Source organism: Pseudoalteromonas sp. SWYJZ19 (assembly GCF_015864375.1).
GTDB lineage: Bacteria > Pseudomonadota > Gammaproteobacteria > Enterobacterales > Alteromonadaceae > Pseudoalteromonas > Pseudoalteromonas arctica.
This window is the reverse complement of record NZ_JADYXI010000003.1, coordinates 1-115,343: the sequence shown is the minus strand read 5'-3', so window position 1 is coordinate 115,343 and position 115,343 is coordinate 1. Positions and strand designations below refer to the sequence as shown.

The 115,343-nt window shown below is 39.6% G+C and carries 94 protein-coding genes and 2 pseudogenes (1 of these 96 running past the window's edge); 61 read left to right on the top strand and 35 right to left on the bottom strand.

Annotated elements, in window-relative coordinates; translation table 11 throughout:
* Both lptF and lptG read left to right on the top strand, forming a co-directional pair.
* Positions 1–753 carry the 3' portion of an LPS export ABC transporter permease LptF gene (gene lptF, locus I6F45_RS04220; RefSeq protein WP_002962016.1) on the top strand. 360 nt of this gene lie to the left of the window's left edge, so only the last 753 of its 1,113 coding nucleotides appear in the window; its start codon lies off the left edge, out of view; its stop codon occupies positions 751–753.
* Positions 750–1,817, top strand: a complete 1,068-nt coding sequence (gene lptG / locus I6F45_RS04215; RefSeq protein ID WP_007587278.1) for an LPS export ABC transporter permease LptG — start codon at positions 750–752, stop codon at positions 1,815–1,817. Before lptF ends, lptG begins: the two co-directional genes overlap by 4 nt.
* Positions 1,818–1,918: 101 nt before the next feature.
* Here lptG and I6F45_RS04210 read toward each other — a convergent pair whose 3' ends face one another.
* From I6F45_RS04210 to I6F45_RS04195, 4 genes are all read right to left on the bottom strand, one after another.
* Positions 1,919–2,419, bottom strand: coding sequence for an RDD family protein (locus I6F45_RS04210; protein WP_007587274.1), 501 nt, complete (start codon positions 2,417–2,419; stop codon positions 1,919–1,921).
* 171 nt (positions 2,420–2,590) lie between these two features.
* Positions 2,591–3,355, bottom strand: a complete 765-nt coding sequence (locus I6F45_RS04205) for a DUF6515 family protein (RefSeq protein WP_197159754.1) — start codon at positions 3,353–3,355, stop codon at positions 2,591–2,593.
* A gap of 379 nt (positions 3,356–3,734) precedes the next feature.
* Positions 3,735–3,992 (bottom strand): hypothetical protein, encoded by a 258-nt coding sequence (locus I6F45_RS04200; RefSeq protein WP_010554878.1) that lies wholly within the window; start codon positions 3,990–3,992, stop codon positions 3,735–3,737.
* A 379-nt stretch (positions 3,993–4,371) separates the two neighbouring features.
* Positions 4,372–5,511 (bottom strand): alkene reductase, encoded by a 1,140-nt coding sequence (locus I6F45_RS04195; RefSeq protein ID WP_197159753.1) that lies wholly within the window; start codon positions 5,509–5,511, stop codon positions 4,372–4,374.
* A gap of 80 nt (positions 5,512–5,591) precedes the next feature.
* Here I6F45_RS04195 and I6F45_RS04190 point away from each other — a divergent pair, with 80 nt between their 5' ends.
* The 4 genes and pseudogenes from I6F45_RS04190 to I6F45_RS21600 all read left to right on the top strand — a co-directional run.
* On the top strand, positions 5,592–6,509 hold the full coding sequence (locus I6F45_RS04190; RefSeq protein ID WP_197159751.1) for a LysR family transcriptional regulator: 918 nt from the start codon (positions 5,592–5,594) through the stop codon (positions 6,507–6,509).
* A gap of 144 nt (positions 6,510–6,653) precedes the next feature.
* Complete coding sequence (locus I6F45_RS04185) at positions 6,654–8,096, top strand: tetratricopeptide repeat protein (RefSeq protein ID WP_197159749.1); 1,443 nt, start codon at positions 6,654–6,656, stop codon at positions 8,094–8,096.
* A gap of 14 nt (positions 8,097–8,110) precedes the next feature.
* Positions 8,111–8,485, top strand: a pseudogene (locus I6F45_RS21605) (GGDEF domain-containing protein); the annotation flags it as partial.
* 123 nt (positions 8,486–8,608) lie between these two features.
* Positions 8,609–8,709: pseudogene (locus I6F45_RS21600) on the top strand (LysR family transcriptional regulator); the annotation flags it as partial.
* Here I6F45_RS21600 and I6F45_RS04175 read toward each other — a convergent pair.
* The 3 genes from I6F45_RS04175 to I6F45_RS04165 are packed head-to-tail and all read right to left on the bottom strand — an operon-like array spanning position 8,704 to position 15,203.
* A complete protein-coding gene (locus I6F45_RS04175) occupies positions 8,704–9,774 on the bottom strand; it encodes a cytochrome-c peroxidase (protein ID WP_165739953.1) in 1,071 nt (356 codons plus the stop codon). The pseudogene I6F45_RS21600 and the gene I6F45_RS04175 sit on opposite strands and share 6 nt — an antisense overlap.
* Positions 9,767–12,445 carry a TonB-dependent receptor plug domain-containing protein gene (locus tag I6F45_RS04170; RefSeq protein ID WP_197159748.1) on the bottom strand — a complete coding sequence of 893 codons (2,679 nt, stop codon included), beginning with the start codon at positions 12,443–12,445 and terminating at the stop codon, positions 9,767–9,769. The genes I6F45_RS04175 and I6F45_RS04170 overlap by 8 nt, the downstream gene beginning before the upstream one ends.
* 13 nt (positions 12,446–12,458) lie before the next feature.
* A complete protein-coding gene (locus tag I6F45_RS04165; RefSeq protein WP_165739956.1) occupies positions 12,459–15,203 on the bottom strand; it encodes an Ig-like domain-containing protein in 2,745 nt (914 codons plus the stop codon).
* A 406-nt stretch (positions 15,204–15,609) separates the two neighbouring features.
* Here I6F45_RS04165 and I6F45_RS04160 point away from each other — a divergent pair, with 406 nt between their 5' ends.
* From I6F45_RS04160 to I6F45_RS04140, 5 genes are read left to right on the top strand one after another with little or no spacing between them, the layout of a single operon-like run.
* Positions 15,610–16,971 (top strand): TolC family protein, encoded by a 1,362-nt coding sequence (locus I6F45_RS04160; RefSeq protein ID WP_197159740.1) that lies wholly within the window; start codon positions 15,610–15,612, stop codon positions 16,969–16,971.
* The gene (locus I6F45_RS04155) at positions 16,968–18,113 is read left to right on the top strand and encodes an efflux RND transporter periplasmic adaptor subunit (protein WP_197159738.1); all 1,146 of its coding nucleotides are present in this window, start codon (positions 16,968–16,970) and stop codon (positions 18,111–18,113) included. The genes I6F45_RS04160 and I6F45_RS04155 overlap by 4 nt, the downstream gene beginning before the upstream one ends.
* Positions 18,113–21,301 (top strand): efflux RND transporter permease subunit, encoded by a 3,189-nt coding sequence (locus I6F45_RS04150; RefSeq protein ID WP_197159736.1) that lies wholly within the window; start codon positions 18,113–18,115, stop codon positions 21,299–21,301. The genes I6F45_RS04155 and I6F45_RS04150 overlap by 1 nt, the downstream gene beginning before the upstream one ends.
* On the top strand, positions 21,301–21,984 hold the full coding sequence (locus tag I6F45_RS04145) for a response regulator transcription factor (RefSeq protein WP_197159734.1): 684 nt from the start codon (positions 21,301–21,303) through the stop codon (positions 21,982–21,984). The genes I6F45_RS04150 and I6F45_RS04145 overlap by 1 nt, the downstream gene beginning before the upstream one ends.
* A complete protein-coding gene (locus tag I6F45_RS04140; RefSeq protein WP_165741071.1) occupies positions 21,981–23,273 on the top strand; it encodes a sensor histidine kinase in 1,293 nt (430 codons plus the stop codon). Before I6F45_RS04145 ends, I6F45_RS04140 begins: the two co-directional genes overlap by 4 nt.
* 184 nt (positions 23,274–23,457) lie before the next feature.
* Here the strand turns inward: I6F45_RS04140 and I6F45_RS04135 are convergent, their stop codons facing one another.
* Positions 23,458–24,315 (bottom strand): MBL fold metallo-hydrolase, encoded by an 858-nt coding sequence (locus tag I6F45_RS04135; RefSeq protein WP_165741072.1) that lies wholly within the window; start codon positions 24,313–24,315, stop codon positions 23,458–23,460.
* Between the two features lie 168 nt (positions 24,316–24,483).
* Positions 24,484–26,367 (bottom strand): propionyl-CoA synthetase, encoded by a 1,884-nt coding sequence (locus I6F45_RS04130; RefSeq protein ID WP_197159732.1) that lies wholly within the window; start codon positions 26,365–26,367, stop codon positions 24,484–24,486.
* A 186-nt stretch (positions 26,368–26,553) separates the two neighbouring features.
* Between I6F45_RS04130 and I6F45_RS04125 the strand changes: the two genes are divergently transcribed.
* Positions 26,554–26,955: a nucleotide triphosphate diphosphatase NUDT15 gene (locus tag I6F45_RS04125; protein ID WP_165727319.1), complete on the top strand. Its 402-nt coding sequence runs from the start codon at positions 26,554–26,556 to the stop codon at positions 26,953–26,955.
* Here the strand turns inward: I6F45_RS04125 and I6F45_RS04120 are convergent, their stop codons facing one another.
* The 3 genes from I6F45_RS04120 to I6F45_RS04110 form a co-directional block, all read right to left on the bottom strand.
* Entirely contained in the window at positions 26,956–28,053 is a 1,098-nt protein-coding gene (locus I6F45_RS04120) for a polysaccharide lyase family 7 protein (protein ID WP_165742133.1), read from the bottom strand.
* 360 nt (positions 28,054–28,413) lie between these two features.
* Entirely contained in the window at positions 28,414–29,187 is a 774-nt protein-coding gene (locus I6F45_RS04115) for a substrate-binding periplasmic protein (RefSeq protein ID WP_165741394.1), read from the bottom strand.
* A 92-nt stretch (positions 29,188–29,279) separates the two neighbouring features.
* A complete protein-coding gene (locus I6F45_RS04110; RefSeq protein WP_165741395.1) occupies positions 29,280–30,293 on the bottom strand; it encodes an AraC family transcriptional regulator in 1,014 nt (337 codons plus the stop codon).
* A 97-nt stretch (positions 30,294–30,390) separates the two neighbouring features.
* On the opposite strand from I6F45_RS04110, the gene I6F45_RS04105 reads away from it, so the two are divergent.
* Both I6F45_RS04105 and I6F45_RS04100 read left to right on the top strand, forming a co-directional pair.
* The gene (locus I6F45_RS04105; protein WP_165741396.1) at positions 30,391–30,837 is read left to right on the top strand and encodes an SRPBCC family protein; all 447 of its coding nucleotides are present in this window, start codon (positions 30,391–30,393) and stop codon (positions 30,835–30,837) included.
* A complete protein-coding gene (locus I6F45_RS04100; RefSeq protein ID WP_165727284.1) occupies positions 30,834–31,655 on the top strand; it encodes a sterol desaturase family protein in 822 nt (273 codons plus the stop codon). Before I6F45_RS04105 ends, I6F45_RS04100 begins: the two co-directional genes overlap by 4 nt.
* 18 nt (positions 31,656–31,673) lie before the next feature.
* Here I6F45_RS04100 and I6F45_RS04095 read toward each other — a convergent pair whose 3' ends face one another.
* From I6F45_RS04095 to I6F45_RS04080, 4 genes are all read right to left on the bottom strand, one after another.
* A complete protein-coding gene (locus tag I6F45_RS04095; RefSeq protein ID WP_165741397.1) occupies positions 31,674–33,512 on the bottom strand; it encodes an Lnb N-terminal periplasmic domain-containing protein in 1,839 nt (612 codons plus the stop codon).
* A 79-nt stretch (positions 33,513–33,591) separates the two neighbouring features.
* A complete protein-coding gene (locus I6F45_RS04090) occupies positions 33,592–34,074 on the bottom strand; it encodes a DUF3015 domain-containing protein (protein WP_024589733.1) in 483 nt (160 codons plus the stop codon).
* Positions 34,075–34,243: 169 nt separating this feature from the next.
* Positions 34,244–34,633, bottom strand: coding sequence for a hypothetical protein (locus I6F45_RS04085; RefSeq protein ID WP_007587227.1), 390 nt, complete (start codon positions 34,631–34,633; stop codon positions 34,244–34,246).
* Positions 34,630–34,935 (bottom strand): hypothetical protein, encoded by a 306-nt coding sequence (locus I6F45_RS04080; RefSeq protein ID WP_024594103.1) that lies wholly within the window; start codon positions 34,933–34,935, stop codon positions 34,630–34,632. The genes I6F45_RS04085 and I6F45_RS04080 overlap by 4 nt, the downstream gene beginning before the upstream one ends.
* Positions 34,936–35,208: 273 nt before the next feature.
* On the opposite strand from I6F45_RS04080, the gene I6F45_RS04075 reads away from it, so the two are divergent.
* Complete coding sequence (locus I6F45_RS04075; RefSeq protein WP_007587216.1) at positions 35,209–35,628, top strand: VOC family protein; 420 nt, start codon at positions 35,209–35,211, stop codon at positions 35,626–35,628.
* A gap of 193 nt (positions 35,629–35,821) precedes the next feature.
* Positions 35,822–36,622 carry a hypothetical protein gene (locus tag I6F45_RS04070; RefSeq protein ID WP_231609608.1) on the top strand — a complete coding sequence of 267 codons (801 nt, stop codon included), beginning with the start codon at positions 35,822–35,824 and terminating at the stop codon, positions 36,620–36,622.
* Positions 36,623–36,663: 41 nt separating this feature from the next.
* Here the strand turns inward: I6F45_RS04070 and I6F45_RS04065 are convergent, their stop codons facing one another.
* Positions 36,664–37,548: an AraC family transcriptional regulator gene (locus tag I6F45_RS04065; RefSeq protein ID WP_024589735.1), complete on the bottom strand. Its 885-nt coding sequence runs from the start codon at positions 37,546–37,548 to the stop codon at positions 36,664–36,666.
* Between the two features lie 184 nt (positions 37,549–37,732).
* On the opposite strand from I6F45_RS04065, the gene I6F45_RS04060 reads away from it, so the two are divergent.
* Positions 37,733–38,878: an iron-containing alcohol dehydrogenase gene (locus I6F45_RS04060; RefSeq protein WP_165741855.1), complete on the top strand. Its 1,146-nt coding sequence runs from the start codon at positions 37,733–37,735 to the stop codon at positions 38,876–38,878.
* Between the two features lie 216 nt (positions 38,879–39,094).
* The gene (locus I6F45_RS04055) at positions 39,095–39,541 is read left to right on the top strand and encodes a DoxX family protein (protein ID WP_165742341.1); all 447 of its coding nucleotides are present in this window, start codon (positions 39,095–39,097) and stop codon (positions 39,539–39,541) included.
* A gap of 61 nt (positions 39,542–39,602) precedes the next feature.
* Here I6F45_RS04055 and I6F45_RS04050 read toward each other — a convergent pair whose 3' ends face one another.
* Complete coding sequence (locus tag I6F45_RS04050; RefSeq protein WP_197159730.1) at positions 39,603–42,689, bottom strand: beta-galactosidase; 3,087 nt, start codon at positions 42,687–42,689, stop codon at positions 39,603–39,605.
* Between the two features lie 112 nt (positions 42,690–42,801).
* Here I6F45_RS04050 and I6F45_RS04045 point away from each other — a divergent pair, with 112 nt between their 5' ends.
* The 5 genes from I6F45_RS04045 to I6F45_RS04025 all read left to right on the top strand — a co-directional run bounded on the left by I6F45_RS04045 (position 42,802) and on the right by I6F45_RS04025 (position 49,823).
* A complete protein-coding gene (locus I6F45_RS04045; RefSeq protein ID WP_165740917.1) occupies positions 42,802–43,620 on the top strand; it encodes an AraC family transcriptional regulator in 819 nt (272 codons plus the stop codon).
* An 80-nt stretch (positions 43,621–43,700) separates the two neighbouring features.
* On the top strand, positions 43,701–44,021 hold the full coding sequence (locus I6F45_RS04040; RefSeq protein WP_008135125.1) for a hypothetical protein: 321 nt from the start codon (positions 43,701–43,703) through the stop codon (positions 44,019–44,021).
* Positions 44,022–44,170: 149 nt separating this feature from the next.
* Positions 44,171–45,424, top strand: a complete 1,254-nt coding sequence (locus tag I6F45_RS04035) for a TolC family protein (RefSeq protein ID WP_165740916.1) — start codon at positions 44,171–44,173, stop codon at positions 45,422–45,424.
* On the top strand, positions 45,421–46,668 hold the full coding sequence (locus tag I6F45_RS04030; RefSeq protein WP_197119218.1) for an efflux RND transporter periplasmic adaptor subunit: 1,248 nt from the start codon (positions 45,421–45,423) through the stop codon (positions 46,666–46,668). Before I6F45_RS04035 ends, I6F45_RS04030 begins: the two co-directional genes overlap by 4 nt.
* An 8-nt stretch (positions 46,669–46,676) precedes the next feature.
* Positions 46,677–49,823, top strand: a complete 3,147-nt coding sequence (locus tag I6F45_RS04025; protein WP_197119217.1) for an efflux RND transporter permease subunit — start codon at positions 46,677–46,679, stop codon at positions 49,821–49,823.
* 86 nt (positions 49,824–49,909) lie between these two features.
* Here I6F45_RS04025 and I6F45_RS04020 read toward each other — a convergent pair whose 3' ends face one another.
* On the bottom strand, positions 49,910–51,145 hold the full coding sequence (locus I6F45_RS04020) for a TMEM143 family protein (protein WP_010554605.1): 1,236 nt from the start codon (positions 51,143–51,145) through the stop codon (positions 49,910–49,912).
* A gap of 195 nt (positions 51,146–51,340) precedes the next feature.
* Between I6F45_RS04020 and I6F45_RS04015 the strand changes: the two genes are divergently transcribed.
* From I6F45_RS04015 to I6F45_RS04000, 4 genes are all read left to right on the top strand, one after another.
* A complete protein-coding gene (locus I6F45_RS04015; protein ID WP_010554604.1) occupies positions 51,341–51,925 on the top strand; it encodes a YqaA family protein in 585 nt (194 codons plus the stop codon).
* Positions 51,926–52,022: 97 nt separating this feature from the next.
* Positions 52,023–52,928, top strand: a complete 906-nt coding sequence (locus I6F45_RS04010) for a GGDEF domain-containing protein (protein WP_197142074.1) — start codon at positions 52,023–52,025, stop codon at positions 52,926–52,928.
* 164 nt (positions 52,929–53,092) lie between these two features.
* Positions 53,093–54,454, top strand: coding sequence for a hypothetical protein (locus tag I6F45_RS04005; RefSeq protein ID WP_165727296.1), 1,362 nt, complete (start codon positions 53,093–53,095; stop codon positions 54,452–54,454).
* A 126-nt stretch (positions 54,455–54,580) separates the two neighbouring features.
* The gene (locus I6F45_RS04000; RefSeq protein WP_197159728.1) at positions 54,581–57,226 is read left to right on the top strand and encodes a DUF2339 domain-containing protein; all 2,646 of its coding nucleotides are present in this window, start codon (positions 54,581–54,583) and stop codon (positions 57,224–57,226) included.
* A 117-nt stretch (positions 57,227–57,343) separates the two neighbouring features.
* On the opposite strand, the gene I6F45_RS03995 is transcribed toward I6F45_RS04000, so the two are convergent.
* Complete coding sequence (locus I6F45_RS03995; RefSeq protein WP_197119214.1) at positions 57,344–60,784, bottom strand: PAS domain-containing hybrid sensor histidine kinase/response regulator; 3,441 nt, start codon at positions 60,782–60,784, stop codon at positions 57,344–57,346.
* A 414-nt stretch (positions 60,785–61,198) separates the two neighbouring features.
* On the opposite strand from I6F45_RS03995, the gene I6F45_RS03990 reads away from it, so the two are divergent.
* The 12 genes from I6F45_RS03990 to I6F45_RS03935 all read left to right on the top strand — a co-directional run bounded on the left by I6F45_RS03990 (position 61,199) and on the right by I6F45_RS03935 (position 75,002).
* On the top strand, positions 61,199–61,462 hold the full coding sequence (locus I6F45_RS03990; RefSeq protein WP_007377498.1) for a DUF4212 domain-containing protein: 264 nt from the start codon (positions 61,199–61,201) through the stop codon (positions 61,460–61,462).
* Between the two features lie 10 nt (positions 61,463–61,472).
* Positions 61,473–63,197, top strand: coding sequence for a sodium:solute symporter family protein (locus I6F45_RS03985; RefSeq protein WP_197159726.1), 1,725 nt, complete (start codon positions 61,473–61,475; stop codon positions 63,195–63,197).
* Between the two features lie 125 nt (positions 63,198–63,322).
* Positions 63,323–65,161 (top strand): DUF294 nucleotidyltransferase-like domain-containing protein, encoded by a 1,839-nt coding sequence (locus I6F45_RS03980; protein WP_165727299.1) that lies wholly within the window; start codon positions 63,323–63,325, stop codon positions 65,159–65,161.
* Positions 65,162–65,176: 15 nt separating this feature from the next.
* Positions 65,177–65,800 (top strand): 3'-5' exonuclease, encoded by a 624-nt coding sequence (locus I6F45_RS03975; RefSeq protein WP_165741136.1) that lies wholly within the window; start codon positions 65,177–65,179, stop codon positions 65,798–65,800.
* 139 nt (positions 65,801–65,939) lie between these two features.
* Positions 65,940–66,674, top strand: coding sequence for an SIMPL domain-containing protein (locus tag I6F45_RS03970; RefSeq protein WP_165741135.1), 735 nt, complete (start codon positions 65,940–65,942; stop codon positions 66,672–66,674).
* 79 nt (positions 66,675–66,753) lie between these two features.
* Positions 66,754–67,416 carry a peroxiredoxin-like family protein gene (locus tag I6F45_RS03965; RefSeq protein ID WP_197159724.1) on the top strand — a complete coding sequence of 221 codons (663 nt, stop codon included), beginning with the start codon at positions 66,754–66,756 and terminating at the stop codon, positions 67,414–67,416.
* 192 nt (positions 67,417–67,608) lie between these two features.
* Entirely contained in the window at positions 67,609–68,625 is a 1,017-nt protein-coding gene (gene epd / locus I6F45_RS03960) for an erythrose-4-phosphate dehydrogenase (RefSeq protein ID WP_007587176.1), read from the top strand.
* Positions 68,626–68,689: 64 nt separating this feature from the next.
* Positions 68,690–69,865: a phosphoglycerate kinase gene (locus I6F45_RS03955; RefSeq protein ID WP_165727303.1), complete on the top strand. Its 1,176-nt coding sequence runs from the start codon at positions 68,690–68,692 to the stop codon at positions 69,863–69,865.
* A 201-nt stretch (positions 69,866–70,066) separates the two neighbouring features.
* Complete coding sequence (gene fba, locus I6F45_RS03950; protein WP_007377491.1) at positions 70,067–71,131, top strand: class II fructose-bisphosphate aldolase; 1,065 nt, start codon at positions 70,067–70,069, stop codon at positions 71,129–71,131.
* 724 nt (positions 71,132–71,855) lie between these two features.
* Positions 71,856–72,545 carry a phosphate regulon transcriptional regulator PhoB gene (gene phoB, locus I6F45_RS03945; RefSeq protein ID WP_006791869.1) on the top strand — a complete coding sequence of 230 codons (690 nt, stop codon included), beginning with the start codon at positions 71,856–71,858 and terminating at the stop codon, positions 72,543–72,545.
* 65 nt (positions 72,546–72,610) lie between these two features.
* The gene (gene phoR, locus I6F45_RS03940; protein ID WP_024608321.1) at positions 72,611–73,918 is read left to right on the top strand and encodes a phosphate regulon sensor histidine kinase PhoR; all 1,308 of its coding nucleotides are present in this window, start codon (positions 72,611–72,613) and stop codon (positions 73,916–73,918) included.
* A 115-nt stretch (positions 73,919–74,033) separates the two neighbouring features.
* Positions 74,034–75,002: a PstS family phosphate ABC transporter substrate-binding protein gene (locus I6F45_RS03935; RefSeq protein WP_010554592.1), complete on the top strand. Its 969-nt coding sequence runs from the start codon at positions 74,034–74,036 to the stop codon at positions 75,000–75,002.
* 233 nt (positions 75,003–75,235) lie between these two features.
* On the opposite strand, the gene I6F45_RS03930 is transcribed toward I6F45_RS03935, so the two are convergent.
* From I6F45_RS03930 to sfsA, 8 genes are all read right to left on the bottom strand, one after another.
* A complete protein-coding gene (locus tag I6F45_RS03930; protein WP_007587168.1) occupies positions 75,236–75,472 on the bottom strand; it encodes a hypothetical protein in 237 nt (78 codons plus the stop codon).
* A gap of 33 nt (positions 75,473–75,505) precedes the next feature.
* Positions 75,506–76,354 carry a pantoate--beta-alanine ligase gene (gene panC, locus I6F45_RS03925; protein ID WP_007587167.1) on the bottom strand — a complete coding sequence of 283 codons (849 nt, stop codon included), beginning with the start codon at positions 76,352–76,354 and terminating at the stop codon, positions 75,506–75,508.
* Positions 76,354–77,148, bottom strand: coding sequence for a 3-methyl-2-oxobutanoate hydroxymethyltransferase (panB, locus tag I6F45_RS03920; protein WP_007587166.1), 795 nt, complete (start codon positions 77,146–77,148; stop codon positions 76,354–76,356). Before panB ends, panC begins: the two co-directional genes overlap by 1 nt.
* Positions 77,149–77,178: 30 nt before the next feature.
* Positions 77,179–77,664 (bottom strand): 2-amino-4-hydroxy-6-hydroxymethyldihydropteridine diphosphokinase, encoded by a 486-nt coding sequence (folK, locus tag I6F45_RS03915; protein WP_007587165.1) that lies wholly within the window; start codon positions 77,662–77,664, stop codon positions 77,179–77,181.
* A gap of 4 nt (positions 77,665–77,668) precedes the next feature.
* Positions 77,669–79,150 carry a polynucleotide adenylyltransferase PcnB gene (gene pcnB, locus I6F45_RS03910; RefSeq protein WP_231609607.1) on the bottom strand — a complete coding sequence of 494 codons (1,482 nt, stop codon included), beginning with the start codon at positions 79,148–79,150 and terminating at the stop codon, positions 77,669–77,671.
* 78 nt (positions 79,151–79,228) lie between these two features.
* Positions 79,229–80,173 (bottom strand): tRNA glutamyl-Q(34) synthetase GluQRS, encoded by a 945-nt coding sequence (gene gluQRS / locus I6F45_RS03905; protein ID WP_197159722.1) that lies wholly within the window; start codon positions 80,171–80,173, stop codon positions 79,229–79,231.
* Between the two features lie 20 nt (positions 80,174–80,193).
* Positions 80,194–80,637: an RNA polymerase-binding protein DksA gene (dksA, locus tag I6F45_RS03900; RefSeq protein ID WP_002962671.1), complete on the bottom strand. Its 444-nt coding sequence runs from the start codon at positions 80,635–80,637 to the stop codon at positions 80,194–80,196.
* A 316-nt stretch (positions 80,638–80,953) separates the two neighbouring features.
* The gene (gene sfsA, locus I6F45_RS03895; protein WP_007587160.1) at positions 80,954–81,673 is read right to left on the bottom strand and encodes a DNA/RNA nuclease SfsA; all 720 of its coding nucleotides are present in this window, start codon (positions 81,671–81,673) and stop codon (positions 80,954–80,956) included.
* Between the two features lie 123 nt (positions 81,674–81,796).
* On the opposite strand from sfsA, the gene pepB reads away from it, so the two are divergent.
* Both pepB and I6F45_RS03885 read left to right on the top strand, forming a co-directional pair.
* A complete protein-coding gene (gene pepB, locus I6F45_RS03890; RefSeq protein WP_007587159.1) occupies positions 81,797–83,092 on the top strand; it encodes an aminopeptidase PepB in 1,296 nt (431 codons plus the stop codon).
* A gap of 183 nt (positions 83,093–83,275) precedes the next feature.
* On the top strand, positions 83,276–83,842 hold the full coding sequence (locus tag I6F45_RS03885; protein ID WP_007377478.1) for a phosphoribosyltransferase: 567 nt from the start codon (positions 83,276–83,278) through the stop codon (positions 83,840–83,842).
* Between the two features lie 48 nt (positions 83,843–83,890).
* Here the strand turns inward: I6F45_RS03885 and I6F45_RS03880 are convergent, their stop codons facing one another.
* Positions 83,891–84,547 carry a Crp/Fnr family transcriptional regulator gene (locus I6F45_RS03880; RefSeq protein WP_002962665.1) on the bottom strand — a complete coding sequence of 219 codons (657 nt, stop codon included), beginning with the start codon at positions 84,545–84,547 and terminating at the stop codon, positions 83,891–83,893.
* Positions 84,548–84,835: 288 nt separating this feature from the next.
* Here I6F45_RS03880 and I6F45_RS03875 point away from each other — a divergent pair, with 288 nt between their 5' ends.
* Entirely contained in the window at positions 84,836–85,072 is a 237-nt protein-coding gene (locus tag I6F45_RS03875) for a YgjV family protein (protein ID WP_002962663.1), read from the top strand.
* Between the two features lie 363 nt (positions 85,073–85,435).
* On the opposite strand, the gene rdgC is transcribed toward I6F45_RS03875, so the two are convergent.
* Both rdgC and I6F45_RS03865 read right to left on the bottom strand, forming a co-directional pair.
* A complete protein-coding gene (rdgC, locus tag I6F45_RS03870) occupies positions 85,436–86,353 on the bottom strand; it encodes a recombination-associated protein RdgC (RefSeq protein ID WP_024589755.1) in 918 nt (305 codons plus the stop codon).
* Positions 86,354–86,466: 113 nt separating this feature from the next.
* Entirely contained in the window at positions 86,467–88,236 is a 1,770-nt protein-coding gene (locus I6F45_RS03865) for a sensor histidine kinase (protein WP_024593692.1), read from the bottom strand.
* A 366-nt stretch (positions 88,237–88,602) separates the two neighbouring features.
* Between I6F45_RS03865 and I6F45_RS03860 the strand changes: the two genes are divergently transcribed.
* From I6F45_RS03860 to I6F45_RS03795, 14 genes are all read left to right on the top strand, one after another.
* Complete coding sequence (locus tag I6F45_RS03860; protein WP_024589756.1) at positions 88,603–88,971, top strand: response regulator; 369 nt, start codon at positions 88,603–88,605, stop codon at positions 88,969–88,971.
* Between the two features lie 228 nt (positions 88,972–89,199).
* Positions 89,200–91,617 carry a bifunctional aspartate kinase/homoserine dehydrogenase I gene (gene thrA, locus I6F45_RS03855; protein ID WP_165722047.1) on the top strand — a complete coding sequence of 806 codons (2,418 nt, stop codon included), beginning with the start codon at positions 89,200–89,202 and terminating at the stop codon, positions 91,615–91,617.
* A gap of 9 nt (positions 91,618–91,626) precedes the next feature.
* Entirely contained in the window at positions 91,627–92,562 is a 936-nt protein-coding gene (gene thrB, locus I6F45_RS03850) for a homoserine kinase (RefSeq protein ID WP_165741379.1), read from the top strand.
* An 11-nt stretch (positions 92,563–92,573) separates the two neighbouring features.
* Positions 92,574–93,857 carry a threonine synthase gene (gene thrC / locus I6F45_RS03845; RefSeq protein ID WP_165741378.1) on the top strand — a complete coding sequence of 428 codons (1,284 nt, stop codon included), beginning with the start codon at positions 92,574–92,576 and terminating at the stop codon, positions 93,855–93,857.
* Positions 93,858–94,126: 269 nt separating this feature from the next.
* Entirely contained in the window at positions 94,127–95,383 is a 1,257-nt protein-coding gene (glyA, locus tag I6F45_RS03840; RefSeq protein ID WP_165727306.1) for a serine hydroxymethyltransferase, read from the top strand.
* 104 nt (positions 95,384–95,487) lie between these two features.
* Complete coding sequence (nrdR, locus tag I6F45_RS03835; protein ID WP_006794272.1) at positions 95,488–95,937, top strand: transcriptional regulator NrdR; 450 nt, start codon at positions 95,488–95,490, stop codon at positions 95,935–95,937.
* A 2-nt stretch (positions 95,938–95,939) separates the two neighbouring features.
* Entirely contained in the window at positions 95,940–97,064 is a 1,125-nt protein-coding gene (gene ribD / locus I6F45_RS03830; protein ID WP_165727307.1) for a bifunctional diaminohydroxyphosphoribosylaminopyrimidine deaminase/5-amino-6-(5-phosphoribosylamino)uracil reductase RibD, read from the top strand.
* Between the two features lie 27 nt (positions 97,065–97,091).
* Complete coding sequence (locus I6F45_RS03825; RefSeq protein WP_165739806.1) at positions 97,092–97,745, top strand: riboflavin synthase; 654 nt, start codon at positions 97,092–97,094, stop codon at positions 97,743–97,745.
* A 29-nt stretch (positions 97,746–97,774) separates the two neighbouring features.
* On the top strand, positions 97,775–98,887 hold the full coding sequence (gene ribBA / locus I6F45_RS03820; protein ID WP_165739809.1) for a bifunctional 3,4-dihydroxy-2-butanone-4-phosphate synthase/GTP cyclohydrolase II: 1,113 nt from the start codon (positions 97,775–97,777) through the stop codon (positions 98,885–98,887).
* Between the two features lie 100 nt (positions 98,888–98,987).
* Positions 98,988–99,452 (top strand): 6,7-dimethyl-8-ribityllumazine synthase, encoded by a 465-nt coding sequence (gene ribH, locus I6F45_RS03815; RefSeq protein WP_007587130.1) that lies wholly within the window; start codon positions 98,988–98,990, stop codon positions 99,450–99,452.
* A 15-nt stretch (positions 99,453–99,467) separates the two neighbouring features.
* Positions 99,468–99,878 carry a transcription antitermination factor NusB gene (gene nusB, locus I6F45_RS03810; RefSeq protein ID WP_024599862.1) on the top strand — a complete coding sequence of 137 codons (411 nt, stop codon included), beginning with the start codon at positions 99,468–99,470 and terminating at the stop codon, positions 99,876–99,878.
* 45 nt (positions 99,879–99,923) lie between these two features.
* Positions 99,924–100,898, top strand: a complete 975-nt coding sequence (thiL, locus tag I6F45_RS03805) for a thiamine-phosphate kinase (protein WP_165739811.1) — start codon at positions 99,924–99,926, stop codon at positions 100,896–100,898.
* Positions 100,895–101,380 (top strand): phosphatidylglycerophosphatase A family protein, encoded by a 486-nt coding sequence (locus I6F45_RS03800; RefSeq protein WP_007587120.1) that lies wholly within the window; start codon positions 100,895–100,897, stop codon positions 101,378–101,380. The genes thiL and I6F45_RS03800 overlap by 4 nt, the downstream gene beginning before the upstream one ends.
* A 38-nt stretch (positions 101,381–101,418) precedes the next feature.
* Positions 101,419–104,505, top strand: coding sequence for a ligand-binding sensor domain-containing diguanylate cyclase (locus I6F45_RS03795; protein WP_024589765.1), 3,087 nt, complete (start codon positions 101,419–101,421; stop codon positions 104,503–104,505).
* Between the two features lie 73 nt (positions 104,506–104,578).
* On the opposite strand, the gene dxs is transcribed toward I6F45_RS03795, so the two are convergent.
* The 3 genes from dxs to I6F45_RS03780 form a co-directional block, all read right to left on the bottom strand.
* On the bottom strand, positions 104,579–106,441 hold the full coding sequence (gene dxs / locus I6F45_RS03790; protein ID WP_197159715.1) for a 1-deoxy-D-xylulose-5-phosphate synthase: 1,863 nt from the start codon (positions 106,439–106,441) through the stop codon (positions 104,579–104,581).
* A gap of 105 nt (positions 106,442–106,546) precedes the next feature.
* Positions 106,547–107,434 carry a (2E,6E)-farnesyl diphosphate synthase gene (ispA, locus tag I6F45_RS03785; RefSeq protein ID WP_007587115.1) on the bottom strand — a complete coding sequence of 296 codons (888 nt, stop codon included), beginning with the start codon at positions 107,432–107,434 and terminating at the stop codon, positions 106,547–106,549.
* A gap of 2 nt (positions 107,435–107,436) precedes the next feature.
* Complete coding sequence (locus I6F45_RS03780) at positions 107,437–107,679, bottom strand: exodeoxyribonuclease VII small subunit (protein WP_165727311.1); 243 nt, start codon at positions 107,677–107,679, stop codon at positions 107,437–107,439.
* A 320-nt stretch (positions 107,680–107,999) separates the two neighbouring features.
* Here I6F45_RS03780 and pomA point away from each other — a divergent pair, with 320 nt between their 5' ends.
* The 4 genes from pomA (at position 108,000) to I6F45_RS03760 (ending at position 112,341) form a co-directional block, all read left to right on the top strand.
* Entirely contained in the window at positions 108,000–108,767 is a 768-nt protein-coding gene (gene pomA, locus I6F45_RS03775) for a flagellar motor protein PomA (RefSeq protein WP_007587114.1), read from the top strand.
* Positions 108,768–108,769: 2 nt separating this feature from the next.
* Positions 108,770–109,690, top strand: a complete 921-nt coding sequence (locus I6F45_RS03770) for a flagellar motor protein MotB (RefSeq protein ID WP_007587113.1) — start codon at positions 108,770–108,772, stop codon at positions 109,688–109,690.
* Positions 109,691–109,841: 151 nt separating this feature from the next.
* Positions 109,842–110,330: a hypothetical protein gene (locus tag I6F45_RS03765; RefSeq protein WP_197159707.1), complete on the top strand. Its 489-nt coding sequence runs from the start codon at positions 109,842–109,844 to the stop codon at positions 110,328–110,330.
* Between the two features lie 70 nt (positions 110,331–110,400).
* Positions 110,401–112,341 (top strand): DNA topoisomerase III, encoded by a 1,941-nt coding sequence (locus tag I6F45_RS03760; protein ID WP_197159705.1) that lies wholly within the window; start codon positions 110,401–110,403, stop codon positions 112,339–112,341.
* 76 nt (positions 112,342–112,417) lie between these two features.
* On the opposite strand, the gene I6F45_RS03755 is transcribed toward I6F45_RS03760, so the two are convergent.
* Positions 112,418–113,728, bottom strand: a complete 1,311-nt coding sequence (locus I6F45_RS03755; protein ID WP_197159704.1) for a M20 metallopeptidase family protein — start codon at positions 113,726–113,728, stop codon at positions 112,418–112,420.
* Positions 113,729–113,839: 111 nt separating this feature from the next.
* On the opposite strand from I6F45_RS03755, the gene I6F45_RS03750 reads away from it, so the two are divergent.
* A complete protein-coding gene (locus I6F45_RS03750) occupies positions 113,840–114,697 on the top strand; it encodes a tetratricopeptide repeat protein (RefSeq protein ID WP_101162966.1) in 858 nt (285 codons plus the stop codon).
* The last annotated feature ends 646 nt before the right edge of the window (positions 114,698–115,343 follow it).

Below are 115,343 nucleotides of genomic sequence, written 5' to 3'. Positions count from 1 at the left end.
GCGCCGTGGGCAAGCGAGCAAGAGTATCAATTAAAAGAGCAAGCCAAAGCCGATGCGGGGTTATCTGCACTCAGAGCTGGGCGGTTCCAAGAAACCGGTAACGAAAAAGCAGTGGTGTTTATTCATAATATTGAAAAGGGTGGCAAAGAGCTCAATAAGGTATTTGTTGCACAGTTACCCGATAGCGAAAAAGGCAACCTAGCGCGCTTAGTATATGCAGAGCAAGGTGTTGTGGTTGAAGCCGTAAATGGTGAGCAACAGCTCGTGCTAACAGACGGTAAACGCTATGAAACAGATGGCACAACGCCTGCACTTAACTTAACAGAATTTGATGGTTACAGCGTACAAATACGAGAACAAGAAATAGAGCATCAACGCCGTAAGTTAGAGGCTGTGCCTACTAATCAATTACTCGCCATTAATACTCCTGAATCTATTGCTCAATGGCAATGGCGACTCGCTATTCCGTTATCAATCCCGCTACTTACCTTACTGGCAGTACCACTAAGTGTGGTTAATCCTCGCCAAGGTAAATTTGCAAAACTAGTGCCTGCTATTAGCTTGTACTTAGGCTACTTTATTTTACTAAATGCCGCTAAATTTGCAGTTGAAGATGGCAAAATCCCGCCTTCAATCGGCTTGTGGTGGATTCATCTAAGTGCCCTGTTTATAGGTGGGTTATTAATTATAAAAGGGCGACCACTGGGCGCTTGGCTTAAAGCCGTTGTAACTAAGCGGGAGTTAGGCTCATGATGAAAACGCTTGATTGGTATTTAGGCCGCAGTATTTTACAAACTACTGGCTTTGCATTGTTGGTACTTGTTGGTATTAGCACCTTAATTAAGTTTATCGACCAGTTAAAGTCGGTAGGGCGCGGCAGTTACGATTTAATGACTGCAATGCTTTATACGCTTTATACAATTCCTGGCGATTTAGTAGTGTTTTTCCCGATGGCTGCGCTAATTGGTGGCTTAACGGGTTTGGGGGCACTTGCCTCAAACAGTGAGCTGGTAGTAATGCAAGCCGCTGGTATGTCGCGCTTACAAATAATTGGCTCTGTGATGAAAACAGCCATATTTATGGCTGTATGCATGATGGCACTTGGCGAATGGGGTGCACCTGAAGCGCAATTACACGCTAAAGAAATGCGTAACCAAGCAATACATGGCGGCGATGTGTTTAATACACAAAAAGGTGTATGGGCTAAAGACGGCAATAATTTTATTAATATTGAAGATGTTGATGAAAACGGCAGGCTCAACGGGGTACACATGTACCACTTTGATAAATCGCTAGAGCTTACCCAAATTACTAAAGCAAGAGATGCACTGAGCCGAAAAGAAGGCTGGCTACTTCGTGACGTAAATAAGGTTATTATTACTAGCGAAAAAACCACAACAGAGCAATTACCAGAAGAGTTTTACCCTTCGCAACTCACAGCTGAAAAGTTAGGGGTTGTTTCGGTAAAACCGGAGTCACTTTCATTTACTGGGCTTTGGTCGTATTTAAGTTACTTAGAGCAAAACGAACAAGACACAAGCACCTACGAGCTTGCTCTATGGCGTAAGTTGATGCAGCCAGTATCTGTTGCGGTAATGCTGCTGGTGGCGCTCTCGTTTATATTTGGCCCGCTGCGTACCGTTACTATGGGCGCACGTATTATTATGGGTGTTGTAACGGGGATTGTGTTTCACTTAACTAATGAAATATTTGGCCCTGTCGTTATGGTTTACCAAATACCAGCCATTATAGGTGCGGTATTGCCCAGTATTATATTTATAGGCTTTGCGACCTATTTGATGAATAAACGGGTATAGAGTACCTATTCAAAGCATTAAAAAGGGTGACCACTGGTCACCCTTTTTGCTTTTTAACTACTGCTTAACTACCGCTTAACTCACGATTTGAAAAGTTGGTATTAATCAAGCTCACTATAAATACGTCTGTTTTCTTCTTTAGTAAGCGCAATAACTTCTGTTTTAGAGATGTAATCTTGCAGTGCTTTTTTGTTTTTAAAATCGACTAACACCACCAAATTACCTAAACCGAGTAAAGCGCTAACGCTGCGGATAATTGATTGCGGCCAGCTAATTAAATTACCCTCAAGAGTTTGTACTTTTAAACGCCATGCACGCATGCCAATGGTTTGCCCGCTTTTAGTCCAAAAGTAGCCAAAAAATACTAAGGTAACAATAATTAAAAGAGCGGTACGAATACCCGAAAGAAGATTTGAATTTTGAATAAAGGCAGATACATCCTCTGCGCCATTTAAACTAATTACATCGAGAGAAATAAGCCCTTGTACTGCAAATAAATACAGCACTACAGTTAACATCGCAAACGCAATAATGGCTAACGTATCGTAAACTAACGACGCAAAACGGCGCCAAAAACCAGCACGTGGAAACTCACCCGACATAAATACACTCTCACTATTAATATGCGAGCTAGTTTAGCAAAAAAGCTTACAAATACTAAGACATGTTAATGCTTAGAGAGGGAATTGATTTTATTGCTTTAAGTTATTACCTACAGGGGAAATGAAAAAGACCCTGCTATTGGTAGCAAGGCCTTTTAATTTATAGCGGATTTAACCTAGCTTTATAGCAAGGTATTTTATGTCGTCACCACTTATTTGCGGTAAAAAATAAATATCGCCGTATTTAAAATACTGCTGCGAGTTAATTATTACGGCCTGCGCTGCCTGAGGCAATGAATCGTAAGTTTGGCCCAAGCTATAATCATTCACATTCCCCACTTTTATTGCCTGATTAAGACGGGTTGGTGGCTCATCAACCACTGTATAACCGTCATTATTTGCGACGTAATACACGTTTTGATATGTGTAGTAGGTGGTATTGTGATGCTTAAAATGCCTGTGATTTTTTGGTAGCGTATTTATACGCAGGCCTCTAGGTGGCGTAACTACATGGTAGCCTCTTTTAGCTTTACGGTAGTAAAGGCCGTCGTTAAACGTAAACGAAATACCATTAAATCTAATCGATGCGCTATTGCGTGGTAAATGGTTTATAAATCGATTTTGTCTGTAAGCGACTGAATTATTATGGTTTGTTAAGTAGTTATATTTGCGCTGGTTGTAGCGGTATTGTTCACGCTTTTCCTGCTTGTACTTAGCAAGTTTACGTTTTTCTTGCTTACGGTCTTCTCGTTTTTCTTTTTTATGCTCAATACGCTGCTTTTTTTCATGGCGGCGTTCATCGCGTTTATATTCAACACGTTTGTCGTGGTCACGTTTAAAGCTTTTATCATTCTCTCGCTCGTTTTGTGCTCCAAGCGCAGAGCCTGATACTGCGCCAATGGCGAGCAGTGCAGGTAGTAAAAAAGTAAGTTTCATAGTATTGCCTCGTTTATGTTTTTACATAACTGGGTTCAATACTAGCGGTTCAAACTGAATGTTAACTGACATACAACAGCAAACGGAGCTATGCTTACAGCTTTTTACATTTTACTGACAGTTATTGACATACTTAGTTATTTTTGACGATTTTTGAGGGTAATCCTGTTCTTTGTAAGTATATTTATTACGAGAGATATTTTAATAATATTGCTATTAAATTATGTATTTGGACTTTTTTGTTGTGCTTAGAAAACGTTATTTCCTTGCATTTTAAGATGGGGTAATACCAATAACAGAGTTTAAATGGTGTAAAAAGCTAAGTTTGCGGCGCGTTATTTATTGCCGCAAACATGACTTTATATTTTAAAGTGCGCATTTATCTTTTAATAAATTTAAGGCTAGGGTGATACGTTATGACATTAACTTTAACAAATGCTGTGTTATTAACGTTTCTTTTAACAACTTTAACTGGAACATACTTGATTACCTTAGTTTGGTTAATTTTTTTCAGTTCTCGTTTTAGCTGAACCTTTTTATATTCTTGCTTTGTATATCTATCATGTGGTGCTGCAAATGCAGAACTAGATAAAGTGCCAATAACTAATAGTGCAGGTAGTATAAATGTAAGTTTCATAATATTGCCTCGTTTGTGGTTAACATGGCTAGTATTGACGTTTGAAACTGAATGCCAACTGCATGCAGGGCAACTTTAGGGAGGCTTTACACCCTTTTACTTATCTTTACTATTCTTGACGCTAATACCAATCCGTAGTAATACTTAATCAATTTGAGGGATTAAATCTAACGTTAACTCTATTAAAAAATGACTGATATATGGCTGCATAAATGCAGAGGGTAGGGCAATGAAAGAGCAATTGTCGAGAACAACTAATAACAAAATTTTAGCTGTGTTATCAACACCGTTTTCTTACCTCAAAACAGGTAGCTTGATTAAGCTACCAGGTATAAAACCGTATTGGTTCTATACCAATTCCATATATCGTTTAGGTTGACTACTTTTGATAAAAAGGGTAATCGCTATAACCTACTTCAGTACCGCCATACATAGTGGCTGCATCGGCCTCGTTAAACGTCCAATTATTCGCTATACGCTCTGGTAAATCAGGGTTAGCTATAAATGGGCGACCAAATGCAAATAAGTCACCGTAACCTTCACCTAAAATACGTACCGCTTTTTCTACTGTGTATTTACCAGCATAAATGATGCGACCTGAAAATTCAGCTCGTACTGCTTTATAAAATTCTTGTGGTAAATCAGGAGCATTTTCCCAATCAGCTTCCGCTATTGATAAGTAAGCAATACCTGCTTGCTCAAGCACTTTAACGGCTTGTACATAAGTATGATGAGGGTTTGATTCAACAAGTCCTAAATACACTCGTGTTTCATCTGTGCTTTCAAATAAAGGAGCAAAGCGAACACCTAAACGATCAGAGCCTACAACGTCACTTACCGCTTCAACTATCTCTTTTAAAAAGCGCAGGCGATTATTAAGCGTTCCACCGTATTGATCGTCACGGTTATTAGTATGTTCAGAAATAAACTGATTAACTAAATACCCGTTAGCACAATGAAGCTCTACGCCATCAAAGCCTGCTTCTAGAGCATTACGTGCAGCTTGCGCATACATGTTTACCAGTTCGCCAACTTCAGTTGTTGTTAGTGCACGAGGCTCACTTGGGTCAGCCAATGCGCCTTCACCAGGTGCGGTTTCAATAAATACTTTTACATTGTCAGCAATAATATCTGAAGGGCCAACCGGTTTACCTGAATTTGGTTGTAGTGTGGCGTGCGATACGCGCCCTACATGCCAAAGCTGAGCAAAAATAACACCGCCTTTAGCATGTACTGCATGTGTTACTTTTTTCCAGCCTTCAATTTGTGCTTGTGAGTGAATACCTGGGGTCCAAGCGTAGCCTTGTCCACGAGGTTCTATTTGTGTGCCTTCGGTAACCATAAAACCAGCCGATGCCCGCTGCGCATAATACTCAGCCATTAATTCATTAGGAATATTGCCAGGCTGAGTGCTGCGAGAGCGAGTAAGAGGTGGCATCACAATACGGTTTTTAAGTGTAAAAGGGCCAAGCTCAATTGATGAGAATAAAGGGGCGGTATTAACTAATTCTGATTTCATTTTAAATTCTCTTATAAAGCAAACAAAGGCTTAAATAGTGGTTAAGCAACATTGGCAGCATAGAGATTTAAAGATACAATTTGAAACAACACTTTTTTGTGCAGCATACAATTATGAATGGTATTAGTCGGCTCGATATAAAACAGTTAAGAGTACTCAGTAGCTTATTAGAACTGCAAAATCTTTCGCAAGTAGCCAAAAAAATGGGGTTAACGCAACAAGCTATTAGTGAGCAACTACGAAAGCTACGAGACTTATTTGACGATCGCTTGTTTATTCGCCAAGGTAATAACATGGTTGCTACTCCTAAAGCGCAAGGACTCAAGGCGCCTGTTAACCATATTTTAAAGCAATTAGAATCGTTACTAGAGCCCGAACTGTTTAGTCCGCAAACTTATAAAGGCGTGTTTACCATAAGCGCAACCGACTACGCCACGCAGGCTTTACTACCGCAATTATTTAATATTACCCGTCGCGAAGCCCCCGGTTTAAAGCTGATAGTGCGCGACTTTGCATCCGATAACGTTAATCAACTTATAACGGCAGGCGAGCTTGATTTATTGATTAGCTTTCCGGAATTTATACCCGACAATCTTTCTTATATTACTTTGTTTGAAGAGCAGCATTTGTGTATTTCTGGTGTTGGTAACAACACTTACATGGAGCCTTTGAGCTTGGCGCAATTTGCAAAGCATCCTCAGCTAGTGGTATCGCCATCGCGTGCTAATTTACGCGGGTCGCACGATCAGTGGTTTGAAAGCCAAGGGCTAAAACGTAATATTGTAATGTCGGTACCGAGCTTTTCAGCGGTGCCTGACATTTTACATACAACCGATATGCTAGCGTTTTACCCATCAAGATTATTACCAAATAGCAAAGTTAAACAGCTAAAAATAGAAGCTCTGCCTCCTACATTTAAAGTAATAGCCGCATGGCATCCACGTACTAACAACAGCCCAATTCATAAGTGGTTGATAGAGCAATTACAAAACCTATAACAGCAAACTTTAATACAAGTATTAATGTAAGTATTAAAGCAAATACTGTTACCATAATTAACAATAGTTATTAAAGATTGTCGTCAGCTAATTACAGTGTCCTACAATTGTGTTTTAAGTGCGGTAAAGGAATTATAAAGCTAAATGTTTAAGTTATTTTTTGGTGTTTTTTGTTCTCTACTTTGTTTTAGTACTTTTGCTAACACAGTAAAAGAAGATGTTGAAAAGATACTAAGTGGATATTTAACGAGTAGTCAAAGTCGTGGGCTTATGGATAAGTTAGAGCGCAATTTACCTTATTCTTCATCGCTCGATACTGCTCGCGTTAAAACTGTAAAGTGTTGGTTTTATGACCCCCAAAATGACAATAATTACATAGCATTAAATGATTTACTGACAGATGCTAATCAAGCAATCAAAAAAGCTGGCTCGCCTAAATTAAAACTCGATTTACAAACATGCCAAGCATTTCATTTATACCAACAAGGCAAAGTAAGTACAGCCACTTCAATGGCTAAAAATGTTATTAGTGCCACCTCTAAAAATCCAGAGCTTTATTATCAACATGCGACAGCTAACTTAATATTAGGGATAATTTTTCGTTCACAAGGTTCGTACCAGCAAGCTTTTTTGGCATTTCAACAAGCTTATAATACCTTTGAACAAGGCGACTTTTCTTACGATAAAGCGCTTATACTTAAAGAGATAGGGCTTATCCATGCCGATCTTCACAATTTTTCGCTCGCTGAAGAACAATTGCAAAGAGCAATTAATGAGCTGACAAATTATAATGAGCAAGAATGGTACATAGCCACAGATAGCCTAGCCCAAGCTTACGAAGCTCAAGGTAATTATCAAAAAGCGATAGTGTTGTACAGCAGTATACTCCCTGCCGTAACTAAGTATGAAGACGATGAAGGGAATGCTTACTTACTCTTTAAAATTGCACAAATAAATATTCAATTAAATGAGCTGCAAGAGGCTAAACAATACTTAAATAAAGCCAGGGATTTAACGCTAAATAGTGAGTGGATTAAATTTATTCAATCAATAACAACAGCTGAGTGGTTAATTAAAAAGGGTCGCCTAGATGAAGCGGAGCTTCTTTATTTAGATTTTGAACAAAATAGTTCTCAAGTATGGTCAGTCGACTCTTTAACTCGTTTTTTAGAATTTAAGCGTGAATTAGCAGTGCAAAAAAATAACTATCAGCAAGAAGCCTTAGCTCAAAGAGAGTTATTAAAAATCGCAGATAGAAAAGTGCAAGAAATTGCAGATAATACATTACTATCTCAACGTTTAGCGTTTGACTGGGAACAGCAAAAACGAGAAATAACAAGGCTGCAAGAGTCATCAGAGGTAAAAGAGCAGTTATTAAATTTAGCTGATGAAAAAGCATTTTGGCAAATCGCATCTTTGCTGTTTTCTATTGGGCTGATATTGATTTTAGCTTACATAACTTATAAACAAACTCAGCATAAACAGCGATTTAAAACACTTGCATTAAAAGACGAATTAACAGGTATCGCTAATCGTAGAGCAATATTTGCATTTAAATACAACGCGATTAAAAAAGCGAGTTTTTAGGGAATGCGTGTTCACTCATTGTTATTGATATAGACCACTTTAAACAAGTAAACGATACATATGGACATGATATTGGTGATGAAGTTATTATTTCTACTGTTAAATTTATAGAAAAAAACATTCGTCAAACAGATTGTGCAGGTAGGGTTGGTGGAGAAGAATTTTTAGTTGTTTTACCTAATATTGCACTTAGTTTTGCGCATGAAGTTGCCCAGCGTATACGCGAAAGTATTGAGAATGTTACTCATACCTCACTCCATATAAAATCAACAGTAAGTATTGGTGTAGTACAAGTTAAAGCGGGCGAAGCCCCAAAAGATGCATCCCGACGAGCTGATGAAAAATTATACGCAGCTAAAAATGCAGGCCGTAATAAAGTAATGGTTTAATAACTCAATAATTATTGAGTTATTAAACGGCTAGTAATTTATTATTGAAAAATATAGCAAGCTAATTCACCTAATACTCATATGTATTGAGAGTGTATATCCTTCTTCGATACCTTTCAAAAAGAAGCTCTGCCTCCTACCTTTAAAGTAATAGCGCATGGCACCCGCGTACTAATAACAGCCCTATTCATAAATGGCTGATAGAGCAGCTGCAAAATTTATAAAATCCTTAGAAATGCAACAAGATCTAAACGCTCTTGCTTAGTTAATTTTAATGGCTTTAGCAGTTTCGTCGTTTTAGGAAAATGAGGATCGTTTAATTGGTTTTTCCTAGGTTTAGGTCTTGCTCCACCATGGTTGTACATGTTTACTATACCTAGTAGGTCATCAAAAAGTCCATTGTGCATCCAAGGAAATGTTTGTGTTAAACCAAGTAGAGAAGGGGTTCTAAATAACCCTATATCACTTGGATTATTTGTAATATTAAACCGGCCTTTATCTTCAAAACTACGGCCGTAGTAATGAAGGCCAGTGCCATGAAATTGGTTGTCACTTAATAGCGCGCCATTATGGCAAGTCATACATTTTGCTTTGGTTCTAAATAAATGTAATCCGTTTAATTCACTATCTGATAAGCGTCTAACCGCTTTTTTTGGATTACTCTGAACCTCATTAATAAATGATTTAAAACGAGTATTAGGTGCAATGAGTGTTCGCTCAAATGCAACGAGGGCTTCTGCCATTTGTGCCATGGAGAGCGTATTTGAATTAAAAGCACTTTTATTAAATGCCGTATAGCTTTTATCTTTATTGACCCGCATTAAAGCTTTTTGTGGATCTAAGTCCATTTCAATTGGGTTGCTAATGGGCATAAGTGCTTGTTGCTCAGCTGTTTTAGCGCGACCATCCCAAAAAAAACTTTGCCACTGATCTATACCAAAAATTGCAGGGGTATTGCGGGTGCCCACTTGATCATTTATACCGATTGCAGTGGCACGACCATCATGAAAACCCTTATCTCGTTCATGACAACTTGCGCAGCTTACGGTTTTATCGCGTGAAAGCTGTGTATCATGAAAAAGCTTATTGCCAAGTGCAACGTGCTCTGCCCGTGGAGTGGCTATTGGCAATAGCGAAAGAGGCTCAACTATACGCTCATCACTGGTTTGAATGGCAGGCCAATTTACTTGGCTCTTACTATACAAACCACGTAGCTCTGTGTTGCTGTATTGTTGAGCGTGCATACTAAGGGGGAGTAATAATGTTATTAAACCAAGTAGCTTAATCATATTTATAAGTTACTCCAAGCCAAAACATTCGACCAGGTTCAATGCCAGCGGCTCCTTCGTTTACATTGTAAGTACGGGCGTTTAAAAGGTTAGATACATCAGCGCGTATTTCTACGTTGTGTTTTTCACTAATTTTAGGATTATATCGTAAGCTTAAGCCGACCATAGTGCGGGCACGAATAACACGTTGCTCATAAACATCAACCAAAGTAGATGTAATAGGGCAACTAATACAGCTCTTGTCTAGCTCAACGCTTTCACTCGCGCCTTTGCTAACAGCTGTATCAAAGCTACCACTATAGGTAATGTTTAAGCCTGTACTAAGTGAATCAAGCCAGTCAACATTCCAACCCATAGCGCCGGTTACGGGAGTTCCAAAATTGGTGCGAATTTGAGATAACTGGTTAAGTGTAACAAGTTCACCTTCTTCTTTAGCATTAACGTAATAAACTAGCTCATCAAGAGGGGTGTTATTTGCGGTTGCATTGTAGCTGTCGTTTGACACTTTATTTTGCGCATATGAAGCATTTGCCCAGAATGAATGTGCTTTAAATTGTGCACTCCATGCAATCGAGTAACGCTCAGAGCTACCTGTACCGCTGTTTGTTATTTCAATATATTTGAAGCCATCTTCACTTGGCGTATCAGCAGTTGAGCGAGACAATTGTTGATGCTTTTTCCGTTTTACATACTTAAGTGAAAAGTTACCAATTTTTTCAAATGAGTGAGCTATACCAAAAGCTAACTCGTCATCAAAAGGTGTTTGCACATCGTTAAAACGATATTTAAATGCGCCAGTGTAATTAGAGGGTAACCAGCCTTGTAAGTAGCCGTTTTCGATAGGGCGGTATTCGTTATACGAAAAGTTTTGTTGCTCTTTTATTTTATAACCAATAATTCCTGAATCATAATAACGGTTTACGCCTGCGCTTATTATTGTACGTCCATCATTAAACACATCGTAACCAAGCGAAATACGCGGGGCTAAGTTATGATTTTTTAAAAAATCATCATAGTTATAGCGCATTCCTAAGTTAATATTTACATGACCAAGCGTTAAATGATCGGTGATATATAAAGCGCCACGGTTAAGTCCTACATTTATATATTCAGCAGATGTAACTTTACGACCATTAAAATACTGTGCAGTACTTACAATGTTATCGCTATAAGCTGCAATATGTTCAGGGTTATTAAAATCAATACTCCCTCCCAATTGCTCGGTAAGTTGCTCTATAGAAATAGCAGATTCAAGCGATTGGCAATCAAGCGTGTAACCGCTGCAATTAAGTGGTGCACTGGCGCTTGACCAAATAATAGGAGAGTCGTATGTGTAACTATTTTGAAAACGTTCACGTTTCACTTCTTGGTGTATAAGCTCTATACCAGCTTTAATATTGTGCTCTACACTCAAAAATTTAAACGTATTAAAATCGAGAGTGTTTTTCCAACTCGTGGTCAATTGTGTGTTATCGAGCGCCCCATACCCACCTTGCTTGGAATAACGCGTATTAGATAATCCTTGGTCCGCAAATTCTCCCCATTGCTTTCCTTTTGCCTGCAACCAATTATAAAAGTGATCTTGGGACTCTCGACTGCTATCGCTTAAATTTACATTAAGGTTACTGTGCCATGTAGCAAAGCTTAAATTTTCTGTTAGCGATATTACGCCGCCCACTGCTCCACCTTCTAAGTGAAAGTTACTGTCTTTGGTATCAACAATAAAGTTATCAACTTCGTAAGGGGCGTACATTAAACTAATATCAAGCTGATCGACCCAGCCATTTTTGTATCCATATTTAACTAATGCATTAATATTTCGGCGACTTTGCGTTTTTGGTTGACCCAGTGAAAAATCACTAATGTCGCTGGTAAGGTAATTAACGCTTACCATAAGTCCGTGGCGTTCATTGAGTTGTTTATTGGCGCTCAATGAGTAACTTATTTTTTTAAACTCTGGGGCTTCTAGCGCTTCATCATCAACATTTCGTTGTCCAGACTCTTCATCAGCTTTAAGAAAATGGTATTCTCCCCAGCTACTTTGATTCCCACGCACACCAAAGCTAAAGCTGTCTTTTGCAAAAGCACTTTTGGTTTTAGCATCAACAATTCCACCTGAAAAACCACCAAATTCGGCTGGAATGTTATGGTCGTACACGGTTATTGATTCAACAATATCTGAATTTACATTCATGCTTTGCACACCGCCCGACACATCATTGCTGGTAGCTGTAACTCGTGTAGCACTGGCGGGATCAATACGGTTGTTGTAGTTCATGCCATCAATCGAAAACCCTGTTTGCCAAGGTTGCGCGCCAGAAATAGATATTTCGGGTGCGCTAATTTCAGCCAAGCTTTCAATACTAAAAGCGTCGTTACTGAGTTGTACTCCAGGGAGGAGGGCAATTAACTCATTTATATCCCCATTACCTTTAGCGGTCGAGGTTATAAAGTTACGGTCGAGGTATGAGCGACCAATTACTTCAGGCACTTCAATACCTATGTACTGACCTTTTACTTCTATGTGTTCTAAGGCTTCACAACGTTTTTTTTCTTCATTTTGTAAAGTACTGCATATGGGTTTTGACTGGTCGGTCTGCTCTTGCTCGTTCGCTGCATAAGCGTTTTGGGTAAGCAAAAGCAGACACGCTAAGGTGCTAGGTGTCTGCATTTAAATCTCTTAATTAATTACCAAGTGGAGTACTGTCTTCGCTATCAATAATGCCGTCATTGTCGGCATCTTGATCGGCTATTAAACCTGAGGCTGTTATGTCGTCTTCGCTTACATTTGGTAGGAAAAAGTTAGGAAGTCCGTCGTGATCGGTATCTACACTGGCAACTGCTTTTTCTCTAAAGTCATCACGGGCAGCTATTAAACTTGCCATTTCAGTATAAAGGTTGAGTTTATCTGCTGAGCCATTTACGCTATTTTCAATTAACGAAATTGCTTTAGCATTATCACCAAGAAGCACATGAGCAGAAACTAAGTCCATCATATTACTTTGTAATGCGGTGTCTGAAAGCGCAGTAATGCGTTCCTCTAAAGTATTAATTAACGTAGACGTTGGTGCTTTAAATCCTTGGTATTTAGCTTCATAGTCATTAATGTTTTGAGCATTAGCCCCCATAGATGACAACGCACTGTAAATAGTGAAATACCCAGTTTTAGGCGCTTCAATATCTAAAATATACTCTTTTAAAAGCTCAACTAGATCGGTTAATTGGTTGCTATCAAACTCTGAAATTAAAGGCGTAATTTCTTCAACCGATAAAGTAAATGTGTCTAATGCTTGTGTTGAATAACCCGCATCAATCATAAAACCAAGTGTTTCTAAGCGGTTCTCAAAGCGATCTTCAGGGGTTTCTAGTTCTGATATATAGTTAAGTAATTGCGTATATATAGCTGGGATATCATTCGTTGAGCCAGATCGAGTTAGCGTCATTATTACATTGCTATGAACTGAAATTTGGCTGCTAGATGAGAGTGTTTGTAGCTCACCGCTTTGTAGTTTTTCGAGCATAGTAATGCACTTTTCAGCTTGAACTTTTTCATCCATACCAACGCGACCGCTTATTTCAACAAAAGCAGAGCAGCCTCTAAAACCAGTAAGATACGTTGCATAACTCTCGGCTTGTATGTACTCATCTGAAATAAGTAAATCACCGGCATAATTCATTACTTGTTGAGCTAAATCATTTCGATTAAATTGGCTCAAAATAAGTGCAGTACCAGGTAAGTTTGTAGTATCGGTTAACCCCTGAAATAGCACGTTATATTCATCTTTATCTTTAAAAGGTTGAGCAACTTCATCGAGTACTGTTGTGGCATCTTCGCCTGCTAATAAACGCTGCGCCACAATAAATGAAACCATTGAGCGTTGTGCAAATGATTGCTCCCATTCAGATGTAATTAGTTCATATGCAGGGTTTTTAGTTGTGTCGTACAGCGCCTCGATAAGTGTAGCTAAATTACTTAGTGCATACGGGTAGTAGCTAAGAGTTGCTTGTGAATAAGGTGAGGCAGCATAATTATAATTACTATCGAAATTAGTAATACCATAAAGAGCGAGTGCTTTATTAGTATATTCACGGGCAAGTTCTAACTGATTAGTTTGTAATAAAAACTCTGCCGACCATGCTAAATATAGTATACGAGAGCGGTGAGTTGGCTCTCCTTTATAATCACCATTTTTTGCTATTACGTAGCCGGTTTTATTACTTAATTGAGCGAACGATTTAGCGAATAACTTTGCAGTTTCTAAGTTTTCAGCAGTGGGTGTCGCTGCATATGATTCAAGAGTTGAGCTTGCAGCACTTGAAAATGCAGTAATAAAGTACCCAAATGTAGTTGTAAATTCATCCTGTGCTGCGTTTAATGCATAGCCTTCAATTTGTTCAATTAAGCTAGTTGCTTGCGACAGTTGTAATGCATCTAAATAGTCTCGTGTAATAGTTAACAACCAAGATGCATCATTTCTGTCTATATTATCCAATCCTTTTTCAGCAAGGTATTGGTTATAAGATGTTAAAGCTAGCTCTCTATATTCTATAGCTTGCTCAGAGCGATTAATCGTATCCAGTGCACTGGCTACTTTTAAAAGCCCATCGGCATAGGCTGTTTGTTCGTTAATCAGCGCTAAATACTCTTGTGCGGTAGTTAAAAAACCAGCGCGCGCATAAGCTGCAGCTTGAGTTTGATAAATACTATAACGAGATAGTTCATCGTTAATATTTTCTGTTATTAAATCGGCTTGTTTTAAATGAGACTTATCTGAGCTGTAGTAGTAGTTACGTTTGTCTTCATTTGTTACATAAGAGGGGCTAAGTGAAATAGTCGCAGTTAATGGCTCACTTATAATGCCGTCGGTATAACTAACGGTAAATTCATCATTTTGCGTAGTGAGTGTTTGTGCCTCATAGCTAAATTCACCAGTTTCACTATTTATAGATATTACACCACTACTTGGCGGTGTAAGTAGCGTAATGCTCACTGCATCGCCATCAACATCACTAGTATTTATTTTACCTACACTTGTTGTTGAGGTAGTAAATGTAACATTAGTTGTTGAAATAGTAGGTGCATCATTAATGTTTTCAATAATAAAACGTACAACAACATCAGCGCTTAAACTGCCGTCACTTGCTGAAATAGTCGTGCTATCTTCACCAAAAAAATCAGCGTGTGGTGTGTAAGTAAATTCACCGTTAGCCTCTAATGTAATAATGCCGTTACTTGGAGATTGCGCCAAAGTATAACTAAGCGGGTCGTCGTCAGTGGCTGAAACCTGTCCTGAAAAAGCGGTATCTTCGTTAAGCGTAAAACTTAAATTTGATTGGGTAAATAATGGTGCATTGTTGCCCGAGCCGCTTCCACAACCAGCTAAAGCGAGTGCGCATAAAATAGGGGTAAATTTAATGAGTTTGTTCATTATTGTTAATATTAGAAGTTAATAATGTTGCGAATGATAACGCATATCAATTGTGTTTCACAGTTCAAAGTCGGTATTTATGTTAAAAATAAGAATGTTACCTTTAACTAATCAAGGGTTTAAAAAACAAAGAGACGTTAAAGTAGAAAGGTGTATAGCTAATGTAAATATTTTAAGTTCAGCTAAAAAGTATTTATATACTTAACTAATGAAAGCTTTTCTCATTATTAAATGTAGGAGCTGAACAAAATTACCACCTATAAAATAGCTTAAAATATGAGTTTGCATCGGCTTAGTATTTTTAATAAATTTATTAATCAAAATTAAATAGGTTAATGCCATTTAACCTCTCCTTAACCCTCGACCGAATAAGCTATGTGCAATGGTATGAATTAGGCATAGTTAAATGGTTTATTTTAAAAAGCACTCAACCGGTTTTTTACTTGCACTTAGTTGCACACTTGCTGCATGTAGTAGTCAGCCAAGCTATCAAGGTAATAGTACTGAGCAGTCGCTAAAGCAACATGCAAATTGGCAGTACACGCAAAGTAACGCACAGCAAGTAAATTACATTACCGATTTGGTGAATATAGAAGGGCTTGATTCGCTTATTGAGCAAGCTGTTACTAATAACCCATCGTTTAATCAAGTGCATGTTGCATTAAAACTAGCTTATGCGCAGCGTGATGTAACCGCTGCAAGTCAGTGGTTTAGTGTAGATGCAGGATTTGACGCGCAGCGCAGTGAAACCGAAGGCACGCAATATAGCTCATCAGTAGGTATAAGTTGGGAAGCCGATATATGGCAAAAAATTGCTGACAACGTAGCCGCGCAAGATATGACTATTGCCAGTAACCAAGCTACTTATCAAAGTGCTAAAGACACATTAGTAGCGAGTGTTATTCGTACTTATTTAAATATTATTTTGCAGCAAAATTTGCTCGATATAGAGCAGCAACGTTTAGTTGTTTTACAAAATAATGAGCAAAGTATTGTAGAGCGCTACCAATATGGGTTAGGTGATTTAGAAGCGCTTGATACTGCCCGTACTAGCACGGCATCTACTCGCGCAACCATTGCCGATTATCAAGAGCAAATAGCAAAAGCAAAGCGTGCTTTAATGCTAATTGTAGGCACTGATAAACTTCAAAACCTGCCAAGTACATTAACACTGCCAAGCGTTATTGAGCCATTAAGTACATTACCAGAGCAAGATTTAGCGCGCCGACCTGACTTACAAAGTGCCTATTACAACATTCAGGCAAAGCATTACTTGGTTGATGTATCGTACAAAGAGCTACTACCGAGTATTTCGCTTTCGGCATCACTGAGTGATTTAGCAAGCACGCCAAGCCAAGCATTATTAACTAGCCCTGTGTGGAGTTTATTGGGGGGTTTAAGTGCCCCTTTATTTAAAGGTGGAGCACTGCGTGCGCAAGTTGATATTGCAAAATTAAATGCCGAGCAAGCGTTTTGGCAGTACCAAGATACGCTGCTAAGTGCGGTAAACGAAGTTGAAAATGCACTCGGGCAGGAGCAATCATTAACCGAGCAACAACTGCAAATTAGCAATGCACTTGCCAGCGCTCAACGCAGCTTTAGTAACTATCAAAGTAAGTATCAACAAGGTTTGGTTGATATTTTAGATTTGCTAACAGTGCAACAAAAAGTATACGACCTGCAAGCTCAACTTAGTCAAATAAACTACACCCTTTTAACTAACCGCATAGATTTAGGCCTTGCTTTGGGCCTTGGAGTATCGTCATGAGAATTTCGCCAACACCTGTTGTTGTAACCCTTGTTGCAATTATTAGTATAGGGCTTGCTGTTGCGTATAACGCTAAAAAAATGGATGAACAAGCTAATAGCTCAAAATCTGCCACAGTTAGAACTATTGCACCAAATGTATCGGTAATTAATGCTGTTGCGGGTACTTACAAAGCTTATGTGAACGGACATGGTCAAGCAAAGGCGCATTGGACACTGACCTTAAAAGCACAAGTTAAAGGCGAAGTGACTAATATGAGTGAGCAGTTTGCAACCGGAAACTTTGTATCTAAAGGGCAGGTGTTTGCAAAAATAGATAATACTGAATACTTACAAGCCCTCGCAAATGCCAAAGCCACACTCGCTGATGCGAAACTCGCACTGCAAGAAGAGCAAGATCTAGGGGAACAAGCAAAACGTGAATGGGAACGCTCAGGTGTTACGCAAGCGCCAAGCTCACCACTGGTATTTAGAACCTTGCAGCTAGAAGCCGCGCAAGCCACGCTTGATGACGCTCAATATGCACTTAAAACAGCACAGCGTGATGTAAATAATACCCAGCTAAGTGCTCCATTTGATGGCGTTATTTTATCGCGAGATATTGATTTAGGTACTTATGTTGGTATTGGCGATACGCTTGCCACATTAAACAGCACTGACAAAGTAGAAATAACCGTGCCGCTTTCATTGAATCAGTGGCAAAATCTGGCAAATAATAAGTCAAATGAGGTGATTTTAAGTGATGTAGCTACTAATACCAAATGGACTGGCTACATTGAGCGTTTTGAACAACACCTAGACGAAAGCTCTCGCCAGCGCAGCGTTATAGTTGCTCTTGATAAACCGTTTGAGCAAGCGACGCCATTATTACCAGGTACATTTTTAGCGGTTGAAATTGCAGGTAAACAATTAAGTAACGTAATTGAACTGCCTGCTTCAGCGGTATCACAAGATGGCTTAATTTGGTACGTGAATGATAAAAACAACTTAGTAAGCACACAAGCCAATAAAGTATTTGAGCGTGGAGATTACGTATACATTTCACCAATAGAGGGTGTTAGTAAATTAAAAGTAGTTGTGCGTCCACTTGTTAGTTATTTAAACGACATGAGGGTAAATCCAATTGTTGAAGGGGTACAATAATGAGCCCTCATCAGCCACCTCAAGTACCTAGCAGTAATAACCCGTTGCACGGTATTATTAATTGGTTTGCAAATAACTCTGTTGCAGCTAATTTATTGTTAATAAGCGTGATTGTAATGGGGATTATGTCGCTTTCTACGTTGCGTAAAGAAGCTTTTCCGAGTTTGGAGCCTGATACTGTTTCGGTGTCAGTTGTTTATGACAGTGGTGATGCATTACAAGCTGAAGAGGGGATTGCGCTCAAAATAGAAGAAGCTCTTGAAACAGTACAAGGTATAAAGCGCATTACCTCTACATCTGATGCAAGCGGCAGCCATGTTAGCATTGAAAAAGAAACAGATTATTCACTCGATGAGCTACTCTTTGATGTAAAAAATCAAGTCGATGCAATTAACAACTTCCCGGTTGATGCTGAGCAACCTGTTATTGATAAAGCGCGCAGGCAAGATCATGCATTAACACTACAGCTTTTTGGGGATGCAGATCGCCATACATTACAAAACCTGGGTGAAAAACTTAAAGCCGATTTATTAGCGCAATCAGGTATTACTGATGTAACTCAGTTGGGTGTTCTCGATCCGATGATGTCAGTAGAAATCGATGAAGGTAAATTACAAGCCTATGGGTTAACCATTAGTGACATAAGTGAGGTGATTAATAACGAGTCATCAAGCCCACTATCAACTAGTTTACGCGATAGCAGTAAAATTATACGTCTGAAAGCGGCTGACCAAGCTTACTGGCAGCGCGATTTTGCCAATATCGTTTTACTCACTACCGCATCTGGCGCACAAATCAAATTAGGTGATGTTGCTATTGTTAGCGACAGTTTTTCTGAAGATAACAACTCACTAAGTCGTTATAACCAACAAAATGCAGTCGGCGTTGAAATTCTGATGGGTGATACCAGCGACATAATCACCATTGTTGAGCAGGCTAATAATGTAATAAAAACGTGGCACGAAAGTGGTTTATTACCTCAAAATGTAGAGCTAGAAAGCTGGAATGACAAAAGCACCATGATCACCGAACGTTTATCGCTACTGACTAAAAACGCGGTGACCGGTATTATTATGGTGTTTGTAATACTAGCCATATTTTTAAATGTACGTGTGGCTTTATGGGTTGCTGGTGGCTTGCCATTTGTATTTTTTGGCACGCTGTATTTTATGACCGATGGCTACACCGCACTGACCATAAACGAAATGACTACCTTCGGCTTTATTATGGCGCTGGGCATAGTGGTAGACGATGCCGTTGTTGTCGGCGAGAGTATTTACACTACACGTAAAAAGCATGGCGACACAGTAAATAATACGGTTTTGGGTACAATGAAAGTAGCTGTACCGACAATATTTGGGGTATTGACCACTGTTGCTGCATTTATGGCACTGTCGAATGTATCTGGTAATCTAGGTAAAATTTACTCTCAATTTGCCACTGTAGTGACCATCTGTTTACTGCTTTCGCTTGTTGAATCAAAGCTTATATTACCCTCGCATTTAGCCCATGTAAGTACCAAGCGCCAAATTAAAAAAGGGTTAAGTGGGGTATGGTCCAAAATACAACATGGCGCCGATAGCGGTCTAAATTGGTTTAGCAAAAACATTTATTGTAAGGTTATTGAACTCTCATTGCGCTTTAGATATGCAGTCGTTGCTGGGTTTATTGCTTTTTTTATACTCGTCATAGGTATGCCAATGACAGGCGTAGTAAAAGTAGGTTTTTTCCCAAGCATTCTGGGCGATACTGTATCCGCCAACTTGGTTATGCAAACTGATGCTGCTTATGGTCAAACAAACAAAAACTTACTAATGCTTGAGCAAAGTGCAATACAAGCTGAGCAAAACTTAATGACTAAGTTTAATTCAGATAAAAGTGAAATCACCAGTTTACAAGTAATTAGTAGCAACGATACAAGTGGTACGGTAAGCGTTGAGTTATTAGATGATAGCGCTTTCACAGCAAGTGAATTTGCTCAAGAATGGCAGCGTTTAGCCGCAAGCCCTGAGGGCAGTAAAAAGCTACAAATATTAGCTACGCGTAAAATGGTTGATAATTTTAAAGTTGAGCTTAAAGCGTGGGACGACGAAACCGTAATGGCAGCAGGCGCACTATTTAAAGAGCACTTACAAAATACGGCAGGGGTTAACGGAATAGACGACAATTTAAATCCCGGTCAACCGCAGTTAAAATTTACACTAAGCGCGCAAGGTCGCGCCCTAGGTATGGATACTGCGAGCTTATCAAAGCAAGTACTGCAAGCCTTTGGCGGCGCAATTGTACAGCGTTATCAACGTAATAAAGACGAAATAAAAGTACGTGTACGTTATCCAGAGAACGCCCGTCAAACACCTGCCGATATTATGCAATCGCGTATCCGATTGCCTGATGGCACCGTTGTACCGCTTGTAAACGTAGCGACAATTAACAGTGAATACCAACACGATGAGATAACGCGTATTGATGGACTTCGTGCAATTTATTTAAGTGCGCAAGTAGATAAAGGTGTGATTGCTCCAAACGAATTAGTGGCTGATTTACAACGCGACTTAATACCAGAATTAACTCAGCAATTTCCTACTCTGAATATTCATTTTGCTGGTGAAGCTGAAGAGCAAGACGAAACAACAGGGTCAATGCTTGCCATGTTTGTCGCTGCTTTATTAGTTATATATGTACTGTTGGCTATTCCGCTTAAATCGTATGTTCAACCTTTACTGATCATGGTGGCAATTCCGTTTGGTGTAGTTGGTGCAATACTTGGGCATTGGTGGAACGACTTAACCATTAGCATATTGTCATTAAACGGTATATTGGCGCTCAGTGGTGTGGTGGTAAACGACAGCCTATTACTTGTTTCGCGTTTTAACGAACTAACAAAAGAAGAGGATATGAATACGCATGACGCCATTGTTGAGTCGTGTACAAGTCGTCTGCGTGCAGTTTTACTAACCTCAATTACAACTTACGCAGGCTTGGTGCCGCTTCTTAGTGAAACCTCAATTCAGGCACAATTTTTAATCCCTGCGGCTGCATCACTTGGTTACGGTATTTTGTTTGCCACGGTTATTACCTTAATACTTATACCTGCATTATTGATGATTCAAACCGACGTTAAACGCGGTATAGCTACTATGCTAAAATCGCTAGGTGCTAAAAATAAAACGCAGGAAACAGCCTCTTAATGATAAACGTACTACTGGTTGAAGACGACATCGACTTGGCAACCACCATTGTTGATTATCTCGAAATTGAGTCAATAGAGTGTGACCATGCAAGCAATGGCGTAATGGATTTAAATTTAATAGAACGTAATCAATATCAAATGATTATATTAGATGTAAACATGCCAAAAATGGATGGTTTAACCATGTGCAAAACATTACGTGAGCGAGGCATTGATACACCAGTATTAATGTTGACAGCGCGTGATAGCCTCGACAGTAAGCTTGAGGGATTTGCTGCCGGTAGTGACGACTATCTCGTAAAACCATTTGCTATGAAAGAGTTAGTAGCGCGCGTTAAAGTATTAGCAAAACGCAAAAGTGGTGAAGTAAAACGCCTTACATTTGCTAATTTAACACTTGATTTAACCGCGCATACGGCAACAGTCGAAGCAGGTAACTTAAAGCTATCTCCTATTACTTTTAAGTTATTAGAATTACTTATTAGAGAGCAACAAAAGCCAGTTACCCGACACGCAATTATGCAAGCCATTTGGGGAGAAGAGCAGCCCGACAGTAACAGCCTAAAAGTACATATTTACCATTTACGAAAACAGTTAGAGCAAGCTAATTGCCAAGCGGTACTTGAGACAATTCCTAGTGTAGGGTTTGTATTAAAACTAAAAAATGAGACACATGCATGAAAATAAGACCTAGTTTAAGGTTGTACTTTTTTGTCAGCATGGTGCTTTTAAGTTCGTTAATGGCTATTGGTTTTTCGTTTTTAAGTGTTAGCTATTTTACCGATGGTTTAGACAAAGGCTTGAATGGCGTAATGCATGCACTTTCGCAATCGGCTGAAGTTAAAAACGGGCAACCGAAAGAAATGATTGGCTTTAATATAGCGAGTCGTTGGGAGGATGTGCCAAATGAGATTAAGAAACGTTTTATAAAGCCTACAGAGCGAGGTATATTGCAAAAAAGCCAAGAAAAAACAGCGTTTTTTTCTATGCCAAAAGACTTATATTTTGTTGTATATTTTGAAAACCCTGCTGGTGAAGCTCGTTATGTATCACGTATTATGCTTGAGGAAAACCGCCTTCCAAAAAAAGGAACACCCGAAAAACCAATACAAAGGTTATTATGGATAGCGTTAACGGGAATAACGGCAATAGCGCTGTTTACCTTCTTTTTGTTTATGGTAATGAAAAAGATAGCAAAGCCTGTTGAGTCCCTGCGGGGTTGGGCAAAGTCGTTAAATCAAACAAACTTACAACACACACCGCCCGATTTTACCTATAACGAACTAAATACCTTGGCAACGTTAATACGCAGCAGCTTGCTTTCAGTATACGAAAGTGTAGAGCGTGAACAACGCTTTTTAAGTTATGCCAGCCACGAGTTACGTACGCCAATTTCGGTTATTCGCAGCAACGTTGAGTTACTGAACCGTTTAAGCGAAAAAGCGCCTTTAAGCGATAAGCAACAACTTACACTGCAGCGAATTGAGCGCGCCGGTTTAACCATGAGTGATTTAACTGAGACGTTATTGTGGCTTAGCAGAAATGACGACCAGCAAAGTTCACCAGAGCCTGTAAACCTAGCCGTTAAAATAACGACTTTGGGTAACGAACTCGATTATTTACTCAATTCAAAACAAGTTGATGTACTTATAAATACCGATAACCACAGTACGACTATTAGTACCGAAGCCACCGCATGCCACATAGTACTTACAAATTTAATACGTAATGCGTATCAGCATACGCAACAAGGGCAAGTGCGTATTACTCAACAAGGTAGCCGCGTGATTATAGTAAATAGCAGCGCACAAACTGATACGTCACACGTTACTAATAGCGCAAATAAGCCTACCAATATTGGCTACGGTTTAGGATTAGAGTTAAGCGAAAAAATAATAAAACGACACGGTTGGGTATACGAAGTAAACGACATGCCAGGGCGTTATGAAGTGGTGGTCGATTTTAGTTAATAGACTTTTTAATACTTAGATTTGAAATATAAAAACCGCGCTAGGACATTGTAAAGGTGGTTTATATGGCGTTTGACGTCTATTTAACTAATTAATAGGTACATTGGTACTGCGTTAAATACGCCAATACCAATGCTTATAATATTGAGTTTAGAGCTCAGAGCTTAGTCCGCTGAGTTCACACTTATAAATCGCTGCGCCAACCCATACCAGACTCTTCCATTAAACGCTCGTACACGCCCTCTATGTTAAGTGGTAACCATACATCAAACTGTTTAAAGTCACTAAATTGGTCTAATTTTACATTTTGTTTAATTTCGTCAAGCGTATTACCAGCTAAAACGCCTGCTGTTACTTGGCTATATAAAAGCTCTATATAAGTTAAATAGCGCGCTACATCAGCCTTGCTGCCAATATCGGCATGTCCGCCTACAAAAGTATTAAAGTCATATTTGAGTACCGCTTGGGTTGAGTTAATCATGCCTTGAATATCGTAACTCCACAGCTTTTGCCACGGCATTCTGCCAATAACGATCCAATCAACTATAAATAGTGTTTTTTGCTTTTCGAATAATATACTAACCGAACCACGACCATCGTTTGGACCATGGTAGTTAAGCTTTACTGTGGAATCACCAAGGGTAAGCAGTAGCTCGTCATCAAAAGTAAGGCTGGGCATTACCGTTTTCATTTGTGTGTTTTTAATATCTTGCGCGGCGAGTTTATGCGCTACAAAAGTGGTGTGCGGGCTTTTAAATACCTCGGCGCCGTAAATATGATCGCTGTGATTATGGCTGTAAATTACATATTTTATCGGTACGTTATAGCGAGTTTTAATTTGCTCGTTTAACCAGGTGGCGGCTTTTTTATTAAGCGGGTCGGTAACAATTGCGCCCTCAGGAGTGATTAAAAATACTGAGCGGTGTCTGTCGTCTATAAAGCGGTGTAAGCCATCGCCTAAGTCTTCAATCTCAAAGGCTTGTGTGGCAAAGCCTATAAATAACAAGGCTGTAGTTAATAGTTTTTGTAGCAAGCGGGGCATACACCATTCCTTTTAAAATTGATTAAATTAATAACGCTATTAAAAGAAGAAAGCATAAAACTGTAAAAAATTTCAGTGATTTGTTTAATTAAAGCTTAAACCTAAACTTAAGTAAAAGGATCAAATAAAAAGCCATTATAAAAATGGCTTTAGATAGGTTGGTTGGGTTTATCTTTGTGTTAGTTGTTGGTTTATTTCTTCAAAGATACTCGCGTCGTCTATGGTTGAAGGTATTTGTAGCTCTTCGCCATCAACCAGTTGGCGCAAATTTTTACGCAGTATTTTACCCGAGCGTGTTTTGGGCAACCTATCTACGCTAACTATATTTTTAAGGCACGCAATAGCGCCAATCTGATTACGAACACTTAAAACAAGCGCTTGTTCTACGTCGGTACTTGAGCCCATAAAATCATTTTTAAGCACAATCATTCCCATAGGGAGTTGTCCTTTAAGAGGATCGTTTACACCAAAAACAGCGCATTCGGCAACGGCGGGGTGCGCAGCTACTATTTCTTCCATTTCGCCAGTAGAAAGCCTATGTCCTGCTACATTTATAACGTCGTCGGTTCTGCCCATAATAAATAGGTAGCCGTCTTCATCAATATAACCACCATCACCAGATAAATAATAACCTTCGTATTCATTTAGGTAGCTTGCTTTAAAACGAGCGGTATCTTGCCAAATGGTTGGAAGGCAACCCGGTGGAAGGGGCAGTTTAATTACCACGGCGCCTTGCTCGTTAGCTGCGCATTCATTGCCATCCATATCCAATATTCGCACATCAAAACCTGGAGTAGGCACGGTAGAGCTGCCAGGTTTTGTTGCTAAGTACTCAAGCCCTACAGGGTTACAAGCAATAGCCCAGCCAGTTTCGGTTTGCCACCAATGATCGAGCACTGGCAGTTTGGTTTTTTCTTTAAGCCACTCGTAAGTGGGAGGATCTAACCGCTCGCCTGCTAAAAATAAACGTTTTAAGCTTGAGGTATCGTATTGATTAAAACCATCGGCATTTGGATCTTCTTTTTTGATTGCTCTAAAGGCGGTGGGGGCACTAAATAATGCATTTACTTTATACTCTTCAACCACGCGCCAAAATGCACTGGCGTCGGGGGTTTTAACCGGTTTACCTTCATATAATACGGTCGCGCAGCGATACATTAGCGGCGCGTAAACTATATAAGAGTGCCCAACTACCCAGCCAATGTCAGACGCTGCCCAAAATACGTCGCCGGGCTTCATACCATAAACGGTTTCCATGCTGTATTGCATTGCCACTGCGTGACCACCATTTTCGCGCACTACGCCTTTGGGTGTGCCTGTCGTGCCTGAGGTATATAAAATATAAAGCGGATCGTTACCATTTACAGGCACCGGATCTGCGATTGCAGCTGTTTGCATTGCCTGAGTCCAATCTATGTCTCGTTTAGGCTTAAGAGTGGCGGTGACTTGTGGACGCTGATAAATAACGCAGTGTTCTACTTTGTGCGTAGCTAAGTCTATTGCGTTATCAATAAGTGGTTTGTATTCAATAATGCTGTTTACTTCAACACCGCATGAGGCGCTAAGTATAAGTTTGGGCTTGGCATCATCAATGCGTACTGCTAATTCGTGTGCAGCAAACCCACCAAATACCACCGAATGAATAGCACCAAGACGAGCGCACGCCAACATACCAATAACAGCTTGTGGGATCATTGGCATGTAAATAACAACGCGGTCGCCTTTTGTAACACCTAACGATTGTATTACGCCTGCAAATTTAGCAACTTCTTGTTGTAGTTGTGAGTAGCTATAAGTTTGCTTTGTATTAGTGACTGGGGAGTCGTAAATCAGTGCAGTTTGCTCGCCAAACCCGGCAATAACATGCTGGTCTAGCGCTAAAAAACTGGTGTTTAATTGCCCGTCACTAAACCAATGATAAAGCCCGTCGTCGTCTTGTGTGTATGCTTTTGTGGGGGTTTTATACCATGGAATATTTTTACTTTGTTCGAGCCAAAATTGGGCTGGGTTTTTTTTAAAGGCATTATATTGCTGTTTATATTTGCCTGACATGTAAGGCTCCTAAAACTAAATTTGTGTGTGAGAGACCTTACAAAATGTAGGCTTTTTTTAGCAAGCAAGCTATTCGACCTTGGTCGGCTAAAAGTTAATCAATGCACTGGTTTTAAAAATACAAAATTGACAATACAAAGTGTGTGGTTCAGCATGGCGGGCAGTAAAAACAAGAGAAAACACGATATGAGTAACGTAGTAAGAGTAGGGGTTGCGGTTATCATAAAGCATCAAAACACAATTTTACTAGGTGAGCGTATTGGCGCGCATGGTGCTAATACATGGGCAACACCTGGTGGGCATTTAGAGTTTGGTGAAAGTGTTGAGCAATGTGCAATACGAGAAGTGTTTGAAGAAACAGGTTTAAAGGTAAGTAAAATTACTAAGCTTGATTTTACCAATGATATTTTTACAGCAGAGAGCAAACACTATATTACGTTGTATGTAAAAGCTGACTTTGAAGGCGGAGAGCCTGAACTTAAAGAGCCTAATAAATGTTTAAAGTGGCGCTGGTGCGATATTAATAATCTACCAACGCCACTGTTTACATCACTAAAAAATTACTTATCTGAGGCTGTACTAGCCTAGTTATTTTGTTGGCGGTGTCGCTGGACTTAACTCTAGTTTACTAAAGCTTACTTGAGCGTAATCGCCATTTTGTTTATCTGTAGACCAATCGCCAGTACCTAAACAACCTGGGTACCAAATACCTTTCGCGCTTTTAGTACTACATTGGTTATAAGCGCCGGCTTTAAAGTAATGCCAATCTGCTGCGTAGCCATGTGGATGATCTTTTTCGTCCACTTTGCCATAAGCATCTACGTTATTACCTAAGTTAATAGAGTAGTTAACGTCTTCTTTGCCTTGTGCGCTAAATGTAAGGTGCATAACATTTTTATACACATTTACCGTGTAGCTAAATTCTTCACCTAGTGAAATACCGGCGTTGCCTGGCTCGTTAGGGTTTTCCCATGTATTACCCCAAACAGGGTAAGTAATGTCTGTACGGTCAGGATTCGTTTTAGCTAAGTTACGTTCGTAGTTCCAAAAAACTGAGCCTGTTTTGTGTCCTGGCCATTTTTTGTAATATATTTTAAGTGGCTCATTGCCCCAGCCATAACCAAGCTTGGTATCAATAAGTGCCTGATCTTTACCCGCGTGAATTTGTCCTACAACAACCGAGTAAGCTGCTTTTTTATCAGGATCAGTCGCACGTAGCGCAACGTGATCTACTTTTAATGTTGCTTCCATTTTTCCACCAACAGAGCCAAATCGGTCAGATAGCGGGTGAACAGCTAAAGCAAAATTGTTTTTAGAATGTTTAGTTTTAATTTTAGTATTTGATCCACGGATCATCTGTCTAAGTTCACTACGGGTATTAGTAGAGTTAGCACTTGTAAGCGCTTTATTAGGGGAGGTAAATACCATGTAGCCTTTTTCATCAAGGTAGAAAAAATCAGGGTGTGCGTAAGTCTGAATTTCTTCTACATCTATTTCATCAATTTTACCGTCGTTGTTTAAATCAACTGGTACATTTATTTTCCAGTGAGATAAATCAAACTTTGTTGCAGGTACTGGCGCATCGCTTTGCTGATTAGTGCTTTGGGTACTTGAACAAGCGGTAAAAAGTAAAGGGGTGATAACGGCTAAAGCCGTAAGTTTAAATGTGGATGTATTTTTTATCATTATTGTCTCTGTGTGATGAAGTAAAAATTGTGCGGTACAGGCATCGCTTAATCTCAATCTAGCATACCAATTTAACAATTAAAACTTACCAATTAGTAAAATTAAATATTTTTTAAATGATTTTTTTGTTATACCAATTTGGTTTGGGTGTTTTTTAACGGCTTTTATGGAAGTGTTTGCGGTATGTGTTTTTTATGTGCTTGGCTATTCATTTAGTGATGTATAACGTAGATTTTGGCGCTAAGGCGCAGTCTATTTTTTGGGGGGAGAGGAGATTTTTAACTTTGTAGTTTGCTTTGCAGCGTTTAGCAAATAACTAAATAACCACTGCCAATAACTAATGTCGGGCTTTAACTATGGTTAGTGCTGCATGTTAGTCGTGTTTGGTAATAAAAGTTGCCACTTGTTTAAAATGGCATGGTATTCACCATTTTCTTTAATGTTACTTAATGCGTCAGAGAGTGCTTTAGCTGTTTTAGGATTAAGTTGATTACTTGCTGCAAAATTAAGTGAAGAGGGAAGATCGCTTAAATGAATTCGTTTTGTTATTAGGCTAGGATCGAGTCCTAGGCTTTTTAGCTCGTTATTAAGTGTAAGTGTATTAGTTACTACAAAGTCGATCCGGTTTTTATAAAGCATTTGCCAAAGTTGATTATAGTAACTGACCAGTATTAAATTGTTATTTTCGGTAAAGCCTTTTTGCTTTAAGTAGGCTTCGCTCAGGTAGCCACGAATGGTTGCTACTTTATACTCTTTAGCAAAATTTAAGTGAACAACTTCATCTACATGGCTTTTTAAGCTAATTAAATAAGCATCTGCAAAATACACTTCGCCTAACCACGTATATTTATTAATCCGCTCTGGGGTTTTTAACAAAGACAACATTATGGCGTTGGTATTTGTTTGATGCTCCTTAAAAACGCGGGCCATAGGCATTATTTCAAAATTAGCGGTTAAGTTTGTTTGCTTCACAACTGCTTTGGCAATGTCGACTAAAGCGCCGCTTACTTCACCTTGCTGATTTTTAAAGTGATAAGGAGGAAGGTCTTCAGCTATAAAAGTAACCGAATCGGCGTTACACAGGGGGCTATATAAAATAAATACAAAAGCACTTAATAAAACACGCAAAAACATAAAAAATCTTTTAGAGCAATAATACACCTAGTGTAGAGAGTATTAACTAAAACATATATATATTATGTTTATATAACGTAAATAATTTGCACTTACTTGGCTGTTCTTGCTGTTTTGTATTTTATAAATTGTAATGGCGAGCATTTATGCCAGCGTAAAAAAGCTCGATTAAAAGAGCTTTGATCTTTAAATCCTAAAATATTAGATAAATCAGCAAGTGGCATGCTGGCTATTAATGTATCTGCACGTTTTTTACGTTCTTTTTCAAGTAGCTGAGCAAAGGTTAAGTCTTGTTGTTTTAAGCGTCGTTGTAGCGTTCGGGGTGTTAAATTAAGCGCATCAGCTATGCCTATTAGGTTGCAGTTTTGCAAGGTAGTTTTAGCTGTAAGTAACTGATTAACTTTATCGTCAATACACTGCTGGCTTTTAAAGTTAGAGAGTTGCTGCTCTGACAATTGCTTGAAAGTAGAATTAATAATGGCATTATCGGTTTTAAAGGGCAGCGTTAAATAATGGCTCGGAAAGCTAATTTGATTATATTCAGCACTGCTTTTTACAGGGCATTTAAACCATGATTCAAGGGCGCGCCTTTGCGATGGCAACCAATTATAAGTGAAACTAATACTACTTGGCGAAAGCGTTAAATTTATTAACTGGCGAATCACACTTACCCACGCGGTCATGTTTCGTAAAACAACATGCTCATTACAACTTTGGTGAGCAATCCAACGAATAGTTGCTGTATCAGTATTTAGTTCAAACTTGGCTTTACCAATATCAGCCACCAAGCTGTCGTAGCTTAACAATGCTTTAATGGCACTGCTTAAGTTATCGCTTGATTCAATCAAGTAACCTAAAACGCCGTAGTCAGCAGTGCGAATTTGCTGACCTAGGGTAAAACCAAAAAGAGGATCGTTAAGTGTTTTCTTGCCATAAACTAATAAAGCATTGTAACTATTTAAACTAATACGCGGCGCTAATTGATGGGTACGTTGATTACTAAATTCGTCAAAGTTAATAGCGTGCAAAGCCGTTTTAGTACTAATGCCTTGCGCTTGTAAGTAATCAAGAATACTTGAAAAGTAATGATCAGCCAATGTGTGCATTTGTCATCTAAAGCTAAAAAATAGTCGTGTATTAGCAAGTTTGCCACGTTAAATTTTTATATGCTAGTTGAATGCCTAATAACCTCTTGCTGTAAAAATGATACTTATAACAATAAAACAAACGCTTAATGCACAGCCAAAACAAATAATAAGCACACTGTTGGATCATCAACAGTTGCATCGATTTTTTAATGCCAAATTTACGCTGCTACAAGCACAAGACGAAGGGCAAATAGAAGGCGGAAAAGGATCTGTTAGGCAAGTGAAAATAGGTAAAATAACGTTTTCAGAGCAAATAATCAGTGCCGATCAAAATCAGATCAGTTACCAAATAGTAGGCGATAAACCAGTAGCTAATCATCGAGGCGATATATACCTCACTGCAAATAAAGACATCAATACTTTAGTTACCGAACTTAACTATTGCATAAGCTGCTCAGCTCCATGGTGGATGCCAAATGCATTACTTAAATATGTTATTACAAAAGATATAACCCAAGCGTTAAACAATTTAAATAATTATTTTTTGGCGGGTAAAGCATGAACTCAGAAATTATTTTACTCGCTCTGAGCCCATTATTTTTGATATTTGTTTGCTCTGAGTTTATTAAGTTTAAGCGCTATTACGACATAAAAGATAGCCTAGCAAATACAGTGTTAGCGCTATTACACCAAGGCGCAGATGCTATTGCGTTACTGCTGTTAATGCCTTTATTTAATTGGTTGTATGACTATAGATTGTTTGATATTGAAGTGAGTGTATTAAGTATTGCATTTGCATTTTTACTGCAAGATTTTTTGTATTATTGGTTTCATAAAGCATCGCATCATATTCATTGGTTGTGGGCTGCACATGTGGTGCACCATAGCTCAACTAAAATGAATTTCACCACCGCATTTAGGCAAAGCTTAATGTACCCCGTAGCCGGTATGTGGGTGTTTTGGCTACCTATGATTTTAATTGGATTTGAACCGCTAACAGTATTTAGCGTGGTTGCATTAAATTTGGCGTATCAATTTTTTGTACATACTCAAATAGTGGGTAAGTTAGGCTGGTTTGAAAAAGTATTTAATACGCCTTCGCATCACCGAGTTCATCACGCAATAAATGCAGGTTACCTTGATAAAAACTTTGCAGGTGTACTTATTATTTGGGATAAGTTATTTGGCACCTTTGTAGAAGAAGATAAATCAAAGCCTTGTAAATACGGCATTATAGGGCAGCTTAATAGCAATAACCCAGTCGTTATTACGTTTCATCAGTGGGAGCACTTATTGAAAAGTGTTTATAAGGCATCGGGAATAAAAGCTAAATGTAGAGTACTATTTGGCTACCCTACAAGTAGCATTAAATATAAATAATATTGAAAAAGTTAAAAGTTAAAAGTAAAACTGCATAGCTAAACTCATTGATGAATTATGGCTATGCCATTGAGCATGCTGTACTTTGCTGCGCAGCGATACATTGCGAGAAACAGCGTAATTCCATGTTATAGCTATTTCGCTGTGCTTACTTGCTGCGTTATCAGTTAGCCATAATATATTGCCAGTCAAAGCGAGTTTATGCTTATTGTTTATTTGCCAAATTACACCGGCTTCGCTGCCTATTCCAGTACTAAGTCGGTCGGTTATATCGCCTGTATTTAGCTCAAATTGACCAAGAATATAGCCGTGCAGATTATTAGGATCGCCATAAGATTTACCATAACCTCCTTTTGTAAAAAAGCGGCCTAAACGTTTATTGTCACTTGGTTGTCGGTCAAAGCCCATTTTAAAGTTCCACGACCAGCTATCAAATACGCGGTTATCGGGTGCAAGCGACATAGCATCTAATAAGTAAAAATGTTCGATATCTGCATTTCCTTCGTCAGTAATAGCGGCTTCCAAATCAAAAAAACTAATTTGTGCACCCGCTATAAAACCTTCAGGCCTATCTAGTAAGTCATGATACGCAAGCCTATAACCAAAATTTGTAAGGTTTGCTTGGTTATTATTTTGTACCCTACCTAGCGATACTTTAGAAGAACCATGACCTTGCTCTGGGGAAGCAATAGGGCGGTTTGGCTTAGTAAATGGCGAAGCTACATTATATTTGCTGCGCATTAGGAGTAGCTTAGTTAGTCGCGGGGCAATTTCTTTACGATTTAATGCTTTATCGTAAAATTCAAAATTTAACCATTCATACGCCATTTCTAATATAGCGACTAATTGCGACTGTGAGTAATTACGAGTATTGAGGGAGCCACCTTGCATTAACTCTCTTGCATCATCAAGTTGTTCGTCAGTCATTTGAGTAGAGTAATGGTAAAGTTTAGTTCCAAAAGCAGGGCGGTAATTAGGTGTTTGTAATAAGTTGTTATTTCTTAGTACTGCAACGGTATCTGATGGAATAGCTTGCATATTAAATGACGATGTTAAATCAAGGTCCTCTTGTGCAAGTTGTAATAATGCAAGTAATTGGTAAGAGCAGTTTTCATCAATAAAAAAGTAATCGAATGTAGCTAATTGTAGCTCCCACAAGTGCAATAAAATAAGCTCTACCTGTAGCTCTGATAAATTAAGTTTGTATTCCCAAATATCACGAGATTCTAAGTCATTATATTCGCGTACTTTTTTATAGTACGGCATAAGCGAAAACTTACCTGGGTAGCTGCCAATCAAGCCTTTTAGTGCATACATAGCTGCGTTATCTGAGCCGTCTGGCTCTGCTGCAAAATTAACGGCAAATGCGAGCAACTCTTTATGGCGAGTCTGATCTTTTGCATCAATACGAAGTAAAGTGTGGCCAAACATTGATGATGGGCTATTCATAAATGCAGTTGGAAAAACTAACGTAACCCCTTTAGGGTTTATTATTTTTTGCCACGCCTGTAGTTCTGGGCAATTAAGTTCGGGCCAGTTATTTTTAATTTTTGTTTTTAGCCATTTATAACGTGCAGGAAACTGACAACGATATTGTGTTGTTTTTGGGTCAGTATTTTTACCACTAAATGCAGCTATAGTGGCTTTAAGTTCGTCATATGGGCTTGTTTTACCTGTAGGAGATAAAAAAAACTCAGCACTGTCTACTTCACTTTTCCAATCACCTAATGTGGCCAAGCGGTAGTGACCTAATTTAAGCCAGTAAGGGTGTGTTGCTAATGTATTTGTTTCAATACTTTGAGCGTTTGAGTAAGTACTAAAAAGAGCGAGCAGTAAACCAAATAATATTTTTTTCATAATCACTAAATTACAAAAGCCGCTAGAGAAATACTCCAGCGGCTTTATTTATACGTATAAAACCGGCTAATTTAGCTGATTAAGAAAGAGTATAAGAAGCAAGTTGTGCGTTACTTGCAAGAACAGTGTTTAGGTTTTCTAAAACTGTTTGTGAAGTCACGTTTTCAGAAGTAAATACTGAAGAGAACTGTGCTTGAGCAAGCTTATTGAACGCTGCTTTATCTTGATCTGCAACACCCCAAGCTTCAGCTAGAGTAGCTAAAGTTTCGCCTTCACCTTTTGACATATCACGAGCAAGTTGCTCCATGTTACCGTCAATGAATAAAGCGATTTTTTCTGAAGAAGTTACTGTACCAGTACCATCACAACCAAGAGTACCAAAAGTGATACCAAAAGTTTGGTTACCAGATGTACCATTTGTTGTAGCGCCTAAAATTTTAACGCCTTTACCTTGCTGACCAGCAAATAACATAGAACCAAGACCACAACCAATATCTTGGTCAGCCATTGCGTTTGAGAAAGGAAGTAAAGATAGAGCTGCTACTGCGATTAGTTTTTTCATTTTCATAAATCCATATATGATTGTCTTTATTTAGGGTAAATAAAGTTCGCGGAAGATTCTAACAGACTTGCAGAAAAAAGGAACAGGCTAAAACATGAATATTTTACACTCTAATTTTTAAATATATTAAAGTTAATGTCAGGATAAAAATCAGCCTAGTTTCCACTTTTTATTGAACTGGTGGCGGTTTTTTACTTCTTGGGGCACCTAATAAAATACAAGTATGGCAAATACATACAGATAAAAATGCACTAATACCTAATGCACCGCCATAGCCGTCAAGTTTTGGTACAAGAAATTCAAATAAGATTGAAAATAAAATAGATGAGCTTGCTACAGTATAAATACCAAATCGATGTGGGGCGCTCATACCTATAAATGTGCCGCCAAAAAATACAATTGCGTATAAATCGGGGTTCAAATTTAAAGCGCTAAAAATTAAATAAGCAATAATAGAAAGTGAAGACGACGCTCTAACCCCGTCAAAGCGACTATGCTTAGCTAAATAAAATGTTAAAAAAGCCCCAAGCAGTACAAGTAATGGATATTCAATACTCATAATACAATTCCTTTGGCTAATACAAAAAGTGCCACGCTTGCAAAAGCTACGCTGCCAAGCTTGCCACCAAAACCTGTAAACATATTCATAGTAAGCACATACAAACTTGAGCCAATAAGCGAAATAATAGCAATTTCCCAGTAACTGGTAATTAAATGAGTTGAACACATACCTGCAAAGCTACCAGCATAAATTGCAGCATACGGATGGTTTTTATAAAGTGCAGGAAAAGGAATAAACGAGCCAATAAGCCCCGTTAGCGCAGCAGAAATCACTAAAGGTAATGCAAAAGTAGTGTGCATAGCAAAGCAAGCTACAAAGCCTAAAAAGAAAGTGATGAATTTTAAAAATAAGAATTTAATCATAGCGGCGCATTTTAAACTAATCCTTTTGCGCTTTCTAATACTCTCTAACAAATAAATGTTATAAGTAATTACAAACTTTAAAAACGTGTTTTTTAAACGGATTTTAGGTATTAAATATGCTTAATAGTGCCGCTGTTAATGTTCTATAAATCACAAGTTATGTATAATGGCGATAATTTAATGTATTAAAGTGTTAACCAAGGGTTATTTATGTCTAACTGTTTACATCTGGCTATTCCGGCTGGCGATTTAAAAGTGGCTAAAGCGTTTTATTGTGACGTACTAGGCTGTAAAACGGGTAACAGTGAAGAAGGTCGCTGGGTAGATATAGATTTTTGGGGTAATGAACTTACCTTGCACCAGAGTGTTGAGCGCTTACCAACAGTTCGCCATGATGTAGATATGGGAGCTGTGGCAGTACCTCACTTTGGGATTCACCTATCTGAAGATGAATTTAACGGGTTAAAAATACGTATTGAAGATGCGGGTATTGAATACTTAGATAAACCATATCGCCGATTTATTGGTGATGAGTTTGAGCAAGAAACGTTTTTTATTGAAGATCCAAATGGCAATGTGCTTGAAATGAAAACCATGGTAAATCCAGAGGTTTTATTTAAAAAAGTATAAATGCTGTTGTTTAAGTTAAGCTAAAAAACCACTTTAATAAGTGGTTTTTTTATAACTATTAATCAGTGTTTTGATAAATTAGTTAATATTTACAGGTAAAAAAAATTACGCTACATACATGATTTTTATTCACTCTACAATGTAGGTATAGACACGTAGACTTAATTTCAATTCTCATACTTTATTGTTATTTATGCTGCTTAAACTCATAATTGCACCTTTGCTTATTTTACTAATAACATTCGCCCAAAAACGCTTTGGTAGTTTTGTTAGCGGCATAATTCCTGGCTTGCCTATTACCTCTGGGCCTATTTCTTATTTTATAGCATTAGAGCAAGGTAAATTATTTGCAGCTAACTCAGCGGTGGCCTCTCTTTATGGTATGAGCGGTATAGGCTTATTTTGTTTTAGTTACTTGGTTGTATCACGAAGATTTGGAATGCTTAAATCGCTTTTTACAGCGTTGAGTATTTGGTGCGTATTTAGCGTTATTACTTTATTTTTACCAGTGAATATTATTGTGGCGAGTGTGGTTTCGCTTTGTATTTTACTCGGTTTAACTATTATCTCTACAAAGCTAAATATATCAGTTGATGCAAAACCATTAAATGCCCGCTGGGAGCTTCCGGTAAAAATGATATTAGTGACGAGCTTTATCGTGCTTGTTACGTTTATATCGCAGCATATAGGGTCTGCATGGAGCCGGTTAATATCTACCTTTCCGGTTATTTTAGCGGTAATGGGCAGTGTTGCCCATTTTAGTGACAAACAAGCCTCAACGTTTAAAATTCTTAATGGCGGTATTATTGGTTCATTAGGTGGGTGTGTATTTTTTGCGGTGATTGCGTTTATGTTAAAACATAACTTTATGATTTGGCAGGTGAACGCAACAGCTGCCATTTTCTCAACGTTATTTACTATTATTTTTAGCCAACTTATTAATCGCCAATTTACTAAGCAAGCTTTGCTAAACACCAAAAAAAGCAGTGCTTAAGATTGACTCTCTCGGTTAATTTACATCTCTAAAACCATTACCTAGTTATGTAGTTGAATTAACATTTCACTGGGGGTTTTATTAAAGTGGCGTTTAAATTCGCGGCTAAATTGCGATGGACTGGTATAGCCAACCTTTAATGCGGCTTCGTTGGCTTTGCTTCCACTACTGGTTATAAGCTCTTTAGCCTTAGCTAAGCGTACTTTTTTTAAATACTGCAAAGGTGACTCAAATGTTACTTGCCTAAAAGCACGATGGAACGACGATACGCTCATGTTTACATCTTCAGCCAACCCCTCAACTGTAATTTGATTGGCATAACTACTGTGCATAGTTGAGAGCGTACGGGCGATACGCGCATAATGCCCATCATGCATAGCAAGCCCTATTAAAGTATGTCCTTGTGGACCACAAAGTACACGATATACCAATTCTTTTACTATATCTTCGCCAAAAACATCAGCCTCAATAGGGTTATTAAGCACGCTAAGTAAACGGTGGGTTACTTGCTCCATTGCGCCATCTATTTTAGCCGATTGAACCCCACTCATTTGCCCAGTGGTGAATGGCTTATGTGTACCAATTTGGTTTACTAATTTATGTAACATTACCGGGTTTATATCTATAACAATCCCCATAACAGGCAGGTTGTTATCGGTAAAAGCTTCGCATTCAAGTGGCACAGGTACACCTAAAACAAGGTAGTCGCCTTCACCATATTTTATTTGATGATCAGGAAAATGAATTATCTTATGTCCTTGCCCAACAATAATAATACCTGAGTTATATATAAGTGGTTGGCGCGGCGAGCTTTTACTTGCACGATGAAAGTACACACCTGGAATAATGGTTTCCATGTTGCCTTCAAAGTTAAGTAAATTATTGTGCTCTGCAAATTTTTGCATCATGTTGGCTATTGAGGACATTAAAACTTCTACTATCGTACGAATTTTGCGTAAAATATCAATCTTGACAGTTTTAGGCAAGCTTTTGCGAGTTATTGGGCTTTTTTTATGTTTGTTTTGCCACTAATATGCACTCATTGAAGTTTAGCTTAGTTAGTAACTAAGCATTATATTTAGTATTTAACCGTCACCTAGGAGCAAAATAATGAAATTTAGCTACGTAAACCCAACACTTATCCAGTTCGGCCAAGAACAAATTGCCTCACTAACTGATTTGATCGCAAAGGATCAAAAAGTACTTGTAGTGTACGGCGGCGGTTCAATTAAAAAGAACGGCGTGTACGACCAAGTTGCAGCAGCACTTGAAGGCTTTGACTGGGTTGAGTTTTCGGGCGTTGGCGCTAACCCAACAATTGAAGTGTTAGATCAAGCAGTAAAAATTTGTAAAGAACAAGATATAGACTTTGTACTAGGTGTAGGCGGCGGTTCAGTAATCGACGGCGTTAAATACATTGCAGCATCTGCCGTTTACGATGGCGAAGGTTGGGATATTCCTACTGGTAAGCATAAAGTAACTAGCGCATTACCCATTGGGGCAGTACTTACGCTTCCAGCTACAGGTTCTGAGTCTAACCAAGGTTCTGTTGTGAGCAAAGCTGCGACTAAACAAAAACTTCCGTTTATGTCTCCTGCGGTACAACCTAAGTTTGCGATTATGGACCCTGATGTAATGAAAACATTACCACAGCGCCAACTTGTAAATGGTTTAGTAGATGCATGGGTTCATACGTGTGAGCAGTACCTAACATTCCCTGAAACAGCATTGGTTCAAGAAGGTTACGCAGAGGCGCTTTTAAGAACGCTTAAAACATTAGGCGATAACTTTGAAAACCAAGACGATGCATGGCGCGCAAACCTTATGTGGGCAGCAAACCAAGCACTTAATGGTTTAATTGGTTCTGGTGTATCGCAAGATTGGGCTACGCACATGATTGGCCACGAGCTTACAGCCGCTTACGGTGTTGACCATGCACGCTCACTTGCTATTGTTCAGCCTTCTTTACTGCGCAACCAATTTGCAGTTAAAAAAGCAAAACTAGAGCAAATGGGTAAAAACGTATTTGGTCTTGAGCAATCTGACGACTTAGCTGAGAAAACAATTTTAGCAATTGAAGCGTTTTACCACAGCCTTGACGTAGCGACCCAGCTTACTGAACATGGCGATGATAAAGCCGCTGCTATTGACAATATTATTGGCAAACTTGAAGCACACGGCATGCTAGCACTTGGTGAAAACCAAGCTATTACGCTTAAAGAAAGCCGCGAAATTTTAGAGCAAGCAGTTGCTTAATTTTCAAAGCTAAGCGCTTACTTAAATATACTAAGTTTTAGCGTTAATAAAAACCGCCAACCTTTAGGTTGGCGGTTTTTTTATGGTTGATTATAAATACTGCGTTGCTAATTAACCAATAAAGTCTGTATTAATGTTTTTGAATGATGATAGTAAACTGTGCTCAACGGTTAGAAAAAATCTAACGATTAAATAAATTAAAACAGGACTAAACTCATGAAATTACTAAACACATTACTTAGCTCAAAAGCAGGCGTAGCAGCATTAATTTTACGAGTACCAGTTGGCCTTATTTTAGCGGCGCATGGTGCACAAAAACTATTTGCTTGGTTTGGCGGTTACGGGCTTGAAGGTACAGGTCAATGGATGGCAAGTATTGGTTTAGAGCCTGGCTATTGGTTAGCAATGATGGCAGGTAGCGCTGAGTTTTTTGGTGGCATTGCATTAGCAATTGGTTTGTTAACTCGCCCAGCTGCTGTAGTTGCCGGCTTTACTATGCTGATTGCTATTTTTAGCGTACATATTAGTAATGGCTTATTTATGGCAAATAATGGCTATGAATACGCATTAACGTTACTTGTAGTAACTATAGTTTTAGCAATTCAAGGAGCGGGAAGCTTTTCGCTTGATAACGTATTAGCTAAAAAACTAGCTAATAAATAGAGTTTATTAATTGAAGAATAGCGGCCAATTTGGCCGCTATTTTTGTAGGTTAACTACTAAATTATTTAGCTGAAAAAGTTAAAGAATAACTGTACTGCTTTTGCTCAAGTAAATACTCTTTATGAGTACTAGGGCTCCATGAATCATCGCCACCTACACCCATATGTTGATGATCAATGTGTACATGTACGCAATCATCAGCAATTAGTTCGTTAGTGTGTTTTGCTTGCGTTAGCGTACTTTGCGAATACTCGCTGGCTGCAAACAAAAACGCGCCAGTCACGGTTAAGTTATTAATACTCAGCAATTGGCAATCGCTACGCAGGCCATTATCAGTTGGGAATATATACGGTGTATGTAGCTCATTTAAGCTCAAGCTGTAATAACCTAAACGTGCTGCGGCTTTGCGATCTGGGTAGTTTTCAAAAGGCCCTAAACCTAGCCAGTTTATTTTTGTATCGCTTTGCTTGTTAAGCGTTGTACTTAGCCCTATACGCGGCATTGGTGGCAGAGTATCGTTTAAGTGCACTTCAACATTTAAGCTAATATTACCAGTATTATTGAGGGTATATAACCACTGTGTTTGAGCCTGTAGCACGCCATTAAACTCGTAATTAAATACACAAGTAATACGTATATCAACGCTTGATTGCACTGCGTGAATTGAGCTACATGTGCGCTGCCATTGCCCTATACCTGCACGCAACCAACGAGCTTCCCATGCATTAGGATCTAGGTTGTCTACTTCGCTTACACCAATGTCGTTATCAAGTGGGGCGCGATAAAAGTTATCAACCAATGGGCTATTAATAACCTGAGTATCGTTTTGTAACCACTGCTCTATAAGCCCTGATTGCTTGCTAAAAACAAGTTTAAATTTATCGTTTTCAATACTTAGTTGAGAGTCGGTTTCGCTAACACTTATAGCGTTTTGCTCAGATGATGATACAAATAACTTACTGCTTAAATTGTTACTATTTATAAGCTTAAACTGCTCTGAATCCATAACGTGATTAGCGTTTGCAAAGTGTGAGTCGTTAACTAATGCTACATCTAAATTAAGGTAATATTGCGCACCTTGCTCAAACGCTGTTTTAGTTTTAATAGTTAACGTGTGCGTACTTTGCGGAGCAATATTAAGTACATGCTCGCCTTGCTCAACACAGATGCCATTTTGCATTAACTGCCAAATAAGCTTTTCGTTATCGGTATGTCTAAATACGTAATCGCTAAATACATCAATGGTGTATTGGTTTTGATTTTGCTCACGCAGTGTAAATTGTAAATGTTGCTGGCTGTATTTAGCTTCAAACAGGCTAGGGTGCGGCGTGCGGTCTGGGAACAATAAGCCATTTATACAAAATTGACGGTCATTTAGTTCATCACCAAAGTCGCCGCCGTAAGCCCAATAATGCTTGCCGTTTTCGTCTGTTTTAGATAAACCTTGGTCTACCCAATCCCAAATAAAGCCGCCTTGTAGGCGTGGGTATTCTCTAAATGCTTGCCAGTAATCGTCAAAGCTACCTAGGCTGTTACCCATAGCGTGGGCGTATTCACATAAAATAAGCGGGCGAGTTTCACCTGGTAGGCTTAGCCACTTTTTAATAGAGTATTTAGGTACCGCATCGTCTTTAATATCGGTATCTACACGGGCGTACATTGGGCAAATAATGTCGGTAGCCGTTGTATTTGCGCCGCCGCCTTCGTATTGCACTGGGCGAGAGGGGTCAAAGCTTTTTGACCAGCCGTACATAGCATCATGATTTGCGCCGTGTCCGCATTCGTTGCCCAATGACCAAATAATAATTGAGGCGTGGTTTTTATCGCGCTCAACCATTTGCGTATAACGCGACATAAATGCACCAGCCCACTGCGGATCGCTCGCTAAACGCCCCATAGGAAACATGCCATGGGTTTCTATATTTGCTTCATCAACTACGTATAAACCTAGCTCGTCACACAGTTCGTAAAAACGAGGGTGGTTAGGGTAGTGAGCAGTACGCACGGCATTAAAGTTATTTTGCTTCATCAGCTTAATATCTTCAATCATATCGGCGGTAGTAACTGTATGGCCGTTTTCTGGGTGGTGTTCGTGGCGGTTAACACCGCGAATGAGTAGCGGTTTGCCGTTTAAGCAAAGCTGCCCGTTAAGCATTTCTACTTTTCTAAAGCCAATGTTATAAGCTTCAACGTCGATGGTATTGCCTTGCTCATCAAGCAGACTCACAACGCAGCGGTATAAGTATGGGGTTTCGGCGGTCCATTTTTTAGGGCTTTGTATATCAATTGTTTGAAATACAACATCGCTCCAACCACCTTTTTCATCAACACGTTTATTGTTAGTACTTTGAATTTGCGGCTCACATAGCGCCTGTTCGCCATCAAAAACTTGCACTGCTATTTGATAGTTATTTGGCGCATTAATCGCCGTTTTTATATGTAGCGTTGCATCGCGATAGCAAGCGTCTAAATTGGGGGTTATAAACACATCACGTATTTGATTTTGTGGTTTTGTAAGTAAGTTAACATCGCGAAAAATACCGCTTAGCCACCACATGTCCTGATCTTCTAAATAACTGCCATCGCTCCAACGAATAACCATAACGGCAATAAGGTTAGTGCCTGCAACTAACAGTTCGCTTAAATCAAACTCGCTCGGTAAGCGGCTATCTTGTGAATAACCCACCCATTGTCCGTTACACCACAGGTGAAACGCCGAGTTAACGCCTTCAAAAATAATATGATTACGCTGAGTTAGCTGACTTTCGTTTATATTAAATTCAGTGCGGTAACAGCCTGTAGGGTTATCGCTTGGTACAAAAGGCGGGTTAACTGCAAATGGGTACTTAACATTACAGTAAATAGGTTTATCAAAGCCGTGTAATTGCCAGTTAGAAGGCACTGTAATACTTTGCCAGTTGCTGTTTAGTGTTTCACTTAGCAACGATTCATCAACCGCTTCGGGTTTATCAAATAATTTAAAGTCCCACTGACCGTTTAAACTTTGTTTTTGCGATTGCGTGTTAGTACGGGCATGGTCAACGCTTTTAAATCCATTGAGTGGGCTGTGCGCTTTTACTTGATTAACTTGTACTGAAATTGGGTTTTCCCAATCTCGGCGATTAATTATGTGCTGTAAAGAGGTCATGTTTATCCTATTGCATAAGCGGGCAATTATAATGCGCTAAATATAGCTAAAAATAATCGCAGGGGTTATGCTTAAAGCTCTCCTTTATTTGTCCAAAACTATCATTTTAATTATGCGCTATAACATTAAAGACATACTTGATATTGGTCCGCGTTGTATAGAACGCTTTATTGATTCACAAACGCTCGCGCAAATGCCAAACCTTGAAATAGCACTTGCGGGTTGCTCAAACCTATCGGGTCGTTATTGCGTAGCACGCTCAGCACCGCTAGAACATACACTTTTTTATACGCTTGCAGGGCAGGGTAATTTAACAACACAAAATGAGCAGTACACACTTAATGCCAATACACTTATTGTGCTACCAGCAAAGCAAAGCTTTGAAGTGAAAATTGATGCTGAACATTGGGATGTTATTTGGTTAAACCTTGCAAATACTAAACGTTGGCAGCATTTAAACTTAGCGCAAGCATTGGTATTAACCGAGCAAAAACTTGAACCGTTACACCTTGCTATGGAGCTTTTATACAGCGAGCCCAATGCTAATTTACGCGAAAGCGTAACGCCTATTTTAAGTCATTACTTAAATGCTACGCTGCAAAATAATTCACAGGGTGCGGCGCATAATCGTTTAATTAGTCTGTTTGAAGAGGTAGATAAGCGCTTGCAGTTTGATTGGACAATAGAGGTAATGTGCGAACATGTGCATTACTCATCGCCGCATTTGCATCGTTTATGCCAAGCGCAATTTGGTAAAAGTCCAATACAACAACTTATTTATTTACGCATTGAACGGGCTAAAAACTTATTGTTAAACACGGCTTGGCCAATTTCGCATGTGGCAAGTTATGTGGGGTACTCTAATATTTTTAATTTTTCCAAACGTTTTAAGAAGTCGGTAGGTGTGTCGCCAAGCGAATTTAGAAAATAACGTTAGCGGCTCTCTACATTTGAATAAATTTAAGGTATTGTGCGATTTCTTAAATTGCATTTTAGAGTTTTAGGTAGGTAATGCGCTCAAACCGTTTTTTAATAGTGATATTATTAGTGCTTGTACACAGCTTTATTAGCTGTGATGGTGCTGCGTATCATTTGCAAGAAGACGTTGATCACGTAACCAGTTCGTTATCGCAAGGCGACTCCACAGCCGATGATAACCAAAGCGATAAAACATCAACTACCGAGATTCATGCCCACCAACATTGCCATTGTGGCTACAACAGCACCTCTAGCCATTCAATAAGCCCAGAGCAAAGTAAAGCAACTTCGCCTGCGTGCTATAACGGGTTAAATTACCCGCCAGATGTACCGCCACCAAATTTTTATAGCTAGCTTTTAATTTTAAATACTTTGTAAAAACGGCCTGCGCTTGTGCGCTATTAGGCTAGTTATTTACATATTTAGGTTGCTTGATCGCGCTTGTTTTTAAAATAGGCGTAGTGATTAAGTTAACTCTGTTTGTTAAAAAACGGACACGCTATATGAATAAAAAACCAATTATGCTGGTGGCGCTAATGTGCGCGCTACCTGCTTTTAGTACTTTGGCGAATGTTAAAACATTAACCCTTAAGCAGGCACTGAGTAATACCGAACAACAAAATCTGGTATTAAAACGCTACCCTTATCATCAAAAAATATTGAGTGCGCTTAAATCTCAAGCTGCACTTTCGCCTAATCCTGAGCTGAGTTTTGAAGCTGAAAACTTTTTAGGAACCCATGGCTCCCATGCGTTTTCGGGGGCGCAGTACACGCTGGCTTTAAGCCAATTAATAGAGCTGGGCGATAAGCGCCAAAGCCGTATTAATTACGCAACCGCCAATATTAAAGCCCAAGCAATACAGTATCAAAATACCCGTTTAGCGTTATTGGCAACCACTGCTGAGCGATACTATCAAGGGCTTAAATTTCAAACATTATTAAGTTTAAATAGTGAACGTAAACAGGTAGTTACCCAGGCGCTTAAAGCGATTGAACAAAGAGCCAATGCGGGTGCTGCGTCGCAAGCTGATGTAACGCGCATGCGTTATGCACTTAGCCAAGTAGAGCTTGATAAAGCCATGCTTAATAGTGAATTTGAGCGAGCAAGTTTATCGCTTAACGAGCTGTGGAGTGAGGAGCAACCCTACGATACTTTTGCTGGCAATATTAATGTAATTACTGCGCTTAAATCAGCACAAGCACTTTTAGATGCGGTTAACCAAGCTCCTGAATTTGCATTATTACAGCAGCAATATTTACAGCAAACAGCCAACTTAACACTACAAAAAGCAAACGGACAAACCGATATTAACGTAGGGGGAGGCGTGCGCTATAACCAGCAAAATGACTCCAGCTCGTTAGTGTTTTCGTTTTCTATGCCACTGCAATTAAGCAATTCTAATAGCGGCAATATTGCAGCTGCAAATAGTCAGCTCATGCTTTTAAATGAGCAGCAAGGGCAATTGCGCATCCAGCTACGCCAGCAAGTACGTACTTTGTACGCTTATTATCAAGGTCGAGCTAATCAGGCAAAGCTATTATCTGATCAAATTATTCCTCAGGCACAAACATTGATTGAGCAAAGCTTAAAAAGTTATCAACGCGGACAAATTTCGGTGTTGCAATTGCTTGATGCTCAACAAGCACTTTTTGATTCTAAACGCACACTTATTACAACTCACGCAGAGCTGTACCAAGTGCTACTTACTCTTGAGCGTTTAACAGGCCAATCTTTAATTGAGACTCATCAATCATGAATAAAAATATAATCGCATTACTAGTATCACTTTCGTTTGCCAGCAGCTTTGTAAGCACAGGTGTATTTGCCTCTGCTGAGCATGGCGAGTCAGGTCATAAAGAAACAGAGCAACACGAGCAAAAGCAAGGTCCACACGGCGGCTTTTTATTAACTGATCCTAAATTAACCCTTGAGCTTAAATTGCAAGAATTTGCAGGTAATGTTGAGCTGCGCGTATACGGCTATAAGCAAAATCAGCCGATTAATATAAACGACTTAAACATAACAATGAGTTTAAAGCGCTTAGTTGAAGCCCCGCAAAATATACAGTTTACAGCTGAGGGCGACTATCTTGTGAGCACGCAATCAATTAACGAACCGCATTCGTTTGCACTTACCGTTACTGCTAATTACAACAGTGAGAGCATTAGCTATGAGTACGATCAACACGAAGGGCAAACCACGTTAACAGAGCGAGCTATTGAGCGCGCAGGCATTAAAACCGAGATAGCGCAAAGTGGTGAAGTAGATATTACCGATACGCTTTTTGGTGTTATTGCTCCAACACAACACGGCACGGTAGAAGTAATGGCGCCGTATGCCGGATTGATCAGTGATATTTTTGTAAGCATTGGTCAAAACGTTAAAAAAGGCGAAGTACTTGCCAATGTAACCAACCGCGAAACACTGCAAAATTACCCCATTAAAAGCCCAATTAGCGGCGTTGTAACCGAGCAATACTTAAAGCGTGGCGAGCTTGCAAGCACCAGCGCACTTATGCAGGTAGTTAACCTTGATAAAGTATGGGTTGAGTTATCGGCTTTTCCTGAAAACATTGAAAAACTCGCCATTGGTCAAAGCGCTAAAGTGTACGACTTGCATCACCATTTAAATACGCAAGGAAAAGTGTTTTTTATAGCCCCAATGATGACTGGCGGGCACATAGCGCGCGCCCGTATAGAGCTTAATAATCCAGACGGGCATTGGCGCCCAGGCATGCATATAAATAGCGATGTAAGTGTGGCTAAAATAAATGCCAGCGTGCGTGTAAAGCCACGAGCAATTCAAGAGTTTAACGGTCAACCCAGTGTGTTTGTTCGTAAAAACAATGTATTTGAAGTGCGCCCCGTTACCTTAGGTGCAAAAAATAGCGAGTGGGTAGAAGTACTTACAGGCTTAAACGCAGGTAGCGAATACGTAACAGACAATAGTTATGTCATTAAAGCCGATATTTTAAAAAGCGGCGCAAGCCACGCTCACTAGGAGGCACCATGATTAATTGGATAGTTTCTTTTGCGGTTAAACGCCGCATGCTGGTGCTTGCGCTTACATTTTTATTTGCTGGATTTGGTGTATACAACATTCAAAATTTAGCGGTAGACGCAGTACCCGATATAACTAACGTACAAGTGCAAATTAATACCAAAGCGCAGGGCTTTACGCCATTAGAGGTAGAGCAGCGCATTACCTATTTGGTAGAAACCGCCATGGCGGGCATACCTAAGCTTGACTACACCCGTTCGCTTTCGCGTTATGGGCTTTCACAAGTAACGGTTATTTTTAATGAAGGCACCGATATTTATTGGGCGCGTCAGCAAATTGGTGAGCGTATTCAAAGTATTCGCTCCGACTTACCTAATAACGTAGAGCCAAACTTGGGTCCTATTGCCAGTGGTTTAGGCGAAATATTTACTTATAGTGTGCACGCCGCGCCTAATGCGTTAAAAGAAGATGGCACTGCTTACAACGCCGAAGACTTACGTACTTTACAAGATTGGGTTATTCGTCCGCAGCTTTTAAAAGTAAAAGGCGTAACCGAAATAAACAGCCAAGGTGGTTTTGAGCGCCAATACCAAGTAGCGCCAGTGCCCGAAAAACTCATTGCCTATAAGCTTACTATTAGCGATGTAATTAGTGCACTTGAGGTTAATAACAGTAACCGAGGCGCAGGCTATATTGAGCGCTTTGACGGGCAATATTTAGTACGCTCGCCTGGGCAGCTTAAAACGCTAGAAGACATAGCCAATACCGTTATAGCTAAGCGCGACGATGCACCTGTACGCATTAAAGATGTGGCTAACGTGCTTTTAGGCAAAGAGCTTAGAACCGGCGCGGCCACTTATAACGGCGAAGAAACCGTGCTCGGCACCGCCATGATGCTAATTGGCGAAAACAGCCGCATAGTGGCAAAAGCCATGGCTGATAAGTTAGTTGATGTGCAAAAAAGCTTACCCGCTGGCGTTATTGTTGAGGCAGTTTACGACCGTACAACTCTTGTTGATAAAACCATAGCAACCGTGCAAACCAACTTATTTGAAGGTGCCGTTTTAGTGATAGTTATTTTGCTATTACTGCTGGGTAATGTAACGGGCGCGCTTATTACGGCAATGGTTATTCCGTTAAGTATGTTGTTTGCCGTTACAGGTATGGTGGGTAATCGCGTATCGGGTAACCTAATGAGCCTAGGTGCAATCGACTTTGGTTTAATTGTTGATGGCGCTGTAATTGTAGTTGAAAACTGCCTGCGCCAATTAGGTATGGCTCAGCATAAACATGGCAGGCTACTTACCTTAAACGAGCGTTTAAATGTAGTGACCGCAGCCACCAAAGAAGTATTTACACCGGCTGTATTTGGCATTGTTATTATTATGCTGGTTTACTTACCTTTATTTGCACTAAGCGGCGTTGAAGGCAAAATGTTTCAGCCAATGGCATTTACTGTAGTTGCGGCGTTAATTGGCGCGCTTATATTTGGCGTTACCTTTGTACCCGCTGCTATTGCAGTGTTTGTTCGCGGTAAGGTTGATGAAACCGAAAACGCAGTCATGCGCGGCGTTAAAAAAGTGTATAAGCCATTACTTGGTATATCGCTTAAATTACCGTGGCTGATGGTGGGTATTGCCACTGCATTAGTATTAGTGCTTGGTTTTAAAGTTAAAAACATGGGCGCAGAATTTTTACCGAAACTTGATGAGGGGGATATTGCTATGCACGCGCTGCGCATTACTGGCACCGGTATTGAGCAATCTGTGCAAATGCAAAAAGAGCTTGAGCAAGCCATATTAGATCAGCCTGAGGTTGCTAACGTATTTTCAAAAATTGGTACTGCCGATGTAGCAAGCGATCCTATGCCGCCCAATGTTGCCGATACTTTTTTAATACTTAAACCGCAAGAAGAGTGGCCTAATCCAGCACTTACTAAAGCAGAATTGGTTCAGCAAATTCGTACCCGTGTTAACGATGTCCCTGGTAATAATTACGAATTTACACAACCAATAGAAATGCGCTTTAATGAGTTAATTGCTGGCGTGCGCGCCGATGTGGCACTGCGTATTTATGGTGACGACTTAAGCGTACTTAAAGAGTTTGGCGAAAAAGCCACAGGGCTAATGCGTAATATTGCAGGTGCTACCGATGTACGTTTGGAGCAAATGGAAGGATTGCCAACACTTTCGGTAACACCAATGCGCGACCATATGGCGTTATTGGGTTTAAGCGTAAACGATATTCAACAGACACTTGCCGCCGCTGTTGGTGGTGTGCAAACCGGACTAATTTACGAAGGCGATAAACGTTTTTCGTTATTAGTACGCCTTGATAAACGTTGGTCTAGCGATGTATCAGCACTTGCTCGTTTGCCAGTTGCTTTACCTAAAGATAGTAACCCAGAACTTGCGTTTGTACCGCTTGGCGAAGTGGCAACAATTAGCATTGAAAAAGGGCCTAATCAAATAAACCGCGAAAGCGGTAAACGTAACGTAGTGGTAACTGCCAATGTGGAAGGGCGCGATTTAGCAAGCTTTGTAAGTGATGCGCAAGCAAGCATGAATGAATCACTTAACTTACCAAGTGGCTATTGGCTTGAATACGGCGGCACGTTTGAGCAGCTACAATCAGCAAGTAAGCGATTGTCGTTGGTTGTGCCGGTCACTTTACTGCTTATATTTGGCTTACTGTATAGCGCCTTTGGATCGCTTCGTGATTCATTGATTATATTTAGTGGTGTGCCACTGGCATTAACGGGTGGTGTGCTTGCGTTATTGCTGCGCGATATGCCGCTTTCAATATCAGCGGGTGTCGGCTTTATTGCCCTAAGTGGTGTCGCGGTATTAAACGGCGTAGTTATGCTGTCGTTTATAAAGCAGTTACGAAGCGATGGTTTAAGTTTGTTTGATGCAATTCACAGCGGTGCATTACAGCGCTTGCGCCCAGTACTGATGACGGCGCTGGTGGCAAGTTTAGGCTTTATACCTATGGCGCTTAATTCGGGAACGGGTTCTGAAATGCAAAAACCTCTCGCGACAGTAGTGGTTGGCGGGATTATTTCATCAACTTTACTGACACTGTTAATATTGCCTGCGCTTTATAAGTTAGTACATTCTAAATTTACTAAAAAAGCAGAAGCTGAATTAGCTTAAATACTAGCTACTGATAATGTAATAAAAAAAGCAGCTGTACTTACAGCTGCTTTTTTATTTGGGTATTATTTAGCAAAAATACTACATTAATTATATTGAAAAAGATTATCCCAACGCTCATCTAATATCGTTTTTGCGTGTTCTAAATTGATTGCGCTATACACATCACTAGTGCACGTTACCAAACGCATACGTACCAGCTTTTCAAGTGCGTCGCTAATTTCAAAATCAAGATCGCACTGGTATTTGCTTTTAAACCAATGCTCTATTTGTTCATCAAGCGTTTGGGCGGTTAAGCCGCTTTCTGATTTTAGTAAAAAGGTATACGCAAGCAGGGCTTCTTTTATGTCTTCTTCTTCGGCAGCGTCAATAAGCGTGTGAAAAACACCCGCGTTATTATCAAGGTTTTTAAAGTAGAGGTTATCGCTAAGCGCTTTCATAAATTTAATTTTACGGTTTTTAAACTTACTCCATTCTTTAAAAATAAAGCTGCCAAATACTCCCATGCCAATAGCAAAGGTAATAAAATGTTGTTGGGTCATTTCTACAGCTTCACTTCTAAAACCACCCCAAAAAGCAAACAGAGCAAGCAATAATACGATTGATGCGCCAAGTTTAGTTATAAGTACCACTGCACCGCCAACTAAAGCCGATGAGCCAATAATTGCTTTATCAATAGGGCGCATGCGTACTTCGCTATTAGGAAATAGCATTTCGAGATCGGCCTTTGGCACATTTTGAAACAGCTTTACTATGGTTGAGCTTGGCTCAAATCCCATTGGCGTTTTATTTTTAGCTTCAAAATAAGCGCTGTCTTTAAAGCGAATAAACACGGCAACACGGTCGTAATTAGTAAAGTGCAGCGGTTTTTTACGAAGGCCCCAAAAGCTGGTAATGGTTTCAGTGAGTTGCGACTCGCCACGGCGATAAAAAACCACTTCTTCAAAGTCGTCAAATTCAACTTCAAGGCGCACCTTAAATAGTGACTCTTCGTTTAATGCATCTTGTAAGTCTTCATTGGTGATCACTTCAAAATTAGCGGCATTAAGCACCTTAGCAAAATCTTTAGCAAACTCATGTTGGCACTGCGCTTTTTGATCCGCCGATACTGGCGCTAACGATCGCGTGTCACTGTTGGGATCAAAAGGGGCGTAGTTGTTTTTAAGTGACTCAAGTGTTGAGTGATAATCGTAATGAATAAGGCTTGCTAGTAAATCGCAAAATTGTTTAAACGATGTTTTTTGTGTACTGCTTTTAAGCTCTTCGCTACACATATCAACAATATCTTGCTTTCTAAAGGGAATAAAACGCGCACTTTGCATAAATTAATAACTACTGTGATAGGGAATCTAACTGCATGGGCACATAATAAAATATTCTTATGGATATTACTAATTTGTTAATGCAGTAGGGCGTGATAAATTTAGTACTGTGTTTTCAGCGTGTATTAACCTAAATATGTAATTATTAGCTCATTGAATACTCTTGTTCTTACTGATAAGTGAAAAGGATTTACTATGGCCATTCAAAAAAAGCTAAAAGAAAAAACGCGTAATTTTATTGACTCTAAGCATATGCTTAGCGGTATTACTGTGGCATCATTTTTAGAGTCAACCATAGTTCCTATTCCACTCGAAGCTGTATTAGTACCACTAATGCAAGCTCGTCGTGAAAAGCTATGGCTTATTGCGCTAATGGCTACTTTAGGCTGCATAGTGGGCGCATTGTTTGGTTATGCGTTGGGTTATTATTTATTTGATGCGGTTGGCGATTGGATTATTAATACGTTTTCGAGCCCTGAGCAATTTGAAAACGTTAAACAGCAAATGCAAGATCAAGGTTTTTGGTTTGTAATAACACTAGGCATAGTGCCTATTCCGTTTCAAATAGCGATGCTTGCAGCTGGCGCGACTAAGTACTCTATTTGGCTGTTTTTGTTGGCCTCGGGTATTGCGCGTTCTATTCGTTACTTTGGTCTGGCTATTATTGTTTATTATGCAGGTAATGAAGCTGAGCGAATCATTAGTAAACATAAAACTAAGGCAATGGTTTTAATAACCTTACTTGTGTTAGGAGTTTGGGGATTAAGTTTGGTGATTTAAGCTCATTATTAAAGGTTATTAACCAGCTTATTCTAATAAGCCTTTTTGGTAATGTGCTATAGTTTTTTAATATAGTATCGAAAAGCTTAGGGTTAATATGATTGAAACTGTAAAACTCACTATCAGGCTTTCTAATTTTTTTAAAATGAGCTGGAAAAATAAAACTGTAAGCCTATTTTTATTAGCTTATATTGTTATTTTTTCAGCCTACTCCCTAACTAACTTTCCTCCTTTACAAGTTCAAAATAATGTTTACGGTTTTACTACCGATTTTATTAATTTAATTGTTCTTATTTTTTTATTTTGGATGGTTCAGTGCTCCAAACTTTCAAAGCTTGCATATACATTTTCGACTCTCGGATTAATGCTTTGGTCCATGGGTAATACAGCTGATTTAATCGATGAGATAGTGAGACAGCCTTACTGGGTAAGTATTTATTTTGAAGATTTATGCAGAACCAGCGGCATGCTTTTAACTTCCTATGGTTTATTTAAAACGATGCGCTTTGTACAAAGTATTAATAATCGATTAGCGCGTGAGCTAATTATTGATGATTTAACCAAGGTACATAACAGACGTTATTTTTATCAGCACGCTAAAGATGCTCAGAACTCGCCTTACGTTATTTTAATTATCGATATAGACCACTTTAAAGCTATTAATGACGAATTTGGTCACGATGTCGGTGATTTAGTACTTAAAGAATTAGCAACCAAATATGACAATGCTTTTGTACATAATAATAAATTTTCTCGCTTAGGTGGTGAGGAGTTTGGTGGCTACTTACCTATAAGCAACATGTTGCAAGCTTGTGATTTTTCACAGCAATTAATTACCATTGCGCATACTATTAATATTCAAAATATTCGCCACTTAACAGTGAGTATAGGTGTTGCAATGCAAATGCCTAATGAGCCTTTAGATAAAGTAATGAAACGCGCCGACCAAGCTTTATATTTAGCTAAAAAGAATGGTCGAGATCGTTTTGAAGTTGCCCCGTAAGCGTTTTTAATTATATAAAAACACGTCCTTATTGTTTGCACATTTACTACACTTTTTAACGTTTTCGTAAGGAAATGTCAGTGAGGGTAATGCTTTGTAAATCATGAAATTAAAATAGAATGTTTGGGTCATAATGGGGATATTAATAATAAGGAATAACCTTAATGACCAACTCCCTTTTAAAAGCTGCATTACCCTTAACTCTAATTACTGTTTTGTCGGGCTGTGGCTCTGATGATAGCTCAAGCTCAACAGGCTACATTCAAATGTATAATGGCTCGTATAACAGCCCATACACACGTCTATTTGTTGAAGAAACAGAACGTTCAGGCGCTGATTTTGCCGATGTAACTACTCGCCATAACTACAGCACAGGCACTTATGATGTAAGTTTTGAGTACCTAGATGCTAACGACAGCTATATAACAATTAGCGACCAAGAAATTTCTATTAAAGGTGACAAAACACAGTTAGTAGTAATGAGCGGCAATTTTGATGAGCCTACATTTACAGAGCTTAGCGTACCTATTACAAGCGATACGGGTGAGTTTAACTTAGGGTTTTATAATATTGCAGGGGAGGATACTAACTACGATATTTACTTAGCAACTGATGATGGCGTATTTGAAAGCGCGACACTTTTTTCATCGGCTCAATATTTAAGTGAGTTAGATCTGCAAAGCGTTGATGAAGGTTATTACACTATTTACATAACCGAAGCGGGCAGCAGTGATGTTGTGTACGAGTCGTCATCTGTTTATTTATACGACGAAGCAAGCTATGTAGCAATGATCCGCCCAAGTTACGCTACAGAAGAAGGCGGTATTACGCTTGATGTAGTAACCGATAACAACTACGTTACTGAGCTTAAACATCAATCTGCCCTGGGGCAATTACGTTTTATAAATACGGTTGATGACTACTCGCCAGTGAGCTTTTCTGCTACACGCGGTACAACTGTAAACACAACAAATATAGTCGCTAGTGACTCTTATACCGATTATGTTGAACTTTCGCCTAATAGTTACAGCGTAGCGATGTACGACGAAGAAGGTACAAAACTAGCTGATAACTTTTTAATGACGCTAGAGCGTGAGCAAAGTGCGGTGGGTATTTTTTATAACGACGTTGATAACGGTTTACGTATGTTGAGCGTTGAAGAAAACCTAACACCAAGTAGTTACAGCCATACGGTATCGGTTGTAAACCTAATTGAAAGCTACGCAGGGCAATCGGTTTCAGATGTAGATGTGTACTTTACACTTAACGGCGAAACGGTAGACGACACCAGTAACGTAGTCGATGGCCTAGATAAGTATGACCAAGAAGAGCAGGTTGTAGATAACGAAATTTACACGGTTTATGTTGTATATGAAGATAATGGCCAGCAAATTGTGCTTATTCAGCAAAGCGATATGGACTTTACACAAGAGGGTAACTACATATTGATTTTAGAGCATGATGAAACAACAAGCTCAGGTTATAAAATGACCCTAGAGCGCACTATTACCGATAGTGTTGAATAAATCTAAACATATTAAGTAGCATAAAGCCTAAGCACTTTAAGTACTTAGGCTTTTTTATTGAACAAAATTTACCTACTCATTAATAATTAGGTACACTCAGGGCATAATAATTAATAAGAGTGTGCCATGGATGATTTAGTTGGGTTAGCCGTCATAGTAATACTGGTTGTAGTTGCCGGTGCTATTTGCGGCTTAATAGCGCTAGTGCAGTTAAATGGATTAAAACAAGAAGTGGCTGTTTTAAGAGCCAAAATAACACATCTACAAACACATAAATCGATATCGCAAAGAGAACCTCAAAGTGAAGCATCTACGGCTCAGGCAGCGCTTTCAAGATCAGAGCCTATTGCTCATAAAGCACAGCCAAACTTAACGTCCCAAAACTTGTCGCCACCTGTAATAAATCAGCCATCAGCGCCTCCTAAAAAAGCCAAACCAGCTGAAGCATCAGCCATAGAATTACTATTTAATAAATTACGTGCAGGGTTTGAAGAGAACTGGATGACCTGGATAGGCGCAATAGCGCTTGCGTTTGGGGGCATATTTTTAGCTAAATATAGCCTAGAAGCGGGGTTACTATCGCCTGTAATGAGGCTGAGTTTAGGCGGCTTATTTGGGCTTGGCCTAATTGCAGCCGCGGCTTATTTACACCATAAACGCATTGTATTTGAAGGCTTTAATAATTACATACCCGCAGCGCTTGCAAGCGGCGGGTTTATTACCTGTTTTGCTTTAACGCTTTTAGCTTACAGTAGCTACGATATGCTTAGCTCTACCGTGGCATTTTTTGCACTGGCAGCTATTGCAATTAGCGCAAGTGCAATGGCGCTTAGGCTCGGCCCATTATTGGCTGTACTAGGTATTATTGGCGCTTATAGTGTACCAATATGGGTTAGCACTGGCAGTGGTAACTTGTTTGCATTATTTATGTATGTTGGCTTTGTAAGTTTGTCAGCCGCGTTAGTTGCACATAAAGTACAACGTATTTGGCTATGGTATTTACTATGGGCTGGGCACATTGGCTGGTATTTAGTTGGTTTTACGCTACTTAAAGTTAATACCGTTTGGTTAATGGGAACGTTTGCTCTACTGAGTATTATTGGGTTAATTGCTATACCGCGATTGGGCTTAAAATTGAATGTTATAGAGCACCGCCCACACAGTTTAAAACGCTTAATTAAAGTGCTTCCAGATCATGCATTATTACTCGCCTTTATAGCGCCCTTATTATTTACCATGCTAATAAGTCACTTTGATATGCAGTGGCAAACAATCGGTGTGTTGAGTATTGTACTAATGTTATTTTTAGTCCTTAAAAATAGCCGCTGGGATATTTGGCAAGCAGTAGCATTAGCAAGTGCAGCGCTATTGGTTATAAGTGCTGAGCGCACGCACCTTTCGCCAAACCTATTTGATGATGCGCTCTTTATATTCAAAAATGAATACGGTTTGGGTTTATTACTCGGATTGTTACTTACCACTTTTGGGCTTTATTACGGTAAAAAACAGATTAAGCGTTTAGCGTTTCATATTACGGGGGCATTTAGTGTATTTGTAATGATAGCGACTTTATATACGCTTATTCCTAATTCTGCGTTAAGTACTGCATATCCACTTTGGGCCGTTGTATTGTTTGTAGTGGCGGCTATTTTAATAAAGTGTGCGCAGCATAATACAACGCTTTTTCAGCGTTTTACCTACTGGGTAGGGGCTAATGCCAATATTACGTTAGCAATTACCATGCTACTAAGTGACAGCGGCTTAACCATTGCTCTTGCTGTGCAAGTGTTACTTATAAGCGTACTTATTAAGCGCTATAACGTGCCTATGCCGCATTGGCCTATAAAAGCCTTGGTTGCTGTGTTATTACTGCGCTTAACGCTTTCACCTTGGACGCCAAGTTACGATGCACTTACGGTATTTGGTTTGCATTGGAGTATTGTGGTTTATCCGTTATGTATCGCGTTATTTTTTGCCGCAGCTAAGTGCTTTGACTCATCAAAACTTAAAATATGGCTGGAAGGTGCAGCCCTTCATTGTTTAGCGCTTTTTATTACAACCGAAACAAGTTATCAGTTAGTAGGGCATTATCCGCAATTTGATTCACTTAACTTTTACGAACAAATACTCCTTACCTGTAACTGGCTGGCATTAGGGTGTGTGTATTTACACAGAGCAAAACTTGCCGGTACTTTAGCTAAGTTATACCAAGTGGCGGGCTTTGCACTTGTAGGGTTAGCAGGGCTTTTTGCTATTAAAACACTGCTTGACGACAACCCATTATTTGAATCACTTTACATAGGTGAGCTGCCAATATTTAACTGGTTATTACTATTGTGGTTAGTACCTGCAGGATTAACGCTTTGGCTGGCCAAGCTTGTAAAACCAATAAACGCTAAAGCTACGCCATTTATATTGGCCGTTGCAGGTGGGTTTATATTATTGGCAATAAACAGCTTTATTCGCCAATACTGGCAAGGGCCTTATATTTACTTATCAAAAGGGGCGAGCAATGCAGAGCTCTATAGCTACTCTATTATTTGGTTAGTATTGGGTGCGGGTACTGTTATTTTTGGTCATTTAAAAAATCAATTATTAATACAAAAAGTAGGCTTAGGCTTACTAGCTGCAGTTATTGTTAAAGTGTTTTTAATTGATATGGCTAACTTGGAGGGCTTACTTAAAGCGCTTTCGTTTATTGGATTAGGGCTTTCGTTGGTGGGGTTAAGTTGGTTGTTTCAAAAGCTTAGAAGCCGAGTAAATCCAGTTTAACTTTATGAATACTTTATAAAGCAAAGCCCAGTGAAGATACTGGGCTTTTTGTTTTACGCTATTACTTGATAGCTTTTAACTAGAGCACTTTTTACTAGAATACTTTTAACTAGATGACTATGTACTGTGATTAAGCAGTGCCTTTAGTTTGCCCGGTTTAATTGGTTTACTTAAATAATGAATATTAGCGGCTTTGGTTTCTTGTTTAAGCTCGGTGTCGCGTACTGCGGTAATTAAAATAGCGGGTACTTGGCTTTGCCAAATTTCGCGCAGGGTTTTAATTAGCGTTATGCCATCGCAGTCATTGCCTAATTGGTAGTCCATTAAAATAACATCGGGTGCACCGTTTTCTTTAGCATGCGCCAGTACATTATTTACATTATCAAATAGCGTGTAATTAGCTTGCCACTTTTTAAGTAAGCTTGCCATTGCAGCTAGGTTTTCAGGGTCGTCGTCTACGGCAACAATATTAATTGCTGCACGGTTTTCTATTAGGCTGTTTGTCGTACTTTTTTGTTGTACAAACGGCTCGTCACCATAAGGTACCTCAATGCTAAAACGGCTACCTTTATTTGGCTCAGAATGCACATCAAGCGGCAAACTTAATAAGTCAGCCATACGTTTTACAACACCTAAGCCTAAGCCTACGCCTTTGTTATCGCCCGACTCAACACGGTAAAAGTCGTTAAATATTTTAGCTTGCTCTACTTCGCTAATACCAGGGCCTGTATCCCATACTTCTATTCGTAAATTGTGCTTTCGGTTCCTACAGGCAATTAATACACGGCCATTATCGGTGTATTTAACTGCATTAGAGACCAAGTTTTGAATAATTCGGCGCAAATAGGTTATATCGCTATGCACAATTTGCTGGTTAGAACGCACACTAAGCTTAAGGCCTTTATCACTTGATAAAATAGCGTATTCACTTTGCAATGGCGCTAAAATATCTTCAATATAAAAGTGGCGAGGAGTTGGGGTCATAGCGCCTTGTTCTAGCTTGGCTATTTCAAGTAGTGCCGACATTAAATGCACGGTTGAATCGAGACTGTCGCCTAATTTTTCAAAGCTGTTTTGGTTAGTGCTGTCGAGTTGCTTTTCGTCAATGGCAGCAAGGTATAAACGTGCTGCGTTTAACGGCTGTAAAATGTCGTGGCTCGCCAGTGCTAGAAAGCGCGTTTTACTGTCGTTGGCTTGCTCAGCTTCTCGTTTGGCTAAAGTAAGTGCTTGCTCGGTTTGTACACGGCTATCTATTTGAGCTTGTAAGTCTCTATTAATGGTTTGCACTTCTTGAGTTCGCGCTTCTATGCGGTTTTCAAGATCCATGTTTACTTCTTCAAGCGCATTTTGCGTACTTATGTGATTGGTAATATCCGAAAAGCTGGTAACAAATCCGCCATCGGGCAGCGGATTACCAATCATTTCGTATACTTGGCCATTACGACGGTGGCGAATAAAGTGATGCGAGCTGCCGTATTTTAAATGCTGCACACGTTTTTCTACTTGGCGTTCTATTTCGCCAGGGCCACATTCACCACGGTTAGCGTTGTATCTAATAATATCTTCTATGGGTTGGCCTACTTCTAAAAATCCTTCAGGATAGCCAAACATTTCGCTGTAGCGTTTATTCCAAGCTACTAGCTTTAAATCTTTATCGACAACTGAAATACCATGGCTTAAATTTTCGAGTGAGGTAAATAACAGATTTTGATTAAATTGCAACGCTTGTGTGGTTTCGTCAAAAAAGTTTACAACTTCTTCAAACGCCATACGCTTACCCGACGATACCGTATGTATTAATGCTTGTGCGGAAGATGCGCCCAGCACGCCTGTTAACGCGCGTTCGCAGTAGGCTATAAATTCAGGCTCTGGGTGTGCGTTGTTATCGCTTAAGTGATGGGCGAGTGCGTAATGCGCCAATACTTGTTGGCTGCGCTGAATACCTAAAAAGGTTTGTAGTAGTATTTTAAAGTCGTAAACAGTGGCTTTTACGTCTTTATTTAAGCGCCTTGATAAAATAGCCTGATCTTTAGGGTTAACAAAAGCAGCTGCCTGAATCTTATCAATTAAGCGCTCCTCAGCCCCAAGTGAAAAACTAATATAACACCCAATATTGGCAAACAAAGCTATCAAGGTTCCACGCGTTATAAGCGTTTGTTGTAGCTCGCTATCAAGCGTTGCTCCGGCATCGAGTATTGGCAGCATTAAAAATAGTACCCAGCAAATAAAGCCCGCTACTAAACCTGCATAAACCCCATAAGCATGGCCTTTTCGCCAGTATAAACCGCCCACAATAGCGGGTAATAATTGAGTAACAAGTGAAAAAGCAACTAAGCCCATACTTGCCAGCGCGCTGCTATGGCCAAACCATTGTTGATAGAAATAGGCCAAAATTAATATGCCTGCAATAGCAAAGCGCCTTACAAGTAAAATTCGAGACTTATAACTGGTAGTAATTAAGTTGCGTTTAAATTTACGACGTAGCATTAGGGGTAATACCACATCGTTTGAAATCATCGTGCTTAATGTAAGCGTTGCTACCACTATCATTGCGGTGGCGGCCGATAAACCACCTATAAATACAAAGGTAGTTAAAAAGGCGTTGTCGTTAATTAACGGTAGGGCAAGTACAAAGCTGTCGGGTGAATAGCCGCTGCCAATTTCAGGATGAATTGCCGCAGTCGCAATAGGTAAAATCATTGCGGCAGTTAATAGTAAATACAGCGGGAAAGCCCAGCGAGCGGTAAGTAAGTGGCGTTTGTTTTGATTGTCGACCACGGTTACATGGAACTGGCGTGGTAAACATATAATAGCCGCCGCAGCCATTAAAGACTGGCCAATAAAGTTAAAACTAAAAAAGTTAAAGTCGCTCCAATGAGCCCAAATCGACTCGGTTACTTTATTTGAAGTAGGCTCTGGCATATTAAATAAGGTGTAAACAGCAAGGCCTGCTACAGCAATAAGTGCAATAAGTTTAATCATCGATTCAAACGCGACAGCAAGCATTAACCCAGAGCGATACTCTGTTACGTCCACTTTGCGGGTACCAAAAAATATTGCAAATAAGGCCATAATTAATGTGGCAGAAAGCGCGAGCATATCGCCTGATATTTTATTACTGTTTTGCAAAAGTAAAAAGCTAGTACTAAGCGCTTTTAATTGCAGTGCAATATAGGGAATAGTCGCTAGTAAGGCGATTACAGTAACCATAATAGCGGTAGTTTGGCGTTTGCCGTAACGAGCTGAAATAAAGTCAGCAATAGTGGTTATGTTTTGTTTTTTGCTTACCAGTACCAGCTTACGTAAAAACCCTTGGCCGAATAAAAACAGCAGCGCAGGCCCCAATAATATTGGCAAATAACTCCAACTGCTGGTGGCGGCTGTACCCACTGAGCCGTAGTAAGTCCAAGAGGTACAGTAAATCCCAAGTGAGAGTGAATACACAAAAGGGTGATGGCTAATACGCTTCGCCAAAGGGGTTGTTTTATCGCCCCAATTGGCGAGCCAAAACAGCACACCTATATAACTTAAAGCAACAATAATGAGTACGGCAGTCATGTTGTTATTAAACCTTATTATTTTAAATAGTCCCTCAACCCTATGAGGGATTAACACAATACCAGAACTGAGGTTAAGTGTGAGGCTTGAATTTAAAATAAAACTTTCATTTTATTTCTATCTTATTGAATATTAATAACAAAAATAAAATCATCTCAAGCATTAGACTAATGTCGCATTAATAACCAACTTACCAATTTAATAGTAAAGCCAATTCAAAAAATTAAGCTAACCAATTGAAATAAAATGAAAATGTATAAAATACGTTTGAATGATAAATACAGTTTACGTAAACGTTAACAAGCTGTTACGACTATGGTCTCAATTCAATATGTAACCAGCGTTGCTAAATTGGTAAGCGAAGATAAAAAACCACTCATCGCGATATTGCGGTGCTTAAAGGGGAAAACAAAAATGGCTTTTAAAGATGAAGAACAAGCAAAAGCTTATTGGGCAGAAAACATTTCGCTGTTATTTAAACTATTAGCAGTGTGGTTTATCGTGTCTTTCGGCTTTGGCATATTACTGGTTGATGTACTTAATGAAGTGCGTTTTTTTGGGTTTAAACTTGGCTTCTGGTTCGCCCAGCAAGGCGCGATTTATACCTTTGTTGCTTTGATTTTTGTGTACGTTTTCAAAATGAATACGTTAGATAAAAAATACGGCGTAGACGAATAGGAGCTAAGCAATGGATGTTCAAACACTCACGTTTATAATTGTTGGTTTAAGCTTTGCGCTTTATATCGGCATAGCAATTTGGGCCCGTGCGGGTTCAACTAAAGAGTTTTATGTAGCAGGCGGCGGCGTACCTCCTCTTGCTAATGGTATGGCAACGGCTGCTGATTGGATGAGTGCCGCGTCGTTTATTTCAATGGCGGGTATTATTTCGTTTGCAGGTTACGATGGCAGCGTTTACTTAATGGGGTGGACAGGTGGTTATGTACTATTAGCCATGTGTTTAGCGCCTTACTTACGTAAATTCGGCAAGTTTACTGTGCCAGACTTTATTGGCGACCGTTACTACTCACGCACCGCGCGTTTAGTGGCAATTGTATGTGCCATATTCATTTGTTTTACTTACATTGCAGGGCAAATGCGTGGCGTAGGCGTCGTATTTTCACGCTTTTTAGAAGTAGAAATTGAAACCGGTGTTTACATTGGTATGGTGATTGTATTCTTTTATGCGGTACTTGGCGGCATGAAAGGCATTACCTACACACAAGTAGCGCAGTATTGTGTACTTGTATTTGCCTACCTTGTACCAGCCATTTTTATCTCGATGATGATGACGGGTCATTTCTTCCCACAAACCGGTTTTGGTGCCACATTAATTGGCAGCGATGGCGTGTACGTACTTGATAAACTAGACGGCTTAAGCGCTGAACTTGGTTTTGCGCAATATACCGAAGGCTCTAAGAGCATGATTGACGTGTTCGCTATTACTGGCGCGTTAATGGTAGGTACTGCTGGTTTACCACATGTAATTGTTCGCTTTTTCACTGTACCTCGCGTAAAAGACACGCGTATTTCTGCAGCATGGACACTTGTGTTCATCGCGATTGTTTATACTACAGCACCTGCGGTTGCAGCCTTTGCTCGAGTAAACATGGTTGATACTATTAATGGTAAAGACGGTAGCGGTACAGCTTACGCAGAAGCACCTGGATGGATTAAAAACTGGGAACGCACAGGTTTAATTACATTTGATGATAAAAACGGCGATGGCAAAATGTTCTACACGGCGGGTAAAATCACCGATCCGAACAGTGCTAACGAAGTAAACGTAGACCGCGACATTATGGTATTAGCAAATCCAGAGATTGCTAACTTACCAGCATGGGTAATTGCACTTGTAGCTGCTGGTGGTATTGCCGCTGCACTTTCTACAACAGCAGGTTTACTACTGGTTATTTCGACCTCCGTTTCGCACGATTTACTCAAGCGAACTCTCAAGCCCGATATTACTGACAAGCAAGAGTTACTTGCAGCGAGGTTGGCAGCCATGGTCGCTATTGTTATCTCCGCGTACTTTGGTATTAACCCGCCTGGGTTTGTGGCATCGGTAGTGGCATTTGCATTCGGCTTGGCGGCAGCGAGTTTCTTCCCAGCAATTATTATGGGTATATTCTCTAAAACAATGAACCGCGAAGGCGCCATTGCAGGCATGGTAACGGGTATTGGCTTTACCGCTGCGTATATCATCTTCTTCAAGTTTGTTAGCCCAGAGCTAAACAGCCCTGAAAACTGGTTCTTAGGTATTTCGCCTGAAGGTATTGGCTTAATTGGTATGATTATTAACTTTGCAGTTGCTGCAATTGTTCTTAAGTTTACTAAACCTACACCGGTTGAAATTCAAAAAATGGTTGAAAGCATTCGTAACCCAAAAGGGTCTGCAGAAGCACACGACCACTAGGCTATAATTTATAGATATAGTTTAGAAAACATAAAGCACCAAAAGCCCGACTTTAGTCGGGCTTTTTATTTGTTTAATAAATAAGTACATTAGATTGGTACATCACCATTTAAAGAGCGAATACAATGAGTGTAGAACAACAAGAAATAGCCCAATACGTTTGTTTGCAAGCGCCTTTTACTATGCTTGATAGCAGCGCATGCGAATATTTTGTAAATCATCTTGATATTATTTACCTCACCCGCGAAAACCAAACTCAGTGGTTACAAAGTGAAAACCCTAAACTGTTTTTAATTCGCTCTGGTTTGTATGACCTAGTTGATGGTAAGGGTGATGTTGTTACACGCTTAGCGCAAGGTGACTATTTTGGTTTTCCGTCGCTGTTAACCGGTGAGGCAATTCAAAATAGGTTGGAAGTACAAAAAGAGGGCATAGTGTATATGCTCTCTCAAACGCACTTTGATTTTTTACGCAGAGAATATAAATCGTTTGAGCAATACTTTGTACGCGCTCATGCTAACCGGTTGCTGTCATCGCATTATAAAAGTAAAAATGATAGTTGGTCTGAACGTAAAATATCAGAGCTGATGACCCGCACCGCCATTACGCTTTCGCCCGATGCAAGTATTAGGCAAAGCGCTAAAAAAATGAAAGAGCATGGCGTATCGTCAATAATGATAACGCAGCACGCGCACTTAGTCGGGGTGGTAACCGACCGCGATTTACGAAACCGAGTACTTGCCGACGAGGTAGATCCACAAGACGCAGTAAGCAGTATTATGACAGCCAAACCTAAGTTTATATTTGAAAATAACAGGGTGTTTTCGGCGCTGCACTTAATGCTTAAATACAATATTCATCATTTACCCGTGCTTGACGAAAATCATAACCCAATAGGGATGATAACCAGCACCGATTTACTACGCCAACAAAAAAGCGACCCCGTACAGCTTATTGGGCGCATATATAAAGCGCATACTGTTACTGATTTAAAACGCTACGCAAAAGAAATCCCCGAACTTTTGCGTGGTTTTTCGTACAACATTGACGACATATCGCTAATTGGTAAATTACTCAGTGGTTTAACCGATGCGCTTACATCGCGCCTTATTCACTTATTTCAAGAAGAGCATGGCGCAGCGCCAACCAGCTTTAGTTTTATTTGCTTTGGCTCGCAAGCACGCGAAGAACAAACCCTGCATTCAGATCAAGACAACGGCTTATTACTCCCTAACGACTTAACCACCGAGCAACACGCTTACTTTAAAAGCATGGGAGAGTTTGTATGTGAAAACTTAGTTGAGTGCGGCATTAGGCGTTGCCCAGGTAATATTATGGCAAGCAGCGATGAGTGCCGTATGAGCGTAAACGACTGGAGCGAGCGCTTTTTTAAATGGATAAAAAGCCCCACACCCAATGCAATGCTTAACTGTAAGATATTTTTTGACCTGCGATTTATTGAAGGTTCAAACGCTTTATACACGGCTTTTTGCGAGCAACTAATTCGTATATCGCGTAACGACTTATTCTATGCCGCAATGGCAACCGACATAAGCAGCAACAGCGTGCCAATTGGTTTATTTAATAAATTTAAAACCGAAAAAACAGATCAAAATAATAAATACATAGATTTAAAAAAACGCGGCGTCGTAATTATAAATGACATAGTGCGGTTATACGCTTTAAAAGCTGGTATTAGGCGCGCCAACACGCAAGAGCGGTTGGACGCACTACTAAAACATAAACTGATCAGCAAAGAAGATATATACAACCTAAAAGACTGCTGGCGGTTCTTAACGCAGCTTCGCTTGAGTACACAAATAAACGAAGAGGGCTTACCGAGTAATTGTATTAATCCTAATAAATTAAACTCACTAGAGCGCCATCAACTAAAAGAAGCGTTTTACCTTGTTAAACAAGCGCAGCAAGCCGCCGCGTTTAAGTTTGCTCGCGGCAGTTTATAACGATGGATTACTAACATGGTAAAAAAGCTGCTCACTCGGTATTTAAAGCGCCGTAAATTACTAGGTAAAAATGCCTTACAACAACGTTATTTGGTGATTGATTTAGAGCTCACTGGCCTTGATGCAAAACAGCACGAAATTGTATCGGTAGCGTGGGTGATAATAGATAACCAATGTATAAAAATGAGCGAGTCACAGCACCTTATAAATAAGGACGTAAAAAGCCTTGAGCAAAGTCCTGTTTTTCATGGAATTAGCGATGATGCTATAACAAAAGGACAGAGCTTGTGCAGTATATTAACGCAATTGAGCTGCCATTTTAGCGACTGTATTTTAGTGTTTCATAATGCCATGCTCGATTGGGGGTTTTTAAAAATAGCGCTTAAAAATGCCAATATAACAATACGGCCTAAACTGATACTCGACACACTGCATATTGAGCAAAAGCGCTTACTCCATCATTCAACTGAAATAAAACAAGATGATTTAACCCTTAATGCATGCCGCACACGTTATGAGTTACCAAGCTATCATTGCCATCATGCACTGACTGATGCACAAGCAACCGCTGAGTTACTGCTAGCCCAGTGTCATCAAATAAGCTGTGGCAAAGAGCTAAAAGTAGCTGAGTTGACGTAGGTTAGCTGTAGGCGGGGCTTTATGCCGGGCGAGATAAACTCCCGCCTACAATAAAGAGCAGTTTACTTTTATTGTTATCCGTATGACTATAGGTACAGTTACGTAGTCATTATTTAGCTAATTACTCCAAGGAACGAATATGAAACTCATTACTGCCATTTTCTTAACCTTATTCCCACTCATCACTTTTGCTAATTCAAGCTTACCTGCTAATCGCCATATTGCAGTGCAGGGTACTGCTGAGGTATTAGCAAAGCCCGATATGGCTAAGATTTCTTTTGAAGTAATAAGCTTTAAAGACAAATCACTTGATGCAAAACGTGATGTTGATGACCGAGTAAATTTGTTACTTAAAGGATTAAGCAAGTACGGTGTTAAGGAGACGGATGTTTCTGCTACAAGCCTGTTAACTTACAATGATGACGACAAGTTTAATGTCGAGAGCGGTACAGCAATTAATGCAGGATATGTAGCAACAAGAACACTTAAAGTAACATTAAGAAATATTGAAAAGTTGAATGATTTTATCGATTTTGCATTAAGTGTAAAAATTAATGAACTGACGAATATTGAGCTTATGTCTTCAAAAGCCGCGCAGTTAGAAGCTGAAGCAACACAAGGCGCAATAGATAACGCTATAGTTAAAGGGGGTAAGCTTGCTAAAGCATTTGGCGCAGAGCTTGGAAAAATTTACAGCATTAATTCAAATTCTAACCGTTCAAGTTATGGTTATGGCGCAGATAATTTTGAGAGAATAGTTGTAACCGGTTCTAAAGTTACTAGAAATCCATTTGAGCAAGGTAGATACCTGCAAGAAACTATTACATTTAAATCATCAATAAACGTGGTGTTTGATTTAGAAGTAAATGAATAAGTTAAAATTTTCATTTCAAATACATTTTCATAATGTAAGCTGGCTTTAAGTTTTTGATTAATTTGAAGGTAGCCATATTATGAGCGATGAAAATAACACGTTAAAAGCACAAACTGAGGCAAAAATAGCCGCAGGGCGTAAAGGTAATCCTGATTTTATGAAAGGTGTTGATGAAACGATTGCACAAGCAAAAGCGTTTCAGCAAGGTGCTAATGCACTTGATTTAAACCAAAGCGCACCAAGTTTTGAGTTACCAAATCAACATGGTCAATCGGTGCAGTTAACCGAGTTACTTGCACAAGGCCCTGTGGTTATTACTTTTTATCGTGGTAGTTGGTGTCCGTACTGTAATTTACAACTGAAAGCACTGCAGTCACGTTTACCTGAAATTCATGCTTTAGGTGCGCAGCTGGTGGCTATTAGCCCGCAAGTACCCGATGGCTCAATGAGCGAAAACGAAATAAGTAAAATGGATTTTGTAGTACTGTCGGATCAAAATGCGGATGTAGCAGCAAGCTACGGCGTAGCATGGCAAGTACCTACATTTTTACTAGAGCATATGCGAGTAGACCGAGGCCTAGATTTAGAGTCGCTGAATAACGGAAATGGCAGTATTTTACCTATTCCTGCCACCTTTGTTTTAGATAAACAAGGTAAAGTGACTTGGCGCTATGTTGATGTTGATTACCGTACTCGCTCTGAGCCAGAAGATATAATTAATGCATTAAAAAAACTAGTTTAAAAAGCTTAATTTACAAGGCTTAATCTAAAAGCCCAGAGCCATTAAAGAGCTTGCAACGCGTAAGCTCTTTACTCTTAATTTAAAGTTTCTAATGCTACCCTCTTATAATCATACTCAAGGTCGATTACAATACAGCCATCTAAAAGGCGTATTGCCTTTATCTGCACGCTAAAAGAGTGGATTTTATATTTCATGGCAATCAAACTTGCAATTAATGGTTTTGGTCGTATTGGTCGAAATATTGTCCGCGCGTTATACGAGTCTGGTTTGAGCGACGATATAAAAATTGTTGCGATTAACGAACTTGCTGATCCTGAAGCTATTGCTCATTTATTAAAATACGACACATCCCACGGTCGTTTTTCTTTTCCTGTAAAACTTGGTGAAGACACCATTAGTGTTGCAGGCGATACCATTGCACTTTTTTGTGAAGAAAACCCAATTGAATTACCTTGGCAAACGCTCGATGTAGACGTTGTACTTGAATGTACGGGTGTTTATCACTCGCGTGAACATGCGCAGTTACATATTACCGCAGGCGCTAAAAAGGTGTTGTTTTCGCATCCGGCCGATAACGATGTTGATGCTACGATTGTGTATGGCATTAACGACGATGAGCTTAAAAACGAACACACAATTGTGTCTAACGGCTCGTGTACAACTAACTGTGTTGTGCCGGTTATTAAAGTATTAGATGATGCATTTGGTATTGAGTCGGGCGCTATTACAACTATTCATGCGTCGATGAACGATCAACAAGTGATTGATGGTTATCATCATGATTTACGCCGTACTCGCGCTGCAAGCCAATCAATTATTCCAGTTGATACAAAGCTCGCCCGTGGTATAGACCGTATTTTACCTAAATTTAAAGGCCGTTTTGAAGCCATCGCCGTACGTGTACCGACTATAAATGTCACGGCAATGGATTTAAGTGTAACGGTTAATACCGATGTAGATTTAAACGCAGTAAATAACGCACTTAAAGCACAAGCAAAAGACCGCTTAGAAGGTATTTTAAGTTATACCGAAGAGCCGCTTGTGTCGGTTGATTTTAATCACGACCCACATTCTTGTATTATTGATGGCACACAAACACGTGTTAGTCACAAACGACTGATAAAGTTATTAGTATGGTGTGATAACGAATGGGGTTTTGCTAATCGTATGCTCGACACAGCGCGTGCTATGATGGCAGTGAATAAGTAATTTATTAATATAATAATTTTAAACGTATTTTTCAGGTTCAGTATCGTTAACTAAGGAGATGTTCATGTCGGTCATAAAAATGGCAGATTTAGATTTAAACGGCAAACGCGTATTAATTCGTGAAGATTTAAATGTACCAGTTAAAGCAGGTAAAGTGACGTCAGATGCGCGTATTCGTGCAGCACTACCTACTATTAAATTAGCGCTTGAGATGGGTGCTAAAGTAATGGTTATGTCACACATTGGCCGTCCTACGGAAGGGGAATATGATGAAGCGTTTTCGCTAGCACCTGTCGCTGATTACTTAAACGATGCCCTTGAGCAAACTGTACGTTTAGAAAAAGATTATCTAAACGGTGTTGATATTGCTGATAACGAAGTGGTTGTTTTTGAAAATGTGCGCTTTAACAAAGGCGAGAAGAAAAACGACGAAGCGTTATCTAAGCAACTTGCAGCACTGTGTGATGTATATGTAATGGATGCATTTGGTACGGCTCACCGTGCGCAAGCATCTACGCATGGCGTTGGCTTATTTGCTGATGTGGCATGTGCAGGTCCATTGTTATCAGCTGAACTAGAAGCGTTAGGCAAAGCACTTGATAACCCAGCTCGTCCATTAGTGGCGATTGTTGGTGGTTCTAAAGTTTCAACTAAGCTAACCGTTTTAGATTCACTTTCTAAAATTGTTGACCAATTAGTTACCGGTGGCGGTATTGCAAATACCTTTATTGCTGCATCAGGTAGCCCAGTTGGTAAATCGCTTTACGAACCAGATTTAATGGATGAAGCTAACCGCTTATGTGCAGCAGCGATTGCTAATAATGGTGAAATTCCGGTACCGACTGACGTAGTTGTTGGTAATGAGTTTTCTGAATCTGCTGTAGCTACGCTTAAAGATGTAAGCGAAGTAACAAGCGACGATATGATTTTTGATATTGGTCCTGATACAGCGAGCAAGCTTGCAAAAATTATTGCAAATGCGGGCACTGTTGTATGGAATGGCCCTGTTGGCGTGTTCGAGTTTGACCAATTTGGTAATGGCACACGTGCTATTGCACAAGCAATTGCTAACTCAAATGCGTTTTCAATTGCTGGTGGTGGTGATACCTTAGCCGCAATTGATAAATACGGCATTGCCGATAAAGTTTCTTATATTTCTACTGGTGGTGGTGCGTTCTTAGAGTTTTTAGAAGGCAAAAAACTTCCAGCAGTTGAAATGCTAGAGTCGCGCGCTAAGTAATTTTAGTAGCGTAAGGTGAGGGGGTAATAGCCCTCACCGACAATTAATTATTAAATACCTCTCACCCTAATTTAATAGTTAATTTAGACGGAATATTACTGCAAAGCAGTGGTTTTTCGTGGCGTTGTTATAACGCCAAACTAACACATCCGTTCAAACTAGATGGTAGGGAACTACTGTCGATAAATTGGAGAATACCCAATGGCTTTAATCAGTATGCGACAACTTTTAGATCATGCAGCAGAGCATGGTTACGGCGTACCTGCTTTTAACGTTAACAATCAAGAGCAAATGCGCGCAATAATGGAAGCGGCTGACAAAACAAACAGCCCAGTAATCGTTCAGGGATCAGCTGGCGCACGTGCTTATGCTGGTGCTCCATTTATTCGTCATATGATTTTAGCAGCCGTTGAAGAATGGCCACATATTCCCGTTGTTATGCACCAAGATCACGGCACATCGCCAGGTGTATGTCAGCGTTCAATTCAGCTTGGTTTTTCATCAGTAATGATGGATGGCTCGTTAATGAGCGACGGCAAAACTCCTTCAAGCTACGAATACAATGTAGAAGTAACGCGCGAAACTGTTGCTATGGCGCATGCTTGTGGCGTATCGGTTGAAGGCGAGCTAGGTGTACTTGGTTCACTTGAAACAGGTGAAGCTGGCGAAGAAGATGGTGTTGGCGCAGAAGGTATACTAACCACTGAGCAAATGCTAACAGACCCTGAAGAAGCGGCTGACTTTGTAAATAAAACACATGTTGATGCACTTGCAATTGCATGTGGTACTTCGCATGGAGCTTATAAATTTACTCGCCCACCAACAGATGACATTTTAGCGATTGACCGCATTAAAGCGATTCATGCACGTATTCCTAACACGCATTTAGTGATGCATGGTTCATCTTCAGTTCCTCAAGAATGGTTAGAAATTATTAATCAGTATGGTGGCGAAATTCCAGAAACTTATGGTGTGCCAGTTGAACAGATTGTTGAAGGCATTAAGTTTGGTGTTCGTAAGGTAAATATTGATACCGATTTACGTTTAGCATCTACCGGTGCTATTCGCCGTCATATGGCGCTTAACCCATCTAACTTCGATCCACGTAAATACCTAGCTGAAGCTACAAAAGCAATGACAGAGATTTGTGTTGCGCGCTATAACTCGTTTGGTACTTCTGGTCAGGCTAGTAAAATTAAGCCAATTTCACTTGATGAAATGCACCTTAAATACTTAAGCGGCGAACTAGACCCTAAAATTAGATAATAGATCAATTTATAATTGATCATTTAAGCCAGTAACTTTGTTGCTGGCTTTTTTAATGTCAGCCCTTTTTATATTGCAGGTTACGGCTTCTATTGATCAGATCGCTGTACTATCAACGCCGTACTTTGGGATCACGCATTTACTAACACAGCCTTTTCGGATCATTACTTTACTAAGCCAAATACACTTTTTCGCTATTTTAGGCTCTGAGATAATTTGATCGTTATTTATTTGTATAAACAATCAACAACTTATGGCTTTGACTAGGTACAACTCTGATCTGAGAGTGGATCGGCTTGGTAAAAATCTGATCCTTTATTTTGGGCTTAGTAAAATTTAGATCTATTTTTAAACGTATTGATTGTTACACAGGCGGGTTTATTAATTTTAAAATGGCTTTAAAGCTGCTTTTAAACGATCGATCTGTAAAAATGTCTTGGTTAGTAAAACAATGATCCCAGCTAATTTTGTATTATTTAATGATTCAACTAGCGACAAAAAGCAGATAATTTCAAAAATTAGCTATTTTATAAATTTATCGTAAATCTCTTATTATTACGTTAAATATTAAAAAGGTTTTAAAAATATGACGTTAATGAGGTTTTTTGTCACTAATTTGTGTTTTTTTTACCACCATTTTAATTTACACGTTACACTTTCATAAAAATGTCATACTTAGTCATAATAATGAAAACTAATTCGATAGCGTAAGAGATAAATTGGAATGTCACGTAAAGTACTAGTCGTAGATGACGAAGCTCCTATCAGGGAGATGTTGGTTTTTGTTTTAGAGCAAAATGGATTTCAAGCAATTGAAGCAGAAGATTACGACTCTGCTATTGCAGCTATGGTTGAACCTTACCCAGATATGGTTTTACTTGATTGGATGTTACCAGGTGGAAGCGGTATTCAAATTGCTAAAAAGTTTAAGCAAAACGAACACACCCGTCAAATCCCAATTATTATGCTTACAGCCCGTGGCGAAGAAGAAGACAAAGTACGCGGTCTTGAAGTAGGTGCTGACGATTACGTAACTAAGCCGTTTTCTCCTAAAGAGCTTATGGCGCGTATTAAAGCGGTTATTCGCCGTGTATCGCCAACCTCATTAGAAGAAGCTATTGAAGTACATGGCCTGCGTTTAGACCCTATTTCGCATCGTGTTACCTCAGAAGGTAACGAGCTTGATATGGGGCCAACCGAATTTAGATTACTGCACTTTTTTATGACTCACCCAGAGCGTGTTTATAGCCGTGAACAACTGCTTGATCATGTATGGGGAACTAATGTTTACGTAGAAGATCGCACGGTTGATGTGCACATTCGTCGTCTGCGTAAAGCAATTGGCCCACTTGGACATGACCGTTTGGTGCAAACTGTACGTGGTGCTGGATATCGTTTTTCAAGTAAGCTGTGATCAGCTTAAAGCTTAGCTAATGTATGAAATACGCATGTATTACTACTCTAAGGTAAAGTGAGTGTATGTATCGAGTTGTTAATAAGCAGGCGTTAGTAAAGCGCCTGTTTATCTATTTTTTACCCTTACTATTAATTGGTGTGCTGGTTGGCGCGCCATTTTTGCTTTTATTTTTAGGATCTTTTTCCCTCCTTATTTGGCACTACCATCAACTTTATCGTTTGAGCGATTGGCTACTTAATCAACGTAGCTTTAATCCACCTGAGGGCGAGGGTGCATGGGAGCAAGTGTTCGAAGGTATTTATCATCTACAGCATCGTAATCGTAAAAAACGTAATGAGCTTGCTGATTTAATTCGTCGCTTTCGCGATGGGGCTGAAGCAGTACCTGATGCGGTAGTGGTATTACAAAACGATTTAAGTATTGTGTGGTGTAATCAATTAGCCCTTAAAGTGCTTGGTTTGCAGTGGCCAACCGATCATGGTCAGCGTCTTGATAATTTAATTCGCGAACCTAAGTTTGCTAAATACATGCACAAAGGTGAATTTGACGACGCGCTTGAGCTGGATAACGGCCATAGCATTGAGCAAGTACTAGAATTTAGGGTAATGCCTTATGCAAGCACGCAACTTATGGTTGTTGTGCGTGATGTAACGCGCTTAAAACAGCTAGAACAGATGCGTAAAGACTTTGTAGCCAATGTGTCACACGAACTACGTACACCGCTTACAGTGGTTACTGGGTATCTTGAGATGATGGATGGCGACATGATGCCGCCGCCAGCAATGTGGAACAAAGCGCAAAATACTATGCTTGAACAATGCAAGCGCATGGATAGCTTAGTCAGCCAATTACTATCGCTTTCGCGTATTGAAGGTGCTCGTCGCCAAGACAATGATAAAGCCATAAACGTACCGCAATTACTTGGTTATATTCACACTGAGGCAAACTCAATTAATCAAGACAAAGGCCATGAGCTTATTTTTAATATTGATAAAACCCTCGATATTAAAGGCTCTGAGGATGAACTGCGTAGTGCGTTTTCTAATTTAGTATTTAACGCCATTCATTACACTAAACCCGGTGGCAAAGTGGAAGTCTGTTGGCAGCGCAAAAACAATAAAGCGTGTTTTAGTGTTACCGATAATGGTGATGGTATTGCGCCAGAGCATATTAACCGTTTAACTGAGCGTTTTTATCGTGTTGATAAAGCCCGCAGCAGAACAACAGGTGGCTCAGGCTTAGGGCTCGCGATTACAAAACATGTACTAACGCGCCACGATAGTAAATTAAATATTAGCAGTGAAGTTAACAAAGGTTCGTGTTTTTCTTTCGAATTTTCAATAGATAAGACAGTTTCGCTAGCTAAGTAATTAGGCTGAAAAGCAAAGTCATAAAAGTGTCATTTAAGAGTAATGTAACTGTCATGTACTCACTTTAGAGTGGGCAGCAGTTAGAAAATGGGACGAACAAACCGGAGAACCCTACATGAAATTTAAAAACTTAGTTGCCGCAATGGGTGTGGCTGTTACAACTTTCGTATCTGCACAAGCAGTTGCTTTAGATCAAGATATTCCTGAGTATCAAAAAATTAGTGGTGTTTCAGGTAACTTCTCATCAGTAGGTTCTGACACTTTAGCCAACATGATGACGTTCTGGGCTGAAGAGTACAAACGTATTTACCCAAATGTAAATATTCAAATTCAAGCGGCAGGTTCTTCTACTGCGCCACCGGCACTTACCGAAGGTACAGCTAACCTAGGTCCAATGAGCCGTAAAATGAAATCTAAAGAAATCGAAGCGTTCGAAAAACGTTACGGTTATAAGCCAACAGAAGTTCGCGTAGCTATTGATGCACTTGCTGTATTTGTACATAAAGATAACCCAATTGAAGGTCTTCGTATTGACCAAGTAGATGCTATTTTTTCATCTACTCGTAAATGTGGCGCACCAGAGCAAGTTAATCGTTGGAGCGATGTCGGCCTAACAGGCGATTGGGCTGCTAAAGACGTTCAGCTTTATGGACGTAACTCAGTGTCAGGTACTTATGGCTACTTTAAAAAGAAAGCACTGTGTAAAGGTGATTTCCGTAATAACGTAAATGAGCAACCGGGTTCTGCATCGGTAGTACAGTCAATTTCATCTTCATTAAATGCAATTGGTTACTCTGGTATCGGCTATAAAACATCTGGCGTACGTACAGTACCGCTTGCTAAAAAAGGCGATAACTTTGTTGATGCAACACTTGATAACGTTGCGCAAGGTAAATACCCGCTATCGCGCTTTTTATATGTTTATGTGAATAAACACCCGAATAAGCCACTATCACCTATGGAAGAACAATTTTTAAGAATGGTACTTTCAAAAGATGGTCAGCAAATTGTAGAAAAAGATGGTTATGTACCACTTTCTGCAAAGCTAGTAAAAACAGAACTTAAAAAGCTGGGTTTGAACTAATACCAATTGCATTAAATTAGTGAGTTATTATAGCGATAAGAAAATAGCGCAATAACAAGGCTAAAATTATGATACATAGTTGTTCTATATAAATAATTTTTAACGTAGTTAGTGAGTTATTTAATACACTAGAATGGTCATGTTTTTAATAAAATTGGTATGATAAACCATAGGCAATAAAAAACCGCTCACTGAGCGGTTTTTTTATGCCTAAAACTAAAAACTTTAAGGAATTAAATATTACCTAATTTTTCGGCTTGTGCTTTACATTGATTATAGCTCTCAACACATTTACCAGAGCATACTTGCTGCTTTAAGCCCTCAGCAGTTGTTTGCTGTTCACATGTACTTTCGCATTGGTAATTTTGTTGAGCACACTGATTCATTTCAGGGTTTTCAACTTGGTTTTGGCAACCTACTAATAGTGCAAAAGTAAGGGCGACTACGCTTGTTTTTATTAAAGTGTGCATGCTTCTTATCCTTAAAATGGAGTCGCAATAATATTAAATTTCGACTTGAATATTGTCGATCAATCTAACACCACCAAAATAGGCTGCGGCTAAAATAACAAATTGAGTATCTTCGATTGTAGCAGTTTTTAATGTATCTCGTTGAGCAATCTCAAAATAGTCTGGCTTTAGGCCAGCTTGCTCTAAGCTCTGTTTAGCTAAGCTTTCAAGTTTTACGAAGTCTTTTTCGCCGCTTTTAAGTTGCTCAGCGCATGTATTAAGTGCTTTAAATAATACGGTTGCAGTCGCTTTTTGCTCATCAGATAAGTAACCATTACGCGAGCTCATAGCAAGGCCAGAAACTTCTCGCATTGTAGGTACACCAATAACTTCGACCGGAATTGATAGGTCGCGCGCCATGGTTTTAATTACTTGCAGTTGCTGAAAATCCTTTTCACCAAAGCAGGCGTAATCGGGTTGTACAAGATTAAATAATTTTGTAACTACCGTGGCAACACCTCTAAAGTGACCAGGGCGTGAGCCACCACAGTAACCTAATGAAATATCAGGCACATCTACAAAGCTCTGTGCGCCAAGTCCATTTGGATAAATTGTCTCTACACTTGGGGTAAATACAATATCAGTGCCTAGTTCTGCAAGGCCTTGTTTATCTTCGTTTAGTGTACGAGGATAGTTATCTAAATCTTCGTTAGCACCAAATTGCATTGGGTTAACAAAAATACTCACAACGACTTTATCGGCTAAGTTTTTTGCTTTTTCTACTAGCGAAAAATGCCCACGGTGCAAGTTGCCCATCGTTGGCACAAGTGCCACGCTAAGACCCGCTTGGCGCCATGCTTTAATTTGACTACGTAACGATCTGATTTCAGTAATTGACTGCATTATTTAAACTCGTGTTCAGCGCTTGGAAACGCGCCATTTTTAACGTCTGTACAATACTTTTGAACGGCTGCAGGCATATTGCCTGTTTCGAGCAAAAAGTTTTTAGAAAATTTAGGAATGTAACCTGCTGAAATACCAACAAGGTCATGCATTACCAGTATTTGGCCGTCAGTTAAGCTGCCTGCACCAATACCAATAGTTGGGATGCTTAGGGCGTCTGTAATGCGTTTTGCCAGTGCACTTGGAATACACTCAAGTACTAATAATTGCGCGCCAGCAGCTTCAAGTGCTTTCGCGTCATCAATCATTTTTTGTGCTTTGTCTTCTTCGCGACCTTGTATTTTAAAGCCACCAAATACATGTACTGACTGTGGTGTAAGGCCTAAATGCCCGCAAACTGGAATACCTTGTTGAGTAAGCGTTTTAATGCTCTCGTAAAGCCATTCTCCGCCTTCAAGCTTAATCATGTTTGCGCCAGCGCGCATAAGCTCAGCTGCATTTTTACAAGTATCACTTACGCTTGAGTAGGTCATAAAAGGTAAGTCAGCAATTACAAATAATTCGCGGCTACCAGCGCGTACACAGCGGGTATGATATGCAATATCTTGATTGGTTACGCCAAGGGTGTCATCGCCGCCTTGTAGTACCATGCCCAAAGAGTCGCCCACTAAAATAACTTCAACGCCGTTATCATGAAATAACTTTGCAAAACTAGCGTCGTAGGCTGTTAATGCAGTAATTTTGTTATTTTCTGCTTTCATTTTATTTAAAGTAGAAACGGTTATTTTAGACATAATATCCTCGCAGGCAAAAGCCTAGGTTAATTACAGAGGTAATTGTTGTAAGTCGTTGAGCGGTAAATTATTTGCAATGGTTTTTAATGCAATGCCGCTAGGTAAAATAAGTTCAGGTGCAAGCTCTAATAGTGGATAAACCACAAACTCGCGATTATTCAAACCATAATGAGGCACAGTTAAGCGCACCGTATTTATAATTTGATCATCAAATAATAGAGTATCTATATCAAGAGTGCGTGGACCCCAACGTTCAGCCTTTCTTACTCGACCATGCTCAAGTTCAATACGTTGCGTTAAATCAAGTAATTGCTCTGGCTCAAGGGTCGTTTTAATGCACGCTACTGCATTGATATAGTCTGGTTGATCTTGTGGGCCCATAGGCTTACTTGCATAGTAATGCGATACGTTTATAAATTCACAATTAGGCAGCTTTTTAAGCGCGATTACCGCGTTATCAAGCTGCTCTTTTGGTGAGTTTAGGTTGGCACCTAAACCCAAATAAACACAGTGCATGTTATTACTCAGCTGGCTTTTTAGTAGGTCGACGGCGCTTTCGCGGCTTAGGACCACCTTGGTGACCTAAGTTTTTAACCATCTCTTTTTGGCCGTTTATATCTTGGCTTAAGTATTGTGTCCACCACTGGGCAAGCTCAGTGTGCTGTGTTTCGCCTGCATCTACGCGTAAGAGTAAAAAGTCGTAGGCGGCTTTAAAGCGAGGTTGCTGCGTTAGTCTGTAAGCACGTTGGCCTGCACGTTTATCCAAACGGTGCTGAATATGCCAAATATCGCGAGCACCTAAAGTAAAGCGTTTAGGAACCGCAATGTGTTGTGAGCTATCGCTTAGTACTTTATTCATTGCTTGTGCGAAAGCATCGTATTCTGCAAGTTGTTCTTGGCTTTGAATCTTTTTAGTACGTTCAAGCAGCGGGAACCAAAGTAGTGCGGCAAAAATAAACGCTGGTGTTACTTTTTTATCTGCATTAATACGTTTGTCGGTATTTTGAAACATTTGCTGAATAAGCGTGTGTTCTAAGCCACTTGGATTTTTATCTAAGATTTTATCAAGCTCAGGAAACAGTGAGCGGAATAAGCCGTATTTACGCAGCATTAAAAAGTTAGCTTCGGCCTTGCCGTTTAAAAACAGCTTAAGAATTTCTTCAAATAAACGTGCTGGCGGAATGTTATCAAGCAAACTTGCAAGCTCGCTAATTGGCTTTTCACTTTTAGGCGCAATGCTCATATCAAGTTTAGTAGCAAAGCGAACTGCACGTAACATACGAACAGGGTCTTCGCGGTAACGCGTTTCAGGGTCGCCGATTAGCTCAATTTGTTTAGCTTTAATTGCCGCTAAGCCGTTGGCGTAATCGTGAATACTAAAATCTTTGATTGAGTAATAAAGTGCATTGATTGAAAAGTCGCGGCGTTCTGCATCTTCTTCAATACTGCCAAATACGTTGTCACGTAGTAATTGGCCTTCATCGCTTGATTGGCTTATTTGATTTTTGTCTTCTTGCGCTTCGTGGTGGCCACGCATAGTAGCCACTTCAATAATTTCACGGCCAAATACAATATGTGCTAAACGAAAGCGACGACCAATAAGGCGACAGTTTCTAAATAGTTTTTTTACTTGATCTGGCGTGGCATTAGTAACTACGTCAAAATCTTTTGGCTGTTGGCCTAACAATATATCGCGAATACAACCACCAACAAGGTAGGCATCGTAGCCACCGTCTTTTAAGCGGTATAATACTTTGATTGCATTTGGGCTAAATTGTTTGCGAGAAATACCATGCTCACCACGAGTGACAACAATAGGTTCACTGCTTACAGAAGCGCTTTCGGCACTGGTATTCGGGCCGATTATTTGTCGGCAAAATTGAAAAAGCTTGGAAATAATAGTCTGTCTCCTAGAAGGTGTGATTGACTCTGCATCGCAATCAAAAGTTACAGCAAATGGGGCGGTTATAGCCCAGTACAAGCTGTTTGACGTAATTAGCATATATTTAGGCGGCTATCATATACCAGCAGGGTTTAAAAATTAAGTTGATGTGTTGAAATTAAGCCGTTTTTAGCTATTTTATTTACTTAAATGTGTAAATTGGACTTTCTGACTACGTGGATGCTGAGAAATTTGTATTTCGGATACTTGTGGTACCTGTTTTAAGCTAAAGTTTTTAATTCCCCAAGCGATTAATTGTTCAATATTTAAATCGATTAAATCAGCTATAACAGGCAATCCTAAAAATTCAAATGCACTAATTAAAGCAGGCTTTGGATTTTGTTTGCTAATGGCAGGAGCATAATTTTGTTTAGACAATTTGAAACCAGGCTTGGCAACCGCTAAAGGTAAATGAGCAAATTCAGGTACAGGGCTATCGAGCTGTTTAAATAAACTAATTTGCCGTGCGGTTGGCTCAATTAAATCAGCGCCTCTTACAATTCGATTAATCTCTTGATCAATATCATCGACGACCACAACAAGTTGATATGCAAATAAGTCATCGCTGCGTTTAATTAAGTAATCTTCATGGGAAAGGGCGCTATTTACCTTTATATCACCTTGAATTAAATCATTAAATTGAGTCGTTGGATGTTGCTGAACTAAGCGAAGCGCACCGCATTGAGTATTATGATTAAGTGCTTGGCAATGCCCCTGATAAATACCGCCAATGGCTTTTATTTGTTTGCGAGTACAGGTGCAACCATAAACAAGGTTTTGTTTTAAAAGTGAGTGGGTAATATCTTGGTATAAAGGCAGACGCTGCGTTTGATATACAACAGGTTCGTCCCAGTGAAGGGCGTAGGCATGTAAGGTATTAAGAATATCGGAGTCGGCGTTTTTAACCACGCGCGTAGTGTCAATGTCTTCTATACGAACTAACCAATCTCCTTGGTTAGCTTTTGCATCTAGATAACTACCCACAGCCGCTACAAGTGAGCCAAAATGTAATGGCCCAGAAGGAGACGGTGCAAAACGACCGCGATATTTACGCATAGGCGCAGTAACGGCTGTAGGAGACATAACTAATTAATAAGTATTAATTAGCCGCGTCCAGATTGCTTTTCTTTGATTTCTGCAAGTGTTTTGCAGTCTACGCATAAATCGGCAGTAGGACGTGCTTCTAAGCGACGTATGCCAATTTCGATGCCACAAGACTCACAAAAGCCAAAATCATCTTCTTTAATCAAATTAATTGTTTTTTCAATTTTTTTGATTAATTTACGTTCGCGGTCACGAGTACGAAGTTCTAAAGAGAACTCTTCTTCTTGTGCAGCGCGGTCAACTGGGTCAGGAAAGTTAGCAGCTTCGTCTTGCATGTGTGATTTAGTACGATCAACTTCGTTACGTAAATCATTACGCCAAGTTTCTAAAATCGCTCTAAAATGAGCACGTTGTGCATCATTCATGTACTCTTCGCCTGGTTTTTCTTGGTATGGTTCTAAACCGGCTTGAGCCAATAAACCATGTTTCTTTTGGTCTGGCATAACTCTCTCCTAAATCCTTAATTTAATGCCTCAGCATTAGCCGGCGGTATAAATAACAGAATCTTATATCCTAGGCAAATTTATTTTTAATTAATCGAATTAGCTTCAACCATGCTTACTGAGTAAAAAGTGTATTAATAGTCTATTTACACTTTTAATTAATTCACATATTCGCTTTCTAAAACTTGCCTTGTTATGTGGGCAAAAGCTTTAAAAACAAGTTAATTTTTATAATTCACTTTGTATAACTTTTTTTAATTTGAGTACTTTGCTTATTTTGCAAATTACGCTTAGTTCAATCCCTTGGTTTAATACACTATTGTGCAAATACTATTTTTTTATGAAGTAAAACTTCATTAGCAGAAATTGTGGCCTTGTATGCTAATACTTCAACGCCGGCTATTATTGCTTGGCTTAATAGCGTGGCGTATTTTTTATCAATATGCGCAGCTGCACTTACTGTATTTATTCCTTCATGCAAAACAGCGAACAGTAATACTGCTCGGTGGCCTTGTTCGATCATTTCTATTAGTTCGCGAATATGTTTTTGTCCGCGCAGTGTTTGCGCATCAGGAAAGTAGCCTTGCCCGCTTTGTGGTGCATCCTCGCTTAATAATGTGACTGATTTAACTTCTACGTAGCAATCAGGCTTATTTTCGTCTGTGAGTAAAAAGTCGATTCTGCTGTTTTCGCTGCCGTACTTTACTTCGCTTTGCAATTGACTGTAGTCGAGTAGCTCGCTTATTACATTATTGTTTATTGCTTCTTCTACTACTTTATTAGCCACTGCTGTATTTACACAAATAAGCTGCGATAAGTTATTTTGCGTAAGCTCTAATGAATGCGGGTATTTTCGTTTTGCGTTATCGCTTGTTGAATAAAAAGCAGCAAAACCCGGCTCTGCGCATCCCGTCATTTTACCTGTATTAGCACAGTGGGCGGTAAATTCACTGCCATCACTTAATTGTAAATCAGCTAAAAAGCGTTTGTAGCGTTTTAATAAGGTGGCAGGTTGCAGAGTTGGCGTGTACTTCATGATAACTTCCAAAGCGTAAATACTGCACAGCAGTGTGGTTTATGTTATTTATCTCAAGCTGTTGGGAACTTAAGCGCTCTATAGTAAACTCGGTGGCACATTTAAGTGCAAGGGTATTCTAACATGAGTGAAAAATTTGTTGTTCAACTAAGCGAACAAGCAGCAGCGAGTCATTGGGGCGATAATGCGTCATTGTCTTTTAATGAGCGCGGTGCAACTGTTCATTTGTCTGAGCAAGAAACATTGAAAAATGTTCAAAAAGCTGGTCGTACTATTGCAATCCAAGGTATTAAAAACGTTGAATTAGCAGGCGATGCTTGGTGTACAGAAAGTCAGTGGGCTTTTTATCAAGGCTTTGTAACACCAAAATCGTTAAACGGTGTTGATTTTGTTGATAACGCACAATCAGATATTAAAGAACTTGCTCACTTAAAAACGTCAGCAATTTGGGCACGTGAAATGGTTAACGGGACTGCCGATGACATTTACCCAGAAAGCCTTGCTGAAAAAGCGGCTGAGTTTATTCAATCATTAGCGCCTGAGCATGTAAGTTACCAAATTATTAAAGGTGATGCGTTACTAGAACAACAGTGGATTGGTATTCATGCTGTTGGTCGCGGTAGTGTTCGCCCGCCAGTATTGCTTGAGCTTGATTACAACCCAACAGGCGACGAAAATGCACCAGTAAGTGCAGCGCTTGTAGGTAAAGGTATTACGTTTGACTCAGGTGGTTACTCAATCAAATCAAGCGAAGGTATGCTTGGTATGAAGTGCGACATGGGCGGCGCTGCAACAGTAACTGCAGGTTTAGCATTGGCTATTAACCGTGGTATTGAAAAACGTATTAAACTGTTTTTATGTTGTGCTGAGAACTTAATTTCGGGTCATGCATACAAATTAGGTGATATTCTTACTTATAAAAATGGCACGACAGTTGAAATTGTAAACACCGATGCTGAAGGTCGCTTAGTACTTGCAGATGGCCTAATGGCCGCAGGTGAGACTGGCGCTCCACTTATTATTGATGCAGCAACACTAACTGGCGCAGCGCTTGTTGCTGTTGGCCAAGAGTACAATGCATTATTTGCACTTGATAAAGAACTTGTACGTGAAGTTGAGAGTTTTGCATCTCAAGAAATGGAAGCTGCTTGGCCACTTCCTCTTGAAAAATGGCATCAACAAAACTGCCCATCTCCTTATGCTGATACGGCGAATAGCCGTGCACAAAAAGGTGGCGGTTATGGCGGTGCATCGAATGCTGCAGGCTTTTTATCGCGCTTTGTGCCAAACGATGGCAAAGGCTGGGTACACATCGATTTAGCGGCTGCATTTAACATGGGCAGTACAAGTCAATGGGCAGCGGGTGCAACAACTCAAGGTATGCGTACAGTTGCTCGTACTTTACAAGAAAAAGCATAATATTTACTAAATTACGCTTTTTACGCTAAAAATAGGCACCCTTGGGTGCCTATTTTTTAATTTACAGGCAAGCAATTTTATTTCATTTACGGTAAAATCAGTCGCCAATACCTGTTTGAGTTTAATTTTTGCTTAACTCTAAGCTGCGCTCAAATCTTATATCCACCACTGGGGTTTCTAATTATGTCAGATAAGTGCTACATCACAGCTCAACAGCTGCTTGAAGATTCGTTCCGCGTAGCGGCACAAGTATACCAAGATGGCTTTCGTCCTGATTTTATTATTGGTATTTGGCGAGGTGGTGCACCGATCGGTATTGCTGTTCAAGAATATTACGATTACAAAGGCATTGAGACTGACCACATTGCAGTACGTACATCGTCTTATTACGGTATTGGTAAACAGTCGAAAGAAATTAAAGTACACGGCTTACATTACATTGTAGAGAACGCAAATGCAGGTGATTCATTATTAATTGTTGATGATGTATTTGACTCAGGTCGTAGTATTGTTGCATTAAAAGAAAAGCTTTCAGAGCTTATGCGCTTAAACTTGCCACGTGATATTCGTATTGCATGCCCGTACTACAAGCCAAAAAACTCAAAAGTAGACACTGTTCCAGATTATTATATTCATGAATCTGAAGAGTGGTTAGTTTTCCCGCATGAATTATCGGGTTTAACACCGGATGAAATTATTGCTGGTAAATCTGATCTTGCGAAAATTCATGACATTTTGCTAGAGAAGTAATTAGTAATTGGCATAAATAAAAAAAGGCCGTTAAGGCCTTTTTTTATTTTAAAGCTGAGCAAAGCTATCTACGTATTCACTTAGTTTTGGTATATCGACTGCTTGCAAGCCATCGTTACTTCTAAGTACCAAGCCTTTTTCTACGAGTTCTGTAACAACACGTCTGTAAGCTCGCTCAGTGGTAGCAAAACGTTCGGCTTCAGCATTTACAGTTGGGTAGGCTCTAAGTAGCGTAGGGTTGTTGTTCTCGGCCCTTAGTAAGCAATCTTTAGCTATGTTATAGCTAAGTGGTAGTAATAACTTATCTAAATTGATTTTTTGGTTTTCCTGAAACTTAGCCGCAATAGTTTGTGCTGTGTATAAGCTTAGTTCTGGTTTTTCAAGCAGTAGAGCACGCCAATGCCTTAATTCAATAAGGTTATAAGTGACATCGCTAAAGCACGTTACCGTATATATACACGGATTATTATTTAGCGCTTCTATTTCACCAATAAGGGTGTTGTTACAATCCAATTGTCCTAACAGCAGGCGTCGTCCATTACCTACGTCGTAACTAAACGACACAGTGCCACTGCGTACAAGCACAAGCTTGCTTAAAGGCTGATCTTGATGGATCAGAACTTCTTTTTTTGATTGTTGATAGCTACTACCGGCAAAGGTTAAAAGCTGATCAACAAGGTAACTAGAAAAATGGTATTGAAACATCAATGTGCTCTTCGGACATTTGTCCTATTTATTACATCTTAATGACGATAGCATTAAGACACTAAGAATTTACGCTAACTTGCTACTAATATTATTAGCTTTGCTAAGAGTATTATTTTACCTTCATTTCCCGTGTAATGATTTAAGAATTTGCTGGTATTTTCCGGCAAACTTTTTCAGGTTTTTTAAGCAGGTTAGCTTTTTTATTTTGTTGTAACTTTGCAATACTTACAAGTGCCATAAGATAGCAGTACATGTAATGCTAACCTAAAGGCTAGGAGAGAACAATTGAGTTGGGAATATTTAGGTTATATTGCATCAGCTTTATTGGTTGCATCGTTAACAATGACAGATGTAGTAAAACTGCGTTGGTACAACATGTTTGGTTGTATTGTATTTACTGCATACGGTGTTGCCATTGGCGCAGTGCCTGTTATTTTTACCAACGGCTTATTGTCGCTTGTAAATTTATACCACATTATAAAAATATATCGCCAACCTAAAGTTGAAGACGCTAAAAGCTAAAATAAGTTATCTGCACAAAGTAAGTTAATGGTTTTAATTAAAATCAAAAACTTCAGCTTTTGTGCAGTCCAGCTTAAAGCGTATATAGATAATCTCATATCACTCTACATAACTTACCTTGATGAACCTTTGAACCATGCTGTAATCTCCTACTTAAAAGATGATTATCTTAGGTTTTAATACGTCGATCGTTAGCTAAATACTGTTCGCGGTTAAGATATAAATAAGTGCTTCTAAATTTCATAAAAAAATCCGATAGCAGTAAACTGCTATCGGATTTTTATCTGTTATACCAACCTGCTTACATATGTTATTTAATTCATTAAATTGCTTAAATATTTATGCAGGTAGGCACTATGGTATTTACGCTTTTTCTAAATCTTCAACGTCACCTAAACCTGCAGTTAGCTCTTCAAGTAATTGCTTTATTTCTTCAGAAGCTAAAATAAAGTCAGCATCAAGTTTTAAAGCCATATCTTCTTTAGGAATATCTGCGTTTTCTTCTTTTAGAGTTTCAGAGTAGCTTAAACGTTTGATAGAGCCATCGTTTTGCAGCATAAACTTAAGACGCTCTTGCCAGTCAAGCGCAAGTTTAGTTACGCGTTTACCACTTTCTAAATGCGATTTAACTTCATCACACGATAGATCATGACCTTTAAGCTTTACTTGTGCGCCGCTGTCGTCTGCTTCTTCAAGTTCAGCGTCTGAGCCAATAGCAAAACCTTCTGGTGTACTAAAGTTAGTTAACCAATCAGTTAAAAATACATCTAGGTCGTAGTTAGCAAACGCAGGTACAACCGGAAGCGTTCCTAACGATTTACGAAGTAGTGCTAGTAGCTCTTCTGCTTTATTAAAGCTGCCACTGTTTACAACAACCCAACCGTTTTCTTGGTCAATAAAGGCAAATTGTAAGCTCGACTTTTTAAATGCTTGAGGTAGAAGAGTATGAAGAATGTTTTCTTTTAATTCGTCTTTTTCTTTCTTTTTAACTGGGCGGTTTTCTTCAGCTTCTATCAGATCAATTTTCTCAGCAACTAGTTCATTAATAACAGAAGCAGGGAGTACTTTTTCTTCGCGTTTAGCGCAAACTAGAATACTTTTCTGAGAAAAATGCGATAGCGTATCGCCATGTTTTCCAAACGCTTTTGTCCAACCAAATGTTGCAAGCTCTTGACCAGTACATGGGCGAAATAAATCTTGCTCTAATGCTTTATCAAAGTCTTCTTGAGTATATGAAACGTCTTGCTTAAAGCGGTAACAAATAAGGTTACTAAACCACATAGGGGAATTGATCCATTTGAAAAATTTGTACAATCATAGCAATAAAAACAGTATCTCGAAATGACTGATTTGTTACTGTTGAATATGAACAAATTTAATGCATATACTTTTATTTATTCATATTTATCAAAAATAGGCAGTGGCTTAGCCATGTTCTTCGGAAATTGAATATAGTAACGCAGACCTTTGCCCGGTTCACTCGTTGCATCAATAGAGCCACTAAGGGTTTGCTTGACCAAATTAAGCATTATATGGGTGCCTAATCCGCTACCGCCTTCATCGCGTTTGGTAGTAAAAAATGGGTCAAATAATTTTTTTAATTGCTCGTTAGTAACACCGTTACCGTCATCTTTGTAATCAATAGTTAAGTTAGTGTCATCAGCGCTTATTTTAATATCCATTACACCGTTGCTTTTACCTTCAAAGCCATGAATAAGTGAGTTCATAATTAGGTTAGTAAAAATTTGGCTTATAGCCCCTGCAGGGAGATTTAAAACTAAATCATCAGGACATTCTAATTTTATAGTATGGGATGTCTTTTTTAGTTTTGGGTGCAGTGAGCGTATTACTTCGTTAGTGTAATCTTTAAAGTTAATGGTTCTTACTGCTTCACTGGCTTGATCGACCGCTATTTGTTTAAAGCTAGCTATAAGCTCCGAAGCTCTATCTAAGTTAGTGGTTAGTAAGCTTGTGCTTTGTTTTGCTTCGTTAATGAATTCTTCTAGTGCTTTTGGCGAAAGTGTTTTTTCGGTATAAGCATTTTCGAGTTTATTTAAGCGTTCTTGTAAAAATGATATTGCCGTTACACCTATCCCAATAGGGGTGTTTATATCGTGTGTAATACCTGCTACAAGTCCGCCTAGCGCAGCCATTTTTTCTGTGCCTAGTAAACGTTCCTGTGCAAGGCTTAACTCTTCTATATAGCGCTGAGATTCAGTTTGCTTTGTAATTAACTCTAGCTCTGTGCTGCGGCGTAAGTCTACTTCTTCGGTGAGGACAATTTTTTGCTTTTCGAGTTCGTATTTTTGCTGCTGTAAATCCATCATTGCTTGGCTTAAGTTGGATGTTTTACGGGCTACGTCTTGTTCAAGTTGTATGTTGTGTTGATCAAGCTTTTCGTTACTTATAATGAGTTCTTTTTGGGTGTGTTCAAGCTCTTTTCTATACTGAACCACTTTATCTATTAGTTTGTTAAATGACTGCTCCATCACTTTTAGTTCATTATGTTCTTCTGTTTCTATTTCTATATGTTGACCTTCTAGCTCGTCTAGTTCTAAATTTTCTAGTTGCTCAGTGAGTTCTGCTAAAGGGTCTGTAAGAAGTTTTCTAAATGCCATTAAAAATAAGATGATCAAAAAGGTGGTTTTAATCATCGCATTACCAATCAAAAAGTAGATTGATACCATAATGCGGCTAAAAACAACTTCTCGACTTGAGAATAAGGTAACGTCACCAACTTGAGTAGCACGACCTGAAAATTCAAAAATAAGTGGAAAGGTATAACCAAATAAACCCGATTTTGCGTCTTCTAAAATAACCTCTTCTTGTACTAACTGTTGGTTATATAGCTTATGTATATCAAGAGAGCGCCCTAGCTGTGAAATAATTTCGCCGCTGTCGTCTCGAACAATAATCCCTTCAATCATGGGGATGGCGAGTAAACCTTCTGCTGTTGTAATTGTTTGCTTGGTATTAAGCTCCCAAATTGCACGTGTTAAGCTGCGACTAAAGGTTTTTTGTAAGGTACTAAGTTCATCGCGAATATAGTCTTTAGTATTGACGTATTCAGCAAGCACTTGTCCACAGGTCACTACAAAGGTAAGCAAAAAATAGACGGATAAAACGCTAGTCAGTAGCTTCTTAGAAAGACTTTTTTGTAACATGAGTGACTTGTTCATCCTTTATTATTTTTGTAACGTTACGATAGTAATTTAAAAGTTAGTCAATAAACCTCTAAAAATAAATAAAAAAGTTAAAATTTAATAAGATAAATCCAAAAAGTGAGCGTGTAGTATCAAAGTATTTAAACCAAGGTATAAATTAATAAATTCGTTATCTGTTATGTATTGTAGGCTTAATTAGTATTTGCTTTGGTTAATTATATCTTAAACGGATTTATTCTATATTTATCATTGTATTAAATTATTAATGCGCTGAGTGCTTGGAGGCGTGTTAAAGTGTCTAAAATGCAATGGAAGGCATTAGTTTAATAACCTTTTAATAACTTTGATGGTTGTGTAGTAGTAAACATGATGAAATTTTCGATATTAGTCTGTGACGATTCTGCAGTTGCCCGTAAACAAGTCGTGCGGTGTTTAAATGAATGTATAGACGCTCAAATACAACAAGCTACAAATGGAGCGCACGCTCTAGAACTTTTACGAGCACAAAGCTTTGATTTATTGTGCTTAGATCTCACCATGCCCGAAGTTGATGGTATACAAGTACTCGAGACTATAAAAATAGAAAAAATAGAGTGCTTTGTTTTAGTTATTTCTGCCGATATACAAGAAAAAATGAAGCAACGAGTCGCACAACTTGGCGCAATAGACTTTATCGATAAACCTATCAATAAATCTAACTTAAACGAAATATTGCATAAATTTGGCATTCATTAGGTTTTTTCATGTTAAAAAAGGCTGTTTTATCTTTTAATTTAGGGTTGACAGCATAGCCTTTGTTAAGGCAGTCTTAACATATGAAAACAATTAATCGCGTACTGACCATTATTATTACAACCATCATTCTTACTGGATAGTGGCATAGGTCGGTGCAACAAATTTAAAGGCCTGTGTTCACTTAGAACACAGGCCTTTTTTCGTTTTATGGGATGAGGAACATAAACAATGCGAGTTTTAAAATTTGGTGGGTCTTCGCTTGCCGACTATGCATGCTTACAACAGGTAGCTCAGCTAGTTAAAGCACAATTAAAAGATGAAATGCTTTTGGTACTTTCTGCTCCAGGTGGAATGACCGATTCGCTAGTTGCACTTGCAAGTGCTGCAGAACAAGGCTCTGACTTTTCGCAGCAATGGCAAGCATTAGTTAGCCGCTGTGAAGGTTTGAAAGCTGACGTTGAAAAAAGTGGTGTAGTAGTTACAAGTTGGCCAAACTTAGGCGAGCTTAAAAATAAACTAGATGGCGTATCACTTATACAATGTTGCCCTGATCAAGTTCGCGCATTTGTAATTAGCTTCGGAGAGCGCGTTAGTGTTTCTTTAATGCAGGCTTTATTGAACTCGCACGATGCAAGATACTTAGAAGCAACAAGCTGTATCGCTTCAACTGGCGGTTATATCGACGCCGAGGCTGATTTAGTAACAAGTAAAGCGCGCTTTCAAGCTGTGCTTAAAGAAAGCCCTGCAACTATCTATATCATGCCTGGTTTTACGGCGAGTAATGATAAAGGTGAGCTTACAACGCTTGGCCGTAATGGCTCAGATTACTCAGCAGCCATTGCAGCAGCATGTTTAGAAGCTGAGATTTGCCAAATTTGGACTGACGTTGATGGTGTATACAGTGCTGATCCTCGTTATATTAAAAAAGCGACTAAAGTAGATTTTTTATCTTATAAAGAAGCGATGGAGCTTTCTTATTTTGGTGCAAAAGTACTTCACCCTAAAACAATTTTACCGTGTGCTAAAGCAGGCGTGCCGTGCGAAATTAAAAATACGCATAACCCAGACGCACAAGGCTCATTAATTGGTAACGATTATTCATCAGATGAGCCAGTAAAAGCGCTTTCGAGCCTACAAGACCTTGCAATGCTAACTGTCTCAGGGCCAGGCATGAAAGGCAAAGTAGGTATGGCGTCTAAGGTATTTAACGCGCTTGCTCACGATAACGTATCAATTGTATTGATCACGCAGTCATCATGCGAATTCAGCATTAGCTTTTGTGTACACGAAACAGACCTAGCACTTGCACTTGATGCGCTACAAACTGCATTTGAACTTGAATTACAAGCAGGGCTTATTGAGCCTGTACAAGTGCAGCGCAATTTAGCCATTGTTACTTTAGTGGGCGACAACATGCGCGCGCACCGTGGCTTAGCGGCTAAATTTTTTGCATCGCTTGCACAAGCGCAAGTAAATATTGTGGCAATTGCACAGGATTCTACAGAAAGTGCTATTTCAGCAGTAATTGATGGCGAACTTTGTAACGACGCCGTAAAAATATGCCATGAAAACTTTTTCACGCATGTGCCGTCAATTGATGTGTTTTTACTAGGTTGTGGCTTAGTAGGGCAAGAGCTTATTAATCAGCTTGAGCGCCAACAAGCGTGGCTTGAAAAACGTAATATTAAACTCAACTTGTATGGTGTTGCTAACTCTCGCCAATTACACCTTGATAGTGAAGGTATTGCTTTTGGTGATTGGCAGCAAAAATTGGCCTCATCTGAGCAGGCGTTTGATTTAAAACTAGTAGAGCAGTTTGTTAAGCAAAATCATTTAGTAAACCCTGTGCTTGTTGACTGTACGTCGTCGGATGCACTTGCTGCGCAGTATGTAGACTTTTTAAATGCAGGTTTTCATGTGGTTGCTGCCAATAAAAAAGCAACAACAAGCTCATACACGTATTACCAAGATTTAATTGCAGCAACGCAAAAGAATAATCGTAAATTTTTATACGAAACGAACGTTGGTGCAGGCTTACCAGTAATCGACAACTTACAGTCATTATTTGGTGCCGGTGATGAGTTATTAGAGTTTAGCGGTATTTTATCAGGTTCACTTTCGTATATGTTTGGCGCACTTCAAGATGGTTTGTCACTTTCTGAGGCAACTATTAAAGCCAAAGAAAGTGGCTTTACTGAGCCAGATCCTCGTGATGATTTATCGGGTACCGATGTAGCACGTAAGTTATTGATCATCGCTCGCGAAGCCGGTATGAAATTAGAGCTAAGCGATATTGAAGTTGAGTCAGTATTACCACCAGGTTTTGCACAAGGTGATAGCGTTGATGAGTTTATGGCAAAACTACCAAGCTTAGATGCTGATTTTAACGACCGTATCAAAAGCGCTGCGAGCGAGGGTAGGGTACTTCGCTATGTAGGCACAATTAAAGAAGGCCACTGTAAAGTAGGTATTGAAGCGGTAGATGCAAAGCATGCGCTTAGTGTCATTCGTGATGGTGAAAACGCACTGGCTATTTTAAGCCAATACTACCAGCCACGTCCGTTTGTAATTCGTGGTTATGGCGCCGGCTCGGAAGTAACAGCCGCGGGTGTATTTGCTGATATTTTAAAAACGTTATCGCGCTAGGAGCTCGTTATGATTGAAGTATATGCTCCGGCGTCTATTGGTAATTTTGCAGTGGGTTTTGATGCACTTGGCGCAGCGCTTGCGCCAATTGATGGCAGTTTGTTAGGTGATGTAGCCGTTGTAAGCGCAGCACCAAGCGACGAATTTATTTGCACAGGCGAGTACGCTCACAAGTTACCAAGTGATGCTAATGAAAATTTAGCGTACCAGTGCTTAGTGCATTTTAGAGCGCATGTTGCGCCTACTATGCCAAGCGTAAAGCTCGAGCTTAAAAAGAACTTACCAATTGGCTCTGGGCTTGGCTCTAGTGCATGTTCGGTCGTGGCTACTTTTGCTGCCCTTGATAAGTTTGCAAAAACTAATTTAAGTCAGGTTGAGCTTATTGAACTGATGGCTGACTTTGAAGCTGTAGTAAGTGGCGGTCGTCATTACGACAACATCACGCCATGTTATTTAGGTGGCTTGCAGTTAACAGGTGATTTAATTCCTGATAAATCGATTGCACTGCCTGTTGATGAAAACTGGTACTACGTTGCTGCGTTTCCTGGTTTTTCACTCAACACTGCAAAAGCGCGCTCTGTTTTACCAAAAGAGTTGAACATGCATGCAAGTGTTGAGTTTGCTCAGCGTTTGTCGGCATTTAGTAGCTTGCTGTTAACTAATCGTTTTGACGATGCGCTAAGCATAATGAAAGATGAAATAGCAGAACCTTACCGCGCACCGCTTATAAAAGGCTTTAGTGAAGCCAAAGCAAGCTTGCCAGCGCTGGGCGCTGAAATAGTCAGTATTTCGGGCGCAGGACCAACCTTATTTAGTGTGTGTAAAACACTTGAAGCTGCACAGCAATGCGCGCAGTGGTTAGAAACCAATTACATTAACGAGCAAGGCTTTTGCCACATTTGTAAATTAGATAACGACGGCACGCGTCAATTAACAGTTTTATAGGATAGGTAGTCATGCAATTACATAATTTAAAAGATAGCTCACAAAAAGTGTCGTTCGTTGAAGCCGTAAAAACAGGTTTGGGTCGTAATCAAGGTGTGTTTTTCCCTGAATCCCTTGCCCCACTGTCCGATGTTGATGCATTGCTTGATATGGACTTTGTTACACGCAGTGGTAAAATATTATCTCACCTAATTGGTGATGAGCTGCCAAGCGACACTGTGACACAAATGGTTAAAAATGCATTTAACTTTCCAGTTAAGCTGGTGGAAGTTGAAGAGAATACATACTGCTTAGAGTTGTTTCATGGTCCTACACTTGCGTTTAAAGACTTTGGTGGTCGCTTTATGGCAGAGTGTTTAACGCAGTTTAACAAAGACGAGAAAGTAACTATTTTAACAGCAACATCGGGCGATACCGGTGCAGCTGTAGCGCATGCTTTTTACAATAAACCAAATATCGATGTTGTTATTTTATACCCTAAAGGCAAAATTTCACTTGCTCAGCAAAAGCTATTTACTACGCTAGGTAACAATATTCATTGTTACGCAGTTGAGGGCAGCTTTGATGATTGCCAAGAGCTAGTTAAAAATGCCTTTTTAGATGAAGAAGTTAAATCAACACTTGGGCTTAACTCAGCTAATTCAATTAATATTAGCCGTTTAGTTGCTCAGGTTTGTTACTACTTTGAAGCCATCGCACAGCTACCAAAAGAAAAACGCGCAACAGCACATATATCAGTACCTAGTGGTAACTTTGGTAATGTGTGTGCCGCAATGATTGGTGCGGTTATTGGTTTACCTGTTGGCAAATTAAGTGCAACAACAAATCAAAATGATACTGTGCCGCGCTTTATGCTTGATAAAAACTGGACGCCAAACGCAACGCTTGAGTCGCTTTCAAATGCGATGGATGTAAGTAAGCCAAACAATTGGCCGCGTGTACAAACAATGTTAGATAATAACTGGTTTAGCTACGATAATTTTTATTCAACAAGCGTAAACGAGCAAGACACGCAAGCCGTGATGAAAAAAATTCAACAAACTGGCTATGTTGCGGAGCCTCATACTGCTATTGCTTACCAAGGTCTTGTTGAAAATCGGGCACCTGGTGCAGCGGGTATCTTTTTAGCGACAGCTCATCCTGCTAAGTTTAAAGAAAGCGTAGAGGGTATTCTAAATATTGAATTAGGTATGCCAAAACCACTTGCTGATGCACTAGCAAAACCATGCCTAGCAAGCGATATGAACGCCGATTACGACGAGTTACGTACCGAAATGCTCGCTAAATTAGGCTAAGTTAAATTAAAAGGAAAAGCGGCTTGAGCCGCTTTTTTTATAACTTTATACGGATGAATACACTTAGTTATATTTACTAATTAAATGTAGTGAATATAATTCATTTAAAATTATTATGGCTTTATAAAAAAATATCATCTTAAAAGAGCTGTGAAATAGTTTCAATCCCTGTTTAAATATCCTCAACTTAAGAGCGTAGGCAAAGAGTCGTTTAAAGCGTACAATAAAGCCTCTAAAAAACACCATACACGTTGCCCTAGGAGACCCCAATGTTAGAACGTAGCATGAATATTTCGGATTTTGATCCAGAGTTATTTGACGCGATAACCAAAGAAACTGCTCGCCAAGAAGAGCATATCGAACTAATCGCTTCAGAAAACTACTGTAGCCCACGCGTACTAGAAGCGCAGGGTTCACAGCTTACAAACAAATACGCAGAAGGTTACCCAGGCAAACGTTATTATGGCGGTTGTGAGCATGTAGATGTTGTTGAGCAATTAGCAATTGACCGTGCTAACGAATTATTTGGTTCTGACTATGCTAACGTACAGCCACATGCTGGTTCGCAAGCAAATGCGGCTGTTTTTCTAGCATTGTTAGATGCAGGCGATACTGTATTAGGTATGAGCTTAGCTCATGGTGGTCACTTAACTCACGGTTCTCACGTAAGCTTCTCTGGTAAGCTTTACAATGCAATTCAATACGGACTAGATGAAGCAACGGGCGAAATTGATTACGCACAAGTTGAAGCGCTAGCACTTGAGCATAAACCAAAAATGATTATTGGTGGTTTCTCAGCGTACTCAGGTATTGTTGATTGGGCTAAGTTCCGTGAAATTGCTGATAAAGTAGGTGCTTACCTGTTTGTTGATATGGCTCACGTTGCCGGCTTAATTGCGGCAGGCGTTTACCCAAGCCCAGTTCCTCATGCACACGTTGTAACAACAACTACGCATAAAACACTTGCAGGCCCTCGTGGTGGTTTAATTATTTCTGCATGTGGCGACGAAGCTATTTACAAAAAGCTTAATAGCGCTGTTTTCCCTGGTGGCCAAGGCGGTCCTTTATGTCATGTTATTGCAGCAAAAGCAGTGGCATTTAAAGAAGCACTTCAACCAGAGTTTAAAGTATACCAAACACAAGTTGTTAAAAACGCAAAAGCAATGGTTGCAGTTATGCAAGAACGTGGCTACAAAATCGTTTCTGACAAAACTGAAAACCACTTATTTTTACTTGATTTAATCGATAAAGATATCACTGGTAAAGATGCGGACGCTGCCCTAGGCAACGCTAACATCACAGTTAATAAAAACTCAGTGCCAAACGATCCACGCTCACCATTTGTAACATCTGGTTTGCGTATTGGTTCTCCTGCAATCACTCGTCGTGGTTTTACAGAAGTAGAGTCAAAAGAGCTTGCTGGCTGGATTTGTGACGTACTAGATAACATCACTGATGAATCTGTACAGGCGCAAGTTAAAGAAAAAGTAAAAGCTATTTGTGCAAAATTACCTGTATACGCTTAATTGCATAAGCAGTAGTAATTTAGATCACAACTGTTTAGTTTTTTGCTAAGATAAAAGGCCGCTATTTAGCGGTCTTTTTTGTTTTAAAACGGAAGTACCGAGTTATGCATTGTCCATTTTGTACCGCAAAAGATACTAAAGTAATTGACTCACGCCTTGTAGGCGGAGGCCATCAAGTTCGCAGACGTCGTGAATGTAATGATTGCCACGAGCGCTTTACTACATTTGAAGGCGCTGAACTGGTTATGCCTCGCGTTGTTAAGCAAGATGGCAGCCGGGAACCGTTTAACGAGGATAAGCTTTTAAATGGCTTAAATCGCGCACTCGAAAAACGCCCAGTGAGTACAGAGCAAGTAGATGAAGTTGTAAATATAATAAAATCACAACTACGCGCAACGGGTGAGCGAGAAATTTCAAGCCATTTGGTGGGCGAATGTATTATGGAAGCACTTAAAAAACTCGATAAAGTTGCGTACGTAAGATTTGCTTCTGTTTATCGCTCGTTTGAAGACATACGCGAATTTGGCGAAGAAATTGCCCGTTTAGGGGAGTAACAATGCAAAGCCAAACTATTTTTACCGAACAAGACGAAATGTATATGGCACGCGCCATAGAACTTGCCAAAAAAGGGCGGTTTACTACAACGCCTAATCCTAATGTTGGCTGTGTATTAGTTAAAAACAATCAAATAATTGGTGAGGGTTTTCATCAATTAGCAGGCCAAGGGCACGCTGAAGTAAACGCGTTAGCTATGGGGGGCAACAGTGCACAAGGCGCTACCGCTTATGTAACGCTCGAACCTTGTAGTCATTATGGGCGTACGCCACCGTGTGCTGAAGGCTTAAAAAAGGCAGGCGTAGTAAAAGTAATTGCTGCTATGGTTGATACAAATCCACAAGTTGCAGGCAAAGGCCTTAAAATACTGAGCGACGCCGGTATTGACGTTGCTTATGGATTACTTGAATCACAAGCTCGCGCACTTAACGTTGGCTTTTTTAAGCGAATGGAACAAGGCTTACCTTATGTGACCTGTAAAATGGCAGCAAGCATAGATGGTAAAACAGCGCTTAAAAATGGGCAAAGTAAGTGGATCACAAGTTCCGCAGCTCGCCAAGATGTACAGTTATACCGAGCGCAAAGCTGCGCTATTTTAACCGGTGCCGATACCGTGTTAGTAGACGATGCTAAACTTAATGTGCGACTAAGCGAGTTGCCTTGCACGTTACCTACCGATTTACCGCTTCGCCAGCCCGTGCGTGTTATAATTGACTCTCAAAATCGCTTAACACCTGACCTTGCTTTATTTAAAATCCAAAGTGATGTAATTATATTTACGACTAAGGTTGATAAATCCCTGCAATGGCCGCATTTTGTAAAGCATATTGAAGTAAGTGAAAGTAACGGTAAAGTTGATTTACAGGCTGTTTTAGAAAAGCTTGGGCAACTGCAGTTTAATAATGTTTGGCTTGAGAGCGGAGCAACACTTGCTGGTAAAATGACAGAGCTTGATTTAGTTGACGAGTTTGTTTTTTATTTGGCGCCTAAATTAATGGGCCATGATGCAAAAAGTTTAGTTAATTTTCCTGAATTGACGAGTATGCAAAACACCGTTAATTTAACATTTAATGAATGTGCGCGCATTGGTGACGATTTACGTATCACCGCGTTAAAAGCTCATTAAAACCACTTAATAAAAAAGAGTAGCGCTATGTTTACTGGAATAATAGAAGCCACAGGCAAAATTGCTTTATTACAAAAAAAACAAGGCGACTTAGCTATTCGCATTCAAAGTGCTGATCTTGATATGAAAGATGTAAAGCTAGGCGACAGCATTGCAACCAATGGTGTTTGCTTAACCGTAGTTGATAAACATATTGACGGCTTTAGTGCTGATTTATCTAACGAGACGATTGGTTTAACCGGTTTTGCTCACTATGCTTTAGGGCAAACGGTTAATCTTGAAAAAGCCATGCAACCAGTTTCGCGTTTGGGCGGTCATTTAGTATCTGGCCATGTTGATGGCATTGCGACTATCACAAGTATTGCAGCAAATGCGCGAGCAACAGAATATTGGCTTACAACCGACGAAAATTTAATGAAATACATTCCGTACAAAGGTTCGGTATGTATTGATGGTATAAGCCTGACAGTAAACGCTGTAGAGGGCAATAAATTCAAATTAACAATTGTCCCACACACGAGTGAGCAGACCACAATTTCTCATTTTAAAGTAGGTACTCAAGTTAATTTAGAAGTCGATCAAATTGCACGTTATTTAGAGCGCCTTATAAAAGGTGCAGAGCAACCAACGGGCTCTGATATTTCGATGAGCTTACTCGCAAAAGCGGGTTTTATTAAATAACGAAACTGATAACTTACACGAGCAAATTTATGAATTTACACAGCGCACAAGAAATCATCGATGATATTAAAGCCGGTAAAATGGTTATTTTAATGGATGATGAAGATAGAGAAAATGAAGGCGATTTAATAATAGCTGCTGAGCATATTAGCGCTGAAGCGATTAACTTCATGGCGACTCATGGCCGTGGTTTAATTTGTTTAACCATGACACAAGATCGTTGTGAGCAACTTGATTTACCGTTAATGGTTAAAAACAATGGTGCTGCATTTTCGACTAACTTTACAATGTCGATAGAAGCATCAAAAGGTGTTACAACCGGTATTTCTGCTGCTGATAGAGCGCGCACAGTGCAAGCGGCTATAGCAAAAGGCGCAGTGCCAACTGATATTGTTCAGCCTGGTCATATTTTTCCAATTATGGCACAACCTGGTGGCGTATTAACTCGCGCAGGACATACTGAAGCTGGCTGTGATTTAGCACGTTTAGCTGGGCTTGAAGCATCATCAGTTATTGTTGAAATACTCAATGCTGACGGCACCATGGCGCGTCGCCCTGATTTAGAAGTGTTTGCTAAAGAGCACGATATTAAAATTGGTACTATTGCTGATTTAATTGAATACCGTAACTTAAATGAAACGACAATTGAGCAAGTTGCAAAATGTAAGTTGCCTACTGTTCACGGTGAGTTTGATTTAGTGACTTACAAAGACACAATTGACGGCCAATTACATTACGTATTGCTTAATGGCGACATAAAAGAGCAAGAACCGACAAATGTACGTGTACATTTGCAAAGCACTTTTAACGATATCCTACTTTCAGACAGAAGTGCTGACCGCAGCTGGGGCCTTTCTGAAGCAATGGCCTATATTGCTAAAAATGAAGGTGCTTTAGTTATTTTAGGTAAGCAAGAAAGCACTGAAGAGTTAGAGGCAACTGTAAAAGCATTTGCAGCAGCTGATGTTGGCGAAAGCGTTACGCCACGTAAATTCAAAGGTACATCTCGTACTGTTGGCGTAGGTTCGCAAATACTTGCAGATCTGGGAATTAAACAGATGCGTTTAATGAGTCGTCCTAAAAAGTATCATGCACTTTCGGGCTTTCATTTAGAAGTTGTTGATTACATTGAGCCACAATAAGCATCACGCTTAAACTAGGCTATTATTTTATTTTTATGGTATGATGCGCAGCAATTTTTGCGCAATCGCAACCGCTTGAACTTATTTTTAGGGTTATCAAATGAAAATTATTGAAGGTAGTAAGTATGCTCCAGGCAAGAAATTTGCCATTGTCATTTCTCGTTTTAATGACTTTATTGGCAGCAGCCTCCTTGCAGGTGCTGTTGATGAGCTAAAACGCACTGGCGGCGTATCTGATGACGACATTACCGTTATTTATGTACCAGGCGCGGTAGAATTACCTTTAGCGGCTAAACGCGTTGCGGCAAAAAAAGAGTATGATGCAATCATCGCATTAGGCGTAGTGATCAGAGGTGGTACACCACACTTTGACCTAGTTGCTGGCGAATCAAACAAAGGTCTTGCGCAAGTATCACTTGAGTATGATATCCCGGTTGCATTTGGCGTATTAACCACAGAAAGCATTGAACAAGCAATTGAGCGTGCTGGCACCAAAATGGGCAATAAAGGCGGCGAAGCTGCTTTAGGCGCGCTTGAAATGGTTAATGTGTTAGATAAAATTTAAGTTTAAGGAATTTTTGTGAAACCAGCAGCAAGACGTAAAGCACGTATCTTAGCACTCCAAGCCGTTTATTCTTGGCAAATAAGTGGCAATTTAATTGCCGATATCGAACAACAAATGTTGATCGAAACAGACGTTACTAAAATTGATGTTGAATACTTTAAAGACCTAGCGACAGGTGTTGCTGTAAATTACAAGCAACTAGATGAAGCTGTATCGCCACATTTAACACGTCCGTTTAATGACTTAGATATGGTTGAGCGCGCAATTTTACGTTTAAGCAGCTATGAACTTAAGTTCCGCGACGATGTACCTTATAAAGTTGCTATCAACGAAGGTATCGAGCTGGCCAAAATATTTGGCGCTGAAGACAGCCATAAATTTGTAAACGGTGTACTTGATAAAGCTGTTAAGCATTTACGCAAGTAAGTAACCGTTAAAGAGGGGAGCCGGCATAGGCCGGCTTTTTTGTGTATGAAGGAATTTGAATTAATTAACCGCTACTTTAAAGGTCGCGGGATCACCCGTCGTGATGTAAACCTAGGTATAGGGGATGATTGCGCTTTAGTAACCGTTCCACAAAACTGCCAACTTGCCGTTACAACAGATACTCTTGTTGCTGGCGTACACTTTTTTGATGATATTTCCCCTCGTGCATTAGGCCACAGAGCGCTTGCTGTTAATTTAAGTGATTTAGCGGCCATGGGCGCTGAGCCAACGTGGGTTTCAGTTGCGTTAACCTTGCCAAGTATTGACCCAAAGTGGATTGAAGAGTTTACTGAAGGCATGCATGAAATTGCAGAATACTTTAATGTGCAAATTATAGGTGGCGATACTACTCAGGGTCCATTAACTATCACTATTTGTGCAAAAGGGACTGTACCAGAAGGGACTGCACTTCGCCGTAGTGGTGCGAAAGTGGGTGATTGGATTTATGTTACAGGTCCGCTAGGTGACGCTGGACTTGCAATTGAGTCTCGCAAACAAGGTATAAGTATTGAGCCAGAGCATTTAAAGTACTTAAATAAGCGCTTTGACTTTCCAACACCGCGTGTTGCTGCTGGGCAGGTATTGCGAGGCCTTGCATCATCGGCTATTGATGTATCGGACGGTTTAATCGCTGATTTAAGTCATATACTTGATATGTCGCAAGTAAATGCAGTTGTGAATATTGAAAGTATTCCGACTTCAGATGCAATGCAAGCAAGCCTTGATTTTAATCAGCAGCTGCCATTTATTCTAAGTTACGGTGATGATTACGAATTGATTTTTACTGTACCTGATAGCAATAAAAGTATGCTAGATATAAAACTGCGTCAATATGGTGTAGATGCAACATGCATAGGCCAAATTAAAAGTGGCGATGGTCAAATTGAACTTTTACACAACGGTGAAAAGTTTGATTTTAAGCAGCAAGGTTTTGAGCATTTTGCAAAGGAGCTGGTTTGAACAAAAACCGAAAGTTTAATTTAAAGCGCCCACATCAGTTTTTTGGTTTGGGTTTTGGTACTGGGTTAGCCCCTAAAGCACCTGGTACATTTGGCACTTTTGCTGCACTGCCATTCATTTTTATGACTATGTATTATCCGCTATGGTTGCAAATTGTGTTTGCCGTAGTGATCAGTATATTTGGTATATGGGCCTGCGGTAAAACGGCTGATGATTTAGGCGTGCACGACCATCCTGCTATTGTATGGGATGAAGTGGCAGGTTATTACATTACAATGATTGGTGCAGCACTTAGCTGGCAAACATTACTCGTTGGTTTTTTGTTATTTCGCTTTTTTGATATAGCAAAACCTGGCCCAATCCGTATGCTAGACAAACGAGTACATGGTGGTTTAGGTATTATGGCCGATGATATACTTGCGGGCGTTTTTTCGCTTATATGCTTACAGGCGCTAATAAAAGTGGGTTTACTACCCTTTTAATTTTTTATATTTGATTTGTTTAACTAGGTGGCAGCAATATGATGCGATTTTTACTGGTTTGTGTACTGATGTTGTGCGCGACACCAAGTTGGGCTTCAATTAGTGATTACGTAGTTAAGCAATGGAATATAAAAGATGGTCTACCTTCGCAATCACTTAAAAGCGTAGTACAAGACCAGCAAGGCTATATGTGGCTTGGTACTCAGTTTGGCTTAAGCCGTTTTGATGGCACAACATTTACAAACTACAACACGCAAAATAGCCCGTTCTTGCCTAGTAATGGTATTAATAAACTTTTAGTCGATTCTAGTGGCTTATTATGGGTAGGTACTAAAAGTGGCTTGGTAGTTATTAATCCTGCCACATTTGCAGCACAAGAGTTTAATATTAAAGGTCCAGTAAGAGATATTCTTGAGGACTCCAAAGGCAGCATATGGATTGCGGCTAATGGTTTATACTATGTAGATAGAGGGCAAGTTGATTTACGCACTCAAGTAAATGGCCCCCTACCTATTGTTAATGCTACCGTAATTACCCAAATTGTTGGCTCTGTTAGCCAAATGGCACTCTCTCCAGAAGGTATTTGGCTAGTTAATGATCGTCATTTATTACGCCTTACTAAAAACTCATCAGATTTCTCTAAACTACGTTTAGAGCTTACCGCTAAAATATCGTTACCAGAGCGCTTAGCGCAAACCATAGTGCACGATTTATCATTCTTAAACGGTAATTTGTATATAGCCTCTGAGCTAGGTGCATACTTTTTAGATTTAGATGACGAACTAAGACCTTTTCCTTTACCAAATGCAAATAACTCAGCCGTTTATAAGTTTATGAGTGATACCGATGGTGGCTTATGGGTTTCGACTTATGGACGTTTATTATTTAGAGATAAAACCGGTGAGTGGCAATGGGTAGAACCAAGCCAACTTGATCAAAGCATATGGTTTGCTGATATTTTTAGAGATGATAAAAATAACGTTTGGTTAGCAAGTTTTAGTGAAGGCTTATGGCTTGCCCATGAAGGGCGGGTAGAAAGGCATTCAGCAGTTTCAGATATGACCGAGTCTGTTATGGCTATTAGCCAAGCTCCAGATGGAAAACTGTGGGTTGCTAACAAAAGCGGCATTGGTTATTTCGATTTAGATAAAAGTTTTATTAATTTAGTTCCAAGTAGTAAATATGGATACGCGTCAGTACACGATCTACAATTCGATGGTGAGCGATTATATATAGCCACGGGGCGCGGCTTATTTGTTTTTGAAAACAAGACACTTTATACCGTCCCTGGTCGAGCGCTTCGCGATAACCCGGTATTTGCAATAAGTCGCTCTAGTAAAGGCGGTTTTTGGATTGGTACCGGACGCGGTTTATATCGATTAAATTATGCTGGTTTAACGCCTTTTGCATATAACGCTTTTTTAGGTAGTAAGTTTATTACCTACGTATTGGATAAAACAAACTTTGGTGTGATTGGTACTAGTAAAGGCGCATATTACTTTACAGACCGTGGCATTGAAAAAATTGGTGACCAAACAACACTTGAAAGCGCATACGTAACTAGCGTGCTCCATATAGATGGTGTGGGTATTTTAATCGGCTCTCTTAACGACGGGCTTTTTTACAGAAGTACGCAAGGGCAATGGCGTCAACTCGATGCAGCTAATGGTTTACCGTATGGTTCTATATTTAGCCTAGAATATGATGAAAAATTAAAGCATGTTTGGGTAAGCACCATGAAAGGTGTTTACAGAATGCCTGTAGAGCAATTTAAGACAGAGATAAAAAGCCTAAAAGTTGAAGAAGTAATTTCATCTTTTGACCGTCAACTCGATGGTAAAGCGAATCAATGTTGTAGTGGACTTGGGCATGATGCGGTAGCAGACACCGGCAATTCTATTTGGTACCCAAGCTTACAAGGTGTTGTTGAAATACCTAAAAATGTAGAGCTATTTGGTGTGCTTGCATTAAAGCCAACAATAGAAACAATAACAACACCACTTCGTCATTTAACCACCGCTGCGCTTGGTAAAAAACCATCATTAGAAACAGACGAGCGTGATATAACGCTAACTTACACAGCTATTGATTATTATGCACCAAACAGTATTGAATTTAGATATAAACTAAGTGGCTTAGATAGTGACTGGCGCTATGCTAATACGCGACGTGAAGCTATTTATACTAACTTGCCTCCAGGCTCGTTTTTGTTTCAATTAGAAGCGAAGCGCCAAGGTGAAGACTGGACTAAAGCGCAAGAAGTAGAATACGGTTTTGTAGTGCCTGAGCGCTTTGACGAAACTATTTACTTTAGGCTTTTAATTACCAGTGGCTTTATTTTGCTTTTCTACCTTATTTTTTGGGTGTTTAGAGCGCAAGAGCGTAGAAAACAAGAAGCATTAGAGGGCTTGATCACCGAGCGTACCTTAGAGCTTCGTCAAGCTAATGATAAATTAGGCCAAGTGAATTCACAGCTTAAATTAGTTAGTCACTCAGATGAGTTAACAGGGCTGCGTAGCCGTCGCTTTTTGTTTGATCAACTCCCTAAAGATATTGAACACTTTCAACGTAATTCACAATCGCTGCAGGCACAAGGCAAGTCACTGGTGCTGGTAATTATTAACTTTGATAATTTCAGCCGTATCAATGATGCCTATGGCCCAATTGCAGGTGATAGCTGCTTACAGCAAATGGCTGCATTATTAAATTCGCGTACGCAGGGCTCTGACTATGTGGCACGTTGGAGTGGTGATGAGTTTTTACTATTATTACGTGATTTTAAATGCAATAAAATAGACAGCTATGCTTCAGATCTTTGTAAAGTAATAGCGGCTAATTTATTCCAATTACCAAATGGAAAAACAACTAATATCACGGCATCAATTGGTTGGTCATTTTATCCATTACCACTTTTGGGTGGGCAGGTAATTAGCTGGGAAACATCTATTAACCTAGCTGATATTTCACTACACCAAGTTAAAAAGCGCGGTGGTGATGGTGTTGCAAATATTACGTTTGATGATCAGCTTGATGCATTTGAGTTTGAACAAAATTCTAACGTTGATCAACAATTAGGTATTTTACAAAGCAATGGCCTAGCTGATATTAAAGTGTGGATGCGCTGATCAGCAATATTTGATATTAAAAAAGGAGCCTAGGCTCCTTTTTTAATATGCTCAACTTTAGATGTATAGGAAGTTAATTAATAAACGCTTTAATAGCGGTTAATATTCCTTGCTCGCCTAACCCCATTTCATCGTGCATTTCATCTTGGGTGCCGTGTTTAATAAACTCATCAGGAATACCTAAGTTAAGGATATTAATATCAGCTTTTTGCGTTGCTAAGTATTCGTTAACTGCAGAGCCGGCACCGCCAGCGATTGCATTATCTTCAAGCGTAACAATTACATCGTGGCTAGCTACAAGCTCATTTAAAAGCGCGGTATCAAGAGGTTTAATAAAGCGCATATTAACAAGCGTTGCATCTAACTCACTTGCTGCAAGCTGTGCATTCTCAAGTAATGTACCAAATGATAAAATGGCAATTTTACTGCCTTTTTTGACAGTATCTGCTTTACCAATTTCAAGCAGTTGCATATTGCTTTGAATTTCTGCAGTACCCGCACTACCGCGAGGGTAACGAACGGCAACTGGGCAATTTGCTTTATAACCAGTGTATAGCATTTGACGGCACTCGTTGGTATCGCTTGGCGCCATAATCACCATATTTGGAATACAGCGCATAAAACTTAAATCGTATGCGCCTTGATGAGTTTCACCATCGGCTCCAACAATACCGGCGCGGTCAATGGCAAATAATACAGGTAAGTTTTGCAGTGCAACATCATGTATTAATTGGTCGTACGCACGTTGTAAAAAGCTTGAGTAAATAGCAACAACAGGTTTTAAACCTTCACAGGCGAAACCAGCAGCTAAAGTAACAGCATGCTGCTCTGCAATAGCCACATCAAAGTATTGATCTGGATGTTCTTTAGAAAAACGGACCATGCCTGAACCTTCACGCATTGCAGGCGTGATAGCCATTAACTTGCTATCTTGCTCGGCCATATCGCATAACCAATCACCGAATACTTTTGAGAAAGTAGCAGCACTAGGTTTAGATTTAGGCAGACTAGTTGTGCTCGGATCGAATTTTGGTACACCATGGTAGCCAATAGGATCGGCTTCAGCTGGTTTATAGCCCTTACCTTTTTGTGTTTTTATATGTAGAAGCTGTGGGCCTTTTAAATTACGCATATTACGTAGCGTATCAACAAGCATGTTTACATCGTGACCATCAATTGGACCAATATAATTTAGGCCTAATTCTTCAAAGAAGGTACCCGGGATCATCATGCCTTTAATGTGCTCTTCCATTTTACTGGCAAGTTGCTTTACAGGAGGTACACCTGAGAGTAACTTTTTACTACCTTCACGAATGTTAGTATAAAAGCTACCCGATAAAATACGGGCAAAGTGATTTGTTAATGCGCCAACATTTTCAGAAATCGACATTTCGTTATCATTTAAAATAATAAGCATGTCTGATTTTACATCACCTAAATGATTCATCGCTTCAAATGCCATGCCTGCGGTTATAGCCCCGTCGCCAATAATGGCAACAGACTTTCGACCTTTGCCTTCTTTTTGTGCGGCAATAGACATGCCTAAAGCAGCTGAAATAGACGTGCTTGAATGGCCTACGCTAAACGTATCGTATTGACTTTCATCGCGAAAAGGAAAAGGGTGTAAACCGTCTTTTTGACGAATAGTGTGCATTTGCTCGCGACGACCAGTAAGGATTTTATGCGGATAAGCTTGATGACCCACGTCCCAAACTAGGCGATCGTCTGGAGTGTTATAAACATAATGCAGCGCAACGGTTAGTTCAACCGTCCCTAAACCAGACGCTAGATGACCGCTACTTTGCGATACTGAGTTGAGTAAATAATCGCGCAGCTCATTGCTAAATGCAGGGAGTTTGTCTTGCGCTAAGTCACGCAATTGGGCTGGCTCGTCAACCAAATTAAGTAATGGATACTTGCTACTATCAAGTGTCATGGTTTTATATATATCCTTCGCTAACATTAATTAATCCAAAGCTTTTACGAATAATTAATGTTGAGTAATAATGTCAGTGCTAATTGCAATACGTATGAGCAAAAATTAGTGGTCACGCTCAATTAGGTAATTTGCTAGCGACGCAAGAAGTGTTGTGTCAGCATCTATATTTGCTAACGCTTCATGGGCTTGTTGTATTAAATTTTGCGCCTTTTCTTTAGCGCCTAGCATACCTAATAACGCCGGATATGTCGCTTTATTCGCGGCAATATCGGAGCCTTGTGGCTTTCCTAAAATAACTGTATCGCCTTCAACATCTAAAATGTCGTCGTGTACTTGAAATGCTAGCCCTATAGCATACCCAAAAACACTTAAATTTTCTAAGGTTTGTTGATCAGCCTTTTCACTGCACAGTGCACCAAGTGTAATTGCGCAATTAATTAGAGCCCCGGTTTTTAGCTTATGTATTCGCTCAAGCTCTTGTACGGTAATTACTTTATCAGTTGCTGCTATATCAAGGCCTTGTCCGCCAACCATACCCTGAAGGCCTGATGCGTGGGCAAGTGTAGCAATCATTTTTACTTGTGTTTGTGATGAGCATTCAAATTTGTGATTCGCAATAAGCTCAAAAGCAAGAGTTTGAAGAGCATCACCGGCTAAAATTGCATTTGCCTCGCCAAACTCTATATGACAAGTAGGGCGTCCGCGGCGTAAGTCGTCATCATCCATTGCTGGTAAGTCATCATGGACTAACGAATAGCTATGAATACACTCAATTGCAGCAGCAAGTACGTTTAAGTCTTGATGGTTTGCGCCGAGCATTTTACCTGTGGCATAAACTAAAAATGGACGTAATCTTTTACCGCCATTAAATAATCCATACTGGGTGGCGTTCTTTACCGTTTCTTCTGTATCGAGAGGCTGATTAAAATGCTGCTGTAAGGTCGCTACTACATCTTTTTGAGCACGTTCAATATGATTTTTTATGCTCACAGCTATTCCATATCATTATCAAAATTTGTAAGTACTGACTTTTCGCCATTCCCCATCAAAACTGATACTTTTTGTTCTGCTTGCTGTAATTTCCCTGATGAAGCACTTGCTAATGCAATTCCACGCTCAAATTGCTTTAACGATTGCTCAAGCGATAAGTCACCTTGTTCCATGTCACTAACGATTGTAGATAATTCTTCTAGTGCTTGTTCGAAACTTAAGTTTTCAGGTTTTTTAGTCGCCATCTTTATTTCAGCTTACATAATAAATTTAGGGGTCAATTTTAGGGGGAATGCTAAACTAGGTCAAAGGATGATATTGGTTTTTTACCTTTATAACGTTAAATTATATTTCAAGTGCATTAATAAAGCCTTAATAGCGTCTGTTGGTTTAATAAATCAATTGATAGTTAGGTAGCCCTTATAACTTGATCTAAGATAGTGCTAAAGGCTGCTTTTTATGTTTATTTATAAAAATGGCTTAAGCAATTCAATATGTTGCCGATAAGCAGTTAATAATAAAAATTTATGATAAGGCCATTAAGCATGAAACTTCTGGAGGAAATGTGGATTTAGCAACCATAATTGGGATCCTAGGCGCAATTGGCTTAATTGTCATGTCTATGTTTATGAGTAGTAGCGGTGAAATGGCTATGTTTTACAATACCCCGTCTGTGGTTATTGTATTTGGTGGTTCACTCTTTATTGTTTTATCAAACTTCACCATGTCGCAATTTTTGGGGATAGGTAAAGTTGTTGCCAAAGCGTTTATGTTTAAAATCGAAACGCCAGAAATACTTATCGAAAAAGCAGTAGAACTTGCGGATTCAGCTCGTAAAGGCGGTTTTTTAGCACTCGAAGAAGCTGAAATTCCAAACCCCTTTATGCGCAAAGGCGTCGATATGCTCGTTGATGGCCATGATGCAGATGTAGTTCGCGCTACACTTCAAAAAGATATTTCTCTAACTACGACTCGCCATGAATTGGGCGCGGGTTTATTTAAGTCGTTAGCTGATATAGGGCCTGCAATGGGCATGATTGGTACTCTAATTGGTTTGGTTGCAATGTTGTCTAACATGGATGACCCAAAGGCAATTGGTCCGGCAATGGCAGTAGCACTATTAACAACTTTATATGGCGCGTTTTTAGCCAATGTTGTGGCAATTCCTATTCAGGTAAAACTTGAACTGCGTAAAGACGAGGAAGCGATGAATCAGCGTTTAATTTTGGATGCTATTTTAGGTATACAAGATGGTCAAAATCCAAAAGTAATCGAAGGTATTTTGAAAAATTACTTAGCTGAATCTAAACGTAAAGTAGATACCGAGGAGTAACTATGTCTGATCAAGAGTGCAAATGTCCACCACCAGGTCTACCTGCATGGATGGGAACGTTTGCCGATTTAATGTCACTGTTAATGTGCTTTTTTGTACTCTTGCTCGCGTTTTCAGAAATGGATGTACTTAAGTTTAAACAAATTGCGGGCTCTATGAAGTTTGCTTTTGGTGTGCAGAATAAAATTGAAGTAAAAGACATCCCTAAAGGGACCTCTGTTATTGCCATGGAGTTTACCCCAGGCAAACCAGAGCCAACCCCAATAGAAACCATTCAGCAGCAAACAGTCGAAATGACTCAACAAATGTTAGAGTTTCAGGCTGGCGATGAAAGCTCAGCAGGCGGCAGGCAAGAACAGCGCGGGGATAAACGCGGTGGCGAATCTCGTAGTACCTCACAAGAAGAATCTTCTGAGCAAGCAACTTCAGCAGCCGATCAGGAGCAAACTAACGAGCTTGTTAAAAAGATAGCGCAGCAGCTTGAAAAGCAAATAATCGATGGCGCAATTGAGCTTGAGTCTTTAGGGCAGCAAATAATTATTCGCATTAGAGAGAATGGTTCATTTCCTTCAGGTAGTGCATTTTTACAACCTAAGTTTAAACCTATAATTCAAGATATCGGTGTGCTGTTAAAAGATGTACCCGGTGAAATAACAGTATCTGGCCATACAGATGATTTTCAGGTATCGAATGAGTTATATATTAATAATTGGGACCTATCATCAAAGCGTGCTGTAGCCGTTGCAAGTGAACTGCAAAAAGTCCAAGGATTTGATAAAACCCGAATGATGGTGGTTGGTCGAGCTGAAACACGACCACTTGTACCGAATGACACCGATGAAGATCGCCGCAGGAATCGCCGAGTAGAAATATCTATATTACAAGGTAAAGCAAAAGAGTCAGCTCCTATAGATGTAAGATAACTTTTATTGGCAAACACACTTATTTATCATAAAGTATGCTTTCTTTAACAAATGTAACGGAATAGTTCATGAAAAAGGTCGATAAGTTTAGTCATATGCCAGGAAATGGCGGTGGTAATGACGATGATGAAAAAAAACTTGATTAACTCTAATGCCTGAATGGTTTTTAAAGACTATATTGATATTAGATACTAGTTGGGTGTTTATTTTAAGCCCTGCTATTTTCATCTTTTATTTTAGAAAAGATTATTTGGCCCTGCGTTTCGCTTTAATTACAGCCGCTTTTTTTTTATATGGAACCATTATTCATCCTTACTTGAAAGAGTTTGATAATGGGATTTATGTTTATCGATACCTTGTTTGGGCTTTTAATGATATTGCTTGGATGGCACTCATCGCATATCTGGGGTTAAAAGATAAGGTTTATTTATGGCAATGCGTATTAGGTCAATTGGTTGTTATTATGGCACCAATTTTACAGCTATTTAGATTAGTCGACCGCCATTTATGGGATCTTTCTTATAGTACATACATTTATAAAACCTTATTGCCATTTATTAATATAGGCACCGTTGTTGTTTGTTATCTTCCGCTTATTTATATTTTAACAAAAGACAAAAAAAGCCCAGTTAGCCAATAGTTACAAAAAGTTCCCTCCTTTAAAATAGCTGTGCTAGACTACTGTTTATATAAACAGTGATGAGCAGGCTATGAAACTCTACATTGCAGAAAAACCTTCACTTGGACGCGCTATTGCTGATGCGTTACCAAAACCACATAAAAAATATGATGGTTATATAGAAGTCGCTAATGGCGATTGTGTATCGTGGTGTATTGGACATTTGCTAGAACAAGCAGAACCCGATGATTACGATGAGCGCTTTAAAAAGTGGCAGTTTGAACACTTACCTATAATACCTGAACAGTGGAAGTTAAAAGCCAAAACCAAAACTCGCAAACAGCTCACTGTTTTAAAAAAATTAATTAAACAAGCCTCGCAACTTATTCACGCTGGCGATCCAGACCGTGAAGGCCAGCTACTAGTCGATCAAGTAATTGAAGAAGCTAAAATAAGTCAGGCTAAAAAGCAGAGTACGCAACGTTTACTCATTAGTGATTTAAACTTATCGGCGGTAAAAAAATCACTGGGTACTATGCGTTCTAATCGAGATTTTATTCCGTTAAGTGTATCTGCTTTAGCGCGCTCTCGTGCTGATTGGCTATTTGGTATGAATTTAACACGTGCATACACACTAGCTGGGCAAAAAGCAGGGTTTGGTAATGTGCTTTCGGTAGGGCGAGTACAAACCCCTATTTTAGGTCTTGTTGTTAATAGAGATAACGAAATAGCACACTTTGTATCTAAGCCTTTTTACGATGTACTGGCGCATTTACTTACTCCAGATAACCAGCCATTCATAGCTAAGTGGGTTCCTAGTAAAGCATGTGAGCCACATCAAGATGAAGAAGGGCGAATACTTAACAAAGCACTCGCACAAAATGTTGCTTCACGCATTACAAAGCAAAGTGCTGAGCTTACTTCACTTGACCAAAAACAAAAAAAACAAAGTGCTCCATTACCGTATAACCTATCTGCACTGCAAATAGATGCGGCTAAAGCATTTGGTATGCCAGCTCAAAAAGTGTTGGATATTTGCCAAATACTTTACGAACGTCATAAATTAATTACTTACCCACGCTCGGATAATCGTTATTTACCTAAAGATCACCATCAAGATGCATCAGCTATTTTTAAAGCTATAAGTGCTAATGGTGGGCAAAGCAGTGAATTAGTAAACGGGGCTGATGTAAAAAAGCGTAGTAAATGTTTTAACGATTCAAAAGTGGCTGCGCATCATGCCATTGTGCCTACGGCTAAGCAGTTAAAGTCAGCGAGTTTGAACGGTGACGAAGCGAAGGTATATCAATTAATAAGCCGCCATTACCTAATTCAGTTTTATCCCGACTATATATATAACGAAACTAAAGTAGAGATAACAATCGCTGGCGGATTATTTAAAGCAAATGCAAAACAAGATGTAAGCCTGGGCTTTAAGGTATTAATGGGTAAGTCTGAATTAAAAGATGAAGCTACGTTACCTCCTTTAACTAAAGGTATGCCTCTTTTTTGTGAGCAAGGCGAAGTGGTCGAAAAGCATACATCACCTCCTGCTTATTTTACCGACGCTACATTATTGGCTGCGATGACGGGCATTAGCCGTTATGTTAAAGATCCACAAATTAAAAAAGTATTAAAAGACACTGATGGTTTAGGGACTGAGGCAACACGTGCGGGAATAATCGAGTTGCTATTCAAGCGGCGCTTTTTAAAACGTGAAGGTAAGTCAATTAGAGCGACCGAAACGGGACTTGCCCTTATTAGCGTATTACCACAAGGTTTAGCGAGTCCTGATTTAACCGCAAAGTGGGAATCGAGCTTAGGTGATATCGCGCAGCAAGTAATGAGTTATCAGCAATTTTTACAGCCTTTACTTGCTGAGCTAAATGGGTTTGTACAATTAGCAGCAAACTGCGATAGCAATGCATTTGCAAGGTTACCAAAAAGCTCACCTAAAAAACGCTTTGCTAAACGAGGTGGAAAAGCGACCTTTAAAAAGTCGAGTTATAAAAAAAGCTCTGTTGCTAGTTAGCTACAGAGCCATTTTATTAAACGATATTACTTAACCTGAACTCTACTTGAGATAGATTTATTATCCAGAATTCAGGTTACTTATTAAATAAAGCAACAGCAGCGTTACTCATTGCTTTTATTCCGGTAGGGATAGCAACTTTATAATCTGGTGCAAATTTACTAGAGTGTAGGGAAGGGAGTACTTCACCTGTTTTTATCGAATCTGCATATTGTGCTTGGTTTACACCTCCTAGCCAAAATAAGGTAATCGGGATATTTTCATCGGTGCGTCCGTATAGGCCAAAGTCTTCACCCGCCATTACAGCTTGTGTTTCAAGCACATTAGTATCACCAATTGCGCTGGCAATAGAGTTTCTAACAATGTCTGTTTGTGCAGGGTTATTATAAGTAGATGGAATAGATTCATCTTCATGTACATATACTACAGGGTAGTTTGATTCATTTAGGCCAGCACTTTGTGCAATACCTGCCGTGATTCGTTTTATTGCTGCTATTTGAGCACTTCTAACATTTGGGTTATAGCTTCTGAGAGTGAGTTGTAGTTTTACTTCATCCGAAATCACATTATGTTTTGAGCCACCATGAATAGACCCAACCGTAATAACCGAAGGCTCTAGCGGTGAAAGTTCTCGGCTTGTGATTGTTTGCAGAGCAAGTACTGTGTGTGCAGCTATAATCACAGGGTCTATAGTTGTATGCGGATAAGCACCATGACCACCTTTACCTTTTATTGTAATATCGACAGAATCTACACTTGCCATAGTGTATTCATTTTTCATTGATATCTTACCAGCGGGGACGCTAGCACTTACATGTAACGCAATTATATGATCAGGTTTTTCATATTTACTAAATAGTCCTTCGCCTAACATGGCTTTAGCACCCCCACCAACTTCTTCGGCAGGCTGTGCAACCATCATCAAAGTGCCTTTCCATTGATCTTTGTGTACTATTAATTGCTCAGCAGTACCAATAAAAGAGCTCATGTGAATATCGTGGCCACAACCGTGCATTACACCTACTTTAGCACCATGCTCGTCAATTACTTTAACTTTTGAGGCATAGGACTTTCCTGTCTGCTCTATAATAGGTAAGCCATCGGTGTCAGTACGGATCATCACGGTTGGACCGTTTCCGTTTTTGTAAATGCCGACAACACCAAAGCCACCTACATTACTTGTTACTTTAAAACCCAGCTGAGTTAATTTATCCGCTATTTTATTACCCGTTTCTTGTTCGTGATAAGAAAGCTCTGGCGATTGGTGTAAATCGAGGTAAAACTTTTCTATAGCTGGCATGGCTTTGCTTAAATTCAAATCGAGTCCATTTGCTTGTACTAATGGGCTTGCTAATAAAAGTATTGCACTTAGATAAGTTAATTTCATGTTTTCCCTCATTGTTGAATATGTATACCGGATGATTTAGGTATATGACTTGTAATTATTATGTTCACCACCATATAAAAACCTAAATAGATGAATATGGCAATCAATTCAATGAGCAACATAGTTAGTATTAATGCACAAAACCTTCAACAAGTACTCGGTGAAACATCACAGCAAAAATTGGTGTTGCTTAACTTTTTCTCTCCTCAAAGTCCTGACTGCATCGGACAGGCTGCAATTTTAGATAAAGTAGCGGCTGAATATGCAAGCTATATAGTAGTAGCAAACCTAGATTGCGATGCAGAGCAAGCACTCGCTTCTCAACTTGCGCAACAAGTTGGTCTTCAAACTCTGCCTACGCTTGTATTATTAAAAGACTCTGCACCAGTAGATTTACTTGCAGGTGTTCAAAGTGAGGCACAAATACGCGAAGCCCTAGCAAAGCATTTACCTGCGCAACAAGACTTACTGTTAGAGCAAGCAAAACAAGCGTTATTAAAGTCAGATTTAAATGCTGCATTTAATTATGCAAAGCAAGCTTATGAAATAGACAGCGGTAATGCACGCATCAAATTAGTGCTTGCAGACATATGTATTCAAATTCACAAGGTAGATGAAGCCCAAGCGCTTATAAATACAATAGACGTACAAGAGCAAGATGCTTACTTTAATAATATAAAAGCAAAATGCGAAGCTGCGCTTGAAGCAAAAGACTCACCAGAGATTAAAGAAAAGCAACAACAAGTAGAAAAGTACCCAAATGACCTAGAATTAAAAGAAGAGCTCAGTATTTTACTCAATGAAGCAGGCAGAAAAGAAGAAGCATTGGATATACTATTTACAGTGCTGCAAAAAGATCTGAATTTCAATGAAGCGAAACCAAGCTTTTTAGCCATTATTGCCTCTTTACCCGATGGTGATGCGCTCGCAGCAAAGTATCGTCGCAAGTTATATAGTATTTTATACTAGGGTCTGTTGCTCTTTGCGGATTAAAATTTGTTCAAACTAGGGGGTGTTTAATCGCGGCGCGAGATTTGTAACCTAGTGGGCTCGGTAATTGCTCCTGCGTTACCCTACTGGCTTACATCCATGTAAGAATAAGTAAAAACCGAGTAACAAAGAGTAAATAGCCCCTAGGAAGAACCCTTTGGGCAGCGCCTGTTTGGCATTAATGCTACGTTATCGCTTATTTATGGGGAGTAACCACACTACATAGGCTCTGCCTTGCCTGAATACTAAACAGGCTGCTGCAAATTTAACCTTGAAAGATAAACAGACCCTAGATTCTAATAACTATTACTTTTGAGAAGCACCTAAATAAGGTGCTTTTTGCATTTTTAAGGTTTTAATTAAAAGCTATAGAATGGTTTAGCTATGTAAAAACAAGAGTTATCAACAGGTTTTTGTGGGTAACTTGTGCTTATCATGTGTGCTTGCTTGGGGCTTAATTTTAATTACTATTTTATGCAAATAACGCTTGCGTAAAATCCGCCGCTCCCTATAATGCGACCCCACTGAGACGGGAAACGCCAACGCATAGCGAGGCAGGAACAACTCAGAGAGTTAAGTAAAACTTCGGTTTTAAATTGTCGAAAGAAAGTTTAAAACTAAGTGT

Bases quoted from the DNA above. Each gene is read 5' to 3' on its own strand.
- I6F45_RS04115 (WP_165741394.1), bottom strand. From the start codon at position 29,187: ATGTTTTTGCGTGTTTTATTAAGTGCTTTTGTATTTATTTTATATAGC.
- thrC (WP_165741378.1), top strand. From the start codon at position 92,574: ATGCAATTACATAATTTAAAAGATAGCTCACAAAAAGTGTCGTTCGTT.
- dxs (WP_197159715.1), bottom strand. From the start codon at position 106,441: ATGACACTTGATAGTAGCAAGTATCCATTACTTAATTTGGTTGACGAG.
- I6F45_RS03765 (WP_197159707.1), top strand. From the start codon at position 109,842: ATGCCTGAATGGTTTTTAAAGACTATATTGATATTAGATACTAGTTGG.
- I6F45_RS04025 (WP_197119217.1), top strand. From the start codon at position 46,677: ATGATTAATTGGATAGTTTCTTTTGCGGTTAAACGCCGCATGCTGGTG.
- I6F45_RS03975 (WP_165741136.1), top strand. From the start codon at position 65,177: ATGGTAAAAAAGCTGCTCACTCGGTATTTAAAGCGCCGTAAATTACTA.
- I6F45_RS04175 (WP_165739953.1), bottom strand. From the start codon at position 9,774: ATGATTAAGCTACTTGGTTTAATAACATTATTACTCCCCCTTAGTATG.
- panC (WP_007587167.1), bottom strand. From the start codon at position 76,354: ATGCAGTCAATTACTGAAATCAGATCGTTACGTAGTCAAATTAAAGCA.
- I6F45_RS04150 (WP_197159736.1), top strand. From the start codon at position 18,113: ATGAGCCCTCATCAGCCACCTCAAGTACCTAGCAGTAATAACCCGTTG.
- I6F45_RS03865 (WP_024593692.1), bottom strand. From the start codon at position 88,236: ATGTTACAAAAAAGTCTTTCTAAGAAGCTACTGACTAGCGTTTTATCC.
- I6F45_RS04010 (WP_197142074.1), top strand. From the start codon at position 52,023: ATGATTGAAACTGTAAAACTCACTATCAGGCTTTCTAATTTTTTTAAA.
- I6F45_RS03770 (WP_007587113.1), top strand. From the start codon at position 108,770: ATGTCTGATCAAGAGTGCAAATGTCCACCACCAGGTCTACCTGCATGG.
- I6F45_RS03760 (WP_197159705.1), top strand. From the start codon at position 110,401: ATGAAACTCTACATTGCAGAAAAACCTTCACTTGGACGCGCTATTGCT.
- ribH (WP_007587130.1), top strand. From the start codon at position 98,988: ATGAAAATTATTGAAGGTAGTAAGTATGCTCCAGGCAAGAAATTTGCC.
- thrB (WP_165741379.1), top strand. From the start codon at position 91,627: ATGATTGAAGTATATGCTCCGGCGTCTATTGGTAATTTTGCAGTGGGT.
- panB (WP_007587166.1), bottom strand. From the start codon at position 77,148: ATGTCTAAAATAACCGTTTCTACTTTAAATAAAATGAAAGCAGAAAAT.
- phoB (WP_006791869.1), top strand. From the start codon at position 71,856: ATGTCACGTAAAGTACTAGTCGTAGATGACGAAGCTCCTATCAGGGAG.
- I6F45_RS04210 (WP_007587274.1), bottom strand. From the start codon at position 2,419: ATGTCGGGTGAGTTTCCACGTGCTGGTTTTTGGCGCCGTTTTGCGTCG.
- I6F45_RS03825 (WP_165739806.1), top strand. From the start codon at position 97,092: ATGTTTACTGGAATAATAGAAGCCACAGGCAAAATTGCTTTATTACAA.
- thrA (WP_165722047.1), top strand. From the start codon at position 89,200: ATGCGAGTTTTAAAATTTGGTGGGTCTTCGCTTGCCGACTATGCATGC.
- I6F45_RS04065 (WP_024589735.1), bottom strand. From the start codon at position 37,548: ATGTCCTCAATAGCCAACATGATGCAAAAATTTGCAGAGCACAATAAT.
- I6F45_RS03885 (WP_007377478.1), top strand. From the start codon at position 83,276: ATGTCAGATAAGTGCTACATCACAGCTCAACAGCTGCTTGAAGATTCG.
- I6F45_RS04135 (WP_165741072.1), bottom strand. From the start codon at position 24,315: ATGCCCCGCTTGCTACAAAAACTATTAACTACAGCCTTGTTATTTATA.
- I6F45_RS03780 (WP_165727311.1), bottom strand. From the start codon at position 107,679: ATGGCGACTAAAAAACCTGAAAACTTAAGTTTCGAACAAGCACTAGAA.
- I6F45_RS03930 (WP_007587168.1), bottom strand. From the start codon at position 75,472: ATGCACACTTTAATAAAAACAAGCGTAGTCGCCCTTACTTTTGCACTA.
- I6F45_RS03990 (WP_007377498.1), top strand. From the start codon at position 61,199: ATGGCTTTTAAAGATGAAGAACAAGCAAAAGCTTATTGGGCAGAAAAC.
- I6F45_RS04185 (WP_197159749.1), top strand. From the start codon at position 6,654: ATGTTTAAGTTATTTTTTGGTGTTTTTTGTTCTCTACTTTGTTTTAGT.
- I6F45_RS03795 (WP_024589765.1), top strand. From the start codon at position 101,419: ATGATGCGATTTTTACTGGTTTGTGTACTGATGTTGTGCGCGACACCA.
- I6F45_RS04200 (WP_010554878.1), bottom strand. From the start codon at position 3,992: ATGAAACTTACATTTATACTACCTGCACTATTAGTTATTGGCACTTTA.
- pepB (WP_007587159.1), top strand. From the start codon at position 81,797: ATGAGTGAAAAATTTGTTGTTCAACTAAGCGAACAAGCAGCAGCGAGT.
- I6F45_RS04205 (WP_197159754.1), bottom strand. From the start codon at position 3,355: ATGAAACTTACTTTTTTACTACCTGCACTGCTCGCCATTGGCGCAGTA.
- I6F45_RS03965 (WP_197159724.1), top strand. From the start codon at position 66,754: ATGAGCGATGAAAATAACACGTTAAAAGCACAAACTGAGGCAAAAATA.
- ribD (WP_165727307.1), top strand. From the start codon at position 95,940: ATGCAAAGCCAAACTATTTTTACCGAACAAGACGAAATGTATATGGCA.
- I6F45_RS04085 (WP_007587227.1), bottom strand. From the start codon at position 34,633: ATGAGTATTGAATATCCATTACTTGTACTGCTTGGGGCTTTTTTAACA.
- I6F45_RS04195 (WP_197159753.1), bottom strand. From the start codon at position 5,511: ATGAAATCAGAATTAGTTAATACCGCCCCTTTATTCTCATCAATTGAG.
- ribBA (WP_165739809.1), top strand. From the start codon at position 97,775: ATGAATTTACACAGCGCACAAGAAATCATCGATGATATTAAAGCCGGT.
- I6F45_RS04130 (WP_197159732.1), bottom strand. From the start codon at position 26,367: ATGTCAGGCAAATATAAACAGCAATATAATGCCTTTAAAAAAAACCCA.
- nrdR (WP_006794272.1), top strand. From the start codon at position 95,488: ATGCATTGTCCATTTTGTACCGCAAAAGATACTAAAGTAATTGACTCA.
- gluQRS (WP_197159722.1), bottom strand. From the start codon at position 80,173: ATGTCTCCTACAGCCGTTACTGCGCCTATGCGTAAATATCGCGGTCGT.
- I6F45_RS04070 (WP_231609608.1), top strand. From the start codon at position 35,822: ATGCTGCTTAAACTCATAATTGCACCTTTGCTTATTTTACTAATAACA.
- I6F45_RS04015 (WP_010554604.1), top strand. From the start codon at position 51,341: ATGGCCATTCAAAAAAAGCTAAAAGAAAAAACGCGTAATTTTATTGAC.
- I6F45_RS04095 (WP_165741397.1), bottom strand. From the start codon at position 33,512: ATGAAAAAAATATTATTTGGTTTACTGCTCGCTCTTTTTAGTACTTAC.
- I6F45_RS03995 (WP_197119214.1), bottom strand. From the start codon at position 60,784: ATGACTGCCGTACTCATTATTGTTGCTTTAAGTTATATAGGTGTGCTG.
- I6F45_RS04045 (WP_165740917.1), top strand. From the start codon at position 42,802: ATGCGCTATAACATTAAAGACATACTTGATATTGGTCCGCGTTGTATA.
- I6F45_RS04165 (WP_165739956.1), bottom strand. From the start codon at position 15,203: ATGAACAAACTCATTAAATTTACCCCTATTTTATGCGCACTCGCTTTA.
- thiL (WP_165739811.1), top strand. From the start codon at position 99,924: ATGAAGGAATTTGAATTAATTAACCGCTACTTTAAAGGTCGCGGGATC.
- I6F45_RS03980 (WP_165727299.1), top strand. From the start codon at position 63,323: ATGAGTGTAGAACAACAAGAAATAGCCCAATACGTTTGTTTGCAAGCG.
- I6F45_RS04125 (WP_165727319.1), top strand. From the start codon at position 26,554: ATGAGTAACGTAGTAAGAGTAGGGGTTGCGGTTATCATAAAGCATCAA.
- I6F45_RS04105 (WP_165741396.1), top strand. From the start codon at position 30,391: ATGATACTTATAACAATAAAACAAACGCTTAATGCACAGCCAAAACAA.
- folK (WP_007587165.1), bottom strand. From the start codon at position 77,664: ATGCACTGTGTTTATTTGGGTTTAGGTGCCAACCTAAACTCACCAAAA.
- lptG (WP_007587278.1), top strand. From the start codon at position 750: ATGATGAAAACGCTTGATTGGTATTTAGGCCGCAGTATTTTACAAACT.
- I6F45_RS03970 (WP_165741135.1), top strand. From the start codon at position 65,940: ATGAAACTCATTACTGCCATTTTCTTAACCTTATTCCCACTCATCACT.
- I6F45_RS04000 (WP_197159728.1), top strand. From the start codon at position 54,581: ATGGATGATTTAGTTGGGTTAGCCGTCATAGTAATACTGGTTGTAGTT.
- I6F45_RS04075 (WP_007587216.1), top strand. From the start codon at position 35,209: ATGTCTAACTGTTTACATCTGGCTATTCCGGCTGGCGATTTAAAAGTG.
- I6F45_RS04040 (WP_008135125.1), top strand. From the start codon at position 43,701: ATGCGCTCAAACCGTTTTTTAATAGTGATATTATTAGTGCTTGTACAC.
- I6F45_RS03985 (WP_197159726.1), top strand. From the start codon at position 61,473: ATGGATGTTCAAACACTCACGTTTATAATTGTTGGTTTAAGCTTTGCG.
- I6F45_RS03755 (WP_197159704.1), bottom strand. From the start codon at position 113,728: ATGAAATTAACTTATCTAAGTGCAATACTTTTATTAGCAAGCCCATTA.
- I6F45_RS03880 (WP_002962665.1), bottom strand. From the start codon at position 84,547: ATGTTTCAATACCATTTTTCTAGTTACCTTGTTGATCAGCTTTTAACC.
- I6F45_RS04100 (WP_165727284.1), top strand. From the start codon at position 30,834: ATGAACTCAGAAATTATTTTACTCGCTCTGAGCCCATTATTTTTGATA.
- I6F45_RS04060 (WP_165741855.1), top strand. From the start codon at position 37,733: ATGAAATTTAGCTACGTAAACCCAACACTTATCCAGTTCGGCCAAGAA.
- I6F45_RS04140 (WP_165741071.1), top strand. From the start codon at position 21,981: ATGAAAATAAGACCTAGTTTAAGGTTGTACTTTTTTGTCAGCATGGTG.
- I6F45_RS04160 (WP_197159740.1), top strand. From the start codon at position 15,610: ATGGTTTATTTTAAAAAGCACTCAACCGGTTTTTTACTTGCACTTAGT.
- fba (WP_007377491.1), top strand. From the start codon at position 70,067: ATGGCTTTAATCAGTATGCGACAACTTTTAGATCATGCAGCAGAGCAT.
- I6F45_RS04090 (WP_024589733.1), bottom strand. From the start codon at position 34,074: ATGAAAAAACTAATCGCAGTAGCAGCTCTATCTTTACTTCCTTTCTCA.
- I6F45_RS04155 (WP_197159738.1), top strand. From the start codon at position 16,968: ATGAGAATTTCGCCAACACCTGTTGTTGTAACCCTTGTTGCAATTATT.
- dksA (WP_002962671.1), bottom strand. From the start codon at position 80,637: ATGCCAGACCAAAAGAAACATGGTTTATTGGCTCAAGCCGGTTTAGAA.
- epd (WP_007587176.1), top strand. From the start codon at position 67,609: ATGGCAATCAAACTTGCAATTAATGGTTTTGGTCGTATTGGTCGAAAT.
- pcnB (WP_231609607.1), bottom strand. From the start codon at position 79,150: ATGCTAATTACGTCAAACAGCTTGTACTGGGCTATAACCGCCCCATTT.
- glyA (WP_165727306.1), top strand. From the start codon at position 94,127: ATGTTAGAACGTAGCATGAATATTTCGGATTTTGATCCAGAGTTATTT.
- I6F45_RS03935 (WP_010554592.1), top strand. From the start codon at position 74,034: ATGAAATTTAAAAACTTAGTTGCCGCAATGGGTGTGGCTGTTACAACT.
- I6F45_RS04020 (WP_010554605.1), bottom strand. From the start codon at position 51,145: ATGCAAAGTGCGCGTTTTATTCCCTTTAGAAAGCAAGATATTGTTGAT.
- I6F45_RS03750 (WP_101162966.1), top strand. From the start codon at position 113,840: ATGAGCAACATAGTTAGTATTAATGCACAAAACCTTCAACAAGTACTC.
- I6F45_RS04110 (WP_165741395.1), bottom strand. From the start codon at position 30,293: ATGCACACATTGGCTGATCATTACTTTTCAAGTATTCTTGATTACTTA.
- I6F45_RS04030 (WP_197119218.1), top strand. From the start codon at position 45,421: ATGAATAAAAATATAATCGCATTACTAGTATCACTTTCGTTTGCCAGC.
- I6F45_RS04005 (WP_165727296.1), top strand. From the start codon at position 53,093: ATGACCAACTCCCTTTTAAAAGCTGCATTACCCTTAACTCTAATTACT.
- I6F45_RS04080 (WP_024594103.1), bottom strand. From the start codon at position 34,935: ATGCACACTACTTTTGCATTACCTTTAGTGATTTCTGCTGCGCTAACG.
- I6F45_RS04055 (WP_165742341.1), top strand. From the start codon at position 39,095: ATGAAATTACTAAACACATTACTTAGCTCAAAAGCAGGCGTAGCAGCA.
- phoR (WP_024608321.1), top strand. From the start codon at position 72,611: ATGTATCGAGTTGTTAATAAGCAGGCGTTAGTAAAGCGCCTGTTTATC.
- I6F45_RS03860 (WP_024589756.1), top strand. From the start codon at position 88,603: ATGATGAAATTTTCGATATTAGTCTGTGACGATTCTGCAGTTGCCCGT.
- I6F45_RS04035 (WP_165740916.1), top strand. From the start codon at position 44,171: ATGAATAAAAAACCAATTATGCTGGTGGCGCTAATGTGCGCGCTACCT.
- sfsA (WP_007587160.1), bottom strand. From the start codon at position 81,673: ATGAAGTACACGCCAACTCTGCAACCTGCCACCTTATTAAAACGCTAC.
- rdgC (WP_024589755.1), bottom strand. From the start codon at position 86,353: ATGTGGTTTAGTAACCTTATTTGTTACCGCTTTAAGCAAGACGTTTCA.
- I6F45_RS04170 (WP_197159748.1), bottom strand. From the start codon at position 12,445: ATGCAGACACCTAGCACCTTAGCGTGTCTGCTTTTGCTTACCCAAAAC.
- I6F45_RS04120 (WP_165742133.1), bottom strand. From the start codon at position 28,053: ATGATAAAAAATACATCCACATTTAAACTTACGGCTTTAGCCGTTATC.
- I6F45_RS04145 (WP_197159734.1), top strand. From the start codon at position 21,301: ATGATAAACGTACTACTGGTTGAAGACGACATCGACTTGGCAACCACC.
- I6F45_RS03955 (WP_165727303.1), top strand. From the start codon at position 68,690: ATGTCGGTCATAAAAATGGCAGATTTAGATTTAAACGGCAAACGCGTA.
- I6F45_RS04050 (WP_197159730.1), bottom strand. From the start codon at position 42,689: ATGACCTCTTTACAGCACATAATTAATCGCCGAGATTGGGAAAACCCA.